Below are 95,870 nucleotides of genomic sequence, written 5' to 3'. Positions count from 1 at the left end.
CGAAGAGCGTTAGCGATTCGATGTTGACTTATCGTAAGGAGGATTGTGAAGTTCACTAGGCGCTAGGCGTCGTAGCTAGACAATGAAAAGCGGAGACGCCTTAGTCAGCGACGTATGAACTGGAGCAATCCGCATGAGATAAAGGAAACACGAAGAGCGTTAGCGATTCGATGTTGACTTATCGTAAGGAGGATTGTGAAGTTCACTAGGCGCTAGGCGTCGTAGCTAGACAATGAAAAGCGGAGGCGGCTGGGCCTGTTCAGAGCCGTTACCCACTTTCAACCTTTCCAGAAACATTGCCCTTATATTGCCTCTCTTGATTTAATCCGGTAAATAAGCCAATCACAGACAGAAGTATGAAACATTACATAAACTTCTATTCATGATTGGCTTATTAACCCAAATTATCCCTTACGCTTCTATGCTCATTGGTTTATTAATGCCCTTCAATCCTAAAAGCTAAGAAAATCTTGTCTATTTATTACCCTTCACTATTATCGTCAACAATTCATAATTTATTCATTTTCTTTAATGATTACTCATAATTCATCGTTTTCTTATAATAATGGATTATCTACTCCAAATACGGTTCCGTTTTTTACAAAAACTCTCGGTACCCGTGTTGAAATCATACATGTTACTTCATAATTAATCGTATTTAAATGTTTAGCAACTTCATCGACCGGTATATATTCGTCCCCTTGTTTACCAATGAATGTAACCCTTTCTCCTACCTGATATTTTCGAGGCAATTTTACCATACACTGATCCATACAGATTCGTCCAACTAACGGTGCTCTTTCACCATTCACCAAAACAGCAACATCCCGCAAACTCCTTAACCAACCATCTGCATATCCAATTGGAATTGTGCCGAGCCATTCGTCTTCTTCTGCTTCGTATGTTGCTCCATAGCTTACCTTTGTCCCTTTCGTTATCTTTTTTACATGCACTAGTTTTGTTTGTAAAGAAAACGCCTCTTTTAAAGAATAAGGGAGTTCATCTTTAATTTCTGGAGAGGGTGAGAGCCCATACATAGATATCCCAAGCCTTACCGCATTATACAGTTTATCTGGGAACCGTAAACCTGTAGCACTGTTACCACAATGGATTAATAAATTTTTTTGCGGGATTTTATTTATTAAATATTGAAATTTATTATACTGTTCGTGAAAATAAGTAAGGTCTTTCTCATCCGCTGTAGCAAAATGTGTATAAATACCTGTTATTTTAAAGGCGGAGTTATCATCTACATAATCAAATATTTTTACTAAATCATGCTCGTCACGAACACCTAACCTACTCATGCCCGTATCAAGCTTAACATGCACATTCACTGCTTCGCCCTTAAGATAGCCCTTTGCTTCAATTAACCATTCTAATGAAAAAATCGTTAATGTGATATTATGCGCGCTGGCTATGTGTACATACTGGGCACTAGTTGCACCTAGAACCATAATAGGTGCAGTAATGCCATTGTTTCTTAGAGCTATCGCTTCATCTAAAAAAGCAACAGCAAGCATCGTTGCCCCTGCATCTAATGCTGCATTTGCCACCTGAAATGCACCATGCCCATACGCATTAGCTTTCACTACTGCAATAATTTTCACTTCATTGCCAATATGTTGTTTCATCATTTTAACGTTATATTCGATTGCATCTAAATTTACTTCAACCCATGTATCTCGATAAATTTCATACTCCATAACATTTATCCTTCCTTACACTACTAATATCAATATTATCTCGATTACACAGCATAGTTGTCAAATCGTGTATATAAAAAACTGATGTTAAAAAGAAGAACGGGAGGCATTTGCCCCCCGTAGTACTTATTTTGCAGTTTGACCTTGGACAGATTTCGCCACCATCAGCATTTCATCCTCTGTTAAATCTTCAGAAGCTAACATGTAGTCAACACCATCATGTGTCCATGTTAATGAATTATCGGACATTGCACCGATTGCAAATCCTAAATCAGTAGGCTGACCGTTCACATATGTTGAAGTTGAAGCAGAAGCCGGTGCTGCAATTTCAGCATTTTCTTGAATTAGCGTAAATGATTTATCTCCACCACCGAATGTGAGAATAACTCTCTTTCCATTTTCTGTTTCGACTTCCTTCTCTTCAATTAATGATACTCCTTCTGGCTGCTCAAGTGGATATTTTACTGCAAATGATTCGTTGTCACCAGTTGCCATTGTTGGAATTTCAATTTGTGCACTCGACATGTTTTTCTCTACATCAAAAGCGTTGTCGTCAAATGATGCATTGAATTCAAACTCTGAGAATTGGACAACGACAAGTGCTTTTCGGTCTGTATCCATTACTTTCACTGTAGCTGGCGATAAGTCCTTTTTGTTAAACGTGATTTCTTGTGTTGGCAGCATTTTATTATTTTGATAGTTGGTCTTTGTTTCAAATACATAATTAGTTTCTGATGCCGTAAATTTCGTTTCTGGATCATTTACAATGTCTTGTATTAATGATTCATATAAATATGCTTGGCTACTATTTTGCGGCCATTCACTTTGGAATCGGAAGCTTTTGTTTAATGCCGGAGTTAGCACAAATACCCCATCATCGTTTCGTAAAATCATTTGACTTTGCTCTTTTTGAGAGTTTTTCAAGTTAACTCTGTAAAAGTCAGGTTCCTTATGCCATATTTCAATTTCGTATTCTTGAGGTTCACTACCTGTTTCTAGAGTCATCTTACCTTTGGCTTTATAACCGGACATTTCCTCAATCTTCTTTTCTAACGCATTTACTACATCTGTCTGTGATTTCTCGCCACACGCCGCGAGAACGATTACTGTTAAAAGCCCTACAAAAAATAACATTAAGCTCTTTTTCAACATGTTCAACCCCTTTGCCTCATATAACGTTAAAAAGGAAGAAATTCGTTTGCTAGACCTCATCTTTATTGAAAGACTCTGATAAGCAATATTTTTAAAGCCAACTATCAATAGATGAACTCTTAAACAACTTGTCTTCCCTATCGCATTACCAAATATATGAGACAAACATTCCTAATATGCTAACTAAATTTCTGAGTTAAACATGTAACTTTAAAACCTGCAAGATTACTTATATATTTATAAGCACTTGTTTAGCTATTACACTAAAATTAGCTTTTAGATTCAATAATGACCTGGGCAGCTGCGTATTGTCTAGTATGTGTGATTGATACATGTATGTGTTTCATTTCATGTGAATTGTTCTTTAATATTCTTATGTAAGGTTTTCCTTTATCATCATTTACTACTTCAATATCTTGGAACCCTATCTCTACGCCTATTCCTGTTCCATTAGCCTTCGAATACGCTTCTTTTACCGCAAATCTCCCAGCTAAGAACTCAACCTTTCTTTCTTTTGACAGTGTAATGAATTTTTCTATTTCCTCAATTGTAAGTATTCGCTTTATAAAGCCCGGTTGACGATCGACAATTCTTCTAATCCGGTCTAGCTCTACAATATCTAAACCAATACCTTCTATCATATGTAATCCCACCAATCCGTTTGCTTTGTTGTACTATTTCTAACATCTTGTACATAACCGTGTTAGTATGAATAAGAATCACACTATTTAGCTCGATACTATATTTGTTAGGAGGTTAATCAATGTTTACAAGATCCGAGAACTTTCAAACATTTACTTCATTATATCCTGTTGTTACATTTATAGCCGCAATCCATATAATATTCTGGATATTATTTCAAATTCCAATCCCAACGATTCAAATTTTCCTGGGTCAACTAGATGGTTACAACGCCGGAATTGCTAGCGGTGAATATTGGCGACTTGTTACCCCTATCTTTCTCCATATGGGACTTAGTCATTTATTTTTCAACACTGTTTCACTTATTTTATTCGCTCCTGCATTAGAAAGAATGCTAAGAAAAGGGAAATTCATTTTAATTTATTTATTTACCGGTATCCTCGCAAATATTGCAACATTTTTGATAGAACCTTTACAATACTCTCACCTCGGAGCATCCGGTGCGATTTTTGGCTTATTCGGTGTATATTTATTTATGGTCTATTTCAGAAAGGAGTTAATTGATAAGGCAAATTCACAAGTCATTCTAAGCATTCTCGTAATTGGTGTAATTATGACGTTTTTTACTGCAAACACAAATATAACCTCACATATATTCGGTTTAATAAGTGGATTTTTATTAGCTCCCCTTTTCTTACAAAAAAATAAATACAACAGCTAATTGCCACCAAAAAGAGGGTGGCTCATATATCATTAGCCCCCTCTAACACATTGTTATTTAGATTTTGTCCATTGTATATAAAGATTTTGAAACGGAATTTTGGAGTCACCGCGTCTTTTTATATATACCAACTCATGATTTCGTCAACATCTAGTTCATTCATATCTTTAATAGTAAATTGACGAGCAATTAGCCCGGACTTTATCGATATAGAAACAGTTTGTAATTGATTCCTCTTTTGAAAATAAGTTGTTTTCCCTTTAATCGACTGGATTTTATTCCTTTTTATTAACACCATTGTTTTTGAGATAAATCGATAGCGAAGGTTTAATTGATTATCGATGATTATCCATCCAGCATCTTTAAATGTACAATACCCCCAATATAAACTAATCGGAAGAATGATTAAAGAAAAGAGCCCCCATGGCATAAAGTAATAACTCAATAGAACAACCGGTATTAATGCAATAAGTAGTTTCCTTGTAACATATCGTTTTTTCGACTTTTGGGGTAATACATTTAATGATTCTTGAATTTCAAAGTCTGGGAGGTATTCTGATAAAAGACTTTTTACTATTTTGCTAGATACTACAGGAAACAGGATAGTTGAAGTATCATTATCTCCTACACTCCCACCAGCTGTTTCGATATGAATAGTTGAATAGCCTAATAGTTGTCTAATTGGATTTTGTACAATTCTAATTGCTTGAATCCGTGATAATGGAATCGATAATTGCTGTTTTTCAAAAATACCTTTTGAAATCTTTATCTCTTTTTCATCTTTTATTACCGTGAAATGTGCATATTTTAAAATTACACCGATGACACTGATAATCCAAGTGATAAGAAAGGCAATAAACACTAATGAAATGTATACAGTGATACTCGCATTTGTCAAAAATTCAAATTGGTCAAAAATTTTCTCATATGGAATGAATTCCTCAAATTGTGAAAAGAATGCTGCGATTGCAGATAATATTACCCCAACACCACTCGAAGTTGATGCGGCGACAAGTAACTCCTTCTTCGTCATCTTATAAGTAGGAAGTTGTTTTACAACACTACCATCTTCCTCAATTTGCACAGGAGCCTTCTCTTGTTTATAACTAGCTATCGCCTTTTCAATACTCTCAGCATCGACTCGTTTTACAGCGATTAATTCCGCCTCAGCCTTTATTCCCCCGCTTGCCGTTTCTATTTGTACTTTCACGAGTTTAAACAACTGCTGAATAATACCTGCACTAATATTAATCGTTTGAATTCGTTCTATCGGGATGTAGCGTTTCTTCTTTACAAAAATACCATGTTCAATTCTAACCTCACCATCTTCTACGCGATAGGTGAATTTTAGCCAATCTAATATACTTATGACGATAACACTTGTTACTAGCAAAATCGCTCCTAGAATAAAATAAATATTAAAATCTACATTTTTACCGAAAAAAAATAAAAACACAGCTGGAACAACATATGATTTAATAACGCTTATCAAATTTAAAATAATTCCAATTGGGTGAATTCGCCTTGGTTCAAACATCATCATCGTTCACCCTAGCAAGATTTGATATTTTATCCCTTAACGCCTCTGCTTCTTCTATATCTAGGGCAGGAATTTCATGTGTTGTTGCCGCAGTCGAAATTTCAATTGATGCTAAATGATGCTTACGTAATAATGGTCCTTGATGTGTATCGACATGCTGTACCCTAACCATTGGGATTAAAACTCTTTTCACGATAAAAAAACCATATTGGAGATCAATTTCATGTTCATGTACCTCATAGCGCCAGACACGATGTTTTATCTTCGGAATAATAAAGATTGTTACTATTGAATAGGTCAACCACACTGCAGCAATAATAATCGTTACATAGTAAGGCCATTCTAATAGATGGATGCCTACTCCCGCCCCTATAGCTACTAGAAGTAATACTCCTGCTATAATCATCGCACTTAACCTCCACACAGTAAGTGCTTTTACGCTAATCTTATTTTTCGGTAGTTGTCGCAAAAAACTCTCTCCTCTTTGTTCATGTATGTATTAGAATTTTATTTATAACGACATTAGAATCTTTGTTAAAGACCGTCTTTGTCTATTGGCACCTACTAAACGAATATAGTTGTTAAAATTTCTATATGACGAAATGGTGTTAGTACTTTTGCAGAAGTTTACCCTTTTAGCAAAAATCAACAATTTTCTCGTATGTGCCAAATCAAAAAAGGCTCATTTATTATAACATAATAATTAAGCCTTTTTTGTAATATTATGTAATTCTTCAACAGCATTCTGATAAAAGCTAATGAATTTTAAACGTTGTTTTATCAATCCACTCTATTTCAGTTTGCTTGTTTAAGTCATCTACTAACTTGAATAGTGCATTATCTTTCTGCTTCGCTTCAATCATGCAGTCAATCTGAGGTGTACTACCCTTTATTGTATTTAAAAATGACATGAACATATTGACATCTATATAATCTGAATGTGCGCGAAACTCCTTATCGGATTTTGGGCTTGATATGTGCATCTTTGGTGGTAAAGTTGAGTATTTCCATGTATCCAGTATTCTCTGCCATTGTTCTGTCCAATTATCTTCTTCATGATAGGCAAGATGATGGTGATAATCAAACACTTGTGGTACTCCTAACTTTTCACACAAATATAATGCATCCATTAAATTGAACGTTGTATCGTCATTTTCTAGCATAAGCATTTTTTGTAGGGAGACAGGAATTAACCCCCAGTTTGATATAAATTGTTCAAGTGATTTTTCTTTATCCGCATATGCACCACCTATATGGAGCACACATCGATGTTCCGTTGATATGTTCATCCCTTTTAAAAGCATTTCATGCATTTTTAACGTCTTCAGTGACATCTTTACAATGTTTGTATCTGTCGAGTTTAAAACAACAAAATGGTCGGGGTGAAAGTCTACTCTCATCGGGTGCGTTTCTAAGAACTGACTTATTTTTTGCAAACTTGGATTAAGATTCTGCATATATCGCCAATCGCGTAGTTCATCATGATTAGCAAGAGGGATGAGCTTTGAGCTAAAACGGAAAAAATGTATTTCATTTGCTGCGTTATGCTTAAGTAATCTTAAACAATTATCAAGGTTAGATTGCGCAATCTTCTCTAGCTTTGCAATTGCCGCTTCACGGTCCTTTATTTTGCTAAACTGCGAAAATGTCATTGTTTGTGAAGGAGAACAATTTTGAAGATTCATACTCATTGCTACATATCCTAAACGTACAATCGTCATGATGGCATCCTCCTTATCCATTTAAGATAATCAAGACATAGCTTTCCCTACTTTATAACTTATAAATCATGCTCACAATAAGTTGCTTTCAGTACAGATAATTCTCTGTAAACAAATACCGATGACTAATCCAAACATAAAAAAATCGATTCCTGAACGGAATCGATTTTATGATTATTATTTTGAGTTTGAGTAACGACGTTTACTATTATTACCTTTGCCGCGGTCACGGTCACCATATGACGATGAACGGTTATTTGGTTTCTTTTGACCGTCTCTGCCTCGATAATCTCCTCTTCGACGATTATTAGAAGAAGATGAAGAACGTCCCTTATTTTTAGACTTCGAATAAAGTGGAGCTTCTTCAGTTAACTTTACTTCAACTGAGTTAGGCTCTTTTGTCATAAATTTAATTGCAGCAGCTACTACATCCTGTGCATCAAATTCTTCCAGCAGCTCTTCAGCAGTTCGCTTAAAGAATGCAAGGTTTTCACTATCAATAATTGAACGTATTTTTTCAACTGTCATCTGTTGTTGACTTTCAATCGCTTCATCAACAGTTGGCGGCTTCATACGATCCATTTTTCTTTTAGTTGTCCGCTCAATATTTTTAACAATGTCTAGTTCTCTTGGTGTAACGAACGTCATTGCCATACCAGTTTTACCAGCACGTCCAGTACGACCAATTCTATGCACATAGCTTTCTGGATCCTGTGGTACATCAAAGTTATAGACATGTGTTACTCCAGATATATCTAACCCACGAGCAGCTACATCTGTTGCAACGAGAACTTCAATGGCACCTTCCTTAAACTTACGTAAAGTTGACATACGTTTTGCTTGTGTTAAATCACCATGGATTCCTTCTGCTGTATATCCTCTTAATGTTAATGCTTCAGAAAGCTCGTCAACACGACGCTTCGTACGACCGAAAACAATTGCAAGCTCTGGAGACTGGATGTCGAGTAATCTTGTTAAGACATCAAATTTCTTACGCTCATGTGTTTCCAGGTAATATTGAGTAATGTTCGGCACTGTCATTTCTTTCGCTTTCACTTTAACAAGCTCTGGATCCTTCATGAATCGCTCAGCAATACGACGAATTGGATCAGGCATTGTTGCAGAGAAAAGTAACGTCTGGCGCTCTGACGGTACATTTGAAAGTATTGATTCAATGTCTTCAATAAATCCCATGTTTAACATTTCATCTGCTTCATCTAAAACAACAGTATGAACTGCATTTAAACGGATTGTTTTTCTGTTAATATGGTCAATTAGACGTCCTGGAGTACCAACAATAATATGTGGATTTTTCTTCAAAGAACGAATTTGTCTGTTAATATCTTGACCACCATAAATTGGAAGTACACGTGAACGTTTGTGATATCCAATTTTATAAAGCTCTTCTGATACTTGAATTGCCAATTCACGTGTTGGAGCCACAACAACTGCTTGAATTTGTTCTTGTTTAACATCAATTTTTTCAATAAGCGGAATACCGAACGCAGCTGTTTTACCTGTACCTGTTTGAGCCTGTCCGATAACGTCCTTGTTTTGTAATCCTAATGGGATTGTTTGTGCCTGGATTGGTGATGGCTCTTCAAAACCCATTTTACTTATTGATTGCATTAGCGATGAACTTAAACCTAAATCTTGAAACGTTAATGTCAATGTATTCATACTCCTTCTATATCGTTTACTGTAAATATTTACAGACCTTATAGGTAATAGATTTCTAAATCGCATTCATAATGAATCGATGTATTATATTCAACCTTAGCTTTCTAAGCTAAAAAAGTAATTATTCATTGATGAATCATCATGAAAACAGTCAGATGTCAAAATGCACATTAATACTTTTGTACGATTCTAACGGAGAGAGCAAACGATTATCGTACTTATAGACCCGAGATGTTAATCTTACACAAATTAGCCTCTTGTTTGGATTCCGTTCCCTTACTATCACACAAAAAAGCCCCTCTTTATTCAAACAAGGGCAGCAGTTACCTTATTTAAAGTCCGCAAACACTTTAAAGGTAATCATACCACTACCTATCTGTTTTTACAACTTAAAGTACAATTCATGATAATGAGTTAGGTATCAAACTTCTTTCATCAGATAGAAATTCCTCAACATGTTTCCTTAATTCCTCGTAATCGTCCCCATAGCAAATATGGTGTTTTGAAGATGGAAGAAGCTTTAATTCCTTCATAGGAGATGGAATTGTTTTATATAAAAAATGCGCGCTTTTTACTGGAACAATGCCATCACGTTCACCTTGTATGATTAGAACTGGTACTGTTAAGTCCTTCAAAATGGGTCTAACCATTTTGACAAGCTTCTGAAATTCCCGCGTTGCTTTTATTGGGGTGTTTCGTAATTTTGTTCGATAACGAACATAAAGCTCATTTTGTTTTAATTGACCTCTCCATGCGTCTCTTACAACTTCAAGGCAATCTAATAACAGCTGTTTAGGATTTATGTAATAAGCTGCGGCACTTAACAAGACAAGCTTCTTAACCTTGTATTTGGCAGCTAAATAGGAGGCAATTATTCCGCCCATTGAAAATCCGATTACATAAACCTCATCTACTTCATCCATAAGTGTGATAAGTTCCTGCTCTGCATGTGCAACCCACTCGTTATATGTATGCCCTTTTAACGATAGTGTTACACCATGTCCCGGCAACGTAGGAACTTTCACAACCCATCCCATTTTCTCCTCTATATCTTTAGCCAACGGTTCTACTTCATAAGGTGCACCTGTAAAACCGTGGATAAACAAGCAACCAATCATTAGAAATGTATACCTCCTTTTATTAAAAAGCTATACACAATACTAGTAATGGTGATAATCGGTTTTGTCTTTAAAATAAGTCTCTTTTCTAAAAGATTTTTTTAAGAACTTTTTTAAGGGTTGGTTGTAACGTAAGTGTGAGACTCCTGCGGTATGCGTGGGAGAGGTGAGACCCCGCAGGCATTTACGCTGAGGAGGCCCACCACCCACCCCACCGAAAGCGAGTACTGTAGCGCAGGCCAACCCTAAACGATAACTCTGTAAAAGCAACAATGTTTACGAAAACAGCCAATATATTTTAGGAATCCATATTACTAGCTTTCACTTTTTAGGAATGTTTCATCCCTCATTAAGATATTTTTAAATTACTTTGAATTTATACGATGCTACATCATCGAATTTACGACGTCCTCAAGTTTCATTCCTCGTGAGGCTTTTACTAGTACAACATCACCAGTATGGGTTAGGCTCTTTAATGTATTAACTAAAGCTTCTTTGTCCTCAAAGTGGCGAACAAACTCCTCTGAAATTACTTGTTTTGCCCCTTCAGCAATCTCTGCCCCTAATTGTCCATATGTTAAAACATAGGTTATTTTGCCAGGGTCTATTGCTTTTCCTATTTCAAAGTGATAATTCTTTTCGTCTTTCCCTAACTCCAGCATATCTCCTAATACTACGATTTTTTTATTGAAACCATCTAAGTCTTCTAACAGATTAATTGCAGCTCGCATAGAACTAGGACTTGCATTGTAAGCATCATTAATAATAGATATACCTGACGATGTTTGCTGAAGTTCTAAGCGCATTCCGGTTACTTTCAGTTGTTGAAAGCCCTTTTTAATATCAGCAGTTTTTACGTGATAATGTCTTGCTACAGCATAAGCAGCTAATGCATTTTGAATATTATGCTTACCTAGGACAGGTAAAGAATATGTTTCTTCAGCAATTTGAAATGTTGTACCTTTTACTTTTTGTGTAATTGAAGTTGCAAAATAGTCATTTTCGGTACTGTTACCGAAAGTTATTGTCTTTTGTGTCTTAGTAGGAACCCGTTCTTGTAAGAGCGGCTCATCTCCATGATAAATTAAAATTCCCTCACTCTTCAAACCATTTACTATCTCTAATTTTGCCTCAGCAATCGCTTCACGTGAGCCTAAATCCAGCAAATGTGCCTCACCAATATTTGTAATCACTGCAACATCAGGCTTTGCAATGTTAGACAGGAGTTCAATTTCCCCCTTACCACTCATCCCCATTTCTAAAATAACAATTTCTGTTTCCTCATCCATACTTAATATCGTTAATGGCAGACCGATGTGATTATTATAGTTTCCGTTCGTCTTATGTATTTTATATGTAGTCTCTAGAACAGCTGCTACCATATCTTTTGTCGTAGTCTTTCCATTACTCCCTGTAATTCCGACTACTTTTGGATTCACTTGTTCAAGATAGTTTTCAGCTAAATCCTGTAATGCAGTTAATGTGTCATCAACATATATGACTGGAATATCCAGTGGTGGATTAGGCACCTTCCGTGACCAAATGATCGCCTTAGCCCCTTTATCTATCGCAGTGCTGACAAATTTATGACCATCAAAATTCTCTCCAACAAGTGGAATAAATAAATTTCCGTTCGCAGTTGTTCTAGTATCTGTTGAAACACCTATTATATGGTTGTCTTTGTCTTTGTCTTTGACTTCAAGCCCTGAACCATTTACCATCTTTTCTATTTCACGCAACGTTCTGCTAATCATTTTATCGCTCCTTTATCCGAGGTTTCTTGCAAGTGATTTTCATAGTATCCACACAACATATATTTGTTTTTAAACGCTGAGTTTATATAAAAATTACGCGTATTTTCAACGGTTTAGAAGGGTCGGACTCTTTTCCAAATAAAGAGGAACTGACATGTAACTATCCAGTTCCTACATTCATCTGAGTATATAAGTATTTCCCTTAAAAAGTATGTTTTATTTCTTGCTTTTGCTTGTAACGTTCCAAGGCTAAGTCTACTAATTGTTCAATTAAATTCGGATATTCAATACCGCTATGTTTCCATAATGATGGGAACATACTAAAAGGTGTAAAGCCCGGCATTGTATTGACTTCATTTATTAACACTTTTCCTTCATTTGTTAAAAAGAAATCTGCGCGAACAAGACCTGATCCGTCGATTGCTTTAAATGACTTTATCGCCATTTCTTTAATTGTTTCATACTCATTATCTGTCACATTCCCCGGAATCATTAGGTCAGTATCGCCGTCTTCATATTTTGCCTTATAGTCATAAAACTCTTTTTTCGGTGCAATTTCACCTACAACTGAACAAATTGGCGCATCATTTCCTATAACAGCAACTTCAATTTCTCGTCCAATAATCCCTTCCTCGATGATTACTTTTCGGTCGTATTCAAAAGCTTCCTTAAATGCTTTCTCCAATTCAGCTTTATCTTTACACTTACTAATTCCAACGCTAGATCCCAAATTTGCAGGTTTTACAAAACATGGATACCCAATAATTTCCTCTACCTGTTTATATGCATTATCCTGGTTATCATTGAATTCACTTTTTATAAACGATATATATTTTGCTTGAGCCAAACCAGCTTGGGCAAATAAGTTCTTCATAATTACCTTATCCATTCCAGCAGCAGAAGCTAATACACCGTTTCCTACATATGGAATATTCAAAACTTCTAGTAGCCCTTGAACTGTGCCATCTTCACCATTAGGCCCGTGTAACAAAGGGAAAATAACGTCAAGTTTTTCCGTTCCAGAAGGTCCTTCAGAAATTGAAAACAAATCATTATTTAAAGACAAAGGTGAAATTTTATTTCCTTGCAGTTTCAACAGATTGACATCGGTAATTGGAGCTTGTAAGACACTTCCTCTAATCCATTCTCCGACTACATTTATATATATTGGATGTATATCAAATTTATTAGCATCTAATGCATTTATAACAGCAAGGGCCGTTTGCAATGAGACCTGGTGCTCAGCAGACTTCCCTCCATAAATAAGACCTAATTTCATTTTCATTAAACTTCCTCCTCGAATATAATCATTCCTATTTTATCACTTTAGAAAGTAATTGTTAGTTAGTTTTTATAATCTTTCATATCTTTTCATAATGTTCGTTAGTTATAGAAAAAATATAGGGTTCTTTTTTAAAATTTTACCGAGTTAAATCAAATGTAAGTGGGTGTTTGAGGTTTAAATAATAAGCTCTTTTCTAAAGGCTTTTCTAAAAGATTGTTGCTTTTTGCACTAACCTTTTTTAAGGGTTTGTTGGAGCATAAGTGCAACGCCATCTAAGTCTAAAGCAACAATGTCTACGAAAATAGCCAAAAATAAGTTCATTTCATATACCCAGGCACAGTAATCCTTCATTTTATTCTCCTACACTTACAATATCATTGTATGATTAACCTGAGACAATTCTTACTCTCTTATGATAATTTCTAAATTAATTGAAACAACTCATGATTTCAGACGTCTTAGATTATGAAACAGGAGGGAATCTATTGTGGACAAAGAATCTATTGCAGACATTATTGAAAAGCATCGATCAAAAATTATAAAAGTAACGAAAAACATTATTAAAAATCCCTCTTTAGTTGATGATATTGTCCAAGATGCAAGTATAAAAATATATACGTATTTCCAAAAACACGAATACGAGATTCCTAAAAACATTGAAGCTTGGGTAACGATTCTTACTAAAAATACGGCCTATGACCATCTTAGAAAGATAAAGAGACAGCAAGAAATTATTCAAAATTCTGGAGAGAGTACACATAATCACGAATTCACTACCGACACTCCCGAAAAACAACTTTTATCGAAGGAACAGATTCACCAAATAAATGAAGTATTTTCTCTGTTAGATAAGGAAACTAGAGAAATACTAATTTTGCGAAACCAAGGATACTCCTATAATGAAATATCAAAGTTAAAGAAATTATCACTAGGGAAAGTTAAAACAAAGATATTTCGCGGCCGAAAAAAAATGATGGATCATTTAATGGAAAAGGGGGTGTTGTAATGACCTGTACTGAACAAAATAAAATCCTCATGTTTGACCAGCTTTCTAGTGAGGAACAAGACCAATTACTACATCATGTAGAACATTGCCTAGATTGTCAAAACTATTTCGATAAATATATATCATTGGAAAAGGGCCTATCCTCTATCTTAGATGATATAGATTTGTCTGTTAATTCGATAAGAAAGGCTTCCACTAAACGAATGTTCAAACGGGCATTACTAGCTTGCGCATCACTTTTTCTCATTATTTTGAGTGTATGGAATACTCCACATGTAAAGGCTGCGATTGAAAAGGCTATAAATGATGTCATTATCGACTATTTTCATGAAAATGAACAACCAATTGAATCGATTAATAAAGAAAAAGAAATCATTACTTATGCAAAGGTTCATTATCCTGACCTTGGATTAACAGAAATATACGCAAAAGATAAGCATGTTCGCATGGTTTTCGAAAATGGTGATTTCATCATATCCGATGGCAAATATTACGCTTCATATTCTAAGAAAGACAATCTGTTTCATATTAGCGAACTTGCTCAAAACAGTCTTGAACCGATCATTTCCTATTTTAATGATCTTGACCCAAATAACATGAAATTTATTGGAGAAAAACAATATTTAAACCGTTCCATTGAAGTTTATCTTGTTAATGAGAGTGAAGGTATACAAACCGAATATTGGTTCGATAAAGAAACGAAATTATTTTTACGAAGCATACAGCTTGTTGACGGTAAAAGAGATGAGTCTTCCGATGTTAAACAATTTAAAGTTGTCGAAGTAGAAAAAGGACATAAGCTATTTGATTTCATTGCTCCTGATGGTGCTACAATTGTGGATGAATCTTCACAATGACTTAGTGAAATACTGACTTTAAATCCTTGAATCCATTTTCCAAAACACATACTATATTTACAAATAGACATACCTACCTATGTACGAGTAGTGGCGGCGACTCATTTCATTTGAGTCACCGCCCTGTTCAACTAACTTGATGCAAATGATAAATAATGATATGTTTTCTGCCCAACAATTCCATCAACAGTTAACCCCTTATTCCGTTGAAATGCTCGAACGGCAGCATCTGTCTTCGTACCAAATATTCCATCAGTAGGACCTGGGTCATATCCTAAACAACTAAGGACTGCTTGGACCCCTTTAACATACGAGGTATTATTTGCACTATTATTCTTTTTCACTGTGTATGTAAAACTGAAGTCTATTTTAGTATCATTAAGTACAACACCTAATGTTTGTCCCCCTGATGCACCTTGCTGAATATACCCCTTCCAGCCTTGATTCATAATCCAGTTATATCCCAAGGTTTCTGATACCATATTACTAGTCCAAGCACTTTTTCCGTTGCAACTAAATGCTCGGACATAATGATTCGTCGCTGCTCTCATTGCTTGCATTCTTACCTCTCCTTGGTCAGAATACGACTGTGATGGTACGTCTGCATTTTCTTCAGCCGCAGCTTGTCCGGTAATATACCCCAATACTAGTAAAAAAATTATGAATCTTATTATATACTTGCCCATAAAATCCAATCCCCCCCCTTACTTTTATGACGTATTAACAGCTGAATTGTTTCATTTTTTCCAGAAAAATACAATATTTTCTTAAAATAATATATTTAGAACCTTTTATCTTGCTTCTGAATAGCATGAAGTAAAAGATAGGAGGGATTCTGTTGACAGAATGGTACAGGCACCTATGGAAAATTATTGGATTTTCACTATTTCTAATTCTCCCTTTACTTTTATGCTTTTATATCATTCACAAAGACCGTAATGAAACACCACATATAGATAATGCTCGTCCAGTAATAACTGAAAAAACAAGCGAAGAAAACGATGAACATAAAATGCCGGAAGAACAAGATGAATCAGTTGAGACTGCTAGTCAACCTACAGAAGAAAAGAACAAGGATAATGAAGCAAATAACGATGAGCAAAATAATGCAACTGCTAATAATAAAGACAACCGAGATAAAAATAACGATGCAACGAAAGAAGAAACTAAACCCGAAGTTCCCGATTTTGTTTGGGGTGTTGACTCAGCAAGCTATACAGATGATACATTGCTTGCGTGTGTAAATGATAACTTTGGTAACCCTAAGGTCTGGGGCCGTTATCTTGGTGACAAAGAAGGTGTTTCGAAAGGAATTACAAAGGAAGAGTGGCAATTATTAAATAAAAATGGCATTAAGGTTTTACTAATATCTAACCAATTCACAGATGCCACAACTTATGAAAAAGGGAAAGCAGAAGCTGAACAAGCAATTAAATTAGCAAAAGAAGTAGGTTCTCCAGAAAAAAGTGCAATATTTGCTGATATTGAACCAGATTATCCAGTTGACGAGAACTTTATCGTTGGCTGGTATGAAACAATTTCATCCTCGGGATATATCCCTGGTATATATGGAATTTTTGATCAAGAAGAGAAATTAACAATTGCCTTTAATGCTGCCTCTGAACAAAAGGAAGGACTTAAAGAATCAACATATTTATGGACGGCAGCACCTAATATCGGAATCACTTCAGAAAGTAATGCTCCGAAGTATTCACCTGAAGGTCCTGAAGGCTCGATGTTATACGGGTGGCAATACGGAATTGATGCCGAGACATGCAATATCGATACGAACCTTTTTAAAGGTGAACTTTTAAATCACTTATGGTAAGAACACGGAGGAATTGCTTAATAGCAATTCCTCATTTTTATTTTTTTCTATAATCTAGTTTTCATTTTATGAAAAACAAAATAAACTAGTTATATGATATAGAAAGAAGGATACATATGTGGATTTTACTGATTTTATTTGCATTTATTGCCGGGCTTGTCTTGCCATTCCAAGTCAGCATAAATGCTCAGCTAAAAAATGTTGTTGGCAACCCAGTACTTGCAGCAGCTATCTCTTTTTTTATAGGGTTTATCGTTCTTTCGGTAGCGACTCTTTTTAATCAGTCATGGAATATGAGCAAACAAATTTTTTCAGCTCCATGGTGGGTATGGACTGGCGGATTACTAGGTGCCTTCTATGTATTTGCAACGATTTTCCTCATCCCAAGACTAGGTGCGGCAACTACAATTGCCCTAGTTCTTGCAGGTCAAATTGTTGCTTCCATCGTTATTGATCATTATGGAATACTTCAAGTCACTGTACACCACATCACCCTTCCTCGTGCTATTGGAGTGATTCTCATCTTAACAGGTGTTATATTAGTGCAAAAATTTTAAGGGGGGGATTTATCTGAAGCAATTATGTGTTTTTTGTGGCTCTAATCCAGGCTCTTCACCTTTTTACATTGAAGAAGCAAAGCGACTAGGCACCCAGCTGGCAAATGAAGGAATCACCCTTGTCTATGGTGGATCAAAGCTGGGGATAATGGGGGCAATTGCAACTGCAACGTTAGAAGCTGGTGGAAAAGTCATCGGCGTGATGCCGAATACATTAATGAATCGAGAACTTGCTCATACTGAATTGACTGAATTAATTGTTGTAGAAACAATGCATGAACGAAAGGCAAAAATGTCTGAGCTTTCAGATGGATTTATTGCTCTACCTGGAGGTCTAGGAACAATGGAAGAGTTTTTTGAAATCTTCACCTGGGCACAAATCGGAGAACATCAAAAACCAATCGGATTGCTAAATACAAACCATTTTTACGACAAGCTACTTGATTTCTTAAACCACATGATTCAAGAACAATTTCTTATGGATGAGCAATATTCAATGATTATTGTCGAACAGAATCCAATAAAATTACTACAACGTTGTAAGAAATTCATTCCAGTTCATCAACCAAAATGGATGAATCCTCAAGCTTGATTATTGTCTGGGAAATATTTTGTCGTAATTTATCATAATTTCAGCTCATTTACCTAAATAATCAATTCCACAAAGAATTTTGCATAGACGTTTGATTTTGATAAACAATATGTCTATGAGGTGAATGAGATGAATCGAGGGATATGGACTGCACTTTCAGGAATTGGTATTGCACAAGGATTGAAGGTCTTCACGAATAAAAAGATAAATGGTACATGGGATTGGCGCCCAATCTTTTCAACTGGCGGAATGCCTAGCTCCCATTCAGCAGGTGTTTCAGCACTAGCAACATATGTTGCTTCGAAAAAAGGATGGAATTCAACCGATACTGCGTTAGCTGTCATCTTCGGTATTATCGTGATGTATGATGCTCAGGGTATACGGAGACATACAGGTGAAATAGCAAAAATCGTGAATGACATTGATGCAGATATAGAAGTTCTTTCAGGTCATTTACCTGGGTTATTTCATGTTAAACAGGAAAAGGAATTGAATGAATTGCTAGGCCACCAGCCGGCAGAGGTTGCAGGTGGAGCACTGTTAGGAATTCTAATCGGTCTAATCAGTGCCTATTTTGAAAATAAAAAATAGTTTGCATGGGTGACTCAAAAGGCGCTAACTCATCCGACTAAACACCGTTTTAGAAAATGGGGCAATACTAATATATAATGTAGTTGATGAGGCATAGCATTGTTTTGAGTCACTTCCTAATTAGAAGAATAGTAATTGTAATGCCTGATAACCAAAATATATACCAAAACCGATTAAAGATAAGCCTGAGAGTACCGATATCCATACTAGCATTTTATTTGTTAAATATTTTCGGAATGTACTTGCTACACATGCCATTGTAAAGTCCCATAACAGCAAGCCGAATATTATTGCTGAACTATAAATAACTAACTGACCAGTGCTATACATAGTGACTGCATTTGCTAATACAGATCCATAGATACCTAACCAAAATAGGATTGTTAAAGGGTTAGCTAGTGACATAAAGAAGCCTGAAATAAATGATTTGGAATAGGTAATATTATGGCTTCCCTTCTTCATTTCAATTTTCCCTGCACTTATTAAGCTTTCAATTCCGGTGTAAGTTAATACAAAAAAGCCAAAAAGCCATAAAAATGCCTTCATAAATGGAATATCAAGAAAATGTACTAAGCCTAGATAAACTAACAGCATATAAACTAAATCAGCAGTTGTTGCCCCAAGTCCAACTAGCCAAGCATTTAAAAATCCCCCTTTAATTCCCCGGTCCAACTGCGCAGCATTGATTGGACCAATTGGTGCAGCTAGTGATAACCCTAAGAAAATGTAACTAAAGATGATGTTCATTAATATTTCCTCCAGTAATGGTATGCTTGTACATCATATTCAGCACATTGAAAAATATACTAGTTTCTCAGTATTAATGCATCATCATTAGTCTTCAAACACTAATTTTACAAAACAGTGGAGAGCCTGTGGATATATAGTTCCTTACTTACAATTTTTTGAGGTGTTATTAACACTTTCCATTTAAACGCTTTCAAATATGTTGATAAGTATACACAAATGTGAATAAACCTGTGGATAACTATGTTTTGTATCCACAGGTTGTTCATTACACAAGACTAGTTTTTGTTAATGTCTTGTGGATATGTTCCACAACATATTCAACGATCATATTTGCATCGTTGTCCATCGATGCTACATGATAAGAATTTTCTAATTCAATAATCTGTTTCTCCTCAGAATCGATGTTTTTATAAATATATTCTGAATTATTTGGTGCTACTACATGGTCAGTAGTTGATTTGAATAAGATTGTTGGCGCTGTAACAGTGTGTAGCCGACTTTTTGTATCTTCCATTAGCAGTAATAAGTTTTTTACAGATTTAAGTGGTACTTTATCATACGTTATTTCATATACATCATGCTTTTTAATATCCGGTTTTCCTTCGTTTAGATAAGCTTGTTCTTCCTCTTCTAGAAACTGTTGATAACAAACTTCTGTAACAGCCGCATTAATTAGAAATATACCTTCTAAATGATGACTTGCCGCTACTTGGAGTGTTAAAGCTCCCCCCATTGATTGACCAATGATAAATACCTTTTCACAAACTTCATTCAACTTTTCAAACGCATCGTCTAGACTATCAATCCAATCTTGATATATACAGTTTTCCATATCAAGATAATGTGTGCCATGTCCAGCTAATCTTGGAATTGAGATCGTAAAACCATAGTTCGACAGTTGTTCTCCAATAAATTGCATACTTTGAGGTGTACCATTAAAACCATGGCAAAGTAATACCCCGATCTTATTTCCGTTTATAAATATGCTATCAGCACCTGGTAATATAGGATATTGTTCCTTCTTCATCATATTCCTCCGTACAATTGAGATATCTATTTCATATTTTATATTCAATAATTCATATAAGTTTACTTGGTTTTAAGTATACTATTTACTATTTCTAATATCAAGATATAACTATACAAAAAAGCCTTTTAAACAAGATACTGATTTCCTGTTAATAAGGCTCCTAATACTTTCTTATTAATTACTTGTCGGAACTGTTTTATGGATTAACTTAATAAAGGGCCTGTCCGCTACTGACAATTAGCGCAAGAGGCGAACGCCACCTCTTAAAAACAACTTGATAATACATTTTGTTTAGAGAACGACTTATTGAAAGACAGGATAGCCCACATACTTAAAGTCGGGACCTATTTTTTCGATTTCCAGATTCGCAAGCTCAACCGCATCCGCCATTAATTCCATTCCTTCACCTGCTAAAAAACTCGGAGATTTTCTTCCACCAATAAGTTTAGGGGCCACATATAGTACAAGTTTATCTATAAGCTGTTCTTGGAAAAATGAAGCATTCACTTCTCCACCACCCTCAATAAGAATTGAAGAAACAGATTGTTCACCTAGTATCGTTAACACTTCATCCAAGTTAACTCTTTCAAGCCCACTTGTCACGAATACCTTTACCCCTTGTTGTTCTAGTTCTGACTTCACTTCAGCTGAATGTCCCTCTGTAGTAAATATCCATGTTTCTGCTTTGCTATCTGTTACTACTTTTGCATCCATCGGAATTCTTAATGAACTATCTAGAATAATCCGTATTGGATTTCTTCCATTCGGAATTCTGGCTGTTAATTCTGGGTCATCCTTAATGACAGTATTTACACCTACTAAAATACCAACATGTTCATTTCGAAGTACATGCACATCATTGCGTGCTTCTTCTGATGTAATCCATTTACTATCCCAGGAAGCTGTAGCTATTTTCCCATCAAGTGTTGTAGCTGCTTTAAGCGTCACAAAAGGTTTACCTTTGACTATGAATTTATTGAATACTTCATTCATCTTTCTGGATTCTTCTTCACAGACACCGATAACAACATCAATATTGGCATCTTTTAAAATTTTCACACCATTACCAGCCACTAACGGATTTGGATCTAAGGTTGCAATCACTACTTTTTTTATTCCCGCTCTTACGATTGCTTCTGCACAAGGTCCTGTTCTTCCATGGTGTGAACATGGCTCGAGTGTAACATAAATTGTTCCACCCTTTGCTTGCTCTCCTGCCATTCTCAATGCATGAATCTCTGCATGTGGTTCTCCTGCCTTTAAGTGGGTTCCTACCCCTACAATTCGATTATGATTAACGATGACAGAACCTACTAACGGGTTCGGATCAGTTTGTCCCTTCATAGCTTTTGCATTTGATAAAGCTAACTTCATATAAGCTTCATGCTCATTCATTAGGAAAACCTCCTTTAAAATGGCCTGCCTTTTCCATCTTTGTTTTTAAGTACTTTTCATTATATTCAGATATATCTCCCCAAAGAGGAATACGTTTAGCAACATTTGCGCCTGACTGCTGTAAAGCTTCTAGCTTTTTTGGATTATTGGAGATTAATGTAACAGGTTTATGTCGAAGGCTTTTCAATATTCGAATAGCATCGTCATAGCTTCTCGTATCATCCTCGAAGCCTAATTCAAGATTAGCCTCTACAGTGTCATATCCTTCTTCTTGTAGTAAGTAAGCGAGAGCCTTACTAAATAGGCCTATGCCTCTTCCTTCATGATTAGCGAGATAAAATAAAGCACCGCTTCCTTGCTCTACGATCATTCTCATAGACTGCTTTAACTGAAATCCACAATCACAACGTTTACTCCCAAAAATATCACCTGTATGACAAATGCTATGCATACGAATTAGGGCATCCTCCGTATATTGGAAATCTCCGTATACGAGTACACTTGATTGCTGGGCATTAGCTAAGTTTGCGTTAGGTAGATTATCTAGCAATTCCTCGATGCTGTTGGTACTCATTTCTCCATCAACATTCAACCAACAATACCACTTAAAATTTCTAGTTTCCCCATCTAATTGGACTGGCAAATGAATTGGACCAACTAAATATGTACTGCCTTGAAAATATGGAATTATGTTTATTTTCTCCTTAAAACTTTCAATCGATGCTTTATTTGCAATCTTCATATAATTTTTGTCCTTCCCGAAATATACTCTATTATTGTAAGGCGAGTATAATGAGAATTCCTATATTCGTCAAGAAATCTGCAACGATTATAAAGTCTTAGATGTTCTTTTAAAATACATAATCACTTCTACTGATTTTTCTATATAAATTGGTTACAATAGTGTTGAGGTGATAGAATTGGAACAATTAAAAACAGATGAACAATTCCAACAATTTATTGCAAGTGAGGAGCCTGTTGTCGTAAAGTTTGTAACAGACTGGTGTCCTGATTGCAAAAGAATGGATATGTTCCTTCCAACAGTTTTTGAAGAAGTTAAAGATGTAAATATGAAAGAAATTGATAAAGATGAATTTCCTGAGATTGCAGAAAAATACGATGTAATGGGAATCCCTAGTCTACTAGTTTTTAAAAAAGGCGAGAAGCAAGCACATTTACATAGTGCAAATGCAAAAACTCCAGACCAAGTAATCGAGTTTTTATCATCTTCAGTGAAATAATCGCAAGCAGGCTAGTATTGAAATATACTTCACTGGCCTGCTGTTTTTATTTAATTGGTACGGGTTCGTTACCTTTTATTTTTCATTAAGGCATTGAAGAAACAGCCACGTGTATAATCCCTGTTACACAAACTAAAAATACCATAAAGTAACAGGAATACAGAATAAGTAACTTCAAGATACTATTTTTGGTTATTTGATAATATGCTATAAATCCTATCACTATCAAAATAATCCATATCATAATTCCCCACAAAGAATGTAGAAGTGGCGAGTTCACTATCCACAAAATAGTTATACTTGTATAAAGTAGCAACAAAACGAAAACAAAGCCCTTCATAGTTCTTCTCCTTTGTTAAATAATCTGTAAAATGATAACACTTAATCAAATATGTACAGCGGTTTAAAATCATATACATAGAATATCTATGTATATGATAATCATAGCGACTTAATCATGCAACACAATTTCTCTAACTCTTTTGATTAATCACTCCCTAGATAAATAAAAGCACCCCATATAGAGGTACTTAATGTTTTTTCATTTTATGGGAGAGTGTCCAAAGTTCCTTTCTAGAAGTTGTAACTGCCTTCGCACCTGCTGCGAAAACCTCATTTACCTCATCCTTGTTTGTAATGAGACCACCAGCAATAACAGGAATTTTCGTTTCAGAATGTACCTTTTTTATAAGGTGTGGTACACAACCAGGCAACACTTCGATGTAATCGGGCTGTACTTTTTCTGCTAATTTATAACTTGTTTCTAACGCAAGAGTATCTAACAGAAATAGTCGTTGAATAGCTAAAATACTATTTTTCTTCGCTGTTTTAACTACGATTCCCCTCGTTGAGATTAATCCAGCTGGTCTTATTTTCTGACAAAGAAATTCTGTTGAATATTCATCATTCTTTAACCCTTGAATTAAGTCTGCATGTAATATAACTTTTTTATGATAGCTTTTAGCATATTTCATTATGCTTTCAAGTTGTGCAATATGTACTTCGAGCATCACGATATATTCAATATCGCTCTTTAAAATATTCTCAAAATCTTTCATTGTTTTGATTGCTGGCAATATTCCTTGTCCATTAAATGTCATGTCATTCCTCCTTATGTTGAACATCTGAGATTGAGCATATCAAATGATATAATCAATGATGTCTTCGTTTTGGTTATCCGATCCCCAATACTCGTTTGTCTGTTAGCTGTAATCTATTTATCCTCTTCATACATGATATGCTCCACAGTCGAAATTCAGTCACTAGCTTCAGAAATATTCATTAGAAATTTCTCATATTTCAAATAAGCTCTATCCATCACATGTTTTAACTCTTCATCGATTGTTTGTAACTCATGGTTCTCTTGAAAAATGGAAATAGATTCCCGAATGCTGCCAGACTTGTTGTAGCACTACTTATAAGGCCTGTACCTCCGTTAGATAACACTTTCATATGTGAACACTCCTTATTCAGAGTACCCTTATCATAACATTCACAATCTTAACGTAATATCGTTCTTGAGTTACTGACTAAATGCGATTCTTCTGGAATATTGCCCTACACCGTTTGTAACAGGGCTAATTTTATGGAAAACTCCCCTTCATAAAACAGATGCATTCCATCTCAAAAAAATAATATATGAAATATTAGAACACGAACTTTTTAATTATGTGGTTAATGGTAGAGGGATAGAATAGAGTCTACTCTTATCTTAATCTTCTATTCTTTCACCTCGTGTTTCACCATTTGCTCTGTTAATTTACCGTTCTATTCACCCAATAACGGCAGTACTGCTTCTTTTATGCTTTGATTTAATTCTTTTTCGTATTTTTCCTGTTCAGCATTCGTCCATTCCAATTTCGTTGCCATATACCTTTTGACAGGCTCCTTCCACCTTTCGACCCAATCGATGTCAAATAATAATGACCCTGTTCTGCGATTAAAATAGTCTGTTAATGTAACTGCCATTTCATGCTCAATTGCATACCGCAATGTAGCATACACTTCTAAGGATAAGTCAAATGCCTTTGCTTCTTCTCCATCTTCTTTCATCATTTTAAAGATGAACTCGCTATTAGTCCCATACCTCTTAACTACCTTTGACGCCTCCTGTTTCGTTAAACCTAATTCCTGACCTTCAACAGTTTTTTCTGTAACGTATGATTCAAACCGAACTGAACCTCCTACATCTCCTCCAGATAGAGCAACTTTGTCAGTAGTTGTTTTTGGTATGCTTTGTGACCCATATAGCTGTTTTAATACTAAATCAACAATACTTTCAGCCATTTTTCGGTAGCCTGTTAATTTCCCTCCTGCTATTGTAATGAGTCCACTTTCTGATACAAAAATTTCATCTTTTCTTGAAATTTCTGATGGGTCTTTTCCTTCTTCATGTATTAACGGACGAAGACCAGCCCAACTTGCCTCTACATCTGCCTCTGTTAAATGCAATGACGGAAACATATAGTTTGTTGCATTCAGAATATAATCTCTATCATCTATAGTCATTCGTGGCGCGTGAATCGCTCCTTTATAATTTGTGTCTGTTGTTCCAACATATGTTTTTCCATCACGTGGAATCGCAAACATCATTCGTCCATCATCAAATGGTGTATCAAAATATACAGCTTCCTTAAGCGGGAAACGGGAGGAATCAATAACAAGATGAACTCCTTTAGTTAAGTGGAGATACTTTCCTTTTTTCGACCGATCTTTCTCCCTTAACCCATCTACCCAAGGTCCTGTTGCATTGACAATTTTCTTTGCATAGATTGTTTTTCGTATCCCTTTTAGTTGGTCAATCACCTCTACCCCAACTAGTTTACCGTCCTTATAGATAAGTTGTTCTGCCTTCGTGTAATTAACGGCTGTCACTCCACGACTAACTGCCTCTTTCATCACTTCAAGTGTAAGTCTTGCGTCGTCTGTCCGATATTCCACATACACACCTGAACCGATAAGCCCCTCTTCGCGTAATAGGGATTCTCTCGAAATCGTATCACGTTTATTTAGCATTCTCCTCCGTTCAGACTTCTTAACTCCCGCTAAAAAATCATAAACCTTTAAGCCAAGCGATGTAGAATATCGCCCAAATGTACCATTCTTATATATCGGAAGCATCATCCATACAGGTGTTGTAACATGTGGTGCATTTTCATATACAATTGCCCGTTCTTTCCCCACTTCTGCTACAAGTTTTATCTCGAATTGCTTTAAATATCTCAACCCACCATGGACTAGTTTTGTTGAGCGACTTGATGTTCCTGCAGCAAAGTCCTGCATTTCGATTAAGCCTGTTTTTAAGCCTCTAAGCTGGGCATCTAATGCTATACCTGCTCCAGTAATTCCACCACCGATAACAAGTAAATCCACTGGATCTTTCTCTAAATCTTCTAAATACTCGTTCCTTAATGTACTTGAAAACATATTCATACTAACAACCATCCTCCCTAATTAGAAAAGCGCAAGGCACCTGCCTATCGGCCGATGGCGCCTGGAGCTAGACACCAAAACTACGTACAAAATATCATGATTACCTATCTAGAAAAAAAGAGGACTACAACATTCGCTGTCAGCATTTGCTAACAGCTTCGTTGTAGTCCTCTCATCTTCTTTAGACTATATTTATTAACTTGTATGTGTATAAACGGGTTACTATATAATCATTGTACTATATCTATATGTTGTTTCAAGATATTTGTTTCTAAATTATGACTTTTTATTTGGTTTAAAGCCCATTGTTGCTTCAACCGCTCGCTTCCACCCATCATATAAATGACTTCGTTGTTCTTCATTCATTTCTGGTTCAAATGATTTTTCAATATGCCATTGATGTTCAATTTCTGAACGATCCTTCCAAAATCCAACTGCAAGGCCTGCTAAGTAAGCCGCTCCTAACGCAGTTGTTTCGCTAACGACAGGCCGTTCAACCGCCACATTTAAAATATCACTTTGGAAGCTCATAAGAAAGTCATTTTTTACTGCTCCGCCATCGACTCTCAGTTTTTTCAGCTCTATACCCGAATCTGCTTCCATTGCCTTTAATACATCCTTCGTTTGGTAAGCAAGAGACTCAAGTGTAGCACGTATAAAATGTTCTTTCGTTGTACCACGTGTTAATCCGAAGATTGCCCCGCGTGCATCACTATCCCAATATGGTGTACCTAAGCCAACAAATGCAGGTACAACGTATACACCTTCTGTTGAGTCTACTCTCGTGGCATACCCTTCACTCGCTGGTGCATTATCGAGCATTCTTAATCCATCACGTAACCATTGAATTGCAGAGCCTGCTACAAAAATACTGCCTTCTAAAGCGTATTCGACCTTCCCGTTAAGCCCCCATGCAATTGTCGTTAATAACCCGTGCTCAGATGGTACAGCTTTTTCTCCTGTGTTCATTAACATAAAGCACCCTGTACCATATGTGTTTTTAGCCATTCCTTTTTCATAACACGCTTGACCGAATAAAGCTGCATGTTGGTCACCTGCTACACCAGCAATTGGTACAGATTCTCCAAAGAAGTGATAATCTGCAGTTTCTGCGTATACTTCTGAAGAGCTACGTACTTCAGGTAACATTACCTTTGGTACATCAAGTATTTCCAGCAATTCTTCATCCCATTTGAGGTCGTAAATATTGTACATGAGCGTTCTAGAAGCATTTGTATAATCTGTCACATGCTCTTTTCCCCCGGAGAGTTTCCAAATTAGCCATGTATCAATTGTACCAAATAGTAATTTTCCTTCTTCCGCTTCCTTTCTTGCCCCTTCAACATTGTCAAGTATCCATTTTACTTTTGTCCCTGAAAAATAGGCATCGATTAATAGTCCGGTCTTTTTACGGAATAAATCATTGTAACCTTTCTCTTTTAATTCTTCGCAAATATCAGCAGTTTGTCTTGATTGCCATACAATTGCATGATATACCGGTCTGCCAGTTTCCTTATTCCAAACGACTGCAGTTTCTCGTTGATTCGTAATACCAATTGAAGCAATTTCCTGAGGATTTACATCCGTCTTAGTCAACACCTCTGCAATAACTGCTAAAATGGAACTCCAAATTTCATTTGCATCATGCTCTACCCAACCCGATTTTGGAAAGTGCTGTGTAAACTCCTTTTGTGCGATATCAACAATCTCTCCTGCTTTGTTAAATAAAATTGCTCTTGAACTTGTTGTGCCTTGGTCTAATGCTAATACATACTTCTTTTCCATCATTCTTCTCCCCTTTATTCCTTGTCTTATATGTTTTTATAAGCTCTGTTGTTTTTTATAGGCTATGTCATTATTTGTATTTGAAAATCTAGCAATTAGTACAATAATAGCTAAGATTCCTATTAAAATATATAGCGCATTCAAAGAACCACTATTAAACACAGCATAGTGGAATTGAGCACCTAAAATCCCACCCGTAATTGGTCCTAACACTGGTATCCAAGCATATTTCCAGTTCGATGATCCTTTCCCGGAAATCGGTAAGAGAAAATGAGCGATTCTTGGTCCTAAATCACGTGCAGGGTTAATGGCATAACCAGTTGTTCCGCCGAGCGATAACCCAATCGCCATAATGAAAAATCCTACAATTATCGGATTAAGTCCTTCTGTGAATTCATTTGCACCAATTGCAAGTAAACCAAACACAAGTACAGCAGTACCAATTGTTTCACTTATAAAATTCGAAGGGGTATGCTTTATCGCAGGGTCTGTAGAAAATACTGCTAGTTTTGCTCCCTTGTCATCTGTCGCTTTCCAATGTGGATAATAATATAACCAAACAATTGTCGCACCTATAAAAGCTCCTAACAATTGTGCTGCAATATAAGCCGGTACATCTGCCCACGGAAACTCACCAATCGAGGCAAACCCTATTGTAACAGCAGGATTTAAATGCGCACCACTTATACTACCTACTGCATAGGCCCCAAAAGCAACTGCAAATCCCCATCCCATTGTTATCACGATCCATCCTGCATTTTGAGCCTTTGATTTATTTAATACAACTCCTCCTACAACTCCCCCACCAAAAATAATTAATATCATCGTACCAATGACTTCACCTAAGAAAGCTGACATCCCCATCTACCCCTTTCGTTATTTAAACGCTTACAAACATGTTAACAATCTCCTGAAAAGACAAAAAAACAGCCTATGTATTAAAAGGCACAATAACCCTTTTAACACAATAAGCTGTTTCTCAATGACTCATCAGCACGATTCTTAACTTGTTAGTGTCATTATAGATGAGGATTTTTATTTTGTAAACGCTTTTTTCTCACAAATGTGAAAATTATCCACTAATACTATTTAATTACTTAAACAAGTTAGCTTCCTGTAACGTTATCTTTAGCCTTTCAAAGCTTCTTCTAGATTTTGTTCGAATATCTGGGAGAAGTGTCAATCCTGTAGTGTTTGCGATTAAATTAACGATATCATCAATGGTCATTGTATCTGTCGGTATATGTTCTTTAAATCGCTCATCTGATAAAACGTTTATTCGCTCATCTGCTTGTTGGTAAGCCCATGATTTTTTCCCTTCAAATCTTTTTCTTAGCCTTTTTTCAATTGTCTGCGGTGTTGCAGTTAATGTAAAATGGCTTACTTCAATACCATCTTCCTGTAACTTTCCAATTATCTCATTGTAGTACGTATCGTTCGTTATCGTCATCGGAACAATAATTGTACCAATATATTCTGTAGCCACCTGTTTGAGTGTTTTATAATTAGCCTCACGCCATAACGGATAATCTTGAAAATCTCCTTTAGCTAATTCCTTTGGGATATTGCCCATCAATGCGGAACCAAACCGCTCCGGGTCGTATACAAAGGATAAAGGCAATCTTCTTTGTAATTCATAGGCAACAGTAGACTTACCGACACCAAATGTACCATTAATCCAAATAATCATGTAATTCACCTCTATATTAAGAGAAAGTTAGTAACAATATAATCACCTATTATACAAGATTCCCTATATAATGAGATGAGGATTTTAACCTAAAATGGCTTTTCATTTTTGTCAATTTAATGGATAATTTATATGATGGAATAACTACATTGAGAGGAGTTAATATTTATGGCTAAATCAAAAGCTAAAAGGTACCGCGAGAAACTTGTTAGAGAAGGCAAACAGGATGTAACGATTAAGCGCGGTACTTGGAATGGTGTAAACCCATATTCTAAAAAAACGAAAACGAGGGCTGAGTCCTTAATCAATCAAACAAATAAACATCGAAAGAACCATACTCTATCTAACTATGATGAGAATGGTTCTTTTCCTTTTAAACGGGAGGCTAGGATAAGAGTTGCTTCATCGCTTTGATTGTTGCGAAATGCATTCCTTCGTGATATAAACAAAAGCTTAAAAACTCCTCAACTGATTGTAAATAGAGACCTGTAGATGTTGTATATGGGGTTGTTACCTGCTCTTTCAAACGATTAGATAATCTACGTTCTATTCTAGTAATTTGCGTATTCAATGCATTCGTTAACTCTTCCATCGAAGGCATTGGTTCGTTCACTTCAAGTGGCTTTGTTCCTGGACTGAATAGAGGTAAGTATGCCTCTGGTAGCATCAATTCTTCTCCTACAAAATGAAAAGCAAAACGTTCATGAACGACATAAATATGTCCTAAATTCCATTTTATATGATTATTAAATCCCTTTATGAAATTCTCTGATTTTATATCATCGACATCCTTCACTAACTTCATTGTATTTTGCCTAGCAAATTGTAGTTGTCTCATAAGATAATGTTCCATTTCCCCTACTCCTCCTCTAATACCAAAAGATTGGATATCTTCGGTTTTGCCTTAGATTATTGATAAGTAATGCCATGATTACGATTAGTACGGATCCCGTTAATACAGGTGAAAATAAATAGCTCCAATTATATGACCCTAACATAATGACTATCGGATCAGCACCTGCAGGAGGGTGTGTTGTTTTTGTTAACATCATACATGAAATTGCAAGTCCTACTGCCATTCCAACTGACCAAGGTTCAGTTCCAATAAGTGTCGCAACAGATAGACCTACAAATGACGAAACAAAATGGCCTCCAATAATATTTCTCGGCTGTGATAACGGAGCATTCCACGCACTAAATGCAAGGACACAACTTGCGCCAAAAGGTGCCATTAGCCAGCTTATCATTGTCAAATTGGTTACTAAAATTAGCATGTAAATTGTTAAAAATCCACCAATAAAGCCTGTCATAACATCCTTCAAATTTATTTGTAATGGGTTACTGCTGCCTCCTTTCATTTTTGAGAAATAGTTGGCATGTATCAGACACAATCCCCCTTGCACAACACATCAACCCTTTTTTTCCAATATTTTCTTACATTCTTACTATAAACAAAGACAAACTAACCTGTCAATATAATAATTAGAGGTTAGTTAATCCCGTCTTTTCTTCATTTTTTCCTCTAAACATTATTTATACAGCTAAAAAAGAACCATTTGCGTGCTAGCAATGGTTCTTTCTATTCATTCAGTTTCTGACTTTTTCTGATAGCGGGCTACTTTCTGTCTATTACCGCAAATCTTCATTGAACACCATTTGCGTCTTCCCCCTTCATCAATAAATAAAAGAACGCAGTCTGGATTTAAACATTTCTTTACTTTCTTTAACTTATTTTCTCCAATTAATTTTAACGCATCGTATGCAATTAGGGATTTAATTGCATTGATTGTATTCCCTTGTGGAATAGCTACTAGCTTGTTTTGAATTAATTTAAAGGTAAATGGAGCTTCCTTGATATTGGTCTCTAAATAATCGATAAATTCATTAGAAATCCCATGACCATCAGCTATGCTCTCAAAAGTTTCTCTTAACATCTGACGAATTTCTAGCAGTCTTTCTAATAATTCTTCTATTTCACAATTCTTGCTCCATAATCGATGAATATAGGGATGGATAGTTGTCATACAGTTAAGCCAATCACACAGGTCATCTCCATTCTCTAATATATTGTAGCGATGGCCCCTTCTAACGATTTCTGTATTAACTAAATCCATAGAAATATGGCCAGATAGTAATGGAAATTTCTCTATTTCCGACATTCATTTATCTCCCTTTTCTAGCATATTAGACAATTATTACTTACTCTCATTTTCTCTATTCTTTAACACTATTTCGTGATAGTTTTCATCACGATTTAAAGTAGAATACATGGAAATTGAGTATTCTGCATAAGGCAAATTTGTAGTTTTCTCTACATAATGTACTAGTTCATTAAAATTGGCTTTTGACCCTGATGTTAATTCGATTGTAACCTCTGGGTAATAAGGTTCATTGGTATGAACATCTTTCTCCTTCATATATTTCTCTAATAAGCCATCGTATTCCTTCGTATTAGCAAATCTTCCTTCTTCGTAATCAGTTGCAAACTCCTTTTTCATTTGTTTACTAGTTTCTAGGTCGTCAAACCTTTTAGGTGATACTTCAATACGATGAATTATTACACAACTCTGACTATTTTTGAGTTCCTCGAAGACTTTCTCATGCTTTTTCGAAAATATAGTTGATAAAAGGTACTCTTCAAACACACCCATACCGTACCCACCATTACCAATATCAATTGAAGTAATCACTTTAGTCTGCTCATTATCTTCAAGATTCACCTTCGCTTTAAAAGTATATACAGGCTTACCTTTCGTTTTAACTGGGACAATAATTTGATTATCATTTATTAATGGAATTCCCATATGTACTCCGAATTTTATATTGTCTATGTCAGGCTCTAACTCTATATAATAGGTCTCCTTCCCTTTTTCAACAATTTGATTTGTAATGCTTGATTGAACCTCTTTATCATTCTTATAATCTCTAGCTGCGTTTGATACACAACCGGTCAAAGCAATAGTTAATGCCGAAATCAAATATAGTAATGGTTTTTTCATTTATTAACACTCGCTTTATTTGAGTTTACTTTACGATAGCACTACACCTCATTCTCCATCAATCTATCTATATACCTATTCCATCATTCCTATTTACCGGAACTAAAAATCATTCTAGATTTGACCTGTACCATAATCTGCACTTGCTTAGAATGGTAAATATATAGATAAAGAGGGTGACCCAACTAAGGCGGACTTCTCAAACACAACAAAAATTAGCGTGTGTGAAATCTGACTTTTGAGGCACCCTCTTTGTTTAATTTATCAAGTAATCCCACGAATCTTCGATACGATTCAAACCTTCTTCTGTCGATACTTCTTTCAACAATATCTTTGGTAGATATGTTGAAAAATCATTTAACAATAGCGGGCCTTCAGGGATTACAGGGCGGGATGTTGCAACTTCCAGCTGTGATTTAAAGCCTTGGAAGATTTGATTTTCGAGTAATTCTTCATCCTCATATGCGCTTTGTCTTGTAGGCAGTATCCCTAATTCCTTAGCGAGATATGCCTGATTTTCTCTATTATTCAAAAATTCTATGAATTGATATGCTTCATCAGGTGCTTGTGTATAATTTGATATAACGAGATTATGTCCTCCAACAGGAGAACCTTGTCCCGCAGGTCCTGCAGGTACTGGTGCAATTCCTAAATTTTCAGCGTTCTTAAATTCTGCACCACTTAATATATCAGTAGTTGCCCATGGCCCATTAATGATCATTGCTACTTTTCCCGCTTTGAAATCATCCATCATCACCTGATTCCAATTGTCAAATTGTAGTTCAGGCTGTACCACCTTTTCATTCATTAGTTTCAGCATAAAGTTTATCCCGTTTCTTGATCCTTCATTGTTGATTAAAATTTCCTTGTCGTCAGAAATCATCCCACCCCCAAATGCCCATACATATGGTAAGGCATAATAGGAATCAGGAGAGATGAATACGCCATATTGATTCTCGTTCGTTAATGCTTTGCTCATCATCAGTAGTTCATCCATTGTTTTAGGAGCTTCGTTAAATCCAGCTTCTTTAAGCATTCGTTTATTATAAATAAGCGCTGGTGAGTCTGTAACCATAGGAATCCCATAGATATGGTCTTCATACATATTGTATTTAAATGCCGATTCAAAGTAGTCTTCCTTGTCTTCCTCAGATACTTTATCATCTAACGGCAACAAGATATCCAAGTCCGCAAATTCTGTTGTCCAAGCAATATCGCTTCTTAATATATCCGGCGCTTGATTTGATAATGTTGCAGTTTTAAATTGATTCTGTGCTTTCCCAAACTCTACTTCCTTAACATCAACTTTTATAGAAGGATGCTGCTTCTCAAATTTCTTAGCAATATCTAATAACGCAGTTGTCTCAGCTTCCGCAGTCGTTGTCCAAAATTCCAGTGTGACCTTACTACTTTCACTAGATGAGGAACACCCAACTAGAAATAATGGTATTAGTAAGATTATTAATATAATTCTTCTTAGCATGTTTATCCCCCTCTCTAATACGTAAACTTCCCAATTAAGTCTCTTAATTCTTCCGCTTGTTTCGCAAGTGCTACAGCTGAGGCAGCCACTTCTTCCATTGATGCCATTTGCTCTTCTGTTGCTGAAGAAATCATCTCTGTGCCTTCTGCATTTTCATTTGCAATCTTTGAAACAACTACCATATGGTCACTTGTAGATTTTGTATCCTTGCTAACTCTTATCGTAATATCGCGAATAACTTCATTCTCTTTCGTAATGCTTTTAATCGCTTCCTCTAGCTTCTTGAAGGATGTTTCGGCAATATTGATAAGGTTTATACCTTTATCAACTTCCTCTTTACTTGTTTGCATTTCATTAACTGTCTTTGTTGTCTCTAATTGAATGGTCTCGATTACATTCTTGATTTCCTCTGCTGAGTTCCTAGATTGTTCTGCTAGTGACCGAACCTCATTAGCTACAACAGCAAAGCCTTTCCCAGCCTCACCTGCTCTTGCTGCTTCAATTGCTGCATTTAACGCTAATAAATTCGTCTGTTCAGCTATACTTGTAATCACAGAAACAATTTCACCGATTCTTGAAGAGTGATTGTCTAAATTTAAAATAACCTCACTCATACGATTTGTGCTGTTTTCAATTTTCTTAACTTGGTTTGTTGCATTACTTAAATCCAGTTTCCCTTTTTCAGAAATAACATTACTAGAATGAATCGTTTCAGTCATTCCTTCTGAGCGTTTCATTATGTCTAACATCCCGTCTGAAACATTTTGAATAAGCTGTTGATTTTCTGCAATACCCTCAACCTGTTGACTAGTACCTGAAGCCATTTCCTGCATAACTGAAGAGATATGTTCTGTAGCTATGCTTGTTTGCTCTGAACTTGCCTGTAACTGTGCCGACGATGCAGCAACTTGGCTAGATACTTGGTCTGCCCCACCAATTAACTCTTTTAACGAAGTAACCATCGTATTAAAGGAAGCTGCTAATTGACCTAATTCATCATTACTATTTATTCGAATTGGTTCGACTAGAAGATTTCCACTTGCAACTTGCATCGCATTGTTCTGTACAACTTTAATATTTCGTGTAATCCGATTCGCTAGTATACTTGAAAGTATTAATGCAATTACAATAACCACTAACGGAATGATTACATTCACATATTTAACAGTCGTAATCGCTTCAGTAATTTCCACTTCCTTCTCATTAACAAGCTTGTCCTGTTCTATATTGTAGGAAAGTAACGCAAATGCAACCGGGTCGAATGATTTCTTTGTAAAAGATTGTTGAGCACTTACTACATTTCCTGCCTCATATTGAGTAAATAGCCATTCAACATTGTTCAGGAATGCATCCCATTCATTTGTAAAGTTTTCAATTTGTTTGAGCTCATCTTTATCGTCAACCATCTTCTTTAATGATGCAATTTGTTGATTGACCGTTTCTACATCAGAAAGATAACGCTCTTTAAAATTACCCTGTAAATTCTCCGGCGCTAACAAATATTGTGCAGCATCTGCGTTTGCATTTTTTGCAAACATATTTACATTCTCTACGATTTTCAGCTTTTGGTTAATCGAAAATATATCTGATGTTGACTGACTAATACGATTATTCATTGTTGTTGAAGCCACGATTGCTACGATAAACAACAGAATGACCGAAATAAAACTTAGGTATAGTTTAGTTTTTATATTTAATTTTACTTTTCTGCGAACTCTTTCTTCCATGTTGTACCTCCATTCTATACTTTAAATATACATTCTTTTGTTTATATCGGATTAATAGTGAGATTGTTTAATTATTTTAAAATATTGATGCTGACAAAAGTGGTGCAATTTAATGCAACATGGAACTAGTCTCGCATATACATTATCCAAGACTTCCAATTTGCTTCAATTATTCTCTCAGCCATCTTATTGGAATGTCTTTAATTCAAGATACTTTACAAGAAATGGTCAGTGTCGTTCAATCTTTAAAGAAAATGTATGTCTACTATCACTTAATCGCTTGTCATATATTTATTGATATTGTTTACTTAATGGATCAACTTATTTGAGCTGTGTTAATGCATCGCTTCTAACTTTATAGTTCAATTATTTACTATGATATAGTATAGAAAATAGCGCTAGACTTCATGATATAATATATATCATGATATTTAGTACATGTTCATCGAAACATTACGATCAAAATTGATAATATAGCTTTTCAATGGAAGGATAGCATGCTATGAACACGAACAACCATAACGGAAGGCTCATCATTGCTTCAATCTTAATTCTCTTATCTATTCTTTTTAGTTTATTTAATATTTCTTTTATATTAGGCATTACCTTTAATTTTGGTAGCATTTTCTTATTGTTGTTAATCGGGCTATTCGGGCTTCGATTTGCACTTCCCACTGTACTTTTTACCTATTTTATTCCAATCATATTTTTAAACGGTTCAGCCTATGAGATTTTACCTCTGCTAGAAGTAATCACTGTCGGTCTCATAGTAAAAAAACTAAAAGGTTCAAGCCTATTTGTTCCTGACCTTATATTTTGGTTAGTTTTTGGACCATTAGCCTTTCTTGTCTACAATCAAATTTCACCTGAACAGGATTTACTTGAAGCAATCCCTTTTTCTATCGCATTTATGGTAACAAATGGACTATTTAATGCATTAATTGCCGATATCATGATTACATACTTCCCTCTAAACCGTTGGCTGGAAAAGGATAGTTCAGGTAGTTATTTAGTTAATTTATATAAAATACTATTTCATATGGTAATTATTGCGGTTATCGTACCGTTTGTCATTAGCGGTGGGGTCAGCACAGTAAATGTTTATGAACGAACAAGGGTATCCTCTGAGCAACTAGCCAAAACAAGTGTAGGAAGCATTGAATCAGATCTCTCCAAATGGTCAAGTGAAGATATACTCCATCTCAAATTAAATGGAGTAATTCATATTGGTTACCTGAAGGACCTTATCCGAAAATACACGAATGAAACAAACTATCACGTCGTCATTACTGATAAGCAACAAAATATAGTTACATCAAATCTCCCGAATAAATCATCAAAGGAGGTATCTAGATTTGGAAGAACATCACAGACAATGGAAGCAGGTCGACTGTATGAGACATTGCCTCCTAAAAATAAACATACAACAGAACTTGAAAGATGGGCATCCGGCTACCTTACTTATGAGAAGTACAATGAATTAACTGGGTTAACTATTTTTATTTTGATTCCAATTTACCATTTTCAGGAAATAATCTATGAAGACTTTTTAAATCAATTTCAATTTATATTAATGTTTACAGGCGTATTTTTCATCATTGCTTTTGTTATTAACAGGCTATTTGTTCGTACCTTATCACAGCTATCGGAAGCAACTACAGGATTACCAAGTAAATTAGAAAAAATGGAGTCTATCAACTGGCCTAAAACATTTATTAAAGAATTAAAAATCGTCATTGATAACTTTAAGGATATGTCGATAAATTTAAAGGGCATGTTTCAAGAGGTTCACACAATTAATCAGAAGTTAGAAATTCAAGCGAGGGACCTAATCAAATCTGAAGAAGAACTGTACCAATTTGCATATTATGATCCTTTAACAAAGCTTCCAAATCGTCTACATTTCCAAAAGTTCCTTGCAGAGCTTATTAAAAAAAGCGATAGGAACAAGGATATGTTTGCGATTCTCTTTTTAGATTTGAATCGTTTCAAACAAGTTAACGATACATTAGGACACGAAGCTGGAGACAAGCTTCTCCAAATCATTTCTAACAGAATTAAATCGTTAGAGCACGATGACATGAAAGTTTTCCGCTTAGGCGGAGATGAATTTGTAGCAATTATCAATGGAATTACAAACGTAAATGATATTTCAGATACGACAAATCAAATTCTTCAAATAATCAAGGCTCCTATCGAATTAAAGGATAACACTTTATATATTGGGGCAAGCATCGGAATTAGTATTTTTCCTGATGACGGAGAAGATATAGGTACCCTTGTAAAAAATGCTGATATGGCCATGTACAGTTCCAAGGAAGAGGGCGGCCAACAAGCACGATTTTTCAAAAAGCGGATGGAAGAATCATTTACTGAAAAAATGCTGCTTGATCATGGTCTCCATGAGGCATTACAAGATAATCAGTTCGAATTGTATTATCAGCCAAAAATCAATTCTAGTACAGGAAAAATATCAGGGATGGAGGCGCTTATTAGATGGAATCACCCCAAATTCGGGACCATTTCGCCAGCAACCTTTATTCCTCTAGCAGAAGATCTAGGCCTAATTGTTGATATCGATAGATGGTGTATAAATCAAGCATGTAAACAATTGAAGTTTTGGCAGGATAAAGGCTATGCAAAAGTACCTGTTGCTGTAAATTTATCAGCTAAAAACTTTCACCAAACTGACTTGATAAAAACATTAACAGATATTTTGGAAAAAACCGGATTAGAGCCACAATATTTAAACCTTGAAATAACGGAGAGCATCTTTATTCGTGAAATAGACCATGTTATCGAAAAAATAAAACAAATTCATCGTTTAGGCATTTCTATTTCAATAGATGATTTTGGAATTGGTTACTCATCATTAAATCACTTATTAAATCTGCCTATACAAGAGATTAAGCTTGACCAATTCTTTGTGCGAGATATCAATCAAAACAAAAGAAAAGAAGCAATCGTAAAAACAATTGTATTAATGGCACATGAACTAAACTTAAATGTTGTTGCTGAAGGAGTGGAAACGATCGAGGAGCTAGATACACTCCGTCAATTCCAATGTAATGAATTCCAAGGTTACTTCTTTAGTAAGCCTTTAACAGCAGATAAATTAATCCATTACATTAAGCAACATAGCTAATTCTAAAGTAAGGCGTGGTGTGGATTCACAATGAACAAAATGCTCATCCTACTCATTTGTGTTTTTACCTTTATTCTTAGTAGTTGTGCACCAACTAAACAAGAAACTAAGGAACCTGAAAAAAAAGTAATAGAAAAAAAAGAGGAGTCTATCGAGTTAACATTATGGGCTTGGTATGAAGGTGGTTGGGAGTACTCAATTACTGAATTTCAAAAACTATTTCCAAATGTTGAAATCAATGTCAAGGCATTTGACTTTGGTGTCTACCAAGAAGAATATATGAATGCACTTGTGGACGGTAATGTGCCAGACATTATGGCATTTGATAGTGCACATATTAAAAATTTCAAAGATATAGAAGGTCTTCAAGACCTTAATCAAGCTCCTTTTCATGCTGATAAACTAGCGAAGGACTACCCACCTGCACTATGGAATTCGGGTACATCGGTTGATGAAAAAAAGCAATTTGCTATTCCCTTCTCAACTTCTCCACGTGTTACATTTTACCGCCCGGATATAATGGAGAAATATGGTTTCCCTTCAGAACCTGAAGCATTAGCGAATTTTATGGAAGACCCAAACAATTGGTTTACCATCGCTGAGACCTTAGCTAAGGATGGAATTTGGTTAATGCAAAGGCCTAATGAATTAATGAATCTTTATGAAAATCAAGTAGGCTTTTTTACAAAGGATTACAAATACAATCGAAATAACGAAACATTACGTAAAGCTTTAGACCTATCTAAACGTGCGTATCAGGCTGAATTAGTTGCACATTTTGATTTATATATGCCTGAAGGAAAGCAAGCACTCCAAGAGGGTAAAATTGCAATGATTTATCAAGGGACATATGGATCAGATGAGATAAATGGATTTGCACCTGAACAAAAAGGGTTATGGCGTTCGACAAGACTTCCTTTTAATGTATACAGTTGGAATAATAGCTCCTTCTTTTCAATTCCTGGTAATAGTAATCATAAGGAAATGGCCTGGGAATTTATTAAATTTTATGCAAACTACCAACTGTTAACGGGCGTTCAAAATACAGTTTCTGCATACATTCCAGCACGTGGTAACCCTATAAGTTTTGAATATAAAAATGAATTTCTTGGTAATCAAAAGGTCCAAACACTCTACGAAACCATAATGGAGAAAGCAGAAGAACCATTCCTCACCCCACTCGATGATCAGGCCGAAAAAATTTGGGACGAAATAATAGACTTAGGTATTCAATCCAATATGGACTCTACTGATATACTTAACAAAGCAGAAATAGAAATCGAATCAAAATTAGCGCAAGAACTCAAAATATTAAGAGCATTAAAAAAGGAATAAACGATAATAGAGGGTGACATAAACCGAATTGTCACCCTCACTTTTATATATTTTGGAAAATTTTTTATTTATAAATTTCCAAGTATAAAAATATTTCTTGGCTATTGCAAGAAAAAAGAATGCTCAATGCTCAAAATCGTACATTTTGAAAAGAAAAGTACTTTCCCTACTCATGAGCAACAGCGTCGATCAAAGATTTTTCTTTCCTCCCATACAGTAAAAAGTATAAGATAGTCGATACTAAGACTACAATACCTAAAGCAGCATAGAGCGTATTGTAGTTGATAAACGGAATAATGAATCCTAGCAAATATGGACCGAATCCAAGTCCTGCGTCGAGAAATATAAAGAATGTTGATGTTGCAAGCCCAATTCGGTGAGGTGGCGTTAACTTAATCGCAATTGCCTGTGTACAAGATTGCATATTTCCAAATCCTAGTCCAATTAGTATACCTGATAATAATAACGCAATGCTGTTATGAGCTGTACTTAAAAGTAGCATTCCTGCTGTAAAGAGAATGAATGCCGGATACATAATATAGTTTGCACCTTTTACATCCATTAAACGTCCTGTAAATGGGCGTGATATCAATACAGCTATTGAATAGACTAAAAAGAAGAAACTTGCTGTTTGAACAAGGTCAACTTCTATAGCATAAGAATTAATATATGATAGAACACTAGAGTAACAGAAAGCAACAACTAAAGTAATAATCGCAATTGGTATTGCCTTCAATTCAATGAAATTAGAGAATTTAAATCCCCTGTAATCGATAGAATTCAATGTACCTTGTATTGCTGGTACATTTACAAAGAATGCTGTTATAAAACTGATGATGCCTAAAGCAAGACAGAAAGTAAAAATCATATGAAAACTTGTATGTTGACTCATATAGAGACCAATAAATGGCCCAAGTGCTGTAGCCAAAGTGGCACTCATGCTATAATAACCGATCCCTTCCCCTTTTCGACTTGTCGGTATTATTTGGGCTATTATCGTTCCTGTTGCAGTGCTAGCCATTCCCAATGTAATTCCATGTAATAAACGATTGATAAGAAGAAATTGAATACCATAATGAACAAAATAAAGTAGTGTTGTGATATTAAATAGAATTAAACCAATAAATAAGGTTCTCTTACGTCCAATTCGCTCGATATTCCTGCCTATAAACAGTCTTCCAATTAATGCTCCGATTATAAAAATTCCCGTGACAAGCCCAGCTTGACTTGTAGTAGCATGATATTCATTTACAGCATAAACGCTCATAATTACTATTAATAAATAAAAAACCATTGTTAGAAAAAAATTGATAGTAGATACAATTATAAAATTCTTTGTCCATAATTTTGGTTTAATCACGATTATTTCCCTTTCTACTTATTAGGTTATTTTGTATTTTAGGAAGTACTTGATAAGCAGTCTGTTGCTCATCTAGAGATATGCCTTCCATCACCTTGCTTTCTAATTCAGTTATTTTTTCTCTGCATTGTTGGTAAATCTCTTCTCCAAATTCTGTAATCTGAATAACCTTTTCTCGCTTATCCTTACCCGGAACTTGTTTAACCAATTGTAGTTCTTCCAAGCGATGAACCCTTCTTGTTATGGTAGGTTTTTCAACTTGATAATGATACGATATGTCAACAAGTGTCGAAGGCCCGTTATTTTTTATATAAAAAACAACCTGCCATAAAGAATAAGAAAGTTGATAAGAACTCAACAGCTCATTCAACGAAGTGATTAATGGTCTATATAAACTTAAATATCGTTGAAAGTAACCCTCCATTTTGACCTTCCACTCTCCTTCATATAGTTACCTTGGTTAACTATTACCAAGAGTAACTATATGTTTTTTTTCATTAGATGTCAAGGTGTATGTTTTAGGTCAACACCCTGTGAATCAATTCTCTTCGTTTATCGCTACAGTATAATCTTTAATGTTTAACAGAAGCTGATATAGTATAAGACCTATTTAAGACCTATTCAGTTAGGTGATCTTGAGAATTAGATAATAAAAAAGACAAGTACCTAATGGACCTGCCTGAATAGTTGTAGCAACATTTACAATAATCAATTGATTTTTTAAATTGCTAAAAGTATATTTTCTCGATATGCCTTAAAAGTGAAGTAATGAAATATGATTTAGACGGTATAGTATCTCTTCGCAAATACGTTACTCACATACATACATTAAGATGAAAGTTTTGTATATGTTTTCAAAATTTCCGTAGCAGTTACATCAAGTTGCTCTAATCTTTCTCCTGCTGTTGGTCTTTCACTCAACCTAGCTAAATCATTCTTAAGTAACTCTTTTGATTCTTCGTCTAATCTTTTAACCAAAGTCTCTAAGCACCAGTATTTCCAAACGTTATCATTAGTTCTTAATATATCTTTAATAAGTGGAATTATTTCAATCTGATACATTAATAGAATTTTGGCGACTTCTTCTGATATCGGCCAGTTCATATCTTGAACCCATACGATGAGTTCAGGTAATAATGGAATTATCCTTTCCTTATCTAAGTTCTTCAATTTATCTAAACTTTCAAAATCATGCTTGTTTTTTGGCAAGCAACTATTGTAAATGCTCATTTTCCACCTTCAACTTTGATTCAATATTTTTTTATCATTACCTATTCCTTGCATATTAATCCTAAGGCTTTTCGTCTAACACCCAAGGGATCCGCGCTTCGAAATCAATTTGCAGCATAGGTTGTGGCAGCTCGTTATGTACAAACTCTAACTCTTTTGGAAACCCAATCGTGAAGTTCTCAATTCTGGCAGTATTCGTCTCATTCCAATCAGAGTTTGTACAATACACACCTTCTATTAATTTACCAACTACATGATAACTTCCAGCATATAAGCACAAACCACCATCCACTTCACCAAACTCAGATAAATGACTTGGTTTTGATGGAATAATTCTCAGCATATTAAATACCTTCAATATAGAATGATTAAAATATTTACATGCTTCCATATAATTTTTGCAGTACAGACAATTGCACAGGTCAATATTTTTGTTATAAAACTCCTCTGTCTTATTAATATCCACTTCTAGTATCCAGCCCATTAAGTTAATTCGTTCCATTTTGCTTCCTCACTTACATATTTAAAGTAAAATTTAGAGCATAAGTCTGACCTTATTTTACATCAGCTATATTTTCTTAAGAATTATTTTCAACCTGAAAGTTAGTAATATTTATGCAATATGATTTTTTAGGAGATACATATAAGAAACATCTTTGACTGTTTTCTCCCAAACCTCTTTCATAATCACGCTTGCTCATTATGTTTATTATTATATTAATCAATACTTAAACAATATTCTATTACGTCCAAAAAACACCTACATACTATATGGCTTATGTAGTCAAGCATGTTGTCTCCAATAAGTTTAGCCAATGTAACAAACATTTACTGCTGATTTATTACTTCATCTACCAACCTCTTTAACCGGAAAAATCTTCGGATTTGGAACATTAATTTTATTTAAGGAACGCTTATTTTATATAAGGAACCTTAATTTTATTAAGAGACATAGTAGACATATGCTTTGAGATGAAGAGTTATGTCCTGTTACGAATTATACGCTTCTAATATGGATGCAATGAAACACAAAAACCATCAATTTAGTAACCGGTTTACTTGTGAGGTGCAAAACGTTAAATCACAGACTTAATCACACAGCCAATAACATAAATTTCACAACCCAAATCACAGTATATTTAACAGTCAAAAAGGCTTAAAGTTATTGTCACTCTAAGCCCTTTTTGTATTATCTTACTATAACTAACACACCCTTTACTTTAAGTGAATTTCTTCACACTTTCTTTTATATAGGGGTAGCGTCAGGACGGATTTAGAAACAACAGAGTGCACTTATTTTATAATTTCTAACAAGCCTTCTAAATTATTTATTTCATAAGTAGGTTTTAAAGATGTATGATTTTCTTTATACTTAGGATTGAACCAACAAGTGTCCATACCATAGTTCATTCCACCTTGAATATCAGAAGTCAACGAGTCACCCACCATTAGTACGCTTGATTTGTCTGTAATCTGTAGCTTATGAAAAGCATAATCAAATATTCCTGTTTGTGGTTTTTGGAATCCAGTGGATTCAGAGATAATAATATGTTCAAATGTACCTTCGAACGGAGAATTGTTAATTCTTGATGTTTGCACAATCGAGTAACCATTCGTAATAACGGCTAAGCGTTTATGCGAGAGAGCCTTAATAACTTTTTCTGCTCCTTGAACGAGGTGCGTTTGTTCTCCGAGAAATTTTAAATAGTCCTGATTAAATACAACTGCGTCAATTTCAAGTTCGTGCTCTAAAAATAATCTCCTAAATCTCTCTGAACCTAGTTCAACAAGGTCCATTTTTCCATTTTCTAAATCTCTCCACAACACTTTGCTAATTTCCTGGTAACTCTTTTCGTACAGGTTTAAGCCATTTAATAAATTATATTGATTAAAGACATTATTAAAAGCTGCTTGCTCCGATTTAGTAAAATCAAAAAGCGTGTCATCTATATCAAAAAAAATAATATCGTAATTCTTCATTTTATCCCACTACTTTCTAATTCTGTTAAGGATACTTAGAAATGACTACTTCCTATAAACTTCTCCTCACATTTAATACTTAAAAGTATCAAAAATCCCTACTACCCCCGTTTATATACCTATAATACCTTAAAATAACAGTAAAAACTTGGACTATCTAACTTACCCTTAATGTACAATCCTGCCCGTTACTTCAATATCAACGTGTTTATTTCTATATTCAAGGCAATAATTCCTCTAACACAATCCTTAAGGAGGAATTGATTTTGCAATTAACAAAAGCCTGGGAACTTTATGAATCGGATAAGAGGATTGAAGGATTCTCTCCACAGACATTAAAAGCGTATAGACTCCAATCTAAGTTACTCATCCATCACTTTAATGATGTAAGTATTGGATCAGTAACAACCGATCAGTTGAAAGGATACCTAGCAAAATCCAGTGTACACTTAAAACCATCAAGTTTAGCTCATCGGATTCGATTTATTAAATCACTATTTCGTTGGTCACACGAGGAAGGGCATATTCAAAAAAATCCAGCTGCAAAAATTAAAGAACCTAAACAAGGAAAACGGATTCCGAAATTTTTAACGGAGAGAGAAATTGAACATTTGAGGGAAGCGTGTTTTGTTTTCAACAGGTTGTAGAATAGGAGAAATTGTTTCTCTTAATAAAAATAGTATTAATTGGTCAAATCGCTCTGCAATTGACCTGTGGATATTTGTGTATATCCTCTAAAAAAGAATGAATGGTCTCCCTTTTTAGGGGTGATAAATTTATAAGAGCTAATGCTGTTACTTCAATACCATGTTTTTTCTCATCGACAATAGTAGTAAATTTCTTAATAACACCTGTTTCTACAAGGGTTTTTGTTCTTGCAAGGCAAGCTGATGGTGAAAGACCAATTTTCTTTGATAAATTTAGATTTGATATAGAAGCATCTTCCTGCAATTCTCTTAATATTGCCTTATCATTATTGTCAAGAATCATCGCCATAGACCTCCATAAACTTCAGTAGAATATACTTTGTGCATGGTATTGGTGGACTGGATCACTAATGGATCCAGCCTTGAATTAATATTGATTTTTATTGAGAAAAACCGATTGAATAACGATTGATTACATAATAGACTACCGCTGCTCTTCCCGCTTCCTTTGCCGTTTGGATACCAACTATTTAGCAGTAAGTACCAACTTTTTAGCATGGGGAAGAGGAATAAGACAGCTATATATAGTAGAAAAAAGAATAGAGAAATAAGAAGCATGGTATTGATTAAGTAGTTCAGACTTTGTGGAGAAACATTCTAAATAGCATAGTAAATAAAGGGCTAAATCGCATTATGATTTAGTCCTTTATTTTGCCTATATATCGGTGTTTTACGTTAAAATATACATAAATTAGCAGTTAAAATCGCACATTAAATAACACTATGACAATAACTATTGTCAAGGTGAAAAATGGGTTGTCTATAGGGATAACAGATAAAGTATTTGATTTGAAAGATATAATATATCTAAGATAGTTCATTTAATGACAATCGTGTTTATATTCCAAAAATAGGAAATTATTAAAATTATATTAATATTAGTTTATATATTTTTATAAACTTGCAGAACATTGCGAAAGAGAGTTTAATGGGGGAATAAAAATAAAAAAAGATTATATAAAAGTAATTCACCTTATAACCATAATGCTTATTACATTTGCTTTGGCGGGATGTCAAAATGCTAAAAACAAAAATGTAGTAACAGATTATACTAATGGTCCTGGAAAGGTAATTTAAGATTTTATAGTATCGAAAGACGGAAAATCAGTTGCAGATAAAGTGATAATTACTGATGCTAAAAATGTAACAGAGGATGAAGGACATCAATTTAATATTTATCAATATAAAGAATATACTGGTCAAGATGAATTTATTTACTTTGTATTGAAACAGGATGATAATGGAGACTGGTATATACACAAAAGAGTTCCAGATGTATGATAACTAAAATGACGTGCTTTAATAAAAATTGAAATTTAAGATGAAAAACGCTTGGATTTATCCAAGCGTTTTAATGTGCGATTTAGTGCGTTGATTTTGATGTGTTTTAGTGTAGAATTCTATTTGATATTTACCATTTTCCCCACGTTATCTGAACTACTTAGGTATTGATCCCACCTTTATTCCGCAAAAGCCCTCGTTTGTATTTGTGAAATGTATTTTCCTTTCAATAACATCTATCAATGTAAATTGATTCAGTTTTTTATTTTCAATCATAATCACCCCCAATTTGATTGAGTACTCATTTTATTAACTTTTTAATTACATACTTTGCAAAGTGTTTCTAAATGATAACGGATTACTTCCTTAACCTTTTCTGAGGAGTACACATCAGGTCTTAATAGAGCATGAATTGACAAACCTTCAATCAATGCTGATAGCCTACTTGTTTCTAATTCTACATTAATTGACTCGGGTAAAAGCCCTTGTAAAACTAACATCTGAATCATAGAACTCGCTAATTCATACGTTCCGTTAGTCATTTCATCTTTTTTTTCTTTTAATGTATCACTTGTAAGTGAGCGAAGTGCAAAGATCCACCAAACACTCGTTTCAATTTTCTTTTTTTCGTCAATTGGCACAAGCTCTAATAGAACTTCCTCAACTGCTTGCAATGGGTTTTCTGACCAATTTTTACTTTGAGAACGTTTTTTTCCTTCTTCCAGGTAATAATTCATGATAAATAATAACATTTCATCCTGTGTTGAAAAATAATGTCTTAACGCACCAGAGGACATCCCTGCTTCAGTTGCAACTCTGCGTATTGATGCTTTCTCAAACCCTTCTTGCTTAATAATATTCCATGCAGCTTCTGCGATCGACTTCCTCTTTTGCTCATGATTAACAATCTTTGGCATTATTAAAACCACTTCCCTTATTTAATACAGTGTGTTATTATATTTTTTAGCACATTGTATTATAATAATACCACATATTAAAAAGGAGGTACTATTTAATTGATAGAAACGATTGAAGCAATGATGCCATCTTCATTAATAGACATATCAACAGCCTTAATAATTATTTCCATTTGTGCCTTAGTTGACATATTAAGTCCTGGTGTACTCGCTGTAACAGCCTATTTATTATTGACACAACCTAATCAATTATCTTCTCGCTTGCTTGTTTTTCTATCTATTACGCAATTAGGCTACTTTGTAATGGGTTTATCACTATACTTTGGTGGAGAATCACTATTGACGAGAATCGAACAATTATCTGAAATTGACTTTATCAATTGGTTTTATATCCTTTTTGGAATGGTTCTTGTTCTAATTAGCTTCAGTAAACCAAAAGATACTACAAAAAAACGTTTAATTTCAATTATACCCACAAACACAACTATCAAAGGGATGATCATATTAGGAAGCATTGTTTTTCTAATTGAATTTGTAACTGCATTGCCTTACTTTTATTCAATTTTATTAATGGATCACCTAGCAATAGAGCCTACTCCTTCTATCTTAATTATAACTGGGTACAATCTTGTAATGGTGCTTCCTTCACTACTGCTTTTAGGAGTTAATATTGTGCTTAAAGACAAACTACATCAATTTCTAAATAAAATCAGGTCAAAATTAAATGAAGCTCCAATTTCTTCACTCTTAGTAGCGATAGGAGTAGTAGGTGCAGTTTTTTTCAACATCGGTCTTAGAGGCATATTAAATTAAAAAAATTTTAATGAGGTGTTCATCATGAAAGAAATTATTAGTGGACTTAGTTTACTATTCCTTATCCAAGGAGTAGGAGGGCTAATTAATCATCTAACAAATGGAGGTAAAAGCTGGTTTTTAGTTAATTATGTTGATGCCTTTCAAGGATTTGAAATCATTTTAAACATTGTATTTATTATAGTTGGCGGGGTCATAGGTTTAGCATCTCGTAAAAAAGACGACTCTACTAAAAGTGAAAACTAAAATGTACAAATTTACACTACAGCGGAGGAATTCTCACCACTTCCGCTGTTTTCCCTTTACTTTGCCTTTTAGAAAAGAAAAGGGACGAAGTCCTACTGGACCCGCCCCCCGAATTTTGATTGATTTTACGATAGAATCAAGATTGAATACATATTTGTTTACCCGCTGGTCTTCCCGCTCTGGATACCAACTATTTAGCAGTAGGTACCGACTTTTTAGCATGGGGAAGAGGAAAGTAACAGCTATATATAATAGAAAAAAGCATAAAGAAGTAAGAAGGTAGCCAAGATCGTTAAAACACTTTTTATTCAAAATATCACTATTGAGAAATTAGAAAATAATCATCTTAGCTTAAAATATTATCTTTATTCTTTTACTTTTAATAACCTTAAACTATTTAAAGTTACAAGCAATGTTGCTCCCATATCGGCAAATATGGCTATCCATAGTGTTAACCAACCAGGCATAACTAACAGTAATGCCACTAATTTAATCGCTAAAGAGAAGGTAATATTTTGCTTGATGATTACTAAAGCCTTACGACTCAACTTTATTGTATATGGCAATTTGCTTAAATCATCAGACATTAAGGCAATATCAGCCGTTTCTAATGCTGTATCGGTTCCAGCACCACCCATCGCTACACCAACAGTGGAAGCTGCAAGTGCTGGTGCATCATTCACGCCATCCCCAACCATTGCTACACTTTGATGTTTTCCTCGAAGATCTTTAATGAAATTCAATTTATCTTCTGGGAGTAAATCAGCTTTAATATCAGAAACCCCAACCAGTTTCCCAATTGCTGTTGCAGTTCCTTTGTTATCCCCTGTCAACATTACCGTTTCAATTCCAATATTATTCAATTTACCGATAACTTCTTTTGATGTTTCCCTAATTTCATCAGCTACGGCAATTAATGAAAGTATCTCTTTTTCCGTTCCTAGTACCATCACGGTTTTTCCTTGGATTTGCATTTCAGTAATCTTTTGTTTTCTATCACTTTCAATACTTCCGTGTAATTCTTCAAAAAGTGCTGGGCTTCCGACATAATACATTTCATTATTTACTTTGGCTTTTACGCCTTTACCTGTAATAGATTGGAAGTCTTCAACCATTACACCATTAAAGTCTAATCCCTTTTCTTCTGCTTTTCGCATAATAGCTGAAGCTAATGGATGTTGGGATCCTTTTTCAATCACTGCTGTAATGGTTAACAGTTCATTTTCATTTCCACCATACATCACAATGTCTGTTACAGCAGGAATCCCTTTTGTTAATGTTCCTGTTTTATCAAAAGCAATTGCTTTTAAGTGTCCTGCTTCTTCTAAATGGATACCCCCTTTAATTAACACCCCATTTTTTGCTGCATTTCCTATTGCAGTAACTACAGCAACTGGAGTAGAGACAACCAAGGCACACGGACAACCAACTACTAATACGGCTAAGCCTTGATAAATCCATTCGCTCCAATCTCCTCCAAATAATGGTGGAATAACCGCAATTAATAGAGCCAAAACCACAATTGCCGGTGTATAGTATTTTGCAAATTTATCAACAAACGCCTGAGAAGGTGCTCGTTCTGCTTGAGCTTCTTCTACAAGATGAATAATCTTTGAAAGAGTGGTGTCTTCAACTCGTTTTGTTACTTTAACTTCGAGCAATCCTTCTTCATTCAACGTTCCTGCAAAGACTTCATCATCAATTGTTTTCGTTACTGGAACACTTTCACCTGTAATCGTAGCCTGATTTAACGTAGACTTTCCTTTTACAACGATTCCATCCATCGCTAATTTTTGACCAGGCTTTACAATCATAATATCTCCAACTTGAATTTCATCAACATGAATCATCATTTCTTCATTTCCACGGCGAATCAAGGCTTCTTTTGGAGCAATGTCCATTAATGATTCAATTGATTGACGAGCTTTATCCATTGAATAACGCTCTAACACTTCACTAATCGCAAATAGGATAACAACGGTTGCTCCTTCACCCCACTCACCAATAAGGGCAGCTCCTATAATCGCAATGGTCATTAGTGTATTCATATCAAACTGTAATCTGCTTAGATTTTTAAGTCCTTTAATGAATAGCGAATACCCCCCAATTAAAATAGACGCTGAATATCCAATCGTAGCCAATATATGCTCCTCACCATATTGCTCACCTAAGAACCAACTGACTACAAGCAAAATGGCTGATATATATACCTTAATGTTTTCTTTCTGTTTCCAGAATGGTTCACGTTCTACTTTTTGTTCTCTTTCATCCCGAATCTTTAAATTTTCAAACGCACCTGCTTTTTCCAATTCTTCAATCGTTGTATTCCCTTGAACATAAACTTTAGATGCTCCAAAATTTACTTTCGCATTCTGAACACCCGGCAATTCTTTAACATTATTTTCAAAAATAGCTGCACAATTTGTACAAGTAAATCCTTGAACCCGATATGCTTTCATTTCTTGTTCATTTAGTTTTGCTGTTTGATCAGACATTGGTTTTCACCTCGTTTTTATGTGCTAAAGCGATCATCATTATCTGTTTAATGTGGTCATCATCTAATGAATAAAATGCTAGTTTTCCCTCTTTTCTGGACTTAACAATCCCTTGCTTGTGGAGGGTACGTAAATGATGAGAAGCATTCGCTACAGTAACACCTACAATATTTGCTATATCGCACACACATAGTTCTTCATCTTGGCACAAAGCGTAGGTAATTTTTGCTCTATTTTCATCTGCAATAGCTTTTAGCATTTGAGATACACTAACAATGTCAATTGATTGTAAATCCCCTTGTATTCGATTTACCTTTTCTTCATCATAACAATAAATTTCACAGGTATCGTTACTCATTATTATCACTCCTTTATCATTCAAGTGTTCATTTGAATATATTATACTCCTTTCCCCTCTTAACATTCAAGTAAATATTTGAATGAAATTTATTTGATATTGATTCTACGATTGAATAAAGAGACAGTATTACAGTTAGGAAACAAACCGAATAGAGATTGGTAATCCTATAGGTTTTTGTATTGGAAAGACAAAACTGAAAACCCTTATTGAACAGGGGATAGGGAGCGTATTGAACAAAAAAAAGACTGAACCCCTATTAGATCCAGCCCAAAAAATATAAATAAGAAAACTGGTATTAACTACATACTTTTTCAGTTAAAACCCATGGTGAAATGGGCCTCAAAATAGCTTTTATGATTTTCTCACTCATTTTTATTTACTTTGTATTCCTTTAAATATTCGCTTGGAGTATATATTTTAATAATATTACTAAACGGTACAGAGACACTTGGTTTCAATTCACAATGAATTTCGTTAGTATAACCACCATGAAAAATTCCATCATTTAATATTGATAATGATTTTTCGATAATCCATTTTCTATTCATCAAATCAATTTCAATTTCCTCTAGGTTTTCTGTATAAGTCCTATGATAAAAATTATTAATATTACTAAGAGGTGCTTCGAACTTGATTATGTAGCATTTTTTGTTGGTGTCATTCATCCAATCATATTTTATTTTTCCATCTTTCAGAAGTTGTGCTAAATTATAAAGGAATTCTGGATTTTCATTCACGTTTCCTCCATAATTTAGTACATTTTCACTGGAAAAGAACGAATTAATTTGGTAATCCTCAAATAATTTAAAACTCACCCATTCTGCTGAATTCCGTCCTGAAAGACCTCGAAAATCCTTCGATATATTGTAAATTCCCCCTTTATAATGAATTTGTTTATTTACTAAATCTATTTGAACACCATGATTCTGTAGGTATTTATTTAATGGAGTGTCTAAGGATATAGCTTGTTGCAAATTAATTAGCCCGTATTTTTTTATACTCGAACAATCATCATTATTAGTAGTAACATGGAGGGAGGACATTATAAGCTCACTTGATAACAATTGTTCATCAGTTATTTGAAACAATTCAATGAACTCATCGCTATCATAATTATCCTTATTATTAGCGATATATTTACTAATTTCTCTTTCTGTTATATTCAAATATTTTCCGAGTGATTGTATTGTACTTTCGAAGGTTGTAAGGTCGTAATGGACAGCTTTTGACATCACGGTTCCCCTCCTAGTATTTTATTCTTTACCAGCAGCAACCTGGGCCAATGCCTCTTGTATTTCCTTGTTAGCCTCAACCTTTGCTTCATTCTTCTCCACTTCACTAACAATGTTCCCCATCATCATATTGAAATGAGACTCATGATTAGAATAAATAAAGATCTTTCTAAATACTTCAAAATAGATTGTATTTTGTTCTTGGTTACTATCTTACATATAAATCATCGTTCACATGATGCGATCCATCGTTAGCCCATGAAAGTAAAGAATTACAAACCACTTTATCTTCATCAGGGAACCCTTCAACAATTTCATTTACATCAACATTCCCGAAGAACTTAAAGTAATTTTCTAATATCCTTCTCATAATGTTTGGTGTTGTTATTGAATTAGGATTTTCTCGTAATTCTTTCCAAAGTAGTTCATATGAATTCTTAATAGGATTCTCTTCATACCCACTAATGTGAGATATATTACCCATCTTCCTGATGATCCAAAATGTTTCATCAGGCTGCCTTTTATTACTCATGCCTTTATTGAAAGAAACTTCCTTATGGAAATAAACATTGTGGGTCAATATTATCAATTGTTTAAAGTTCGAATCTTTACTTCTTACCTTTTTCTTTAAATTATTTATCAGGTTGCTTACCATAAATAGTATATTGCTATCTAGGCTAGAAATTGGGTCATCAATCGCAACTACCCTTGCTGTATTTACTTTGTCCTGATCATTACTTCCGTTAATGAGCTGATAGAAATACAGGAAGGTGATAAAGGTTTTCTCTCCTTCACTTAATGTTTCATTGGCGTCTTCACCGTTTTCCCTTACAATCTTGTAATTACCCTGTTCACCAGATTCTGCTAACTGGAAATTTGTAAAGCCAAATGATTTAAGAAGCGTATTAATTTCATGAATAGAAGGTAAAACACTGGTAAGTTGATTCTGTAGCTCAATCGCCTCTTCTTCTAGTCTCTTTTTGTGGTCTTTTTGCCCATCCTGACTTCTTTTCATTCCCTCTAAAGCTGTATTTTCTCTTCCAGAATTACTTATGTAATTTTCATAATTACTCTTATTCTCTTCAACGATAAATCGCCATATATCTTTTATTAACCTTTCCTTTTCTTCTTTGATATTGTCAATTACCCTATTTAACTCTGAAATTTGTACATTTGCCTGTTCAACCTCTGATTTTATTTGCTCAAGGTAGCTTGTTATTGAATTTAACTCAATACTTCTACTTGGTTCAATGCTCTTTCTTTCGAGCAACTGAATATTTTCCTTAAAAGTTGAATTCATTATTTCAAATAGGGAAGCTATTTTCTCTTTATTAACGAAAGGGGTGTCTTCGTTAACAAGAAATATATACCTTTCAAAAAGGTTTAGAGTATCACTTTTATATTTTTCTATTGAAGAATTAAGGTTTTGTATTTGTTCGCTATATGTTTCATCAAAATACTCATCCATTTTCTCCTTAAAACTTACAGGAAGTTCTTGTTGGCAAAAAGGACAAATGCCATCTGTATCCTCCATATGTATGTGCCCTTGTTGTACCCAATCACTTATATTTAATTTAGAAATTAATTGTGCAACATCAATATCTTTTTTGCCTATTATTTTTGTTTTAAATATTGATTGATGCTCCAAGGAACTATCATAGTCAATAATTGGGATTACTCCAACTTTTTCTTGAGGGCTATTAAATACGGATTCCACTCTGCCTTTTAATTCTTCGATTCGAAACAGTTGACTATTGTTACTTACGGCCTCATCCATACACCTTTCCATAAATTTCTCTCTATTATTACGAAGACCTGTAAATGCCTCTTTAAAACTTTCATCATATTTTTGTTTTAGATTCCAACACTGATTTATAAAACTTGTTTTTAAGATTTCTAACTGCTCTTTTTTTTGCTTTATGTTATTTTCTAAATTTCCAATCCGGTCCTGATGTTTCTCTGCATCTTTCAATTTCCCATCAATTAAGGCTAATATCTCAGTAGATTCCTTTCCGAGAGTAAAGATACCTTTTATATCGTTGTGGGTACTGAAATTCTCTTGAACAAAATTTCTATTATAAACAAACATATCAAAATCAGGGCTGCCCTGCTTCCATTCTATATTACAAGAAGAGAACTTTTGATTATCGCTATTTCGTAGCAATTCAGATATAGTAGTTTTCCCCGTACCATTGCTTCCGTAAATGTAGTTGATCTTACTCAAATTAACTTCAATTCCCGTTGAATCATAGGATGCTACTTCCTTAATCCTAATCTTTAGTTGCGGATGTATTAGATATCTGGAATATGATTGAGATCAGCCAAAGATTTGATTTGGAGAATGATCTAACAAAGCAGATTAAACAATTAGAAGAGGTTGGCTTGTGGGTTTTCGGTAATCGTCAGGTTAATGAGAAAAACAATTGGATCACAGCAATAGTTGAGATTTATTCCGAGGATAACCCAGTGATACAAAAAGTGAAATTTGATAAAGACTTGGTGCAAAAAAACAAATAAAACTTTGGACGATCATAAACAAAAATAGGGTAATCGGATTTTCGTGTGGAAAACAACAATTTTTAATTTTGATGTAAAAAAACAACTAAAACGGATAATCATGTGGAAACCAATAATACATGAAATTTGTATTTGGACTTGAACCTTACGTAAGGTTATGTTTTATAGTGTACTTAACAATGAATAATAGAAAGGAAAAGTAAAATGGAAAATACAATTGTTAAGACACTAATTTATGACAATCAAGTTCGTTTGTATTTTGTTGATAATACAAAATTAATTAATGAAATTCTTAGCCTTAACAAAGAAACGAATAAAATTCTTAAACTTACATTAGGAAAAACCATTTCAGTAATGAGCATAATTACAGGATCCTTAAAAGGGGCTCAAAGAATAAGTCTCCAAATGACAATGAGTGACCCCAAATTTAAAGTTTTTGCCGATGCAGATGCAAAAGGAAATGTCCGTGGTTATCTCAACGGAGAATTACTGAAAGCCCCTGCTGATTATATTAATAAAATATCGCTTGATCGCCTTATTGGTCATAAGGGAACTATTCGTGTGATAAAAGGCTCGTCTATGAATCAATTTACTGGTATAACTGATATGCCATACCGAAACATTGACGATGATATTTCACATTATTTTATTCAGAGTGAGCAAATTCAAACATATATAGAAGCCAATATTAGATTTGGAAATGACAATTGTATTCAATTCAGCAATGCTGTATATGCTCAATTGCTTCCTGGTGCTACGCCAGACCTTATTGGTGAAGTAGAACACACGGTTAATTCAAATCAAGAATTCTTTGCCAGTTTGAATAAATATAGCAAGAACAATATTGAAGAAAAGCTAAGTAGGCTATTTAAGGATGTAAAAGTTATAGGATATAGCCCTATCCAATTTTTCTGTGGATGCTCCAAAGAAATGTTCTACGGGATGCTCTATTCTTTAAGTAAGGGTGAATTAAAACAAGCAATTAATAATCAAGAGCCTATTAATACAGCCTGTCAAATCTGTGGAAGGGCATATCGCTTCAATTATAATGAAATTCAAGGACTTTTGAAGTAAAGGTTAATACATTTTATAAGGGTGAATTATGTATGAAAGAATACTGGAAAGTAGGAGAGATCGCATCATTAACAGGCTTAACGATAAGAACTTTAAGATATTATGATCAAATTGATTTGTTTTCGCCTTCTAAATATACAGAGTCTGGACATCGGCTTTACACAAAATTGGATTTGTCCAAGCTACACCAGATCTTAGCTTTAAAACAAATTGGGTTATCTTTAGATGATATAAAGTCTGTCATTACGAAAAAAGAAAAAGGTTTTGCCACAAATATTATTGAAACCCAAATAACACGTATAAAAAGAGATATAAAAGTTCAACAAAATCTACTATATGAATTAGAGAGTGCTTTAAAAACAATTCATAGTAAAAAAATAATGTCCGTAGAGGGATTAACAAAACTATTAGGAGCAATGAAAATGTATCAAGAAAAATACTTTACAAAAGAGCAATTAGACATCATGAAACATTATTATGATCAATATGATGAAGATACTTTAAAAGAAGTAGAACAGGAATTTAAAATGATTATGAAAAGAATACAATTAGAAAAAGAAAATGGAACACCGCCTAAGAGTAGTAAGGTACAAGCATTAGCAAAAAAATGGGGTGACATTGTCTACTCATTCACAGGGCATGACCGTGATTTAAGAAAACAAACTGAAAAATTCCATGCAGAAAACCCTAATAATGGTTTGCAGTTTGGGATGGATGCCGCATTATATAAGTATATACAGGAAGCATTAGAATAAGTTATTTATTACAATCTTCACTGACCATGGCAATAATGAAAAAACGATAAGATATTAGCCTGCTTTTTTTATTTTGTTACGTAAAGAAAGGAAACATAAATGTTAAACAATATACTTAACATCCAGAAACTTAATATTCTGGATATGAAAGAGAGTGAGGATGATTACCGATTTCTGGTGGAGACTAATTCTTTGTCTCCCTCTCATTGTCCAAAATGTGGTACTGTTGCAAATTTATATAAACACTAAAGAAAAGACAATTGTTCTATGACTTACCAATGCACGCAAAACGTGTCGGTATTTATGTCAATCGCCAACGATACAAATGTAGGGAATGTAATGAAACATTTTTTGAAAATCTTCCAGATATGGATGTCAATCGTTCTGTTACTAATAGGCTAATTAATTGGATTCAGGAAGCAAGCCTTGAAAAAACGTTTACCAGTGTTGCAGAAGAGATTGGCGTTGATGAGAAAACTGTACGAAACATCTTTAATGACTACGTTGATGAGATTAAACCCAAACTGATTTTAGAACTCCTAAATGGCTTGGTATTGATGAAATCCATTTGCTTAAAAACTATCGTTGTGTCATCACAGATGTTGAAAACAAGTCAGTAATTGACATCTTACGAAAACGAAATAAAGAAACTGTTATCAGCTACCTTTCATAGATCCAAAACATTGATAAAATTGAACTTGTAGCAATGGATATGTGGAATCCTTATAAGAGTGCGGTTAACACAGTGATACCACATGCAAAATCGTAATTGATAAATTCCATGTCGTTAAATTAGCCAATGAAGCCTTAGAGAAAATCCGAAAAGCTAACCGTCAAAATGTGTCAGTAAAAGAACGCAGACAACTTATGAGAGATCGTTATGTACTTCTTACAAGGAGTAAAGACTTAACAGACTTTGATGACCAGATAAAGTTACAAGTATGGACTCAAAACTTTCCATTGCTTGGACAGGCTTATGAACTCAAAGAGCAATTCTTTAACATCTATGAAGCCGAATCAATCAACGATGCCTATAAACTCTATCAAAATTGGCTTTCAAATATACCTAAAGAATTAATAACTTATTTTGAAGATCTGATGAAGGCTATGAATAATTGGGAAGAGGAAATATTTAACTATTTCAATTATCCCATTACAAACGCTTATAAGGAGTCCCTAAATCGTTTAATTAAGACAATGAACCATGTTGGTCGTGGTTACTCTTTTGAAGCCCTTAGAGCAAAGATTTTGTTTACTCAAGGCTATCGTAAAGTTAAAAAGAAAAAGAAATTCAAAGAAGTGGAAGTTACGTTTGGAAAAATGTTACCTGGTCAATTCCCAGGTTGGTCACAAACTGGTTATGAATGGGTGTATAAAGAAATTTATGGTGCTGATTTTTCCACACTAATTAAAGCTATGGAAGAGGGTACTTTTTAACCCTCTTTCCACACTATTTTCCGATTACCCCAAAAATACAAAAATGACTTATTTTTTGTCCTATGGTTCTGATTACCCTTTAAGGAGCCACCAGAATGTATATAATTTTCAATCTGACTAAAAATAAAAATATAAATATTGACCATTTTAACTTAATGCAGGTCTTAGTAGAATGGAATTAATTATAGATAGGAGTTATTTTATGTTTCTGGAGAGAATTGATGAGCAATTATTGGAAGAAATAAAAGACGCACTGTATGAGGAACATGATGAGATTGTAGCAACTTGGGATGGAGAATATATAAACCTTGAAAGTGTTGATTTTGAAGACACATTACGTTCAGAAATCTTTAGTGATTATCTCAATATTCCACTTCGAATGTTAAAGGATTTGATTTTTCATCAATTTCCATTTATAAAGGAAAAGGAAATTGATATTGACCCTTATTCTGAGGTTATTATTTCTGAAAATGAGGCTAAGTTGAAAGGAACTGCAGATGTATCTGATTCCTATAAAAATAGACTTAGCGAAACTGAACGTCAACAACTTGATAATTTACATAAAGAATTAACTCAGCTCTATCATGATTTGGAAATTGATACATCAATAAATATTACACATCTTCCAAAAGGAGATGTCCCAGAAGAATATTATGAAAATGATGATAGTGACTATGATTTTGTTCAGATAGAATTTATTTCATAATTAATAATTGGCGTAAAAATAGGAGTAACTCTATCTTATTTCTACGTCTTTTTTGTTATTGAAAACAAGATGTCTGAATAATCACGTTTGCTGAGACCGTTATCACGACCTTTTCCCTTTACCCTTATCTCCTACTATGTCTCTTTGAAATTAAGTTCTTCCCCGCTTTTCCTCTTATTCACACTTATCTCCCCAATTTAACTCAAACCATCCTCTCTCTTTTTCGACACTTTTTAATGCACACAAAAAAGAACCGAATGGCTTATCATCGGTACGCTACTCAATCCTTAATCTCTTGCCTTATCTTTTTTTGTGTACAGTTATCCAGTGTCCATCTCCAATATTAAAGCTAATGTCTTTAAAACCTTCAACTTCTAATTCCTCTTCTATATATTCCATTAAATCTCTACCATCTATTTCTGCATTTACATCTTTGACAAGCATATTCAGTCCATCGTGATATTCTTGATGTTCTAACACCATATCTCCTACAACCGTCAATCAGGTGACTTTTTTTGCCCCAAGGTTTACCTTTTCTTACTTTCTTCATTCCTCGGTTTTTGATAAGTTAAATACGCCTTAAATAATCCCTATATTCCTCATTCAAAAAGTATTCAACAGGAATCTCTTCTTGTATTTTAAATACTTTTAGGTCATCTTTATTTCTGTTGTTTTTTAAAAGGAAATTAACTCTTTCATATACCCCATCAGCATCATCCACATAATAAGCCTCTTGCTTATTAAAAACATCAACAATTAGAAGAAAGCCCATTAATAAATTCCCCCTTTAAAAAGTTAATTTAGATTTACTAACATATATCCTATTTTTGCACCATTTTTAAGAAACATATTCATTATTTCCCTTATTCCTTAACCCTTATCCTCTACTATGTCCCCAATTAATAATACCGTTCCCACTTTCGCTCCTCACCCTATCCTCCTCAAACCCTTGATTTCGCACCTTTTCCTCACCCTTTCCCACATTTCCTTAAATATTAATAACATTCCCGCTTTTCCCATGCTTTTTCCTCATTTGTGTAACGATTTTACACTGATTCCGCAATAATAATAACGGTAGTAGATTTAAGGGTTAAGGAATCATTATCCCCGCTTTCTTTCACACTTTTGCTCATGCTTTTTTATTCAACTGCTAAAAAGTCCTTCCCTCACTTTCCCTCCCTCTCACTCCCCTCAAACCCTTGCGGCTCAAAGCCCCATCCCTCTTTTCTCGCCCTTCCTCTTCTTTCCATTCTGCTTTATAGTTCTTCCCCAAAACACCCGATTTCCGCCCCTTTTTACCGTTCTGGGTTGTATAGAATATTCGGACAATGTTAAAAAGATGTTCCGTAATGGAAGAAAGAATTCAGGAGAAAAGAATGGAATTGTAGCAATTTATGATGGCGTTACAGTTAGGAAACACACTGAATAGAGATTGGAAATCCTACGGATTTTTGTATTGGAGAAACGATTGAAACCCTTATTCAACAAGGGATTGAAGGAGTAATGGACGAAAAGAAAAGGACTGAATCACGATTGGATCCAGCCCGATTTTTGATTGATTTTGCAGTTGAGTAAATGTTACATACATATTTGTTTGCCCGCAGCTCTTCCCGCTTCCTTTTCAGTTTGGATACCAACTATTTAGCAGTAGGTACCGACTTTTTAGCATGGGGAAGAGGAAAGTAACAGCTACATATAATAGAAAAAAGAATAAAGAAACAAGAAGAAATAAATATAAAAAGGATAAGCTATCTCGCCCCATTACTTTAAGGTGTGATACTTCACAATATTCTACGTAAACAAAAAAAGGCAATGCTATTATAAAGTAAAGCATTCGCCCCTTGGCCTAATAAGTGAGTTTTATTTTTCAAGTTGACCTTTTACCCCAACTAACTTGTCTTTAGTAAAAGGGTCAATCTCGTCAGGTAAATGATCTAATCCAAAAAATTGTGCCTCTATTCCTTGGTTGCTTTCAGGTGTTATTTCTCCTTCGTACTTGGTACATAAATAACCAATTGCAACCGTTTGATACTCATCTCCACTTTCCTCGACACGATTTATTAATTCCTTTCCTGAATAGACACCAAATAATTTTAACTCTTTTATCTTATTAACAATAGCTACACTTGGGCGAACAATAATTAGTGAAGAATTCCCAATCATTTGTCTCATATTTTCACAATAATCCATACATACCTCCGATGATATTAATTTATTCACATTTACCCTGCACAACAAGATAGCTTCGAAACATCTTTATCAAATGTAAAAGCAGTTAGTCTTAGTCCTTCTGCCATTGTTAAATATGGTGCAAGGCTATCTTTTAAATCCTCCACGGTTAAACCAAACTTAACTGCTAATGTCGCTGCATAAATCACATCACCTGCATTTTCAGATACAATATGAACTCCAAGAATTTTTAATGTTTTAGCATCAGCAACAACCTTAAATACACCTGTCGTTTCACGGTTTACTAATGCTCTTGGAACGGAATCTAAAGATAGTACAGATGTTTTTACTTCATAGCCTTGTTCTTTTGCCTTTTTCTCTGTTAAACCAACTGTTGCAATGGATGGATTTATAAATGTGACAGCAGGAAAAACTGATAAATCTAATTTTTTATTTAACCCACCAATCGCATTATCAGCAACAACCCCACCTTCATAGGCTGCTACATATACAAATTGCGGCCCTAATGTTACATCTCCTGCTGCATAAATCTTCTGATTACTTGTTCTGGCATAATCATTTATCAGTATTTCATTTCGTTTTCCGACTTCAACCCCTGCTGCACTTAAATTTAAAGAATCCGTATTTGGTTTTCTTCCTGTTGCAACAAGTAGTTGTTCTGATTCCACAACTTTTTTCTTGCCATCTACCGTTACATAAACCTTTTTTACCGCTCCAACTTGCTCTACACGCTCATAAGTTGCCCCTTTCAAAAGGTTTATACCTTGTTCTGTCAAAACCTTTTCTACAGCTTCTGAAATCTCTGGATCATATTCTTTTAAAAGACAATCACTTCTTTGGATAAGAGTTACTTCTGAACCTAAATTATGAAACAGTTGCCCAAGTTCCAACCCGATATAGCCTGAACCCATTACTGTTAATCGCTTAGGCATCTTTTTTAATTCAAGTAGTGTTGTACTTGTAATATAATCTACTTCTTCAAGTCCTGAAATTGTTGGTATTGATGGTGAAGCACCTGTTGCAATTAAAAAGCGTTTAGCAGAATGTTTCTCCCCATTTACTTCAACTGTATTTTCATCAATAAATTTTGCTTCACCCTTTATTAAATCAATACCATATTCATCAATTAAGTCTATATATTTTTGATTTCGAAGTTCGCTAACTAATTCATCCTTTTGCTTCACCAAAGAGGCTAAATCGACTTCTCCAACAGATGTTTGTAACCCTATAAATGGATTTGCTTTTGCTATATGATTGATTTCTCCTGCTCTAAGAAGTGTTTTTGATGGAACACAACCAACATTCACGCAAGTTCCACCAACAGTTCCACGTTCAATCATCCCCACTTTTGCCCCATATTCAATTGATTTAATGGCAGCAGAAAAAGCTGCCCCGCCTGAACCAATGATAAGTAAATCGTAATCACTTTTAATATCTAACTCTATATCTTTTAGCTTCTGTGTTGAAATATCTTCTATGTCTTCTGGTTGATATTTTGCTTGTTTAATTGCTTGTCTTACATTTTCAGCATTAACATCATCTGGTATTTCAAATACCGATTCACCACGTCTAAAACTGGTTTCGATATTTAAAGCACCTATGTTGGTTAAAGCAGCATAAATATGTTGTTCACAGCCTGTACAGGTCATTCCGTTGATTTTAATCCGATATTTTTTCACCTTTTCTTCCTCCTCTATTTAAAAATCAATCAAAAATCAAAGATTCAACAATAGGACATTGATGTATTGCCTTTTGATCTGGACATCGACTTTTTAAGTCCTTTAACATTGACTCAATACGCTTTAAATCTGCAATTTGTTCTTGAATTTCTAATTCTTTTTTTGATACAAATTCAAATATATTTTTGCAGCGAACTTCATCATTATCGACAACTCCAAGTAATATATATATTTCACTCAATGAAAAGCCAAGATTTTGCAGTCTTTTAATAAATTTTACACGCTTAACATCATCATCTGAATATATCCGATAACCTTCATTCGTTCGGGAAGGATCTTTTAATAATGATTTTTTTTCGTAATACCTAATTGTCTCTTTATTTACACCGGATTTTTCGGCAAACACACTAATTCGGTAACTCAAATTATTCACCCCTATAAACATAATAAACCGTGTACTAAGGTACACGGTCAAGTATAATATTAAAATTCTTTTCTTCAAGTATTCTGCCCGTTAACGTCTTGCTATCCCTTTTACATATGATTCTATTCTTTAACTTTTAGCAATCGCAAACTGTTTAATGTCACAAGTAATGTTGCACCCATATCTGCAAATATCGCTATCCATAGCGTTAACCAACCAGGCATAACTAACAATAATGCCACTAATTTAATCGCTAAAGAGAAGGTAATATTTTGCTTGATGATTACTAAAGCCTTACGACTTAACTTTATTGTATATGGCAATTTGCTTAAATCATCAGACATTAAGGCAATATCAGCCGTTTCTAATGCTGTATCTGTTCCAGCACCACCCATCGCTACACCAACAGTGGAAGCTGCAAGTGCTGGTGCATCATTCACACCATCCCCAACCATTGCTACACTTTGATGTTTTCCTCGAAGTTCTTTAATAAAATTCAACTTATCCTCTGGTAGCAAATCAGCTTTTATATCAGTAACTCCAACTTGTTTCCCAATTGCTGATGCAGTTCTTTTGTTATCCCCTGTCAACATTACCGTTTCAATTCCAATATTATTCAATTTACCAATGACTTCTTTTGATGTTTCCCTAATTTCATCGGCTACGGCGATTAACGAAAGAATCGCTTTCTCCGTTCCTAGTACCATCACGGTTTTTCCTTGGGTTTGCATTTCAGTAATCTTTTGTTTTCTATCACTTTCAATGCTTCCGTGTAATTCTTCAAAAAGTGCTGGACTTCCAACATAATACATTTCGTTATTTACCTTGGCTTTTACACCTTTACCTGTAATAGATTGGAAGTCTTCAACTATTACATCATTAAAGTCTAATCCCTTTTCTTCTGCTTTCCGCATAATAGCTGAAGCTAATGGATGTTGGGATCCTTTTTCAATCGCTGCTGTAATGGTTAACTGTTCATTTTCATTTCCACCATATATCATAATGTCTGTTACAGCAGGAATCCCTTTAGTTAATGTACCTGTTTTATCAAAAGCAATAGCCTTCAAATGCCCTGCTTCTTCTAAATGGATGCCACCTTTAATTAACACTCCATTTTTTGCTGCATTTCCTATTGCAGTTACAACCGCAACTGGAGTAGAAACAACCAAGGCACATGGACAACCAACTACTAATACAGCTAAACCTTGATAAACCCATTCGCTCCAATCTCCCCCAAATAACGGTGGAATAACCGCAATTAAAAGAGCCAAGATCACAATAACTGGTGTATAGTATTTCGCAAATTTATCGACGAACGCTTGAGAAGGTGCCCGTTCTGCTTGAGCTTCTTCTACCAAGTGAATGATTTTTGAAAGAGTGGTATCTTCTACTCGTTTTGTCACTTTAACTTCAAGTAACCCTTCTTCATTTAAGGTTCCCGCAAAAACTTCTTCATCTATCGTTTTCGTTACCGGAACACTTTCACCAGTAATAGCAGCCTGATTTAACGTGGACGTTCCTTTTATAACGATTCCATCCATTGCTAATTTTTGGCCAGGCTTTACAATCATGATGTCTCCAACTTGAATTTCATCAACATGAATCATCATTTCTTCATTTCCACGGCGAATCAATGCTTCTTTTGGAGCAATATCCATTAATGATTCAATTGATTGACGAGCTTTATCCATTGAATAACGCTCTAACGCTTCACTGATCGCAAATAAGATGACAACGGTTGCTCCTTCACCCCACTCACCAATAAGGGCAGCTCCTATAATCGCAATGGTCATTAGCGTATTCATATCAAAGAGTAATCTGCTTAGATTTTTAAGTCCTTTAATGAATAGCGAATACCCCCCAATTAAAATAGACGCTGCATAACCAATCGAAGGTAGTATATGCTCCTCACCATATTGCTCACCTAAGAACCAACTGACTACAAGCAAAATGGCAGATATATATACCTTAATGTTTTCTTTCTGTTTCCAGAATGGTTCACGCTCTACTTTTTGTTCTTTTTCATCCCGAATCTTTAAATTCTCAAACGCCCCTGCTTTTTCCAATTCCTCAATCGTTGTATTCCCTTGAACATAAACTTTAGATGCTCCAAAGTTTACTTTCGCATTCTGAACACCAGGAAGATCTTTTACATTATCTTCAAAAATGGCAGCACAGTTGGCACAAGTAAATCCTTGAACACGATAGGCTTTCAATTCTTGTTCATTTAGTTTTGCTGTTTGATCAGACATTGGTTTTCACCTCGTTTTTATGTGCTAACGCAATCATCATTATCTGTTTGATGTGGTCATCATCTAATGAATAAAATGCTAGTTTTCCCTCTTTTCTGAACTTAACAATCCCTTGCTTGTGGAGGGTACGTAAATGATGAGAAGCATTCGCTACAGTAACACCTACAATATTTGCTATATCGCACACACATAGTTCTTCATCTTGGCACAAAGCGTAGGTAATTTTTGCTCTATTTTCATCTGCAATAGCTTTTAGCATTTGGGATACACTAACAATGTCAATTGATTGTAAATCCCCTTGTATTCGATTTACCTTTTCTTCATCATAACAATAAATCTCACAGGTATCTTTTTTATTCATTTTTTCACTCCATTCTCATTCAAGTGTTTATTTGAATATAGTATACTCCTTTTACTTGCTAACATTCAAGTGGTTATTTGAATGAATGTAAAATTGAATTATGGTATCCGATTCTAATAACAATTTTTTTAATACAAAATAAAAGGTTATCACAAAATATCCGGATAACCTCTGTTATATTTTTCGTTATTTATGCAGTTGCACAGCTACAAACCTTACCTTATTGAGCTTCCTCACTATATTGGACCGGTGTCAAATTGATTCCGAATCTCCTCAGCAAGTGTCTCTAAGGATACTTAGCAAAATCTAAAATAAAAAGGAGTAATCAACTCATGAATGAGCTAACTACTCCTTTTTACCTTTTCCTAACAACAACCACTTGCACCTAATAATACTAAACCTTCACCGTTCTGATTTTCTTCTTTGTCTAAAGTTAGCTCCTCAGTTGTAGCAACCTGTGAATCAATTGCTACTTTAATACCATTAATAGTTTCAATTATATCAGTTTCAAGTGGTGCATCTAAAGATAACGCAAATTGTGGTCCGCAGCATCCAGCAACTGAATAAAGGCGTATACCTTCTGCACCATTTTCCGTTAATACATTTTCTAATAAGTGTTTCGCAGCATCTGTAATTTTCATTAAGGTTTCTCCCCTATCCATTTGGATAAATTCTTTTTAAAGCCTCTTTCATTTCTGGCTTCACATTAATTTTTGGTCTTGCTGCCTTAGCAATTTCTTCTGCTTCAGCAATTGTACTTGCTTTTTCTAAGGCTAATAATGTTCCGATTGCAACAGTACCAGTGCGATTACTTCCTCCTTGGCAATGGAAGTAAATATTCTTACCCTCGTTATATGCTTTTATTACATGATCAATAGATTTCTTAATAGATTCTTCTTGGTCTGCTGCATCATCAACAATAGGGCTATGAATACGGTTATAAACTACATCTTCTATCGGAGCCTCAGCTCTTAAATCAAATACAACATCTATTTTCTCATTCCCTAATAAATCATTTACATCGTCTGCACCACCGATGTAAATTCTATCCTTGATTAATTCATGATAATTCTTTGTTGTCATTGTAGTACCTCCATCATTTTTCTACATCATTAATTTATATAGTCTTTTAGTTTCTCATACCCAATCTTTTCTTCATACAACCAAGGTATAATCGCACAACTATCGGCTAAATGATTATTGACCTCACGAATCCACTCTTTTTCAGAAATTGCTTTCCCTCTTAACACAGGGTCTTTGGTATCAGTGGCAAATAGACTTTGATTAATAACCCACCATTTTGGGCTAATATTTGCTCTTCTTAAATCATCTTGTAATCGGGAGGCTTCAAATACAGGTGTAGCTTCAGCTAAGGTAACGATTACGACAGATGTTTCCTTGGAATCTCTAATCTTTGGAAGTAGTTTTGTTACACTTTCTGGCACTTCGCCAGTAGACCTAGCAATTTCCTTGCTATATGACTGTGCTGCATCTAATAAGAGTAATGTATGACCTGTAGGAGCTGTGTCAATGACGACAATCTCATTTTCAGATTTGGCAACTACTTCGGCAAATGCACGAAAGACTGCAATTTCCTCTGTACAAGGTGAGTTTAAATCTTCCTGTAAATAAGCCAGACCTTCCTCATCTAAATCCTTACCAGCAGTCGCCAACACTTCGGTTTTATATTTTTCTACTTCATCTTTAGGATTAATGCTGCTAATAGTTAGATTTTGATTTAATTGGTCGCTTTGAAATTGATACTGCAAGTGAGCTGCAGGATCAGTTGTCGTCAAATGAACTCGATGGCCCTGTTCCACCAAACCAACTGCAATGGCTGAAGCGACCGTTGTTTTTCCAACGCCCCCTTTACCCATAGTAAAAATTATTCTTGTATTAGTTGATGAGAAATCACTAATGACATCGTTTAGATTTGGTAGTCTTACTATCTCGTTCTCACTGTTTTCCTCTGATACTGGAATAACGTATTCTTTAAATAAATAACGTAAATTTTCAACCCCAGTTAGAGAATATGAAACAAACGGTAATGAATAGCTTACTGTCTGTTTTAGATTAGCTGGTATCTGCTTTAAAGCATTCCTTTGCCTTTGATAAAAAGCTGATGAAACTTCATCGTCTTTCATATAGTTCAGAAGCAGACCGTTAACAATAAGTATTTGATTTTTTATTCCAATCTCTTTGAGTTCTATTGATGCCCGGTCTGCTTCTATTAGAGATGATATATCAGGTCTTGTTACTAATATAAGTGTTGTTTTATTTGAATCCGAAAGAACATCAACAGTTTCCGAATATAAATTTTTCTTATCAGCAAGTCCTGATAAAGGACCTAAACAAGAAGCACCATGCGTACTTTCCTCTAAGAATCCGTTCCAGTCTGTTGGTAGTTGTAATAGACGTAACGTATGGCCCGTTGGTGCTGTATCAAAAATGATATGGTCATATTGGTTTATAATTTCTGTGTTTGTAAGTAAAGTTGTAAATTCATCAAATGCGGCAATCTCGACTGTACATGCTCCTGATAGTTGCTCTTCCATTGTAGCTACAACGGAATCTGGTAATATTCCACGGTATGGACCGACTACTTTTTCACGATATGCACTTGCTGATGCCTCGGGATCTAAATTACTGGCAAATAAATTTTCTACCGTTGGAACTGCTTTAGGCGAGTTTGTTAATTCAAAATCAAAAACATCCTGTAAATTAGATGCTGGGTCTGTACTAATTAGTAAAACTTTTTTTCCACTTTCCGCTAAAGCTACGGCTGTTGCACATGCAGTTGATGTTTTTCCAACTCCGCCTTTTCCAGTTAAAAATAAAAACTGTGTCTGCACAACATTTTTAGGTTTGAAAGATTGAAACATGTTTTTCACTTCTTTCTTTTCACTGTTTTTTTATGTTTAATGAAAGTCGGACTTTCGGCTTTTCAGTAAGCTCTTCAGCTTTTACTCCTAGCCATTCTGCAAGTTCTTCATTTGTTGGATAGGTTCCAACTTTAACAACCTGTTCATCTACTAATACAACAGGCAAGGCATCTGGCCCCTTTTCATGTAATACACTATTCACTGTTTGTGTTTTAGCGAATTTTTCAGGATCATTTGTTAATTGGTACCGTTTCACATCATATCCTTTTTTCTCTAAAGAATATACCGCAGATGCTACTCTTGTTAGTTCTGGATCAACTGATGGACCACAAACTCCTGTTGAACAACACATTGCTGGATCAAATATCTCAACTTTTTTCATCTAAAAAAACCTCCATTTAATATTAAATAAGCATATACCTATATTATTCTTAGAAGAAAACCAAGAGACGGACCTCTTGGTTAGAAAATTGATTTATTCTCCAGTTTCAGCAAAACGCTTGATTCTTTCACCTATTTGATCACGAACTCGTTGGAATACAGCCCATTTTTCCTCTTCAGTTCCTTGAGCTTTTGCAGGGTCATCAAATCCCCAATGATCACGTTTTACATGCGGCGGAGTCATTGGACACTTATCCGCAGCATCTCCACATAAAGTCACTACAAATTCAGCATTGTTTAAGATTTCAGGATCAATAATATCCGATGTTTGGTTAGAAATATCAATATCAACCTCATTCATTGCTTTTACTGCATTAGGATTTAAACCATGTGCCTCAATACCTGCACTTTTAACTTCCCATTTATCTCCAAGATGTTTTTTTGCCCAACCTTCAGCCATCTGGCTTCTGCAAGAATTTCCAGTACATAAGAAATAGATTGTTTTTTTAGACATAATAATTCTCCTTTTTAAAATAGAGTAAGTGTTAGGTAAAGACCTAATAATGTAATAAATAGGATTGGAATTGTTAAAATAATCCCCGTTTTAAAATAAGTTCCCCATGAAATTTTAACACCTTTTTGTGATAGTACATGGAGCCATACCAACGTTGCCAATGAACCAATTGGTGTGATTTTTGGACCTAAATCCGAGCCAACTATATTCGCATAAATAAGTGCTTCCCTTAACACACCAGATGTATTTGTTTCAGCAATAGCTAAAGCATCAATCATGACGGTCGGCATATTATTCATGATGGATGAAAGAAAAGCAGCTATAAATCCCATTGCAACAGTTCCCGCAAATAAACCTTGATCAGCTACTGTTTGAATGACACTTGCCAGTGCAGATGTAAGTCCAGCATTACCTAAACCATATACCACCACATACATTCCAATCGAGAAAAATACAATATTCCATGGTGCACCTTTAATAACTTCTTTCGTATTAACAGCAACACTGCGTCTTGCCATTATGATAAAGAAAATGGCAATGGTTCCCGCAATTATAGAAACAGGTAAGTTGATGAATTCGCTAGTAAAGTATCCGATTACTAATAAACCTAGAACATACCATGATAAGCGAAACATTTTTATGTCTTTAATAGCCTCTTTTGGTTCCTTTAATTTTGATAAATCATAATTTCTAGGGATACTTTTTCTAAAGTAAATTAACAATACCAAAATCGTCGCAATCAACGAAAATAAGTTTGGAATTATCATTCGTGAAGCATATTCTACAAACCCGATACCAAAAAAGTCTGCAGAGACTATATTTACTAGGTTACTTACAATAAACGGAAGCGAAGTTGTATCAGCTATAAATCCACTTGCCATAATGAATGGAAATATCATTTGTTCTTTAAATTTTAAGTTTCGAACCATTGCAAGTACAATGGGTGTTAGAATTAATGCCGCACCATCATTTGCAAATAGGGCCGCTACAATAGCACCTAAAATACTGATGTATACAAACATCTTTATTCCATGACCTTTTGCTACCCGTGCCATGTGTAGTGCTGCCCATTCAAATAATCCAATCTCATCTAATATTAACGAAATGAGGATAATTGCAACGAAAGATAACGTAGCATTCCATGTAATGTCAATTACTTCAATAACATCACTAAACCCCACTACTCCTACTAATAAAGCTATAACAGCTCCTCCACAAGCTGACCAACCAATATTTAACCCTTTAGGCTGCCAAATAACTAAAATCAATGTTCCAATAAAGATAATAAGAGCTAAAATAAGTGTTTCTGACAAAATGTAAAACCCCCAATATTAACAACAAGAAATCCGTTTCCCTTGTTTTTCTAAATCCTTTAACTTATCCTTCTGGCTAGGTAATTGGTTAAGAATCTGAGTTACAAATGGATAGTAGACATTGTTCTCATTAATTGAATAAAAAACCCACTGTCCCTTTTTCTCCTCTTGAACCAATCCCATATCCTTCAACCTTCTTAGATGTTGGCTTATAGCTGGTTGTGTCATTTGAAATATCTCAACAAATTCACATACACAACATGCTCCCCCATCAAGAATTTTCATCATGGTAAGCCTAGTTTTATCTCCTAATAGTTTAAGTATTACAGCAACTTCTTCTATTTCAATAGTCGTCGTTTTCAATTTTACACCTCACTTTCTTATTACTAATAAGTATTTACTTATATAATAATTTACTTATATATATGTTGCAAGTTTTTTTCTCAATGGTTGTTTACAGCTATTTAACTGTCTTTTTCTTGGTTCCAAACTCACCCTCCCCCTCAAACCCTTTCGGCTTTAAGCCCCACCCCTCTTATCTCTCCCTCCCTCTTCCTTCCATTCTGCTTTAAAGTTCTTCCCCAAAACACCCCATTATTTCTTTTTTCCACTCTGGCTTGTATAGAATATTTTAATAATATTAAATAAATGTTCCCTGAACGGGGATTGAATTAAGAAAAAAAAACATAAAAAAAGAGCAAAACACATCTTACCTCAGCACTCGAACTGCATAGAAAGCGATATGAAAATCATCTGAACACGCTACGGACAAGGGATTGATGGGATATTGAATAAATAAGGAAAGACTGGATCACTAATGGAGCCAGCCTTAATTTTTCTTGATTATACCGTAGAGTAAACGTTACATACATATTCGTTTGCTAGCTGCTCTTCCCCGTTTCCTTTGACGTTTGGATACCAACTATTTAGCATTAGGTACCGACTTTTTAACAGGGAAACATTAGAAAAAAGAAAAATGGAGATAAGAAAGTAATTTCAAACAGAATAACATTTTAAGGACACTATAACCTATATTTAATAAATAGACTTTGAATATTCCTAGCCATCAATCACATATAGTTAATAATATCGGACAAGACATAAAGGAGTAAAAAATGGGAGTATCACTTTTTCTAATTCTTATATCAATTTTCTCGCTCTCAGTTCTTGTTATTTATAAGGTAACTTACCATAGAAAGAAATTCACTAATATGACTGGCATGATGATAGCTATGTCAATTGGTATGAGTGTCGGTCTCACTGTAGGAGTTATTGTAGGAATTGTAATTTCGGACAACTTTTTTATTGCTACCATTTTAGGAATGGCTGCAGGTTTTCTGATTGGATTTTTGACTGGTTTACCAGTAAGCATTATAGCTGTTCTTGACGGGATGCTATCCGGGATTATGGGAGGCATGATGGGAGCCATGCTTGGGGAAATGATCACGGTAGAGTATCGTGATGCAATTGTTAAGATCATGATTTTTCTATTTCTATCTACTTTACTAATTCTCCTTCATTTGATACAAAAAGAGGTCAGTAATAAAGAAGCGACTTTCTATAATCATCCACTGTTTATCATTATTCTATATAGTTTTATTTTTATTTTACTTAACCAATTAGACCCGATTTTTAGCGATATTGAAGCCCCTAATGAACAAAATCATATAGAACATCATTAAATTGAGTAGATACTTTTTATAAAAGGCAACTATTATAAAGAAGACTAATATTAGAACTGCTGATGCTTCAGCGGTTTTTTTATCTTTCTGGTGTAAAATAATAATGTACCGACCTTTACACAATTTCTGCACAAAATCTTCAAAATTTTATCGTAGGCTAAGCATACATGGAAATAGGAGAATGATCATCGTAATGAAGAAACTTTCAGTAAAACTAGGCATCTTATTTTTTGTTGTAATTTTTGGTTTAATTACATTTATGTTTTTCTTTTTGCATGCCGAAATTGTGGACTCGAGAATAGAACAAGAGCTACAAACATTAAAATCGAGGGGGAATTCTCACAAGGCTATTCTTGAAAAGCAATTCGATGATGAAATGGTTGATCATGTCGTTTTGATGGAATCTGAATCCAATACAGACGTAATCATAACAAATGAGTCAGGGGAGATACTAGATTCTTCGGCCCCGGTTGAAAACTTTAGAAGGTATATAGAAGCCCCTTTAACCCCTATTCCAAATGATGGACAGGTTTTAGAAGAAAAATGGGAGCAGGAACCATATATTGCGACAGTTAGTCCCATTCAAATTGATCAAAAAGTTTCCGGGTATGTTTATATGTTTCAAGATACTGCGTTGGTACGTATTTTAATTCATTCCTTGAATGAACACTTTTTGATTGCAGGCTTGATTTCAGTTATTTTTACGATTATTATCATTTGTTTCTTATCGAGGGGGATTACTAGACCTCTTATTAAAATGAAAGAAGCAACATCACAAATTAGTAAAGGTAATTTTTCCGTTCCTCTCCCTCATACATCAGAAGATGAATTAGGGGATCTAGCAAAATCAATCAAGTTATTAGCGACAGATTTAAACTATCTTAAAAAAGAACGGAGTCAATTTTTAGCTAGTATTTCACATGAACTTCGGACTCCTCTTACTTATATAAAGGGCTATGCTGATATTGTAAAAAAAAGGAATTTATCCAAAGAAGAACAGGGTAAATATTTATCTATTATTGTGGAAGAATCAGATCGTTTAGCCAAATTAATCAAAGAGCTATTTGAACTTGCAAAAATAGATCAAAATACGTTTATCATTGAAAAAGAGTTAATCAACTTAAACGAATTTTTCACTAAAATGGATCAAAAGTTCTCTCCTATTTTTCATGAGAATGAAATGAAATTTACTATAAACTGCCAACCGAATCTGTTATTAAAAGCTGATTCATTAAGACTTGAACAAATTTTTATGAATCTATTAGATAATGCCATGAAATACTCAAACAGAGGTTCGACCGTTTCTTTAACAGCTTGGAAACAAAAAAAGGAAATTTATATTTCCATTAAAGATAATGGAAAGGGAATTCCAGAGGAGGATCTTCCCTATATTTTTCACCGTTTTTATCGAGTGGATAAATCCCGAACACGTTCTCTCGGAGGTACAGGGCTTGGTCTTGCAATAATCAAAGAACTTATCCTTGCCCATGGAGGCGATATTCAAGTGAGAAGTAAAGAGAATGTTGGGACAACATTCGAATTAATTTTCAAGGAGGATCAAAATTGAAAACCATTTTACTTGTAGATGATGAACCAATGATGCTTGATTTATTATCGTTGTACTTATCCCCTCTGGGCTATCAGTGTATTAAAAAAGAATCTGCACGAGAAGCTCTAAAATTTTTGGAGTCCAATACGGTTGATCTTATTTTATTAGATATTATGATGCCTGATATGAGTGGGTTAGAAGCATGTCAGGAAGTACGGAAAAATTGGGATATTCCAATTATTATGCTCACAGCGTTAGGCGACAAAGCAGACATTATAAGAGGTCTTAATATAGGTGCGGATGATTACATATCTAAACCTTTTGATGAAGAAGAGTTAGTAGCTAGAATTGAAGCTGTCCTAAGAAGAAGTACAAAACAACCAGAGCAAATCTCATTTAAAGGACTTACCCTAATTCAAGATTCTCATCAGCTTTTTTATAAAAATCAAGAAATCTCTTTAACTCCGAAAGAATTTGGGATGTTGAACCTCTTTTTAACCAACACAAATCGGGTTTTTTCTAGGGATCATCTGATTGAATCGGTATGGGGATATAATGTTTCAACCGAGGATCGCACGATTGACTCTCATGTCCGAAATTTACGTGAAAAACTAAGAAAAGCAGGTTTTCCAGCAGATGACTATTTACAAACCGTCTGGGGTGTCGGATATAAGTGGAAGTCTTAGGCCTATCCATATTTGAATTGCAAGGAGATGAACCCTTTGAAAAACGCACTTCAAATGATTAAAAGATGGGACATTATTATTACTGTTTTATTATTAGTCATTTCATTTATCCCCGTTTCTATTTTTAGCTATCAGCAGGCTAAAGTAGAGGCAACAACTGAAAATCCAGAATATGTCGCTGTTATTTCCAGTAGAAATGAGGAAGTGAAACGGGTCACATTAACTGGACATAAAGGTACTGAAAGGTTAAACATACCTGAGATTGAATGTAATCCAAATACCGTGGAGTTGCATAACGAGGAGATTCGGATTGAATCTTCTACATGTCCTGAACAAATCTGTGTAAATACAGGCTATATTTCAAAACCAGGTCCTGCTATTGTATGCTTACCCCATCAAGTAGTAATCACAATTGAAACAGTCGGTGGAGGCGAAGATGTGGATCCGCTTATTATTAGTTCATGATAAATATGTATCCAATAAATTCATGTACAATCTTAACAAGTTCCACAAAGTTTCTGCATAATCTCTGCAAACTTTTACGTTAATATAAAAATATAATTAAGAAGGAGATGAAACAAATGAAAAAGAAATTAGCTATCGGGCTATTAACAGGAGCCATTCTGCTAGGCGGGGCAGGATTTGCCTATGCTCAAACGGATGGCTTCCAAGAAATGAAACCATTTATGGAAAAAATGCACCCAGAATTATCAACAAATGAATTAGAGCAAATGTATAATGATTGTCATGGGGATGGGGGCATGATGCAGGATACTGAGAAGGCAAAAAATATGATGAATAGTTTATAATCGTGACAAATAAAAGGATTGGAATACCACCAATCCTTTCGTTTTGAACAATGAAATGTTAAGAAGCCATTTGACGGCAAATTTCTGCACATCTAAAGCAAGATTCTGCACATTTACGACAATGTTCATGATGTTCATGATTTTTACACGCATTGCCACATGCCTCACAAATTTCTGCACAAAGTTGACAAATTTGTTTTGCAAATGGGCTGTTTGATTGCATTGCCTTTGCAGCAAATGCACACATATCCGCACATTCTCTATCCAAACGGATACATTCTGCCATCATTTTTACATCCTCTTCTTTTAAACAGGCATCATAACATCCGTTACATGCCTCCATACATTCCAAACATGCTTTTATACATTCTTCATAGGTCACAGGCATTTTCCAAAATCCTCCTTTTGATTTTTACAGAAAATATCATCCCCTTTTGAAGATTAATTATCCTATCAAAGTCGTAAATCGTTTATAATTATTAAACATAATATGGCTCTTCCAAACGTCATTTATTGGGACTAACCGATAACTCTCTAAAAATAGACCCCATTAAATTTTTATTCATTTCAACTTTGAGACCTGATCGTTCGATCGTGTTGATCGTTTCCCGGTTAATATTGGCTCCCCATAATCTTACCGTTAAAGGATTTAACAAATCCATTACAATACCAACCCACATTTGATCACTTCTCACATGCTCCAACAGCAGTATTTGTCCATTTGGTTTACAAACTCTTTTCAACTCTTTTAAACCCAAAAGAGGATCCGGAACGGAACAAAATACACAAGTAGAGACCACTGTATCGAACATATCGTCTGGAAACGGCAATTCCTGTATATCTGCTTCCATTAATCGAATCGGAAATGGATACCTACCTTTTACTAATTTCTCCTGGGCCTGTTTTAGCATCCCTTTACTAAAGTCAACACCTGTTAGTGATTTTGTATAGGTTGGATAAAAGGGGAAATTAGCCCCCGTCCCGACTCCCACTTCAAGAACATTTCCAGATATATTAGATAGTAAATTCAATCTCCACTCTGCTTTAATCATCTTATCCATAACTTCATATATACTTGAAATTCTATTATATCTTCTTTTAATTTTTTCATTCGTATTCAATTCGTTCCACCTACCTCATAAACATCCTTTTTAGTGTCTCATTTATTTATGAAAAAACTTTGCATTTTTTATAACAAGAATGGCCTCTATCCAAATAGGGGCCATTCTTAAAATCAGTTAACTATTCATTATGTTGTTCTATATTTGTGTGTTCTTGATCCTCTACAGGAGGACTTACAATTGAATAAGCATAATAAGCACCCACAACGACTATTAAATAAGCCAGGGCAGATAATACCCATTTTTTCATATACGACACTCCTATAGTTTGACCTTTTGTAATCGTAGAGCATTGAGTACAACCGAAACAGAGCTAAATGCCATTGCAGCACCGGCAAGCCATGGAGCTAAGAATCCAAACGCCGCAATTGGAATGCCAATTGAATTATAAGCTAAGGCCCAGAAAAGGTTTTGCTTAATATTTCGCATTGTTTTATGGCTCATTAAGATGGAGTCTGGAATACTGTTCAAATCCCCACGGATCAAGGTAATATCGGCTGCTTCCATCGCTACATCTGTACCCGTACCAATAGCCATACCAATATCAGCAGTAGCAAGTGCTGGGGCATCATTAATTCCATCCCCGACCATGGCCACTTTTTTATCTTGAGCTTGAAGTTTCTTCACTTCTTCTGCTTTCCCTTCTGGGAGAACTTCGGCAATTACATGATCAACTCCAGCTTGTTTTGCAATTGCATTTGCCGTATCTTTGTTGTCACCCGTAATCATAATCACTTCAAGTCCCATGTCTTTCATCCGTTTAATGGCGGAAGTAGATGTTTCTTTAATTGTATCTGCTACTGCAACAATCCCTGCATATCTTCCATCAACGGCTGCTAACATAGCTGTTTTCCCTTGTTTCTCAAGATCTTCCATCTTATCTAATACATTATCAATCTCGACATTGTATTTTTTCATAAGACGACGAGTTCCTACAAGAACCACTTTTCCATCCACTACCGTTTTGATTCCATATCCAGGTATATTTTCAAAATCAGAAACATCTTTGAACTGGATGGATTTCTCTACGATTCCTTCAACAATTGCTTGTGCAAGAGGATGCTCTGATTGTTTTTCAGCCGAACCAACAAGAGATAAGAACTCTGTCTCATCTTGCTCCGTTATCACATCTGTTAAAACAGGTTCACCATTTGTGATCGTTCCTGTTTTGTCTAAAATGACTGTATTGACTTTATGAGTCATTTCAAGGTGTTCTCCACCTTTAAATAGAATCCCATATTCGGCAGCTCGACCGGTTCCTGCCATAATGGAGGTTGGTGTTGCTAGACCTAAAGCACATGGACATGCAATGACAAGAACGGCAATTAGGTTTACTAGGGCTGCAGTAAAGTTTCCTGGATCAGCCCAGAAATACCAGATGATAAATGTAATAACCGCTATTCCCACCACAATTGGAACAAAGATACCGGAAATTTGATCAGCCATCCGTTGAATTGGAGCTTTTGATCCTTGTGCTTCCTCTACAATTTTAATGATTTGCGATAGGGCTGTTTCCTTTCCTACTTTTGTCGCTTTAATTTTCAAAAATCCATTTTTATTAATAGTTGCCCCTATTACACTATCTCCAACTGTTTTATCTACGGGGACACTTTCACCAGTGAGCATTGATTCATCCAGTGCTGAGGTCCCTTCCAAAACTTCTCCATCAACAGGAACTTTCTCACCAGGCTTTACTAATAAAATATCGCCAGCCACAACATCTTCTAAAGGAATAGTGGTTTCGATTCCATTTCGAATGACTGTTGCTGTTTTTGCTTGTAGTCCCATTAATTTCTTAATCGCTTCTGATGAACGTCCTTTTGCTTTTGCTTCAAATAGGTTTCCAAGAATAATTAATGTGATTAAGACAGCACTTGTTTCAAAATAAAGTCCAACTGAATGTGCATTACTTCCAAGCGATTCTATTGCTAAATAAACACTATAAAAATAAGCAGCCGATGTACCAAGAGCTACGAGTACATCCATATTGGCACTCTTATTTTTCAATGACTTATAGGCTCCAACATAAAATTGTTTTCCAATAAAGAATTGTACAGGTGTTGCCAAGGCCATTTGTACCCATGGGTTCATAAATGCATCTGGCACCCAAAGGAAAGAAGTAAAACTAAAATGTCCTACCATAGACCACAGTAACGGAAGTGATAAAATAGCTGCGAATATAAACTTCCCTGTCTGTTTTTCAATCTCTTTTTGACGATAATCTACGGCCTCTTTTTCATTTTCATCGCTTTTTACCATCGCTCCGTAGCCGAGATTTTCAACCTTTTGAACTAACTCTTTTGTTGTAACTGCTGATGGATTATATTCTACAGATGCCTTTTCTAAAGCCAAATTAACAGTTGCTTGCAGAACACCATCGACTTTATTAAGACCTTTTTCAATTCTTGTTGCACAGGCTGCACAAGTCATACCAGTTAGTACCAATTCCCTTTTTTCTGTTACAACATCATATCCAAGATCTCTTACCTTTTTCGTTATATCTGAAGGACTCATCATAACAGGGTCAAACTGGACCATGGCTTTTTCTAAAGCAAGGTTTACATTGGCATCCTTGACTCCATCCATTTTTTTCAGCCCTTTTTCAATTCTTGTTGCACAGGCTGCACAGGTCATGCCAGTTACTTGGAATTGATTTTCAATAACTTTTTCGCTCATCCCCATCACCTCATACCTACCTAGGGTATATTTTTTTGAAAAAGAGAGCGTGCTTTAAGCACAGCCCATCTTCAATTTACTTTACTTCGTATCCTTGATCATCAATGGTTTCCTTGATTTTATCTAATGTTACCTCAGCTTGATTAAATTCAACGTCTACTTTTTTATTCTCCAGATCGACTTTTACACTTGAAACTCCATTAAGTGCTCCAACGCTTCCTTCTACTGATTTCACGCAATGTCCACAAGACATACCTTCTACATTTAAAGTTACTTTTTCCATATTTAACGTCCCCTTTTACTTTTTCATTAATTTTTGTATGGTCACTAATACTTCATCTAAAACTTCCATGTCACCTTCTTGAATTCGATTGACTACACATTCTTTCATATGTGCTTCAAGAAGAATTTTAGCAACACCATTAAGAGCTGCTTGTGAAGCTGAGATTTGAGTAATCACATCATCACAGTAAGTATCCGTTTCGATTAATCTTTTTATGCCCCGAATCTGACCTTCAATCCTGTTCAATCGGGTCACAAGGTTCTTTTTCGTTTTTTCTGAGTGATGACTCATTCTCCCATGTGAAGGTGTACAGCAACTATCCTCTGAAATCATCTCATTTTCTAATTCGGGATCCATCTCACTCCTCCTCCTCGATTACATTATAGTATACCCCCGTACCCTATGTAAAGTGACTGATTTGTGAAAAGTAAAATAAAATTAATTATATTACCCAATTTTTATGGAATATAGATTTAATTTGTTCTAACTTCGTATTTTAATACAAAACGTGAGGCGGTTCTCTTGTTTTGCGTATATAAACAAGAGAACCGCCTCCTCGTTTTTATTCTACTGGAGATAATTCACTTTCTGTTACCCATTTGTGATACGTTACCTTTTCCCCTGTTTCAGTATCCGTGTAATCTACCATATAGACTGTTGTTTGTTCAGCAGAATCAATTGTTGCAGTTGCACCTTTCATACCTTCCATATGTTCTGCATTTAATACCACTTCATCACCTGTTTGAAACGATTCATCACCCGCATTTTCAAGTTCCTCATGAATGACCCATTTATGATCCTCGACTGGTTCTCCGCCAGTTGTAGGCGTATATGTAACTGTATAAACCGTCGTGTCAAAGGCTCCAGAGATTGTGGCTTCAGCTCCATCCATTCCTGGCATATGACTTGCATTGATTATTGCCTTGCTACCAACTGGATAGGTTGGATTCTCCGCTTCCTCTAAACCTTCTGGTACTTCACTTGAACCAGAGTGATTCATTCCAGCATGATCCATTCCCTCCATTTCTTCTTCTCCATTACCTGATTCCTCATTTTCCTCTTCGTTTGTTGTTGTTCCTTGGTTTGTACTTTCTGTTTTCTCGTTGGTATTTTGAGTTTCATCTTCTGTGTTTGAACATGCACCAAGAACTAACAATAGTGATGCTAACAAAATAAATAGAATTGATTGTTTACTTTTTCTCTGCATTTTTTATTCCCTCCTTCTTTTATACAATATATTTTATCCAAAAAGTTTGCAGAATTTGTGCATAAAACATCTTTTACACCTTAAAAAGGTTATAAATTCTGAACTCCGCTTGTTTATCTAATTTATAATGGTTGTTCGATATTATTCTTTGGGTAGATATTAATTTACTTATAGAAATGACCCCAAAAAATTTGCTGATGCTATTTTAATTTATCAAAGTTATCCTTTCAGTTTTTAAATCATGTAAGTACAATTTGCCAAGTTAAGTTTGATATAAATACCAAAAGGCTGTTTGAACAATTTGTGAATTCATCATTTTTTCATTTAGAATCCACAATTTCTCCACATCCTTTATTAATAATAGACATGATAAAAATTACCTTTGAAAAAGACAGGGGGTTATAAAATGGGTTGTTGTGGTGGTCACCACTCTAAGCAAGACAATCATCCTCAAAATACTTCCATTAAGTCAAAGTTTTGGACTTTGTTAATTGGAATCGGTGTAATTGCGACACTTATATATTTATTAAATTAAAAAGAAAGGGGGTTAAGCCCAATTACTCTCATGTCAATCGTCCCCTTTGTTTTTATTTGTATCATTAGTATAAATTGATGGAGGAAGTGCATGATCAAAGATCATAACTATTCAAAGAATAAAAAGGAAAGACCCCTTTTAAAAGCTGTGGGATCAGTATTGTTTGCCATTATAGCCTCGTCTCACCACTGGCTACATACTCTTTTAATTGCACTCGGTCTTACTACAATAGGTACAGGTTTGTTGTCTTTACCACCAAGTATAAGTTTAGTATTTTTAATTATTTCATTGATTTTGTCTGTATGGTTTATAAGAGTCGCCAAACTGAAATGGTCACGAAACCGTCCTGCGGCTTGGGTTTATCTTATCTCTTCCCTTATCTCAATTATTTTAGTTATTACAGCAATACCTGATACAATCACAAGTGTGTATACTCCAGATCCAGTCAAGCAACAAGAAAAACAACAAAATACAGAACAGCAACACAATCATGATGAGCATATTTAATTTGAAAAGGGATATCCCAAACTTTGGATATCCCTTGAATAAAATTTAATAAATATAAAATAGCTTTTAAGTTAAAAACTTCATCAATATGAACATTGCCAACATAAAAGAAGCGACAATGCCCGATAAATAAATAACTCCTTTTACATCCTCTTTTTTCTGTATTTTATTGTATTCTTTATAAGTTATTTCTCCTTTTGCAAATCTCAAGCCGCTATAGTCAGGTTTTATGGAAAATAAAGCACCTTTCCTATCCTGTAGGATTATTTTCGTAATAAAATCCTTCCCATTCCATTGTTCAGCTTGTTGCGGGAACTCAAAATTTTTACCCCAAACACTTCTACCTTTACCACTTTATATAACGAATGTTTTCTTATTTCCTCGCTTATTTTATAAGCCTGATGTTCCATAAAATTATTAGTTATACACACTTTAATCGCCTCACTGACATCATAATTTAGATCATTAATCTAAATTCATGAAAAAACCTCTACTAAAGCATTTTATGCAGACCGCTTCCCAATGACCCTTTTTTAGTCCCACCAATTAACCTTCACTGTATTCATTAACCATAAGATTTTTTCAAGATTACCAATAAGTCAGTGTATCTAAAATACCTAAAATAAGCATGATCATTCCCGCTAATTTTTGAACAATTACACCAATCTTTCTACCTTTTTTCTTAACCAACTTCCCACTTAACTCAAAATACCAAATGAGGAAAAGAGCTAGTAAAAGTGGTAAAGATGTTCCTATTGCAAAAATAGCAGGAAGAAAGACTCCATATGACACAGATAATGTTACAGGTATTAATGTTACGAAAAATAAAACAAACATAGTAGGACAAAATCCAAGGGTAAAACTCACTCCCATTAGAAAAGCACCTAAATTACCCTTTTTTATAAATTTCTCTGGTATTGATCCTAAAACGAAAGATTTATAGAATCGAATAACATCGAGCATAAAAAGACCAATCAGGATTAATATAGGTCCAACAACTTTTCTAAACCATGGAAAGTATAGGGCTAAGATGGATTTAAACTCATTTCCGAGCATCCACACAGTAATACCTAGAATAGTAAAAACAAAGATTTTACCAAGAATAAAAAATATAATTTCTTTCCAAGCTATTTGTTTCTGTACTGATTTATTTCCGTATAATGTAATAGCACCTAGGTTCCCAGTAAATTGACAGGGTGTTAAGGCCCCCACAATCCCTAAAACGAAAGCAAATAAAATAGGAATTCCTTCTGTTGTATTGACCATATTATAAAATGGTTTACTGAGCATATAGCTTATTTTGCTAAAGAATTCATACATTTCCTATCCTCCTGTAATTTAAAACCTCTAACTCCCCTCTATCAATTAGGAATATTCCGAATCATGTGTAAATGGCTATTTTGATTTAGTTTAAATATTATTATCTGAAGGATATATTTAAAAATTCACATAATTTATATCAAAATTAAAGGAAACCTCTCAAACGAGGCTTCCAACTTATTGCTTTACTACATTAGTTGCATGGTTGTAATACAAGTATTATCATTTTCAAAAGTGGAGAATTCTGATTCTACTTTCTTATCGTCATACTTAATTTCTATACGATACTCCTTGTCCCTTGGTAGCCATATATCAATAAAGCCATTTGACTGGGACTTTAATTTTTCATCTACTAATACATTCCCTTCGATGTCTTCAATATAAACATCAAACTCTTTATTTACCAACTCACCTTGACAACCTGTCAAGTTATGAATTTGTCAAGGATGGGTTTGCTCAATATAAGGAGCAATGGAAACGAAAAATTCCTCCTTCGGCAAATCATAGCTTGCTTTATTTCCATTACGATCAGTTGCAATGAGTTCATGTGAAGTAATAGATGCTGACTGATCTTTAATGTTTCGTAGACTATAATCGTTCACTAACTCCTTAATATTTTTTTCTTCGTTTTCTTCGAAAGCGTTGTCTTCATTTGCACTACAAGCAACTAATGCTAAAAAAGTTAAAGCAATAACAATAAAATGCTTTAATTTCACTTAAAATTACCTCCAATCCCTTATGTGGAAATTAATTTGACCTTTTTCCGTACTGTAACTTTGCATATCCTTTCCAACGTCTAAACCAAATTAAGATTACTGCTATTCCAATTAATGATAATGAGACGACTTGAGCGATTCTCAAAGAGTCTGTTAACATCAAACTATCAGTTCTCAAACCTTCTACAAAGAATCTCCCTATCGAATACCAAATAACATAGATAAGAAAAAGTTCACCACGCTTTATATTAAGTCTTCTTACAATTAGTAATAGAACAAACCCCAATAAATTCCATAATGACTCATACAAGAATGTTGGATGATAATAAGAACCATTTATATACATCTGATTAATAATAAAATCTGGCAGATTTATACCTTCTAAAAAGCCCCTCGTTACTTCAGTTCCGTGTGCTTCTTGATTCATGAAGTTTCCCCAACGTCCTATTGCCTGCCCAAGAATAATACTAGGTGCGGAAATATCAGCCAATTTCCAAAATGAAATTCCCTTTTTATTGGCAAAAACAACGGCTGTTACAACACCACCAATTAAAGCTCCATGTATGGCAATGCCACCTTCCCAAATCGCAAATATTTGCCCAGGATTTTGAGAATAATAGTCCCATTTAAAAAGAACATAGTAAATCCTAGCACTTACTATTGAGATTGGAATAACCCAAAGCAATAAATCAGAAAATGTATCTTTAGAAAGCCCTAATTTTTTTGCTTCCCTTGTTGCAAATACCCAACCTAATAATATACCTATTCCGATGATAATACCGTACCAGTATATTGTAAATGGTCCAAATTCAATTGCTACTCTATCTAGTGGCTGTAAATAATCCATCTTGTCCTCACCTCTAAGTTTGCCTATCAAATCGTTCAACCATAAAATTACGACAAATCTGTCGAGATTTTATGCAGAAAATTATAATTGATACTTAAATTATTAGAAATGATAAGTAAAAAGCTGCTACTTTAAGTAACAGCCTTTTACTCATGATTCCTTTTTCACCATTGCAGAAAGAGCTTCAATTTCTTCTCTTAACTTTTTATTCTCCAACTCAAGATTTAGCATTTTATCATTCAAATTGTTTGAAGAATTTGAATGATGGTCATGATTTTTGTGACCAAACATCCCTTTCATACAAAAAATCATCATCAAGGGACAAATTAATAAGATCAATAATTGTAGCCATTCCATAAAATCACCTCATTTTTTATTATCCTACTAAGAAAATATCGAGATTTTATGGAGAATCTTTATGATCAAACAGCGATTCTTTGCATCTCCACATACCATTACTGATATAGTCAAATTGATTAGAAATAATAATTCTAACTTCATCATTTATTGTCCTGCAAAAAAGTCCTTCCCCGCCTTCCTCTCACTCTCCTCAATCCCTTGCGGCTCTAAGCCAAGACCCTCTTATCTCGCCTTTTTTCTTCCTTCCAATATGTTATATAGTTCTTCCCGAAAATGACCCGAATTTAGCTGTCTGGCTTGTATCAAATATTCGGATAATGTTAAATAGTTCGTACCGATAATGGAGGAATGAATCAGGAGAAAAGACGGAAAACGAGGCCATTTTGAGACGGTTTTACGGTTGGGAAACACACTGAATAGAGATTGGAAATCCTACGGATTTTTGTATTGGAGAAACGATTGAAACCCTTATTCAACAAGGGATTGAAGGAGTAATGGACGAAAAGAAAAGGACTGAATCACGATTGGATCCAGCCCGATTTTTGATTGATTTTGCAGTTGAGTAAATGTTACATACATATTTGTTTGCCCGCAGCTCTTCCCGCTTCCTTTTCAGTTTGGATACCAACTATTTAGCAGTAGGTACCGACTTTTTAGCATGGGGAAGAGGAAAGTAACAGCTATATAAATATTACCTTTAGTAAAGATATTTTTACTCTACTGTTACACTTTTCGCAAGGTTACGTGGCTTATCTACGTCACAACCGCGGTGTAGAGCAGCATAATAAGAGATAATTTGTAATGGAACAACAGCTACAAGTGGAGCTAATTGTGGCTGTATGCTAGGAATGACGAAACGGTCATCTTCCTCTTCCAATCCTTTCATAGAGATGATACAAGGATTCGCACCACGAGCTACAACTTCCTTTACATTTCCACGAATGCTTAAGTTAACATGTTCTTGTGTAGCAAGAGCAATAATTGGTGTACCATTTTCAATTAATGCAATTGTTCCATGCTTAAGTTCTCCACCTGCAAAACCTTCTGCTTGAATATAGGAAATCTCCTTAAGCTTTAACGCTCCTTCTAGTCCAACATAATAGTCAACAGAGCGACCAATGAAGAATGCATTTCTTGTAGTTGAGAGGTATTCACTTGCGATAGCTTCCATCTCTTCTTTTTGACCACAGAGAACATCCATTGCATTTGCGACAATTCCAAGTTCTTTTGTTAAGTCAAATTCTAGTGAACGACCTTTTCCATATGCGGCTACTGCAGCTAATATTGATAATACAGCCAATTGTGCTGTATATGCTTTTGTTGATGCAACTGCAATCTCAGGACCAGCATGTAACAGAAGTGTGTAATCTGATTCACGTGATAATGTTGAACCAGGGACATTCGTAATCGTTAGACATTTATGTCCAAACTCTTTAACTTGAACTAGTACTGCACGACTATCTGCTGTTTCTCCACTTTGTGAGATAAAGATAAATAAAGGTTTCTCAGAAAGTAAAGGCATATTGTAAGAAAATTCACTTGAGATATGAACTTCCACAGGAATTTTCGCCCAATTTTCAATAAATTGTTTACCTACTAAACCAGCATGATAACTTGTTCCTGCTGCAATAATATAAATTCGGTCTGCATCGTTAACTGCGTTAATTATATCTTGATCAACAGTTAGCCCACCATCATCATTACGGTATTTTTCAATAATTCTTCTAATGACTACTGGCTGCTCGTCGATTTCTTTCAACATGTAATGAGGATATGTTCCTTTTTCAATATCACTTGCGTCAAGCTCTGCTGTGTAAGGAGTACGTTCAACCACATTTCCTTGTAAATCCTTAATTGTAACCTTCGAACGTTCAACAAGAACAATTTCTTTATCCATAATTTCTAGGTATTGGTCTGTTACTTGTAGCATTGCCAGCGCATCAGATGCAACTACATTAAATCCATCACCAACACCTACTAATAGAGGGCTTTTATTTTTCGCAACGAAAATCATATCTGGATTTTGTTCATCTAATAAGGCAATTGCGTATGAACCTTTTAAAATCGATAACGCTTGACTAAAAGCTTCCTCAACCCCAAGGCCATTTGCCACGAATTTTTCGATTACTTGAACAATTACTTCAGTATCCGTATCACTCGTTAATTGAACATCTTGTAAATATTCACGTTTTAAAATAGCATAGTTTTCTATTACACCATTATGCACAATCGTGAAGCGTGTTGATGCACTTTGATGTGGGTGTGCATTTATACGGCTTGGTACACCATGTGTTGCCCATCTAGTGTGTCCAATACCCGTTTGTGCTTCAACATTTGAATCTACTGCTTGACGCAGTTCAGCTATACGCCCTTTTTCTTTAAACGTGTGAACGCCATCTTTATTCATAACCGCGATACCAGCAGAGTCATATCCGCGATATTCAAGTTTCTCTAAACCTTTTAATAAGATTTCTTTAGAATCCTGTTGTCCAATATATCCTACAATTCCGCACATAATTTGTTTCCTCCCATTGGTGTTCCAAGGGACAGTTGTCTTGTTTTTCGGAGACATTCACTGTCCCCTCACACATGTTTATAATTTGGAAGGCTACATTCTCCCCTTTGTACAAAAAGTTACCTCTTTGCTTTAAGGGAGAACTTACGGTTGTAACCATGCAACCGGGAGGCATCCGCCGAAAACTCGATAACCCCCATCCTCGTCAACTAAGTGTTATTTATCCGTTCACACTTAGTTCAGGCGCTTTTAAGTTGTGTAACCTTACTACCCACCTTTCTAGTATTCGTAAAAATACAAATTTAATGATACACCAAATCAAATTAAATCGTCAATCAATTTTTCCAACCACTTACAATTAATCGTTATTAAACAACGATTTAGTGCATTATATGAATCAATTATTTTTATGTTAATAATGAATATCTGCTTATACACCAAAAACGACGGGTCTCCCCGCCGTTTTATTTTATTCCATACCCATTTCTTGTTTAACTACTTCCACGATTCTTTCAACATACTCTCTACATTTGTCCTCTGTAGGCGCTTCTGCCATAACCCTAACTAATGGTTCCGTTCCAGAAGGTCGAACGAGGATACGTCCATTCCCCGCCATTTCTGCTTCAACAGTCTCAATTATATTCTTTACATTTTCATTCTCAGTCACATGATGTTTATCTGTAACTTTGACATTTATTAATAATTGAGGATATTTCTTCATTTCACCAGCTAGCTCTGATAGCTTTTTACCTGTTATTTTCATGATATTTACTAGTTGTAAACCAGTTAAAAGTCCATCACCTGTAGTATTGTAATCTAAGAATATAATGTGTCCAGACTGTTCTCCACCTAGGTTATAGTCATTAATTCTCATTTCCTCTACAACGTAACGGTCACCTACTGCTGTAGGGACACTATTAATTTCATGAGTTTCTAACGTTTTATAAAAACCTAAATTGCTCATCACTGTTGATACAACAGTATTCTTTTTTAAGCGTCCTTCATTTTTGAGATGTTTCGCACAAATATACATAATTTGGTCACCATCTACTATGTCCCCGTTCTCGTCAATGGCAATTAAGCGATCCCCATCTCCATCAAAGGCAAGTCCTATATCTGCACCTTTTTCTTTTAAGAATTCAGCCAATGCTTCAGGGTGTGTAGAACCAACGCCATCATTAATATTAAGTCCATTTGGAGATGTACCCATTGTCGATACGTCAGCATCTAAATCTGCAAATAAATGTGTAGCTAGTGATGATGTTGCTCCATGAGCACAGTCAAGTGCAATATGTACCCCAGTAAATTCTTCATCTACAGTTTGCTTTAAATATTGCAGGTATTTTTGACCACCCTCAAAGTAATCATTTACCTGACCTAGTTGTGCACCAACTGGTCTTGGTAAAGTATCTTCCTCACTGTCCATTAGTGATTCAATTTCTAATTCTTGTTCATCCGTTAGCTTGAATCCATCTGGACCAAAGTATTTAATCCCATTGTCTTGCACTGGATTATGTGAAGCTGATATCATTACCCCTGCTTGTGCTCCTAATGCTTTAGTTAAATATGCTACTCCAGGAGTTGAAATAACTCCTAAGCGCATAACTTCAGCTCCGATTGATAGTAATCCGGCTACTAGTGCACCTTCTAGCATATGTCCTGAAATACGTGTATCACGGCCAATGATAATTTTAGGCTTTTCAATATTTTTTGTTAATACATATCCACCAAAACGGCCAATTTTAAATGCTAACTCAGGCGTTAATTCACTATTTGCTACTCCTCTTACACCATCTGTTCCGAAATACTTACCCATTTATTTCGCTCCTTTGAATTCTTCAACGATTAATCTGAAGATATTTTCACTTTTACTTTCTTTTTTTGTAGTTCCCATGTGATATTTTGTGGACTATTAACGAATACATCTATGTCATGTTCACCATCACTAATGTCTGATAAATTTATATAAAGTTCTATGTCTGATGCATCAATATCCTTTATAACGGAAGATGCACCTAGAATGGTAATATCAATTTTACCAGAGTCTGGGTCTATGAAATCAATAATCTTCCCGTTAGATAATCCAACTGGTTTAATTGATTGAGCCTTAAAGCTTTTCTCCTCTTGTTCATCAACGTCTACATTTATTTTAAGCTTTTCAGGTGTTACTTTGTTAGCTCCTTCTGGTATTGGAACATCAATTTCAAGGACTGTATCCTTTGTAATAGTATTTAGATTAATACTTAAGCCATCAATAAATTGAAGTTCATCGATAACATCCAACGGCCCGAAAACAGTAATCTCTTTTACTTCCGGGTCTATACTAGAAATGCTAAGTCCCTTACCCAATTCGCCCTCACGGTTGATTTTAAATGGCAGTGACTTACTTGGACTCTTGATTGGAACAGTAACATCAACTACGGATGGCTCAACTTCAACAGCTAAAATTCTACCATCTTTATCATATACTGTAATTCTCGACTCCTGATTAATCGTCTCAGTGCCTTCCTCTAAATTAACTACTGCTTTTACACTGGAGATTTGATCAATAATATTCTGAGAAGCTGTAACCCTAACACTATTTGGGTTTACTATCGGCTGGTCTGGAGTGTAGCCTTCCTCAAGCTTATCTTCATTTAATAAATCAACTTCTACTTGGAAATCCTTTGCAACCTTTTCTTCTATTGTTACCGTTATTACAGAAGGGTTTATCGTTGCTGTTAAATTTCCAGGTATGTTTTTGTATTTCAATCTTACTTGGTGTGTACCAATTGAGAGATTATTTAAATCAGCATAAATTTCAAAATCCTTTGTTTGCCGCGCCTTTGTTAGTGCACTTCTATCCCCTTCTAAATTGACTTTAACATATTCTGGAATTCCTGTCACAACAAGATTTTCTTGGTCAAAATATGTAACGACAGGGACTTCAGTAACAGTAGCTTTATCAGTCGTTGATGAAGAGAAAAAAGGTGACTGTGATTGGTTACTTGACGAATCTGACTCGATGTTTACTGATGCATATAACATTAATGCCAAGAACAATGCAATGATTCTCATCACCCATCGATTTTCAATTAATCTATCCATTTTTCTTTCCCCTCCATTGCCAACGGTTTGAGGAAACTGGTTTATTAACCAATAAAAGTTCTCTTTCCAATACTTCTCGTAAATCTTCTTGTGTTAGATTTCGATGAAGCTCACCATTCCTAGTAACAGATACACTGCCTGTCTCTTCCGAAACAACAATTGTTAAGCTATCTGTAACTTCACTAATTCCGAGAGCAGCCCGATGCCTTGTACCAAGTTCTTTAGAAATAAATGGACTTTCAGAAAGTGGTAAATAACATGCAGCTGCAGCTATATGATTCCTTTGGATAACGACTGCTCCATCATGTAACGGAGTATTAGGAATAAAAATATTTATTAAAAGTTCCGAGGAAATCATTGAATCTAACGGTATCCCCGTCTCTATGTAATCATTCATCCCCGTTTCTTTTTCAACAGACATTAAAGCACCGATCCGTCTTTTAGCCATATATTCGGTTGCTTTTAAAATTGACTCTATTGCAACATCTACTTCATCTTCACCTGATACACCACCACGTGAAAAAATCCTTCCTCTTCCTAGCTGTTCTAATGCTCTGCGCAGCTCTGGCTGGAAAATGATAATAATTGCCAAAAATCCCCATGTTAAAGCTTGGTCCATAAGCCATTGTAAGGTGCTTAGGCCTAAGTATTGGCTTAACATACGGACTACGATTATTACGGTTATTCCTTTTAATAACTGTACAGCCTTCGTTCCCCTTGCAACCATAATTAGTTTATAAATAACGTACCACACAAGGAGAATATCAACAGCTATGCCGAGGTAATGTAATATTTCTTCATATCCCATTCACTCGTCCTCCATGAGTAAAACTCTAGTATGTAAACTAAGTCCCAACCTCTTTCTGTTGGACTTAACGGCTGTATAACAACATTCTTTTTAATTCTTGCTTATTATATCATTCCAATAGCATGATGCACAAAGGCATAAGATTTTTAACTATTAGGTTGTTTCGTAGACAATGTTTCTTTATACATAGTTGGCGTTATCGATTGGTCTCCTCTTACAACACTCGCTTTCCACGGTAGGTGGTGAGCTTGTCTAACTCCGGTAGTTAACTTTTAAACAAACTTCAGGTCATCTCCCTAAGAATTCAACAACGTTTCCTAAATCTTTAGCCTATGCGCTCCAAGTTGTATGTCGATGGGCAAGCCCCTGCGCTTTTCGAAAGACAAAATACTTTTTTGACAATTATGTCACTAAATAACATTATTACCTAACAGTATTTTATATACAATGAAAAAGGTCACCGAACCGATGACCCTATTCCTTAGTTTAGTACATTTACGACATCTTTGGATAGTGATTTCATATGATACCAAAGCCATTCAAACATTTCATCAATAACCTCTATTTCACCAGTTACATGTCCTGCAGAAGCTAGGTATTGCTCTCCATTTATTACGGTAACATTTCCTTCAATTGTACCCTCTATTCTTAAAGAACCATTTTTTACTGTTACATCTCCTTTTACTACTTCTCCTTCTGGAACAATTACTTGACTATTCTCAACGACAAGGTTTGACTGCTTGGAAACACTAAAGTTTTGGTCTTCATTCCAAGCTGAAAACAAGCTTCCCGTCATTAGTAGTATAAATAAAGATGCAGCAGAAAGGAGTGGGTGCCCCTTTACCCAACGATTCCAGGAAACTGTACGTTTTTCCCTTGGAAGATTGCTCATTACTGACTGAGTGAAGTTTCTCGGTGCTTCAATATGTGATGTACTTTGCACAAGAGCAACAGTCTTTTCTAGTTCATGGAAATGCTGATAACATTCTTGACAAGAATGAAGATGGTCCTTCACCATTTCCTCTTCTTGTGTTGTGAGTTCTTGGTCCATATACTTATGCAGTAGATGCACAAATTCAGAAGAACAACTCATATATCTCACCTCATTATAAATGCCTTAATTGCTTCCTTAATGCCTCTCTACCCCTATGGATCCTAGTTTTTACAGTTCCAACAGGAATATCAAGAATATCACTAATTTCTTTTAGGGGAAGCTCATCAATATACTTTAGAACAATAACAGCCCGATACTTATCAGGTAGTTTTAATATTTCATTTTGTATTGTTTTTTGAAGCTCTACAGTTTCAAGTTCATCTTCAGGTAATACGACATCAGCTGCAACTTGAGAATACATAGTTAGTCCATCTGTTCCAGAAACTTCTGCATCTAAATAATAATCAGGCTTTTTTTTACGAATACGGTCAATTGATAAATTTGTTGCAATACGGTACAACCACGTCGAGAATTTTTTGCTCATGTCATAAGTATGGATATTCACATATGCCCGAATAAACGCCTCCTGTGCAATATCTTCAGCTTCATGAGCATTTCCAAGCATGCGATAACATAATTGATAAATTTTATCTTGATAAATATCAACTATCTCCGCAAAAGCATTTTGATCTCCTTTTCTTACCTGTTTAATCCTTTTCTTTACTAACATTTCCATTCTACATACCTCCGCACTTTGCGGGTCTCTTTATATACGATTAACGTCTCATATAGTTTCACTTTTTGATGATATAAAAAAATTATCTTGCTTTTTGACAGAATTGTAAAAATAGCTGTCAATATACATAAGTATTTTCATTCTTCATCTATAAGTCTCGAAGGCCCCTATTCATCTAGCGTTTCAACATAGCGATGCGCCGGACTTTCATAGAAATAATTCTCCTATAAGTCGAACAACAATCTCATATAATTAATCATTTATTTATAAATGAAAAATATGTCTTATCTGAAAAAATAATCCCATTATAATTATTTTAACAAATTTCTGGCAACAGTTGGTGTTTTTTTTAAAACAACACAAATATAACGCTAATTAAGAGTGACTTAAGAGTGGAGGTATAACTGTAAGAATACTATGGTCTTGTATAACACTAATTACCAAATTACGAATTCACATTTTTTAGACAAATAAAAAAACCATAAATTTCAAATTATGGTTTAAACATTGTTGTATTAATAGTATATGGTGGAGCCTAGCGGGATCGAACCGCTGACCTCCTGCGTGCAAAGCAGGCGCTCTCCCAGCTGAGCTAAGGCCCCAAATATGTAAATATGGAGCGGAAGACGGGATTCGAACCCGCGACCCCCACCTTGGCAAGGTGGTGTTCTACCACTGAACTACTTCCGCAAATTATGAGCCATGAAGGACTCGAACCTTCGACCCTCTGATTAAAAGTCAGATGCTCTACCAACTGAGCTAATGGCTCAAATATGGCTGGGCTAGCTGGATTCGAACCAACGCATGACGGAGTCAAAGTCCGTTGCCTTACCGCTTGGCTATAGCCCATCAAATTTAAGATTATGTATTACTTAATATGACCATTTTATAGTAATTTATTCATAAATAAAGACAAACAAATTATGAAATGGTTACCCGTTCCTACTCGTTTATCTGAAACAATTAAATGGTGGAGGGGGGCAGATTCGAACTGCCGAACCCGAAGGAGCGGATTTACAGTCCGCCGCGTTTAGCCACTTCGCTACCCCTCCATATAGTAAAACAGTGCCGGCGAGAGGACTTGAACCCCCAACCTACTGATTACAAGTCAGTTGCTCTACCAGTTGAGCTACACCGGCCTATTATTTTAATACAAAATTTCTAATGGTGGAGGATGACGGGATCGAACCGCCGACCCTCTGCTTGTAAGGCAGATGCTCTCCCAGCTGAGCTAATCCTCCAAATATAATCTATCTTAATCCATAAGTTAATTAGTTGGTGACCCGTACGGGATTCGAACCCGTGTTACCGCCGTGAAAGGGCGGTGTCTTAACCGCTTGACCAACGGGCCATTCTATTTTCATAAGCTCCCAACCGGGCTCGAACCGGTGACCTCTTCCTTACCATGGAAGTGCTCTACCATCTGAGCTATGGAAGCAATGGCTCCGCAGGTAGGACTCGAACCTACGACCGATCGGTTAACAGCCGATAGCTCTACCACTGAGCTACTGCGGAACAATAAAATATCTACCTGGCAACGTCCTACTCTCACAAGGGGAAGCCCCTAACTACCATCGGCGCTGAAGAGCTTAACTTCCGTGTTCGGCATGGGAACGGGTGTGG

General features: G+C 35.1%; 95 protein-coding genes, 10 tRNA genes, 1 rRNA gene and 2 pseudogenes. 28 read left to right on the top strand and 80 right to left on the bottom strand.

The window, feature by feature from the left end; all coding sequences use genetic code 11:
• Positions 1 to 557 precede the first annotated feature (557 nt).
• The 3 genes from alr to acpS form a co-directional block, all read right to left on the bottom strand.
• Positions 558 to 1,706 carry an alanine racemase gene (gene alr, locus J2S19_RS17850; RefSeq protein WP_307344541.1) on the bottom strand — a complete coding sequence of 383 codons (1,149 nt, stop codon included), beginning with the start codon at positions 1,704 to 1,706 and terminating at the stop codon, positions 558 to 560.
• Between the two features lie 126 nt (positions 1,707 to 1,832).
• Positions 1,833 to 2,864, bottom strand: coding sequence for a LolA family protein (locus tag J2S19_RS17845; protein ID WP_307344539.1), 1,032 nt, complete (start codon positions 2,862 to 2,864; stop codon positions 1,833 to 1,835).
• A gap of 263 nt (positions 2,865 to 3,127) precedes the next feature.
• Positions 3,128 to 3,499, bottom strand: coding sequence for a holo-ACP synthase (acpS, locus tag J2S19_RS17840; protein ID WP_307344537.1), 372 nt, complete (start codon positions 3,497 to 3,499; stop codon positions 3,128 to 3,130).
• A gap of 122 nt (positions 3,500 to 3,621) precedes the next feature.
• On the opposite strand from acpS, the gene J2S19_RS17835 reads away from it, so the two are divergent.
• Positions 3,622 to 4,221, top strand: coding sequence for a rhomboid family intramembrane serine protease (locus J2S19_RS17835; RefSeq protein WP_307344535.1), 600 nt, complete (start codon positions 3,622 to 3,624; stop codon positions 4,219 to 4,221).
• 118 nt (positions 4,222 to 4,339) lie between these two features.
• Here the strand turns inward: J2S19_RS17835 and J2S19_RS17830 are convergent, their stop codons facing one another.
• The 8 genes from J2S19_RS17830 to J2S19_RS17795 form a co-directional block, all read right to left on the bottom strand.
• On the bottom strand, positions 4,340 to 5,761 hold the full coding sequence (locus J2S19_RS17830) for a PH domain-containing protein (protein ID WP_307344533.1): 1,422 nt from the start codon (positions 5,759 to 5,761) through the stop codon (positions 4,340 to 4,342).
• Positions 5,751 to 6,230 carry a PH domain-containing protein gene (locus J2S19_RS17825; protein ID WP_307344531.1) on the bottom strand — a complete coding sequence of 160 codons (480 nt, stop codon included), beginning with the start codon at positions 6,228 to 6,230 and terminating at the stop codon, positions 5,751 to 5,753. The genes J2S19_RS17830 and J2S19_RS17825 overlap by 11 nt, the downstream gene beginning before the upstream one ends.
• Positions 6,231 to 6,516: 286 nt before the next feature.
• The gene (uvsE, locus tag J2S19_RS17820; RefSeq protein ID WP_307344529.1) at positions 6,517 to 7,482 is read right to left on the bottom strand and encodes a UV DNA damage repair endonuclease UvsE; all 966 of its coding nucleotides are present in this window, start codon (positions 7,480 to 7,482) and stop codon (positions 6,517 to 6,519) included.
• Between the two features lie 177 nt (positions 7,483 to 7,659).
• Positions 7,660 to 9,153, bottom strand: coding sequence for a degradosome RNA helicase CshA (cshA, locus tag J2S19_RS17815; protein ID WP_307344527.1), 1,494 nt, complete (start codon positions 9,151 to 9,153; stop codon positions 7,660 to 7,662).
• Between the two features lie 410 nt (positions 9,154 to 9,563).
• Positions 9,564 to 10,280, bottom strand: coding sequence for an alpha/beta hydrolase (locus J2S19_RS17810; RefSeq protein WP_307344525.1), 717 nt, complete (start codon positions 10,278 to 10,280; stop codon positions 9,564 to 9,566).
• 386 nt (positions 10,281 to 10,666) lie between these two features.
• On the bottom strand, positions 10,667 to 12,034 hold the full coding sequence (locus J2S19_RS17805) for a UDP-N-acetylmuramoyl-tripeptide--D-alanyl-D-alanine ligase (protein WP_307344523.1): 1,368 nt from the start codon (positions 12,032 to 12,034) through the stop codon (positions 10,667 to 10,669).
• Positions 12,035 to 12,236: 202 nt separating this feature from the next.
• On the bottom strand, positions 12,237 to 13,319 hold the full coding sequence (locus J2S19_RS17800; RefSeq protein WP_307344520.1) for a D-alanine--D-alanine ligase: 1,083 nt from the start codon (positions 13,317 to 13,319) through the stop codon (positions 12,237 to 12,239).
• Positions 13,320 to 13,547: 228 nt separating this feature from the next.
• Positions 13,548 to 13,670 (bottom strand): hypothetical protein, encoded by a 123-nt coding sequence (locus J2S19_RS17795; protein WP_307344517.1) that lies wholly within the window; start codon positions 13,668 to 13,670, stop codon positions 13,548 to 13,550.
• 136 nt (positions 13,671 to 13,806) lie between these two features.
• Between J2S19_RS17795 and J2S19_RS17790 the strand changes: the two genes are divergently transcribed.
• Positions 13,807 to 14,325 (top strand): RNA polymerase sigma factor, encoded by a 519-nt coding sequence (locus J2S19_RS17790; RefSeq protein ID WP_307344515.1) that lies wholly within the window; start codon positions 13,807 to 13,809, stop codon positions 14,323 to 14,325.
• A complete protein-coding gene (locus tag J2S19_RS17785; protein ID WP_307344513.1) occupies positions 14,325 to 15,182 on the top strand; it encodes a LolA family protein in 858 nt (285 codons plus the stop codon). Before J2S19_RS17790 ends, J2S19_RS17785 begins: the two co-directional genes overlap by 1 nt.
• A gap of 131 nt (positions 15,183 to 15,313) precedes the next feature.
• On the opposite strand, the gene J2S19_RS17780 is transcribed toward J2S19_RS17785, so the two are convergent.
• Entirely contained in the window at positions 15,314 to 15,868 is a 555-nt protein-coding gene (locus J2S19_RS17780; RefSeq protein WP_307344510.1) for a peptidoglycan-binding domain-containing protein, read from the bottom strand.
• Between the two features lie 152 nt (positions 15,869 to 16,020).
• Here J2S19_RS17780 and J2S19_RS17775 point away from each other — a divergent pair, with 152 nt between their 5' ends.
• The 4 genes from J2S19_RS17775 to J2S19_RS17760 all read left to right on the top strand — a co-directional run bounded on the left by J2S19_RS17775 (position 16,021) and on the right by J2S19_RS17760 (position 18,750).
• Entirely contained in the window at positions 16,021 to 17,010 is a 990-nt protein-coding gene (locus tag J2S19_RS17775) for a glycoside hydrolase domain-containing protein (RefSeq protein WP_307344509.1), read from the top strand.
• Between the two features lie 116 nt (positions 17,011 to 17,126).
• Positions 17,127 to 17,567, top strand: a complete 441-nt coding sequence (locus tag J2S19_RS17770; RefSeq protein ID WP_307344508.1) for a DMT family transporter — start codon at positions 17,127 to 17,129, stop codon at positions 17,565 to 17,567.
• Between the two features lie 13 nt (positions 17,568 to 17,580).
• Positions 17,581 to 18,159, top strand: a complete 579-nt coding sequence (locus J2S19_RS17765; RefSeq protein WP_307344556.1) for an LOG family protein — start codon at positions 17,581 to 17,583, stop codon at positions 18,157 to 18,159.
• Between the two features lie 120 nt (positions 18,160 to 18,279).
• Positions 18,280 to 18,750 (top strand): divergent PAP2 family protein, encoded by a 471-nt coding sequence (locus J2S19_RS17760; protein ID WP_307344506.1) that lies wholly within the window; start codon positions 18,280 to 18,282, stop codon positions 18,748 to 18,750.
• Between the two features lie 120 nt (positions 18,751 to 18,870).
• Here J2S19_RS17760 and J2S19_RS17755 read toward each other — a convergent pair whose 3' ends face one another.
• The 4 genes from J2S19_RS17755 to J2S19_RS17740 all read right to left on the bottom strand — a co-directional run bounded on the left by J2S19_RS17755 (position 18,871) and on the right by J2S19_RS17740 (position 22,667).
• Entirely contained in the window at positions 18,871 to 19,497 is a 627-nt protein-coding gene (locus tag J2S19_RS17755) for a LysE family transporter (RefSeq protein WP_307344504.1), read from the bottom strand.
• A gap of 268 nt (positions 19,498 to 19,765) precedes the next feature.
• The gene (locus J2S19_RS17750) at positions 19,766 to 20,527 is read right to left on the bottom strand and encodes an alpha/beta hydrolase (RefSeq protein WP_307344502.1); all 762 of its coding nucleotides are present in this window, start codon (positions 20,525 to 20,527) and stop codon (positions 19,766 to 19,768) included.
• A 306-nt stretch (positions 20,528 to 20,833) separates the two neighbouring features.
• Positions 20,834 to 21,925: a bifunctional diaminohydroxyphosphoribosylaminopyrimidine deaminase/5-amino-6-(5-phosphoribosylamino)uracil reductase RibD gene (gene ribD / locus J2S19_RS17745; protein ID WP_307344500.1), complete on the bottom strand. Its 1,092-nt coding sequence runs from the start codon at positions 21,923 to 21,925 to the stop codon at positions 20,834 to 20,836.
• Complete coding sequence (locus tag J2S19_RS17740; RefSeq protein ID WP_307344498.1) at positions 21,918 to 22,667, bottom strand: GTP cyclohydrolase II; 750 nt, start codon at positions 22,665 to 22,667, stop codon at positions 21,918 to 21,920. The genes ribD and J2S19_RS17740 overlap by 8 nt, the downstream gene beginning before the upstream one ends.
• A gap of 178 nt (positions 22,668 to 22,845) precedes the next feature.
• Here J2S19_RS17740 and J2S19_RS17735 point away from each other — a divergent pair, with 178 nt between their 5' ends.
• Entirely contained in the window at positions 22,846 to 23,166 is a 321-nt protein-coding gene (locus tag J2S19_RS17735) for a thioredoxin family protein (RefSeq protein WP_307344496.1), read from the top strand.
• Positions 23,167 to 23,696: 530 nt separating this feature from the next.
• On the opposite strand, the gene J2S19_RS17730 is transcribed toward J2S19_RS17735, so the two are convergent.
• The 5 genes from J2S19_RS17730 to J2S19_RS17710 form a co-directional block, all read right to left on the bottom strand.
• The gene (locus J2S19_RS17730) at positions 23,697 to 24,266 is read right to left on the bottom strand and encodes a glycerol-3-phosphate responsive antiterminator (protein ID WP_307344494.1); all 570 of its coding nucleotides are present in this window, start codon (positions 24,264 to 24,266) and stop codon (positions 23,697 to 23,699) included.
• Positions 24,267 to 24,933: 667 nt separating this feature from the next.
• On the bottom strand, positions 24,934 to 26,598 hold the full coding sequence (locus tag J2S19_RS17725) for a glycerol-3-phosphate dehydrogenase/oxidase (protein ID WP_307344492.1): 1,665 nt from the start codon (positions 26,596 to 26,598) through the stop codon (positions 24,934 to 24,936).
• A 276-nt stretch (positions 26,599 to 26,874) separates the two neighbouring features.
• Positions 26,875 to 28,383, bottom strand: a complete 1,509-nt coding sequence (glpK, locus tag J2S19_RS17720) for a glycerol kinase GlpK (RefSeq protein ID WP_307344490.1) — start codon at positions 28,381 to 28,383, stop codon at positions 26,875 to 26,877.
• 36 nt (positions 28,384 to 28,419) lie between these two features.
• Entirely contained in the window at positions 28,420 to 29,241 is an 822-nt protein-coding gene (locus tag J2S19_RS17715; RefSeq protein WP_307344488.1) for an MIP/aquaporin family protein, read from the bottom strand.
• Positions 29,242 to 29,476: 235 nt separating this feature from the next.
• On the bottom strand, positions 29,477 to 30,073 hold the full coding sequence (locus tag J2S19_RS17710) for an AAA family ATPase (protein WP_307344486.1): 597 nt from the start codon (positions 30,071 to 30,073) through the stop codon (positions 29,477 to 29,479).
• Positions 30,074 to 30,241: 168 nt separating this feature from the next.
• Here J2S19_RS17710 and brfA point away from each other — a divergent pair, with 168 nt between their 5' ends.
• Entirely contained in the window at positions 30,242 to 30,487 is a 246-nt protein-coding gene (gene brfA / locus J2S19_RS17705; protein WP_307344484.1) for a ribosome rescue factor BrfA, read from the top strand.
• On the opposite strand, the gene J2S19_RS17700 is transcribed toward brfA, so the two are convergent.
• From J2S19_RS17700 to J2S19_RS17675, 6 genes are all read right to left on the bottom strand, one after another.
• A complete protein-coding gene (locus J2S19_RS17700; RefSeq protein WP_307344482.1) occupies positions 30,459 to 30,926 on the bottom strand; it encodes a DinB family protein in 468 nt (155 codons plus the stop codon). The two genes, brfA and J2S19_RS17700, sit on opposite strands and share 29 nt — an antisense overlap.
• 16 nt (positions 30,927 to 30,942) lie before the next feature.
• Positions 30,943 to 31,431 carry an HPP family protein gene (locus J2S19_RS17695; RefSeq protein ID WP_307344554.1) on the bottom strand — a complete coding sequence of 163 codons (489 nt, stop codon included), beginning with the start codon at positions 31,429 to 31,431 and terminating at the stop codon, positions 30,943 to 30,945.
• 225 nt (positions 31,432 to 31,656) lie between these two features.
• Positions 31,657 to 32,232: a CGNR zinc finger domain-containing protein gene (locus tag J2S19_RS17690; protein WP_307344480.1), complete on the bottom strand. Its 576-nt coding sequence runs from the start codon at positions 32,230 to 32,232 to the stop codon at positions 31,657 to 31,659.
• 36 nt (positions 32,233 to 32,268) lie between these two features.
• Positions 32,269 to 33,072, bottom strand: coding sequence for a hypothetical protein (locus J2S19_RS17685; RefSeq protein WP_307344478.1), 804 nt, complete (start codon positions 33,070 to 33,072; stop codon positions 32,269 to 32,271).
• A 256-nt stretch (positions 33,073 to 33,328) separates the two neighbouring features.
• Positions 33,329 to 34,555, bottom strand: a complete 1,227-nt coding sequence (locus J2S19_RS17680) for an extracellular solute-binding protein (RefSeq protein WP_307344476.1) — start codon at positions 34,553 to 34,555, stop codon at positions 33,329 to 33,331.
• 14 nt (positions 34,556 to 34,569) lie between these two features.
• The gene (locus J2S19_RS17675) at positions 34,570 to 36,282 is read right to left on the bottom strand and encodes a methyl-accepting chemotaxis protein (RefSeq protein ID WP_307344474.1); all 1,713 of its coding nucleotides are present in this window, start codon (positions 36,280 to 36,282) and stop codon (positions 34,570 to 34,572) included.
• A gap of 502 nt (positions 36,283 to 36,784) precedes the next feature.
• Here J2S19_RS17675 and J2S19_RS17670 point away from each other — a divergent pair.
• Together J2S19_RS17670 and J2S19_RS17665 are read left to right on the top strand one after the other, a co-directional pair.
• The gene (locus tag J2S19_RS17670; protein WP_307344472.1) at positions 36,785 to 39,427 is read left to right on the top strand and encodes a putative bifunctional diguanylate cyclase/phosphodiesterase; all 2,643 of its coding nucleotides are present in this window, start codon (positions 36,785 to 36,787) and stop codon (positions 39,425 to 39,427) included.
• Between the two features lie 30 nt (positions 39,428 to 39,457).
• Positions 39,458 to 40,762 (top strand): ABC transporter substrate-binding protein, encoded by a 1,305-nt coding sequence (locus tag J2S19_RS17665; RefSeq protein ID WP_307344470.1) that lies wholly within the window; start codon positions 39,458 to 39,460, stop codon positions 40,760 to 40,762.
• A gap of 166 nt (positions 40,763 to 40,928) precedes the next feature.
• Here J2S19_RS17665 and J2S19_RS17660 read toward each other — a convergent pair whose 3' ends face one another.
• The 5 genes from J2S19_RS17660 to J2S19_RS17640 form a co-directional block, all read right to left on the bottom strand.
• Positions 40,929 to 42,122, bottom strand: a complete 1,194-nt coding sequence (locus J2S19_RS17660; RefSeq protein ID WP_370875168.1) for an MFS transporter — start codon at positions 42,120 to 42,122, stop codon at positions 40,929 to 40,931.
• A complete protein-coding gene (locus J2S19_RS17655) occupies positions 42,115 to 42,546 on the bottom strand; it encodes a MarR family winged helix-turn-helix transcriptional regulator (protein ID WP_307344469.1) in 432 nt (143 codons plus the stop codon). The genes J2S19_RS17660 and J2S19_RS17655 overlap by 8 nt, the downstream gene beginning before the upstream one ends.
• 404 nt (positions 42,547 to 42,950) lie before the next feature.
• Positions 42,951 to 43,352 carry a DUF5071 domain-containing protein gene (locus J2S19_RS17650; protein ID WP_307344467.1) on the bottom strand — a complete coding sequence of 134 codons (402 nt, stop codon included), beginning with the start codon at positions 43,350 to 43,352 and terminating at the stop codon, positions 42,951 to 42,953.
• A 61-nt stretch (positions 43,353 to 43,413) separates the two neighbouring features.
• On the bottom strand, positions 43,414 to 43,854 hold the full coding sequence (locus J2S19_RS17645) for a hypothetical protein (protein ID WP_307344465.1): 441 nt from the start codon (positions 43,852 to 43,854) through the stop codon (positions 43,414 to 43,416).
• 791 nt (positions 43,855 to 44,645) lie between these two features.
• On the bottom strand, positions 44,646 to 45,332 hold the full coding sequence (locus tag J2S19_RS17640; protein WP_307344463.1) for a YjjG family noncanonical pyrimidine nucleotidase: 687 nt from the start codon (positions 45,330 to 45,332) through the stop codon (positions 44,646 to 44,648).
• A 266-nt stretch (positions 45,333 to 45,598) separates the two neighbouring features.
• Between J2S19_RS17640 and J2S19_RS17635 the strand changes: the two genes are divergently transcribed.
• Positions 45,599 to 45,979 carry a tyrosine-type recombinase/integrase gene (locus J2S19_RS17635; protein WP_370875167.1) on the top strand — a complete coding sequence of 127 codons (381 nt, stop codon included), beginning with the start codon at positions 45,599 to 45,601 and terminating at the stop codon, positions 45,977 to 45,979.
• Positions 45,980 to 46,040: 61 nt separating this feature from the next.
• On the opposite strand, the pseudogene J2S19_RS17630 reads toward J2S19_RS17635, so the two are convergent.
• A pseudogene (locus tag J2S19_RS17630) lies at positions 46,041 to 46,328 on the bottom strand (Lrp/AsnC family transcriptional regulator); the annotation flags it as partial.
• Between the two features lie 830 nt (positions 46,329 to 47,158).
• Here J2S19_RS17630 and J2S19_RS17625 point away from each other — a divergent pair.
• Entirely contained in the window at positions 47,159 to 47,320 is a 162-nt protein-coding gene (locus J2S19_RS17625; RefSeq protein ID WP_307344461.1) for a hypothetical protein, read from the top strand.
• 317 nt (positions 47,321 to 47,637) lie between these two features.
• Here J2S19_RS17625 and J2S19_RS17620 read toward each other — a convergent pair whose 3' ends face one another.
• Positions 47,638 to 48,237: a TetR/AcrR family transcriptional regulator gene (locus tag J2S19_RS17620; RefSeq protein ID WP_307344459.1), complete on the bottom strand. Its 600-nt coding sequence runs from the start codon at positions 48,235 to 48,237 to the stop codon at positions 47,638 to 47,640.
• Between the two features lie 99 nt (positions 48,238 to 48,336).
• Between J2S19_RS17620 and J2S19_RS17615 the strand changes: the two genes are divergently transcribed.
• Entirely contained in the window at positions 48,337 to 49,050 is a 714-nt protein-coding gene (locus J2S19_RS17615; protein WP_307344457.1) for a GAP family protein, read from the top strand.
• 24 nt (positions 49,051 to 49,074) lie between these two features.
• Positions 49,075 to 49,296, top strand: a complete 222-nt coding sequence (locus J2S19_RS17610; protein WP_099354670.1) for a hypothetical protein — start codon at positions 49,075 to 49,077, stop codon at positions 49,294 to 49,296.
• Between the two features lie 365 nt (positions 49,297 to 49,661).
• Here J2S19_RS17610 and J2S19_RS17605 read toward each other — a convergent pair whose 3' ends face one another.
• The 4 genes from J2S19_RS17605 to J2S19_RS17590 form a co-directional block, all read right to left on the bottom strand.
• A complete protein-coding gene (locus tag J2S19_RS17605) occupies positions 49,662 to 51,791 on the bottom strand; it encodes a heavy metal translocating P-type ATPase (protein ID WP_307344453.1) in 2,130 nt (709 codons plus the stop codon).
• Entirely contained in the window at positions 51,784 to 52,152 is a 369-nt protein-coding gene (locus tag J2S19_RS17600; protein ID WP_307344550.1) for an ArsR/SmtB family transcription factor, read from the bottom strand. The genes J2S19_RS17605 and J2S19_RS17600 overlap by 8 nt, the downstream gene beginning before the upstream one ends.
• Before the next feature lie 362 nt (positions 52,153 to 52,514).
• Positions 52,515 to 53,384, bottom strand: a complete 870-nt coding sequence (locus J2S19_RS17595; RefSeq protein WP_307344451.1) for a hypothetical protein — start codon at positions 53,382 to 53,384, stop codon at positions 52,515 to 52,517.
• A 208-nt stretch (positions 53,385 to 53,592) separates the two neighbouring features.
• Positions 53,593 to 55,608 (bottom strand): ATP-binding protein, encoded by a 2,016-nt coding sequence (locus J2S19_RS17590; RefSeq protein WP_307344449.1) that lies wholly within the window; start codon positions 55,606 to 55,608, stop codon positions 53,593 to 53,595.
• Between the two features lie 83 nt (positions 55,609 to 55,691).
• Here J2S19_RS17590 and J2S19_RS17585 point away from each other — a divergent pair, with 83 nt between their 5' ends.
• The 6 genes and pseudogenes from J2S19_RS17585 (at position 55,692) to J2S19_RS17555 (ending at position 59,873) form a co-directional block, all read left to right on the top strand.
• Positions 55,692 to 55,901: a hypothetical protein gene (locus J2S19_RS17585; RefSeq protein WP_307344441.1), complete on the top strand. Its 210-nt coding sequence runs from the start codon at positions 55,692 to 55,694 to the stop codon at positions 55,899 to 55,901.
• A gap of 204 nt (positions 55,902 to 56,105) precedes the next feature.
• Positions 56,106 to 56,975, top strand: a complete 870-nt coding sequence (locus tag J2S19_RS17580; RefSeq protein WP_307344440.1) for an Hsp33 family molecular chaperone HslO — start codon at positions 56,106 to 56,108, stop codon at positions 56,973 to 56,975.
• A gap of 32 nt (positions 56,976 to 57,007) precedes the next feature.
• Positions 57,008 to 57,730, top strand: coding sequence for a MerR family transcriptional regulator (locus J2S19_RS17575; RefSeq protein ID WP_307344438.1), 723 nt, complete (start codon positions 57,008 to 57,010; stop codon positions 57,728 to 57,730).
• Between the two features lie 278 nt (positions 57,731 to 58,008).
• Positions 58,009 to 58,350 (top strand): helix-turn-helix domain-containing protein, encoded by a 342-nt coding sequence (locus J2S19_RS17570; RefSeq protein WP_307344436.1) that lies wholly within the window; start codon positions 58,009 to 58,011, stop codon positions 58,348 to 58,350.
• An 86-nt stretch (positions 58,351 to 58,436) separates the two neighbouring features.
• Positions 58,437 to 59,167 (top strand): annotated as a pseudogene (locus J2S19_RS17560) (ISL3 family transposase).
• A gap of 202 nt (positions 59,168 to 59,369) precedes the next feature.
• Positions 59,370 to 59,873, top strand: a complete 504-nt coding sequence (locus tag J2S19_RS17555) for a hypothetical protein (RefSeq protein ID WP_307344434.1) — start codon at positions 59,370 to 59,372, stop codon at positions 59,871 to 59,873.
• A gap of 300 nt (positions 59,874 to 60,173) precedes the next feature.
• Here J2S19_RS17555 and J2S19_RS17550 read toward each other — a convergent pair whose 3' ends face one another.
• The 14 genes from J2S19_RS17550 to J2S19_RS17485 form a co-directional block, all read right to left on the bottom strand.
• On the bottom strand, positions 60,174 to 60,353 hold the full coding sequence (locus J2S19_RS17550; RefSeq protein WP_307344432.1) for a hypothetical protein: 180 nt from the start codon (positions 60,351 to 60,353) through the stop codon (positions 60,174 to 60,176).
• Between the two features lie 88 nt (positions 60,354 to 60,441).
• Entirely contained in the window at positions 60,442 to 60,645 is a 204-nt protein-coding gene (locus J2S19_RS17545; RefSeq protein ID WP_307344430.1) for a hypothetical protein, read from the bottom strand.
• A gap of 1,088 nt (positions 60,646 to 61,733) precedes the next feature.
• Entirely contained in the window at positions 61,734 to 62,063 is a 330-nt protein-coding gene (locus tag J2S19_RS17540) for an NUDIX hydrolase (protein WP_307344428.1), read from the bottom strand.
• A 32-nt stretch (positions 62,064 to 62,095) separates the two neighbouring features.
• Positions 62,096 to 63,712 carry a mercury(II) reductase gene (gene merA, locus J2S19_RS17535; protein ID WP_370875169.1) on the bottom strand — a complete coding sequence of 539 codons (1,617 nt, stop codon included), beginning with the start codon at positions 63,710 to 63,712 and terminating at the stop codon, positions 62,096 to 62,098.
• A 55-nt stretch (positions 63,713 to 63,767) separates the two neighbouring features.
• Positions 63,768 to 64,166: a mercury resistance transcriptional regulator MerR gene (gene merR, locus J2S19_RS17530; RefSeq protein WP_026682624.1), complete on the bottom strand. Its 399-nt coding sequence runs from the start codon at positions 64,164 to 64,166 to the stop codon at positions 63,768 to 63,770.
• Between the two features lie 122 nt (positions 64,167 to 64,288).
• Positions 64,289 to 66,418: a heavy metal translocating P-type ATPase gene (locus J2S19_RS17525; RefSeq protein ID WP_019156604.1), complete on the bottom strand. Its 2,130-nt coding sequence runs from the start codon at positions 66,416 to 66,418 to the stop codon at positions 64,289 to 64,291.
• Positions 66,411 to 66,779 (bottom strand): ArsR/SmtB family transcription factor, encoded by a 369-nt coding sequence (locus J2S19_RS17520; protein ID WP_019156605.1) that lies wholly within the window; start codon positions 66,777 to 66,779, stop codon positions 66,411 to 66,413. Before J2S19_RS17520 ends, J2S19_RS17525 begins: the two co-directional genes overlap by 8 nt.
• Before the next feature lie 365 nt (positions 66,780 to 67,144).
• Entirely contained in the window at positions 67,145 to 67,420 is a 276-nt protein-coding gene (locus tag J2S19_RS17515; protein ID WP_019156606.1) for an iron-sulfur cluster assembly accessory protein, read from the bottom strand.
• A 13-nt stretch (positions 67,421 to 67,433) separates the two neighbouring features.
• On the bottom strand, positions 67,434 to 67,862 hold the full coding sequence (locus J2S19_RS17510) for a protein-tyrosine phosphatase family protein (protein ID WP_019156607.1): 429 nt from the start codon (positions 67,860 to 67,862) through the stop codon (positions 67,434 to 67,436).
• 29 nt (positions 67,863 to 67,891) lie between these two features.
• Positions 67,892 to 69,661: an arsenical pump-driving ATPase gene (arsA, locus tag J2S19_RS17505; protein ID WP_307344420.1), complete on the bottom strand. Its 1,770-nt coding sequence runs from the start codon at positions 69,659 to 69,661 to the stop codon at positions 67,892 to 67,894.
• Positions 69,662 to 69,680: 19 nt separating this feature from the next.
• Complete coding sequence (gene arsD / locus J2S19_RS17500; RefSeq protein WP_307344418.1) at positions 69,681 to 70,043, bottom strand: arsenite efflux transporter metallochaperone ArsD; 363 nt, start codon at positions 70,041 to 70,043, stop codon at positions 69,681 to 69,683.
• 93 nt (positions 70,044 to 70,136) lie between these two features.
• Positions 70,137 to 70,556, bottom strand: a complete 420-nt coding sequence (gene arsC / locus J2S19_RS17495) for an arsenate reductase (thioredoxin) (RefSeq protein ID WP_307344416.1) — start codon at positions 70,554 to 70,556, stop codon at positions 70,137 to 70,139.
• A 14-nt stretch (positions 70,557 to 70,570) separates the two neighbouring features.
• Positions 70,571 to 71,869, bottom strand: a complete 1,299-nt coding sequence (locus J2S19_RS17490; protein WP_307344414.1) for an arsenic transporter — start codon at positions 71,867 to 71,869, stop codon at positions 70,571 to 70,573.
• 18 nt (positions 71,870 to 71,887) lie between these two features.
• Entirely contained in the window at positions 71,888 to 72,232 is a 345-nt protein-coding gene (locus J2S19_RS17485) for an ArsR/SmtB family transcription factor (RefSeq protein ID WP_307344413.1), read from the bottom strand.
• 752 nt (positions 72,233 to 72,984) lie between these two features.
• On the opposite strand from J2S19_RS17485, the gene J2S19_RS17480 reads away from it, so the two are divergent.
• The 5 genes from J2S19_RS17480 (at position 72,985) to J2S19_RS17460 (ending at position 76,595) form a co-directional block, all read left to right on the top strand.
• A complete protein-coding gene (locus tag J2S19_RS17480) occupies positions 72,985 to 73,551 on the top strand; it encodes a hypothetical protein (RefSeq protein WP_071396570.1) in 567 nt (188 codons plus the stop codon).
• Between the two features lie 193 nt (positions 73,552 to 73,744).
• On the top strand, positions 73,745 to 75,118 hold the full coding sequence (locus tag J2S19_RS17475) for a sensor histidine kinase (protein WP_307344412.1): 1,374 nt from the start codon (positions 73,745 to 73,747) through the stop codon (positions 75,116 to 75,118).
• On the top strand, positions 75,115 to 75,786 hold the full coding sequence (locus tag J2S19_RS17470; RefSeq protein WP_071396572.1) for a response regulator transcription factor: 672 nt from the start codon (positions 75,115 to 75,117) through the stop codon (positions 75,784 to 75,786). The genes J2S19_RS17475 and J2S19_RS17470 overlap by 4 nt, the downstream gene beginning before the upstream one ends.
• Positions 75,787 to 75,822: 36 nt before the next feature.
• The gene (locus J2S19_RS17465; protein ID WP_084786894.1) at positions 75,823 to 76,251 is read left to right on the top strand and encodes a NusG domain II-containing protein; all 429 of its coding nucleotides are present in this window, start codon (positions 75,823 to 75,825) and stop codon (positions 76,249 to 76,251) included.
• Positions 76,252 to 76,367: 116 nt separating this feature from the next.
• On the top strand, positions 76,368 to 76,595 hold the full coding sequence (locus tag J2S19_RS17460) for a hypothetical protein (RefSeq protein WP_019156581.1): 228 nt from the start codon (positions 76,368 to 76,370) through the stop codon (positions 76,593 to 76,595).
• A gap of 58 nt (positions 76,596 to 76,653) precedes the next feature.
• Here the strand turns inward: J2S19_RS17460 and J2S19_RS17455 are convergent, their stop codons facing one another.
• From J2S19_RS17455 to J2S19_RS17425, 7 genes are all read right to left on the bottom strand, one after another.
• A complete protein-coding gene (locus J2S19_RS17455; protein ID WP_071396574.1) occupies positions 76,654 to 76,983 on the bottom strand; it encodes a four-helix bundle copper-binding protein in 330 nt (109 codons plus the stop codon).
• 118 nt (positions 76,984 to 77,101) lie between these two features.
• Complete coding sequence (locus J2S19_RS17450) at positions 77,102 to 77,716, bottom strand: class I SAM-dependent methyltransferase (RefSeq protein WP_071396575.1); 615 nt, start codon at positions 77,714 to 77,716, stop codon at positions 77,102 to 77,104.
• A 121-nt stretch (positions 77,717 to 77,837) separates the two neighbouring features.
• Positions 77,838 to 77,966: a hypothetical protein gene (locus J2S19_RS17445; protein ID WP_019156584.1), complete on the bottom strand. Its 129-nt coding sequence runs from the start codon at positions 77,964 to 77,966 to the stop codon at positions 77,838 to 77,840.
• An 11-nt stretch (positions 77,967 to 77,977) separates the two neighbouring features.
• Complete coding sequence (locus J2S19_RS17440) at positions 77,978 to 80,392, bottom strand: heavy metal translocating P-type ATPase (RefSeq protein WP_019156585.1); 2,415 nt, start codon at positions 80,390 to 80,392, stop codon at positions 77,978 to 77,980.
• Between the two features lie 76 nt (positions 80,393 to 80,468).
• Positions 80,469 to 80,675: a copper chaperone CopZ gene (gene copZ / locus J2S19_RS17435; RefSeq protein ID WP_019156586.1), complete on the bottom strand. Its 207-nt coding sequence runs from the start codon at positions 80,673 to 80,675 to the stop codon at positions 80,469 to 80,471.
• 15 nt (positions 80,676 to 80,690) lie between these two features.
• Complete coding sequence (locus tag J2S19_RS17430; RefSeq protein ID WP_019156587.1) at positions 80,691 to 81,032, bottom strand: metal-sensitive transcriptional regulator; 342 nt, start codon at positions 81,030 to 81,032, stop codon at positions 80,691 to 80,693.
• 205 nt (positions 81,033 to 81,237) lie between these two features.
• Complete coding sequence (locus J2S19_RS17425) at positions 81,238 to 81,882, bottom strand: YdhK family protein (RefSeq protein ID WP_307344411.1); 645 nt, start codon at positions 81,880 to 81,882, stop codon at positions 81,238 to 81,240.
• 406 nt (positions 81,883 to 82,288) lie between these two features.
• On the opposite strand from J2S19_RS17425, the gene J2S19_RS17420 reads away from it, so the two are divergent.
• Positions 82,289 to 82,417: a hypothetical protein gene (locus J2S19_RS17420; RefSeq protein ID WP_307344410.1), complete on the top strand. Its 129-nt coding sequence runs from the start codon at positions 82,289 to 82,291 to the stop codon at positions 82,415 to 82,417.
• Positions 82,418 to 82,507: 90 nt separating this feature from the next.
• Positions 82,508 to 82,924 carry a hypothetical protein gene (locus J2S19_RS17415; RefSeq protein WP_307344409.1) on the top strand — a complete coding sequence of 139 codons (417 nt, stop codon included), beginning with the start codon at positions 82,508 to 82,510 and terminating at the stop codon, positions 82,922 to 82,924.
• Between the two features lie 588 nt (positions 82,925 to 83,512).
• Here J2S19_RS17415 and J2S19_RS17410 read toward each other — a convergent pair.
• The 21 genes from J2S19_RS17410 to rrf all read right to left on the bottom strand — a co-directional run.
• Positions 83,513 to 84,244 (bottom strand): urease accessory protein UreH domain-containing protein, encoded by a 732-nt coding sequence (locus tag J2S19_RS17410; RefSeq protein ID WP_307344408.1) that lies wholly within the window; start codon positions 84,242 to 84,244, stop codon positions 83,513 to 83,515.
• A 188-nt stretch (positions 84,245 to 84,432) separates the two neighbouring features.
• Positions 84,433 to 84,960 carry a CueP family metal-binding protein gene (locus tag J2S19_RS17405; RefSeq protein WP_173391084.1) on the bottom strand — a complete coding sequence of 176 codons (528 nt, stop codon included), beginning with the start codon at positions 84,958 to 84,960 and terminating at the stop codon, positions 84,433 to 84,435.
• 31 nt (positions 84,961 to 84,991) lie between these two features.
• Complete coding sequence (lgt, locus tag J2S19_RS17400) at positions 84,992 to 85,807, bottom strand: prolipoprotein diacylglyceryl transferase (RefSeq protein WP_019156595.1); 816 nt, start codon at positions 85,805 to 85,807, stop codon at positions 84,992 to 84,994.
• Positions 85,808 to 85,957: 150 nt separating this feature from the next.
• The gene (locus J2S19_RS17395; protein WP_307344407.1) at positions 85,958 to 86,164 is read right to left on the bottom strand and encodes a DUF2933 domain-containing protein; all 207 of its coding nucleotides are present in this window, start codon (positions 86,162 to 86,164) and stop codon (positions 85,958 to 85,960) included.
• Between the two features lie 715 nt (positions 86,165 to 86,879).
• Entirely contained in the window at positions 86,880 to 88,682 is a 1,803-nt protein-coding gene (gene glmS / locus J2S19_RS17390; protein WP_307344543.1) for a glutamine--fructose-6-phosphate transaminase (isomerizing), read from the bottom strand.
• A gap of 469 nt (positions 88,683 to 89,151) precedes the next feature.
• Positions 89,152 to 90,498 (bottom strand): phosphoglucosamine mutase, encoded by a 1,347-nt coding sequence (glmM, locus tag J2S19_RS17385; protein WP_307344406.1) that lies wholly within the window; start codon positions 90,496 to 90,498, stop codon positions 89,152 to 89,154.
• 29 nt (positions 90,499 to 90,527) lie between these two features.
• A complete protein-coding gene (locus tag J2S19_RS17380; protein WP_307344405.1) occupies positions 90,528 to 91,769 on the bottom strand; it encodes a CdaR family protein in 1,242 nt (413 codons plus the stop codon).
• On the bottom strand, positions 91,762 to 92,577 hold the full coding sequence (gene cdaA, locus J2S19_RS17375; protein WP_307344404.1) for a diadenylate cyclase CdaA: 816 nt from the start codon (positions 92,575 to 92,577) through the stop codon (positions 91,762 to 91,764). Before cdaA ends, J2S19_RS17380 begins: the two co-directional genes overlap by 8 nt.
• A 481-nt stretch (positions 92,578 to 93,058) precedes the next feature.
• Complete coding sequence (locus J2S19_RS17370) at positions 93,059 to 93,670, bottom strand: anti-sigma factor family protein (RefSeq protein ID WP_307344403.1); 612 nt, start codon at positions 93,668 to 93,670, stop codon at positions 93,059 to 93,061.
• Between the two features lie 13 nt (positions 93,671 to 93,683).
• Entirely contained in the window at positions 93,684 to 94,247 is a 564-nt protein-coding gene (gene sigW, locus J2S19_RS17365; RefSeq protein WP_307344402.1) for an RNA polymerase sigma factor SigW, read from the bottom strand.
• A 526-nt stretch (positions 94,248 to 94,773) separates the two neighbouring features.
• Positions 94,774 to 94,849: transfer RNA gene (locus J2S19_RS17360), tRNA-Ala, on the bottom strand.
• Between the two features lie 13 nt (positions 94,850 to 94,862).
• A tRNA-Gly gene (locus J2S19_RS17355) sits at positions 94,863 to 94,937 on the bottom strand.
• Between the two features lie 6 nt (positions 94,938 to 94,943).
• Positions 94,944 to 95,016, bottom strand: a tRNA-Lys gene (locus J2S19_RS17350).
• 5 nt (positions 95,017 to 95,021) lie between these two features.
• Positions 95,022 to 95,096 (bottom strand) — tRNA-Gln (locus J2S19_RS17345).
• A 119-nt stretch (positions 95,097 to 95,215) separates the two neighbouring features.
• A tRNA-Tyr gene (locus J2S19_RS17340) sits at positions 95,216 to 95,299 on the bottom strand.
• Between the two features lie 14 nt (positions 95,300 to 95,313).
• Positions 95,314 to 95,386: transfer RNA gene (locus tag J2S19_RS17335), tRNA-Thr, on the bottom strand.
• A 26-nt stretch (positions 95,387 to 95,412) separates the two neighbouring features.
• Positions 95,413 to 95,488 (bottom strand) — tRNA-Val (locus J2S19_RS17330).
• 35 nt (positions 95,489 to 95,523) lie between these two features.
• Positions 95,524 to 95,598: transfer RNA gene (locus tag J2S19_RS17325), tRNA-Glu, on the bottom strand.
• A 14-nt stretch (positions 95,599 to 95,612) separates the two neighbouring features.
• Positions 95,613 to 95,685, bottom strand: a tRNA-Thr gene (locus J2S19_RS17320).
• Positions 95,686 to 95,687: 2 nt separating this feature from the next.
• Positions 95,688 to 95,762: transfer RNA gene (locus tag J2S19_RS17315), tRNA-Asn, on the bottom strand.
• A 14-nt stretch (positions 95,763 to 95,776) separates the two neighbouring features.
• Positions 95,777 to 95,870 (bottom strand): 5S ribosomal RNA (gene rrf, locus J2S19_RS17310); the annotation flags it as partial.

Source organism: Metabacillus malikii (assembly GCF_030813355.1).
Taxonomy (GTDB): Bacteria; Bacillota; Bacilli; order Bacillales; family Bacillaceae; genus Metabacillus; species Metabacillus malikii.
The sequence above is the reverse complement of the archived record's forward strand: the minus strand, read 5'-3'. Positions and strand labels throughout refer to the sequence as shown.

Excerpts from the sequence above, each read along its gene's own strand:
- alr (WP_307344541.1), bottom strand. The coding sequence starts at position 1,706 with ATGGAGTATGAAATTTATCGAGATACATGGGTTGAAGTAAATTTAGAT.
- acpS (WP_307344537.1), bottom strand. The coding sequence starts at position 3,499 with ATGATAGAAGGTATTGGTTTAGATATTGTAGAGCTAGACCGGATTAGA.
- J2S19_RS17835 (WP_307344535.1), top strand. The coding sequence starts at position 3,622 with ATGTTTACAAGATCCGAGAACTTTCAAACATTTACTTCATTATATCCT.
- J2S19_RS17830 (WP_307344533.1), bottom strand. The coding sequence starts at position 5,761 with ATGATGTTTGAACCAAGGCGAATTCACCCAATTGGAATTATTTTAAAT.
- uvsE (WP_307344529.1), bottom strand. The coding sequence starts at position 7,482 with ATGACGATTGTACGTTTAGGATATGTAGCAATGAGTATGAATCTTCAA.
- J2S19_RS17810 (WP_307344525.1), bottom strand. The coding sequence starts at position 10,280 with ATGATTGGTTGCTTGTTTATCCACGGTTTTACAGGTGCACCTTATGAA.
- J2S19_RS17805 (WP_307344523.1), bottom strand. The coding sequence starts at position 12,034 with ATGATTAGCAGAACGTTGCGTGAAATAGAAAAGATGGTAAATGGTTCA.
- J2S19_RS17800 (WP_307344520.1), bottom strand. The coding sequence starts at position 13,319 with ATGAAAATGAAATTAGGTCTTATTTATGGAGGGAAGTCTGCTGAGCAC.
- J2S19_RS17795 (WP_307344517.1), bottom strand. The coding sequence starts at position 13,670 with ATGAAGGATTACTGTGCCTGGGTATATGAAATGAACTTATTTTTGGCT.
- J2S19_RS17785 (WP_307344513.1), top strand. The coding sequence starts at position 14,325 with ATGACCTGTACTGAACAAAATAAAATCCTCATGTTTGACCAGCTTTCT.
- J2S19_RS17780 (WP_307344510.1), bottom strand. The coding sequence starts at position 15,868 with ATGGGCAAGTATATAATAAGATTCATAATTTTTTTACTAGTATTGGGG.
- J2S19_RS17770 (WP_307344508.1), top strand. The coding sequence starts at position 17,127 with ATGTGGATTTTACTGATTTTATTTGCATTTATTGCCGGGCTTGTCTTG.
- J2S19_RS17755 (WP_307344504.1), bottom strand. The coding sequence starts at position 19,497 with ATGAACATCATCTTTAGTTACATTTTCTTAGGGTTATCACTAGCTGCA.
- J2S19_RS17750 (WP_307344502.1), bottom strand. The coding sequence starts at position 20,527 with ATGAAGAAGGAACAATATCCTATATTACCAGGTGCTGATAGCATATTT.
- ribD (WP_307344500.1), bottom strand. The coding sequence starts at position 21,925 with ATGAATGAGCATGAAGCTTATATGAAGTTAGCTTTATCAAATGCAAAA.
- J2S19_RS17740 (WP_307344498.1), bottom strand. The coding sequence starts at position 22,667 with ATGAAGATTGCAAATAAAGCATCGATTGAAAGTTTTAAGGAGAAAATA.
- J2S19_RS17730 (WP_307344494.1), bottom strand. The coding sequence starts at position 24,266 with ATGACATTTAATGGACAAGGAATATTGCCAGCAATCAAAACAATGAAA.
- J2S19_RS17725 (WP_307344492.1), bottom strand. The coding sequence starts at position 26,598 with ATGAATATGTTTTCAAGTACATTAAGGAACGAGTATTTAGAAGATTTA.
- glpK (WP_307344490.1), bottom strand. The coding sequence starts at position 28,383 with ATGGAAAAGAAGTATGTATTAGCATTAGACCAAGGCACAACAAGTTCA.
- J2S19_RS17715 (WP_307344488.1), bottom strand. The coding sequence starts at position 29,241 with ATGTCAGCTTTCTTAGGTGAAGTCATTGGTACGATGATATTAATTATT.
- J2S19_RS17710 (WP_307344486.1), bottom strand. The coding sequence starts at position 30,073 with ATGATTATTTGGATTAATGGTACATTTGGTGTCGGTAAGTCTACTGTT.
- brfA (WP_307344484.1), top strand. The coding sequence starts at position 30,242 with ATGGCTAAATCAAAAGCTAAAAGGTACCGCGAGAAACTTGTTAGAGAA.
- J2S19_RS17700 (WP_307344482.1), bottom strand. The coding sequence starts at position 30,926 with ATGGAACATTATCTTATGAGACAACTACAATTTGCTAGGCAAAATACA.
- J2S19_RS17695 (WP_307344554.1), bottom strand. The coding sequence starts at position 31,431 with ATGAAAGGAGGCAGCAGTAACCCATTACAAATAAATTTGAAGGATGTT.
- J2S19_RS17690 (WP_307344480.1), bottom strand. The coding sequence starts at position 32,232 with ATGTCGGAAATAGAGAAATTTCCATTACTATCTGGCCATATTTCTATG.
- J2S19_RS17685 (WP_307344478.1), bottom strand. The coding sequence starts at position 33,072 with ATGAAAAAACCATTACTATATTTGATTTCGGCATTAACTATTGCTTTG.
- J2S19_RS17680 (WP_307344476.1), bottom strand. The coding sequence starts at position 34,555 with ATGCTAAGAAGAATTATATTAATAATCTTACTAATACCATTATTTCTA.
- J2S19_RS17675 (WP_307344474.1), bottom strand. The coding sequence starts at position 36,282 with ATGGAAGAAAGAGTTCGCAGAAAAGTAAAATTAAATATAAAAACTAAA.
- J2S19_RS17670 (WP_307344472.1), top strand. The coding sequence starts at position 36,785 with ATGAACACGAACAACCATAACGGAAGGCTCATCATTGCTTCAATCTTA.
- J2S19_RS17665 (WP_307344470.1), top strand. The coding sequence starts at position 39,458 with ATGAACAAAATGCTCATCCTACTCATTTGTGTTTTTACCTTTATTCTT.
- J2S19_RS17655 (WP_307344469.1), bottom strand. The coding sequence starts at position 42,546 with ATGGAGGGTTACTTTCAACGATATTTAAGTTTATATAGACCATTAATC.
- J2S19_RS17650 (WP_307344467.1), bottom strand. The coding sequence starts at position 43,352 with ATGAGCATTTACAATAGTTGCTTGCCAAAAAACAAGCATGATTTTGAA.
- J2S19_RS17645 (WP_307344465.1), bottom strand. The coding sequence starts at position 43,854 with ATGGAACGAATTAACTTAATGGGCTGGATACTAGAAGTGGATATTAAT.
- J2S19_RS17640 (WP_307344463.1), bottom strand. The coding sequence starts at position 45,332 with ATGAAGAATTACGATATTATTTTTTTTGATATAGATGACACGCTTTTT.
- J2S19_RS17620 (WP_307344459.1), bottom strand. The coding sequence starts at position 48,237 with ATGCCAAAGATTGTTAATCATGAGCAAAAGAGGAAGTCGATCGCAGAA.
- J2S19_RS17610 (WP_099354670.1), top strand. The coding sequence starts at position 49,075 with ATGAAAGAAATTATTAGTGGACTTAGTTTACTATTCCTTATCCAAGGA.
- J2S19_RS17605 (WP_307344453.1), bottom strand. The coding sequence starts at position 51,791 with ATGTCTGATCAAACAGCAAAACTAAATGAACAAGAAATGAAAGCATAT.
- J2S19_RS17595 (WP_307344451.1), bottom strand. The coding sequence starts at position 53,384 with ATGTCAAAAGCTGTCCATTACGACCTTACAACCTTCGAAAGTACAATA.
- J2S19_RS17585 (WP_307344441.1), top strand. The coding sequence starts at position 55,692 with ATGATTGAGATCAGCCAAAGATTTGATTTGGAGAATGATCTAACAAAG.
- J2S19_RS17580 (WP_307344440.1), top strand. The coding sequence starts at position 56,106 with ATGGAAAATACAATTGTTAAGACACTAATTTATGACAATCAAGTTCGT.
- J2S19_RS17575 (WP_307344438.1), top strand. The coding sequence starts at position 57,008 with ATGAAAGAATACTGGAAAGTAGGAGAGATCGCATCATTAACAGGCTTA.
- J2S19_RS17570 (WP_307344436.1), top strand. The coding sequence starts at position 58,009 with ATGCACGCAAAACGTGTCGGTATTTATGTCAATCGCCAACGATACAAA.
- J2S19_RS17555 (WP_307344434.1), top strand. The coding sequence starts at position 59,370 with ATGTTTCTGGAGAGAATTGATGAGCAATTATTGGAAGAAATAAAAGAC.
- J2S19_RS17545 (WP_307344430.1), bottom strand. The coding sequence starts at position 60,645 with ATGGGCTTTCTTCTAATTGTTGATGTTTTTAATAAGCAAGAGGCTTAT.
- J2S19_RS17540 (WP_307344428.1), bottom strand. The coding sequence starts at position 62,063 with ATGGATTATTGTGAAAATATGAGACAAATGATTGGGAATTCTTCACTA.
- merA (WP_370875169.1), bottom strand. The coding sequence starts at position 63,712 with ATGACCTGTACAGGCTGTGAACAACATATTTATGCTGCTTTAACCAAC.
- J2S19_RS17525 (WP_019156604.1), bottom strand. The coding sequence starts at position 66,418 with ATGTCTGATCAAACAGCAAAACTAAATGAACAAGAATTGAAAGCCTAT.
- J2S19_RS17520 (WP_019156605.1), bottom strand. The coding sequence starts at position 66,779 with ATGAATAAAAAAGATACCTGTGAGATTTATTGTTATGATGAAGAAAAG.
- J2S19_RS17515 (WP_019156606.1), bottom strand. The coding sequence starts at position 67,420 with ATGAAAATTACAGATGCTGCGAAACACTTATTAGAAAATGTATTAACG.
- J2S19_RS17510 (WP_019156607.1), bottom strand. The coding sequence starts at position 67,862 with ATGACAACAAAGAATTATCATGAATTAATCAAGGATAGAATTTACATC.
- arsA (WP_307344420.1), bottom strand. The coding sequence starts at position 69,661 with ATGTTTCAATCTTTCAAACCTAAAAATGTTGTGCAGACACAGTTTTTA.
- arsD (WP_307344418.1), bottom strand. The coding sequence starts at position 70,043 with ATGAAAAAAGTTGAGATATTTGATCCAGCAATGTGTTGTTCAACAGGA.
- arsC (WP_307344416.1), bottom strand. The coding sequence starts at position 70,556 with ATGTCTAAAAAAACAATCTATTTCTTATGTACTGGAAATTCTTGCAGA.
- J2S19_RS17480 (WP_071396570.1), top strand. The coding sequence starts at position 72,985 with ATGGGAGTATCACTTTTTCTAATTCTTATATCAATTTTCTCGCTCTCA.
- J2S19_RS17475 (WP_307344412.1), top strand. The coding sequence starts at position 73,745 with ATGAAGAAACTTTCAGTAAAACTAGGCATCTTATTTTTTGTTGTAATT.
- J2S19_RS17460 (WP_019156581.1), top strand. The coding sequence starts at position 76,368 with ATGAAAAAGAAATTAGCTATCGGGCTATTAACAGGAGCCATTCTGCTA.
- J2S19_RS17455 (WP_071396574.1), bottom strand. The coding sequence starts at position 76,983 with ATGCCTGTGACCTATGAAGAATGTATAAAAGCATGTTTGGAATGTATG.
- J2S19_RS17445 (WP_019156584.1), bottom strand. The coding sequence starts at position 77,966 with ATGAAAAAATGGGTATTATCTGCCCTGGCTTATTTAATAGTCGTTGTG.
- J2S19_RS17440 (WP_019156585.1), bottom strand. The coding sequence starts at position 80,392 with ATGAGCGAAAAAGTTATTGAAAATCAATTCCAAGTAACTGGCATGACC.
- copZ (WP_019156586.1), bottom strand. The coding sequence starts at position 80,675 with ATGGAAAAAGTAACTTTAAATGTAGAAGGTATGTCTTGTGGACATTGC.
- J2S19_RS17430 (WP_019156587.1), bottom strand. The coding sequence starts at position 81,032 with ATGGATCCCGAATTAGAAAATGAGATGATTTCAGAGGATAGTTGCTGT.
- J2S19_RS17425 (WP_307344411.1), bottom strand. The coding sequence starts at position 81,882 with ATGCAGAGAAAAAGTAAACAATCAATTCTATTTATTTTGTTAGCATCA.
- J2S19_RS17420 (WP_307344410.1), top strand. The coding sequence starts at position 82,289 with ATGGGTTGTTGTGGTGGTCACCACTCTAAGCAAGACAATCATCCTCAA.
- J2S19_RS17415 (WP_307344409.1), top strand. The coding sequence starts at position 82,508 with ATGATCAAAGATCATAACTATTCAAAGAATAAAAAGGAAAGACCCCTT.
- J2S19_RS17410 (WP_307344408.1), bottom strand. The coding sequence starts at position 84,244 with ATGTATGAATTCTTTAGCAAAATAAGCTATATGCTCAGTAAACCATTT.
- lgt (WP_019156595.1), bottom strand. The coding sequence starts at position 85,807 with ATGGATTATTTACAGCCACTAGATAGAGTAGCAATTGAATTTGGACCA.
- J2S19_RS17395 (WP_307344407.1), bottom strand. The coding sequence starts at position 86,164 with ATGGAATGGCTACAATTATTGATCTTATTAATTTGTCCCTTGATGATG.
- glmS (WP_307344543.1), bottom strand. The coding sequence starts at position 88,682 with ATGTGCGGAATTGTAGGATATATTGGACAACAGGATTCTAAAGAAATC.
- glmM (WP_307344406.1), bottom strand. The coding sequence starts at position 90,498 with ATGGGTAAGTATTTCGGAACAGATGGTGTAAGAGGAGTAGCAAATAGT.
- J2S19_RS17380 (WP_307344405.1), bottom strand. The coding sequence starts at position 91,769 with ATGGATAGATTAATTGAAAATCGATGGGTGATGAGAATCATTGCATTG.
- cdaA (WP_307344404.1), bottom strand. The coding sequence starts at position 92,577 with ATGGGATATGAAGAAATATTACATTACCTCGGCATAGCTGTTGATATT.
- J2S19_RS17370 (WP_307344403.1), bottom strand. The coding sequence starts at position 93,670 with ATGAGTTGTTCTTCTGAATTTGTGCATCTACTGCATAAGTATATGGAC.
- sigW (WP_307344402.1), bottom strand. The coding sequence starts at position 94,247 with ATGGAAATGTTAGTAAAGAAAAGGATTAAACAGGTAAGAAAAGGAGAT.